General features: G+C 70.4%; 116 protein-coding genes, 3 tRNA genes and 1 pseudogene (2 of these 120 cut by a window edge). 52 read left to right on the top strand and 68 right to left on the bottom strand.

Translation table 11 applies throughout. The annotated features are described in order from the left end of the window. Both ACERZO_RS41230 and ACERZO_RS41235 read left to right on the top strand, forming a co-directional pair. A protein-coding gene (locus ACERZO_RS41230; protein ID WP_372671417.1) for a DNA-binding response regulator crosses the window boundary here: on the top strand, window positions 1-74 show its 3' portion. 565 nt of this gene lie to the left of the window's left edge; the window shows 74 of its 639 coding nt (coding positions 566-639); its start codon lies off the left edge, out of view; its stop codon occupies window positions 72-74. Continuing rightward, window positions 71-949: a hypothetical protein gene (locus ACERZO_RS41235; protein WP_372671418.1), complete on the top strand. Its 879-nt coding sequence runs from the start codon at window positions 71-73 to the stop codon at window positions 947-949. The genes ACERZO_RS41230 and ACERZO_RS41235 overlap by 4 nt, the downstream gene beginning before the upstream one ends. Window positions 950-955: 6 nt before the next feature. Here ACERZO_RS41235 and ACERZO_RS41240 read toward each other — a convergent pair whose 3' ends face one another. The 7 genes from ACERZO_RS41240 to ACERZO_RS41270 all read right to left on the bottom strand — a co-directional run bounded on the left by ACERZO_RS41240 (window position 956) and on the right by ACERZO_RS41270 (window position 8,255). After that, window positions 956-1,705, bottom strand: a complete 750-nt coding sequence (locus ACERZO_RS41240; RefSeq protein ID WP_372671419.1) for a phosphoglyceromutase — start codon at window positions 1,703-1,705, stop codon at window positions 956-958. A 573-nt stretch (window positions 1,706-2,278) separates the two neighbouring features. Next, window positions 2,279-3,148 carry a DUF4349 domain-containing protein gene (locus ACERZO_RS41245; protein ID WP_372671420.1) on the bottom strand — a complete coding sequence of 290 codons (870 nt, stop codon included), beginning with the start codon at window positions 3,146-3,148 and terminating at the stop codon, window positions 2,279-2,281. A 69-nt stretch (window positions 3,149-3,217) separates the two neighbouring features. Next, on the bottom strand, window positions 3,218-3,721 hold the full coding sequence (locus ACERZO_RS41250; RefSeq protein WP_086684658.1) for a YbjN domain-containing protein: 504 nt from the start codon (window positions 3,719-3,721) through the stop codon (window positions 3,218-3,220). Then, on the bottom strand, window positions 3,718-5,052 hold the full coding sequence (mshA, locus tag ACERZO_RS41255) for a D-inositol-3-phosphate glycosyltransferase (RefSeq protein ID WP_372671421.1): 1,335 nt from the start codon (window positions 5,050-5,052) through the stop codon (window positions 3,718-3,720). Before mshA ends, ACERZO_RS41250 begins: the two co-directional genes overlap by 4 nt. After that, window positions 5,046-5,861 carry an alpha/beta fold hydrolase gene (locus tag ACERZO_RS41260; protein WP_372671422.1) on the bottom strand — a complete coding sequence of 272 codons (816 nt, stop codon included), beginning with the start codon at window positions 5,859-5,861 and terminating at the stop codon, window positions 5,046-5,048. The genes mshA and ACERZO_RS41260 overlap by 7 nt, the downstream gene beginning before the upstream one ends. Before the next feature lie 3 nt (window positions 5,862-5,864). Further along, the gene (locus ACERZO_RS41265) at window positions 5,865-7,040 is read right to left on the bottom strand and encodes a L,D-transpeptidase (protein WP_372671423.1); all 1,176 of its coding nucleotides are present in this window, start codon (window positions 7,038-7,040) and stop codon (window positions 5,865-5,867) included. 159 nt (window positions 7,041-7,199) lie between these two features. Continuing rightward, complete coding sequence (locus tag ACERZO_RS41270; RefSeq protein ID WP_372671424.1) at window positions 7,200-8,255, bottom strand: UDP-N-acetylmuramate dehydrogenase; 1,056 nt, start codon at window positions 8,253-8,255, stop codon at window positions 7,200-7,202. Between the two features lie 24 nt (window positions 8,256-8,279). Here ACERZO_RS41270 and ACERZO_RS41275 point away from each other — a divergent pair, with 24 nt between their 5' ends. The 5 genes from ACERZO_RS41275 (at window position 8,280) to purU (ending at window position 11,617) form a co-directional block, all read left to right on the top strand. After that, entirely contained in the window at window positions 8,280-8,786 is a 507-nt protein-coding gene (locus ACERZO_RS41275; RefSeq protein WP_372671425.1) for a DUF2505 domain-containing protein, read from the top strand. Further along, entirely contained in the window at window positions 8,765-9,568 is an 804-nt protein-coding gene (locus ACERZO_RS41280; protein WP_372671426.1) for a class I SAM-dependent methyltransferase, read from the top strand. Before ACERZO_RS41275 ends, ACERZO_RS41280 begins: the two co-directional genes overlap by 22 nt. A 111-nt stretch (window positions 9,569-9,679) precedes the next feature. Further along, window positions 9,680-10,381 carry a DedA family protein gene (locus tag ACERZO_RS41285; protein ID WP_372671427.1) on the top strand — a complete coding sequence of 234 codons (702 nt, stop codon included), beginning with the start codon at window positions 9,680-9,682 and terminating at the stop codon, window positions 10,379-10,381. Continuing rightward, entirely contained in the window at window positions 10,278-10,727 is a 450-nt protein-coding gene (locus ACERZO_RS41290) for a maleylpyruvate isomerase N-terminal domain-containing protein (RefSeq protein WP_372671428.1), read from the top strand. The genes ACERZO_RS41285 and ACERZO_RS41290 overlap by 104 nt, the downstream gene beginning before the upstream one ends. A 23-nt stretch (window positions 10,728-10,750) precedes the next feature. Next, window positions 10,751-11,617: a formyltetrahydrofolate deformylase gene (gene purU / locus ACERZO_RS41295; protein WP_372671429.1), complete on the top strand. Its 867-nt coding sequence runs from the start codon at window positions 10,751-10,753 to the stop codon at window positions 11,615-11,617. Between the two features lie 20 nt (window positions 11,618-11,637). Here purU and ACERZO_RS41300 read toward each other — a convergent pair whose 3' ends face one another. Further along, on the bottom strand, window positions 11,638-12,687 hold the full coding sequence (locus ACERZO_RS41300) for an NAD(P)-dependent alcohol dehydrogenase (protein WP_372671430.1): 1,050 nt from the start codon (window positions 12,685-12,687) through the stop codon (window positions 11,638-11,640). 90 nt (window positions 12,688-12,777) lie between these two features. Between ACERZO_RS41300 and ACERZO_RS41305 the strand changes: the two genes are divergently transcribed. The 3 genes from ACERZO_RS41305 to ACERZO_RS41315 are packed head-to-tail and all read left to right on the top strand — an operon-like array spanning window position 12,778 to window position 14,641. Beyond that, window positions 12,778-13,389 carry a TetR/AcrR family transcriptional regulator gene (locus tag ACERZO_RS41305; protein ID WP_372671431.1) on the top strand — a complete coding sequence of 204 codons (612 nt, stop codon included), beginning with the start codon at window positions 12,778-12,780 and terminating at the stop codon, window positions 13,387-13,389. Between the two features lie 9 nt (window positions 13,390-13,398). After that, entirely contained in the window at window positions 13,399-14,013 is a 615-nt protein-coding gene (locus tag ACERZO_RS41310) for a pyridoxamine 5'-phosphate oxidase family protein (RefSeq protein ID WP_372671432.1), read from the top strand. 4 nt (window positions 14,014-14,017) lie between these two features. After that, on the top strand, window positions 14,018-14,641 hold the full coding sequence (locus ACERZO_RS41315; protein WP_372671433.1) for a haloacid dehalogenase type II: 624 nt from the start codon (window positions 14,018-14,020) through the stop codon (window positions 14,639-14,641). Here the strand turns inward: ACERZO_RS41315 and ACERZO_RS41320 are convergent. Together ACERZO_RS41320 and ACERZO_RS41325 are read right to left on the bottom strand one after the other, a co-directional pair. Further along, window positions 14,638-15,645 (bottom strand): NADP-dependent oxidoreductase, encoded by a 1,008-nt coding sequence (locus ACERZO_RS41320; protein WP_372671434.1) that lies wholly within the window; start codon window positions 15,643-15,645, stop codon window positions 14,638-14,640. The two genes, ACERZO_RS41315 and ACERZO_RS41320, sit on opposite strands and share 4 nt — an antisense overlap. Before the next feature lie 96 nt (window positions 15,646-15,741). Then, on the bottom strand, window positions 15,742-16,176 hold the full coding sequence (locus tag ACERZO_RS41325) for an SRPBCC family protein (protein ID WP_372671435.1): 435 nt from the start codon (window positions 16,174-16,176) through the stop codon (window positions 15,742-15,744). A gap of 50 nt (window positions 16,177-16,226) precedes the next feature. Here ACERZO_RS41325 and ACERZO_RS41330 point away from each other — a divergent pair, with 50 nt between their 5' ends. Continuing rightward, window positions 16,227-16,709 (top strand): MarR family transcriptional regulator, encoded by a 483-nt coding sequence (locus ACERZO_RS41330; protein ID WP_372671436.1) that lies wholly within the window; start codon window positions 16,227-16,229, stop codon window positions 16,707-16,709. 30 nt (window positions 16,710-16,739) lie between these two features. Continuing rightward, window positions 16,740-17,516, top strand: coding sequence for a class I SAM-dependent methyltransferase (locus tag ACERZO_RS41335; protein ID WP_372671437.1), 777 nt, complete (start codon window positions 16,740-16,742; stop codon window positions 17,514-17,516). On the opposite strand, the gene ACERZO_RS41340 is transcribed toward ACERZO_RS41335, so the two are convergent. After that, window positions 17,513-18,436, bottom strand: coding sequence for an ABC transporter substrate-binding protein (locus tag ACERZO_RS41340; RefSeq protein ID WP_372671438.1), 924 nt, complete (start codon window positions 18,434-18,436; stop codon window positions 17,513-17,515). The genes ACERZO_RS41335 and ACERZO_RS41340 overlap by 4 nt on opposite strands. A 139-nt stretch (window positions 18,437-18,575) precedes the next feature. On the opposite strand from ACERZO_RS41340, the gene ACERZO_RS41345 reads away from it, so the two are divergent. The 4 genes from ACERZO_RS41345 to ACERZO_RS41360 are packed head-to-tail and all read left to right on the top strand — an operon-like array spanning window position 18,576 to window position 21,039. Then, entirely contained in the window at window positions 18,576-19,265 is a 690-nt protein-coding gene (locus tag ACERZO_RS41345; protein WP_372671439.1) for an ABC transporter permease, read from the top strand. After that, window positions 19,262-19,975 carry an ABC transporter permease gene (locus ACERZO_RS41350; RefSeq protein WP_372671440.1) on the top strand — a complete coding sequence of 238 codons (714 nt, stop codon included), beginning with the start codon at window positions 19,262-19,264 and terminating at the stop codon, window positions 19,973-19,975. Before ACERZO_RS41345 ends, ACERZO_RS41350 begins: the two co-directional genes overlap by 4 nt. Window positions 19,976-20,013: 38 nt before the next feature. Then, entirely contained in the window at window positions 20,014-20,850 is an 837-nt protein-coding gene (locus ACERZO_RS41355; protein ID WP_372671441.1) for a helix-turn-helix domain-containing protein, read from the top strand. A 12-nt stretch (window positions 20,851-20,862) separates the two neighbouring features. After that, entirely contained in the window at window positions 20,863-21,039 is a 177-nt protein-coding gene (locus ACERZO_RS41360) for a DUF397 domain-containing protein (protein WP_372671442.1), read from the top strand. Here ACERZO_RS41360 and ACERZO_RS41365 read toward each other — a convergent pair. The 6 genes from ACERZO_RS41365 to ACERZO_RS41390 all read right to left on the bottom strand — a co-directional run bounded on the left by ACERZO_RS41365 (window position 21,029) and on the right by ACERZO_RS41390 (window position 25,493). Beyond that, the gene (locus tag ACERZO_RS41365; protein WP_372671443.1) at window positions 21,029-22,453 is read right to left on the bottom strand and encodes an aromatic amino acid lyase; all 1,425 of its coding nucleotides are present in this window, start codon (window positions 22,451-22,453) and stop codon (window positions 21,029-21,031) included. The genes ACERZO_RS41360 and ACERZO_RS41365 overlap by 11 nt on opposite strands. Continuing rightward, complete coding sequence (locus ACERZO_RS41370; RefSeq protein ID WP_372671444.1) at window positions 22,450-23,457, bottom strand: ornithine cyclodeaminase family protein; 1,008 nt, start codon at window positions 23,455-23,457, stop codon at window positions 22,450-22,452. Before ACERZO_RS41370 ends, ACERZO_RS41365 begins: the two co-directional genes overlap by 4 nt. Next, the gene (locus ACERZO_RS41375; RefSeq protein ID WP_372671445.1) at window positions 23,454-23,996 is read right to left on the bottom strand and encodes a YbaK/EbsC family protein; all 543 of its coding nucleotides are present in this window, start codon (window positions 23,994-23,996) and stop codon (window positions 23,454-23,456) included. Before ACERZO_RS41375 ends, ACERZO_RS41370 begins: the two co-directional genes overlap by 4 nt. A gap of 13 nt (window positions 23,997-24,009) precedes the next feature. Next, window positions 24,010-24,303 (bottom strand): DUF2516 family protein, encoded by a 294-nt coding sequence (locus ACERZO_RS41380; protein ID WP_372671446.1) that lies wholly within the window; start codon window positions 24,301-24,303, stop codon window positions 24,010-24,012. An 84-nt stretch (window positions 24,304-24,387) separates the two neighbouring features. Next, window positions 24,388-25,080, bottom strand: a complete 693-nt coding sequence (locus ACERZO_RS41385; RefSeq protein WP_372671447.1) for a hypothetical protein — start codon at window positions 25,078-25,080, stop codon at window positions 24,388-24,390. Then, the gene (locus tag ACERZO_RS41390) at window positions 25,077-25,493 is read right to left on the bottom strand and encodes a helix-turn-helix domain-containing protein (RefSeq protein WP_372671538.1); all 417 of its coding nucleotides are present in this window, start codon (window positions 25,491-25,493) and stop codon (window positions 25,077-25,079) included. Before ACERZO_RS41390 ends, ACERZO_RS41385 begins: the two co-directional genes overlap by 4 nt. A 151-nt stretch (window positions 25,494-25,644) precedes the next feature. Here ACERZO_RS41390 and ACERZO_RS41395 point away from each other — a divergent pair, with 151 nt between their 5' ends. Continuing rightward, window positions 25,645-26,793 (top strand): methyltransferase domain-containing protein, encoded by a 1,149-nt coding sequence (locus ACERZO_RS41395; protein WP_372671448.1) that lies wholly within the window; start codon window positions 25,645-25,647, stop codon window positions 26,791-26,793. Here the strand turns inward: ACERZO_RS41395 and ACERZO_RS41400 are convergent. From ACERZO_RS41400 to ACERZO_RS41410, 3 genes are read right to left on the bottom strand one after another with little or no spacing between them, the layout of a single operon-like run. After that, window positions 26,790-27,401 (bottom strand): AAA family ATPase, encoded by a 612-nt coding sequence (locus ACERZO_RS41400; RefSeq protein WP_372671449.1) that lies wholly within the window; start codon window positions 27,399-27,401, stop codon window positions 26,790-26,792. The genes ACERZO_RS41395 and ACERZO_RS41400 overlap by 4 nt on opposite strands. 1 nt (window position 27,402) lies before the next feature. Continuing rightward, complete coding sequence (locus ACERZO_RS41405; protein WP_372671450.1) at window positions 27,403-27,762, bottom strand: TFIIB-type zinc ribbon-containing protein; 360 nt, start codon at window positions 27,760-27,762, stop codon at window positions 27,403-27,405. Between the two features lie 7 nt (window positions 27,763-27,769). Then, on the bottom strand, window positions 27,770-28,138 hold the full coding sequence (locus ACERZO_RS41410; RefSeq protein ID WP_372671451.1) for a VOC family protein: 369 nt from the start codon (window positions 28,136-28,138) through the stop codon (window positions 27,770-27,772). A 90-nt stretch (window positions 28,139-28,228) separates the two neighbouring features. Between ACERZO_RS41410 and ACERZO_RS41415 the strand changes: the two genes are divergently transcribed. Then, complete coding sequence (locus ACERZO_RS41415; RefSeq protein WP_372671452.1) at window positions 28,229-28,699, top strand: CGNR zinc finger domain-containing protein; 471 nt, start codon at window positions 28,229-28,231, stop codon at window positions 28,697-28,699. A gap of 559 nt (window positions 28,700-29,258) precedes the next feature. On the opposite strand, the gene ACERZO_RS41420 is transcribed toward ACERZO_RS41415, so the two are convergent. Then, entirely contained in the window at window positions 29,259-30,557 is a 1,299-nt protein-coding gene (locus ACERZO_RS41420; RefSeq protein ID WP_372671453.1) for a DUF445 domain-containing protein, read from the bottom strand. Window positions 30,558-30,586: 29 nt separating this feature from the next. On the opposite strand from ACERZO_RS41420, the gene ACERZO_RS41425 reads away from it, so the two are divergent. Both ACERZO_RS41425 and ACERZO_RS41430 read left to right on the top strand, forming a co-directional pair. Further along, entirely contained in the window at window positions 30,587-31,753 is a 1,167-nt protein-coding gene (locus tag ACERZO_RS41425; RefSeq protein ID WP_372671454.1) for a pyridoxal phosphate-dependent aminotransferase, read from the top strand. A gap of 537 nt (window positions 31,754-32,290) precedes the next feature. Then, the gene (locus tag ACERZO_RS41430; RefSeq protein WP_372671455.1) at window positions 32,291-33,781 is read left to right on the top strand and encodes a hypothetical protein; all 1,491 of its coding nucleotides are present in this window, start codon (window positions 32,291-32,293) and stop codon (window positions 33,779-33,781) included. Between the two features lie 496 nt (window positions 33,782-34,277). Here the strand turns inward: ACERZO_RS41430 and yczR are convergent, their stop codons facing one another. Further along, a complete protein-coding gene (gene yczR, locus ACERZO_RS41435; protein WP_372671456.1) occupies window positions 34,278-35,723 on the bottom strand; it encodes a MocR-like transcription factor YczR in 1,446 nt (481 codons plus the stop codon). Between the two features lie 61 nt (window positions 35,724-35,784). Here yczR and yczE point away from each other — a divergent pair, with 61 nt between their 5' ends. After that, window positions 35,785-36,405, top strand: coding sequence for a membrane protein YczE (gene yczE, locus ACERZO_RS41440; RefSeq protein ID WP_372671457.1), 621 nt, complete (start codon window positions 35,785-35,787; stop codon window positions 36,403-36,405). Here yczE and ACERZO_RS41445 read toward each other — a convergent pair. Together ACERZO_RS41445 and ACERZO_RS41450 are read right to left on the bottom strand one after the other, a co-directional pair. After that, window positions 36,402-36,929: a Clp protease N-terminal domain-containing protein gene (locus ACERZO_RS41445; RefSeq protein ID WP_372671458.1), complete on the bottom strand. Its 528-nt coding sequence runs from the start codon at window positions 36,927-36,929 to the stop codon at window positions 36,402-36,404. The two genes, yczE and ACERZO_RS41445, sit on opposite strands and share 4 nt — an antisense overlap. Next, a complete protein-coding gene (locus tag ACERZO_RS41450; RefSeq protein WP_086675674.1) occupies window positions 36,929-37,138 on the bottom strand; it encodes a sigma factor-like helix-turn-helix DNA-binding protein in 210 nt (69 codons plus the stop codon). The genes ACERZO_RS41445 and ACERZO_RS41450 overlap by 1 nt, the downstream gene beginning before the upstream one ends. 94 nt (window positions 37,139-37,232) lie before the next feature. Here ACERZO_RS41450 and ACERZO_RS41455 point away from each other — a divergent pair, with 94 nt between their 5' ends. After that, on the top strand, window positions 37,233-38,018 hold the full coding sequence (locus tag ACERZO_RS41455) for a protein phosphatase 2C domain-containing protein (protein ID WP_372671459.1): 786 nt from the start codon (window positions 37,233-37,235) through the stop codon (window positions 38,016-38,018). 35 nt (window positions 38,019-38,053) lie between these two features. Then, window positions 38,054-38,617 (top strand): annotated as a pseudogene (locus ACERZO_RS41460) (DUF998 domain-containing protein); the annotation flags it as partial. A gap of 81 nt (window positions 38,618-38,698) precedes the next feature. Here ACERZO_RS41460 and ACERZO_RS41465 read toward each other — a convergent pair. Then, the gene (locus ACERZO_RS41465) at window positions 38,699-39,727 is read right to left on the bottom strand and encodes a D-cysteine desulfhydrase family protein (protein ID WP_372671460.1); all 1,029 of its coding nucleotides are present in this window, start codon (window positions 39,725-39,727) and stop codon (window positions 38,699-38,701) included. A gap of 84 nt (window positions 39,728-39,811) precedes the next feature. On the opposite strand from ACERZO_RS41465, the gene ACERZO_RS41470 reads away from it, so the two are divergent. The 3 genes from ACERZO_RS41470 to ACERZO_RS41480 are packed head-to-tail and all read left to right on the top strand — an operon-like array spanning window position 39,812 to window position 42,617. Next, window positions 39,812-41,188, top strand: a complete 1,377-nt coding sequence (locus ACERZO_RS41470) for an amidase (protein ID WP_372671461.1) — start codon at window positions 39,812-39,814, stop codon at window positions 41,186-41,188. After that, window positions 41,155-41,730: a TetR/AcrR family transcriptional regulator gene (locus ACERZO_RS41475; RefSeq protein WP_372671462.1), complete on the top strand. Its 576-nt coding sequence runs from the start codon at window positions 41,155-41,157 to the stop codon at window positions 41,728-41,730. Before ACERZO_RS41470 ends, ACERZO_RS41475 begins: the two co-directional genes overlap by 34 nt. Continuing rightward, window positions 41,730-42,617, top strand: a complete 888-nt coding sequence (locus ACERZO_RS41480) for an oxygenase MpaB family protein (protein ID WP_372671463.1) — start codon at window positions 41,730-41,732, stop codon at window positions 42,615-42,617. Before ACERZO_RS41475 ends, ACERZO_RS41480 begins: the two co-directional genes overlap by 1 nt. A 24-nt stretch (window positions 42,618-42,641) precedes the next feature. Here ACERZO_RS41480 and ACERZO_RS41485 read toward each other — a convergent pair whose 3' ends face one another. Next, the gene (locus tag ACERZO_RS41485) at window positions 42,642-43,193 is read right to left on the bottom strand and encodes a CGNR zinc finger domain-containing protein (protein WP_372671464.1); all 552 of its coding nucleotides are present in this window, start codon (window positions 43,191-43,193) and stop codon (window positions 42,642-42,644) included. Between the two features lie 53 nt (window positions 43,194-43,246). Here ACERZO_RS41485 and ACERZO_RS41490 point away from each other — a divergent pair, with 53 nt between their 5' ends. The 5 genes from ACERZO_RS41490 (at window position 43,247) to ACERZO_RS41510 (ending at window position 47,679) form a co-directional block, all read left to right on the top strand. Then, window positions 43,247-44,101, top strand: a complete 855-nt coding sequence (locus ACERZO_RS41490; RefSeq protein WP_372671465.1) for an alpha/beta fold hydrolase — start codon at window positions 43,247-43,249, stop codon at window positions 44,099-44,101. A gap of 96 nt (window positions 44,102-44,197) precedes the next feature. Further along, on the top strand, window positions 44,198-45,595 hold the full coding sequence (locus ACERZO_RS41495; RefSeq protein ID WP_372671466.1) for a hypothetical protein: 1,398 nt from the start codon (window positions 44,198-44,200) through the stop codon (window positions 45,593-45,595). Further along, window positions 45,592-45,984 (top strand): FixH family protein, encoded by a 393-nt coding sequence (locus tag ACERZO_RS41500; protein ID WP_372671467.1) that lies wholly within the window; start codon window positions 45,592-45,594, stop codon window positions 45,982-45,984. Before ACERZO_RS41495 ends, ACERZO_RS41500 begins: the two co-directional genes overlap by 4 nt. Window positions 45,985-45,998: 14 nt before the next feature. Next, window positions 45,999-47,141, top strand: a complete 1,143-nt coding sequence (locus ACERZO_RS41505; protein ID WP_372671468.1) for a hypothetical protein — start codon at window positions 45,999-46,001, stop codon at window positions 47,139-47,141. Then, a complete protein-coding gene (locus tag ACERZO_RS41510) occupies window positions 47,134-47,679 on the top strand; it encodes a hypothetical protein (protein WP_372671469.1) in 546 nt (181 codons plus the stop codon). The genes ACERZO_RS41505 and ACERZO_RS41510 overlap by 8 nt, the downstream gene beginning before the upstream one ends. A gap of 134 nt (window positions 47,680-47,813) precedes the next feature. Here ACERZO_RS41510 and ACERZO_RS41515 read toward each other — a convergent pair whose 3' ends face one another. Next, entirely contained in the window at window positions 47,814-48,068 is a 255-nt protein-coding gene (locus ACERZO_RS41515; protein WP_364461084.1) for a DUF397 domain-containing protein, read from the bottom strand. A gap of 432 nt (window positions 48,069-48,500) precedes the next feature. Here ACERZO_RS41515 and ACERZO_RS41520 point away from each other — a divergent pair, with 432 nt between their 5' ends. Continuing rightward, entirely contained in the window at window positions 48,501-48,755 is a 255-nt protein-coding gene (locus ACERZO_RS41520) for a hypothetical protein (RefSeq protein ID WP_372671470.1), read from the top strand. 371 nt (window positions 48,756-49,126) lie between these two features. Here the strand turns inward: ACERZO_RS41520 and ACERZO_RS41525 are convergent, their stop codons facing one another. The 4 genes from ACERZO_RS41525 to ACERZO_RS41540 all read right to left on the bottom strand — a co-directional run bounded on the left by ACERZO_RS41525 (window position 49,127) and on the right by ACERZO_RS41540 (window position 52,359). After that, window positions 49,127-49,726 carry a class I SAM-dependent methyltransferase gene (locus tag ACERZO_RS41525; RefSeq protein ID WP_372671471.1) on the bottom strand — a complete coding sequence of 200 codons (600 nt, stop codon included), beginning with the start codon at window positions 49,724-49,726 and terminating at the stop codon, window positions 49,127-49,129. Further along, window positions 49,723-50,571: an SAM-dependent methyltransferase gene (locus ACERZO_RS41530; protein ID WP_372671472.1), complete on the bottom strand. Its 849-nt coding sequence runs from the start codon at window positions 50,569-50,571 to the stop codon at window positions 49,723-49,725. The genes ACERZO_RS41525 and ACERZO_RS41530 overlap by 4 nt, the downstream gene beginning before the upstream one ends. Next, window positions 50,568-51,395, bottom strand: coding sequence for an SAM-dependent methyltransferase (locus tag ACERZO_RS41535; RefSeq protein WP_372671473.1), 828 nt, complete (start codon window positions 51,393-51,395; stop codon window positions 50,568-50,570). Before ACERZO_RS41535 ends, ACERZO_RS41530 begins: the two co-directional genes overlap by 4 nt. 100 nt (window positions 51,396-51,495) lie before the next feature. Continuing rightward, complete coding sequence (locus ACERZO_RS41540) at window positions 51,496-52,359, bottom strand: helix-turn-helix domain-containing protein (RefSeq protein ID WP_329052829.1); 864 nt, start codon at window positions 52,357-52,359, stop codon at window positions 51,496-51,498. A 237-nt stretch (window positions 52,360-52,596) separates the two neighbouring features. Between ACERZO_RS41540 and ACERZO_RS41545 the strand changes: the two genes are divergently transcribed. Both ACERZO_RS41545 and gndA read left to right on the top strand, forming a co-directional pair. Next, window positions 52,597-53,517 carry an MBL fold metallo-hydrolase gene (locus tag ACERZO_RS41545; protein WP_372671474.1) on the top strand — a complete coding sequence of 307 codons (921 nt, stop codon included), beginning with the start codon at window positions 52,597-52,599 and terminating at the stop codon, window positions 53,515-53,517. A gap of 85 nt (window positions 53,518-53,602) precedes the next feature. After that, complete coding sequence (gene gndA / locus ACERZO_RS41550; RefSeq protein ID WP_372671475.1) at window positions 53,603-55,042, top strand: NADP-dependent phosphogluconate dehydrogenase; 1,440 nt, start codon at window positions 53,603-53,605, stop codon at window positions 55,040-55,042. Between the two features lie 96 nt (window positions 55,043-55,138). Here gndA and ACERZO_RS41555 read toward each other — a convergent pair whose 3' ends face one another. From ACERZO_RS41555 to ACERZO_RS41575, 5 genes are all read right to left on the bottom strand, one after another. Beyond that, the gene (locus ACERZO_RS41555) at window positions 55,139-55,876 is read right to left on the bottom strand and encodes a Clp protease N-terminal domain-containing protein (RefSeq protein WP_372671476.1); all 738 of its coding nucleotides are present in this window, start codon (window positions 55,874-55,876) and stop codon (window positions 55,139-55,141) included. Between the two features lie 139 nt (window positions 55,877-56,015). Beyond that, window positions 56,016-57,239 (bottom strand): NAD(P)/FAD-dependent oxidoreductase, encoded by a 1,224-nt coding sequence (locus tag ACERZO_RS41560; protein ID WP_372671477.1) that lies wholly within the window; start codon window positions 57,237-57,239, stop codon window positions 56,016-56,018. A gap of 24 nt (window positions 57,240-57,263) precedes the next feature. Beyond that, window positions 57,264-58,055 (bottom strand): IclR family transcriptional regulator, encoded by a 792-nt coding sequence (locus ACERZO_RS41565; protein WP_372671478.1) that lies wholly within the window; start codon window positions 58,053-58,055, stop codon window positions 57,264-57,266. A 1-nt stretch (window position 58,056) separates the two neighbouring features. Next, complete coding sequence (locus ACERZO_RS41570) at window positions 58,057-58,374, bottom strand: NIPSNAP family protein (RefSeq protein WP_372671479.1); 318 nt, start codon at window positions 58,372-58,374, stop codon at window positions 58,057-58,059. Beyond that, window positions 58,371-59,510, bottom strand: coding sequence for a 5-methyltetrahydropteroyltriglutamate--homocysteine S-methyltransferase (locus ACERZO_RS41575; RefSeq protein ID WP_372671480.1), 1,140 nt, complete (start codon window positions 59,508-59,510; stop codon window positions 58,371-58,373). The genes ACERZO_RS41570 and ACERZO_RS41575 overlap by 4 nt, the downstream gene beginning before the upstream one ends. Window positions 59,511-59,630: 120 nt before the next feature. Between ACERZO_RS41575 and ACERZO_RS41580 the strand changes: the two genes are divergently transcribed. Next, a complete protein-coding gene (locus tag ACERZO_RS41580) occupies window positions 59,631-60,953 on the top strand; it encodes a nucleobase:cation symporter-2 family protein (RefSeq protein WP_372671481.1) in 1,323 nt (440 codons plus the stop codon). Here ACERZO_RS41580 and ACERZO_RS41585 read toward each other — a convergent pair. Continuing rightward, complete coding sequence (locus ACERZO_RS41585) at window positions 60,904-61,479, bottom strand: TetR/AcrR family transcriptional regulator (RefSeq protein ID WP_372671482.1); 576 nt, start codon at window positions 61,477-61,479, stop codon at window positions 60,904-60,906. The genes ACERZO_RS41580 and ACERZO_RS41585 overlap by 50 nt on opposite strands. An 87-nt stretch (window positions 61,480-61,566) precedes the next feature. On the opposite strand from ACERZO_RS41585, the gene ACERZO_RS41590 reads away from it, so the two are divergent. Then, window positions 61,567-62,013: a pyridoxamine 5'-phosphate oxidase family protein gene (locus ACERZO_RS41590; RefSeq protein ID WP_372671483.1), complete on the top strand. Its 447-nt coding sequence runs from the start codon at window positions 61,567-61,569 to the stop codon at window positions 62,011-62,013. Here ACERZO_RS41590 and ACERZO_RS41595 read toward each other — a convergent pair whose 3' ends face one another. Continuing rightward, a complete protein-coding gene (locus ACERZO_RS41595) occupies window positions 62,014-62,526 on the bottom strand; it encodes a hypothetical protein (RefSeq protein WP_372671484.1) in 513 nt (170 codons plus the stop codon). Between the two features lie 170 nt (window positions 62,527-62,696). Here ACERZO_RS41595 and ACERZO_RS41600 point away from each other — a divergent pair, with 170 nt between their 5' ends. Beyond that, window positions 62,697-63,437, top strand: coding sequence for a rhomboid-like protein (locus tag ACERZO_RS41600; RefSeq protein ID WP_372671485.1), 741 nt, complete (start codon window positions 62,697-62,699; stop codon window positions 63,435-63,437). Window positions 63,438-63,478: 41 nt separating this feature from the next. Continuing rightward, on the top strand, window positions 63,479-65,791 hold the full coding sequence (locus ACERZO_RS41605) for a sensor domain-containing protein (protein ID WP_372671486.1): 2,313 nt from the start codon (window positions 63,479-63,481) through the stop codon (window positions 65,789-65,791). Here ACERZO_RS41605 and ACERZO_RS41610 read toward each other — a convergent pair. The 3 genes from ACERZO_RS41610 to ACERZO_RS41620 all read right to left on the bottom strand — a co-directional run bounded on the left by ACERZO_RS41610 (window position 65,785) and on the right by ACERZO_RS41620 (window position 67,633). Beyond that, window positions 65,785-66,570 (bottom strand): arylamine N-acetyltransferase family protein, encoded by a 786-nt coding sequence (locus ACERZO_RS41610; RefSeq protein WP_372671487.1) that lies wholly within the window; start codon window positions 66,568-66,570, stop codon window positions 65,785-65,787. The genes ACERZO_RS41605 and ACERZO_RS41610 overlap by 7 nt on opposite strands. Before the next feature lie 33 nt (window positions 66,571-66,603). Continuing rightward, entirely contained in the window at window positions 66,604-66,954 is a 351-nt protein-coding gene (locus ACERZO_RS41615) for a YciI family protein (protein ID WP_372671488.1), read from the bottom strand. 106 nt (window positions 66,955-67,060) lie between these two features. Next, entirely contained in the window at window positions 67,061-67,633 is a 573-nt protein-coding gene (locus ACERZO_RS41620) for a class I SAM-dependent methyltransferase (RefSeq protein WP_372671489.1), read from the bottom strand. Window positions 67,634-67,650: 17 nt separating this feature from the next. Between ACERZO_RS41620 and ACERZO_RS41625 the strand changes: the two genes are divergently transcribed. Next, window positions 67,651-67,983: a hypothetical protein gene (locus tag ACERZO_RS41625; protein ID WP_372671490.1), complete on the top strand. Its 333-nt coding sequence runs from the start codon at window positions 67,651-67,653 to the stop codon at window positions 67,981-67,983. 47 nt (window positions 67,984-68,030) lie between these two features. Here ACERZO_RS41625 and ACERZO_RS41630 read toward each other — a convergent pair. The 5 genes from ACERZO_RS41630 to ACERZO_RS41650 form a co-directional block, all read right to left on the bottom strand. Next, window positions 68,031-68,104: transfer RNA gene (locus tag ACERZO_RS41630), tRNA-Phe, on the bottom strand. A gap of 31 nt (window positions 68,105-68,135) precedes the next feature. Next, a tRNA-Asp gene (locus tag ACERZO_RS41635) sits at window positions 68,136-68,209 on the bottom strand. 26 nt (window positions 68,210-68,235) lie between these two features. After that, window positions 68,236-68,308: transfer RNA gene (locus ACERZO_RS41640), tRNA-Glu, on the bottom strand. Between the two features lie 99 nt (window positions 68,309-68,407). Then, window positions 68,408-69,196, bottom strand: a complete 789-nt coding sequence (locus ACERZO_RS41645) for an SCO6745 family protein (protein ID WP_372671491.1) — start codon at window positions 69,194-69,196, stop codon at window positions 68,408-68,410. 151 nt (window positions 69,197-69,347) lie between these two features. Next, window positions 69,348-69,602, bottom strand: coding sequence for a hypothetical protein (locus ACERZO_RS41650; protein WP_086683067.1), 255 nt, complete (start codon window positions 69,600-69,602; stop codon window positions 69,348-69,350). Between the two features lie 886 nt (window positions 69,603-70,488). Between ACERZO_RS41650 and ACERZO_RS41655 the strand changes: the two genes are divergently transcribed. Then, entirely contained in the window at window positions 70,489-70,926 is a 438-nt protein-coding gene (locus ACERZO_RS41655; protein ID WP_372671492.1) for a hypothetical protein, read from the top strand. 83 nt (window positions 70,927-71,009) lie between these two features. Here ACERZO_RS41655 and ACERZO_RS41660 read toward each other — a convergent pair whose 3' ends face one another. Next, window positions 71,010-71,213 carry a cold-shock protein gene (locus ACERZO_RS41660; protein WP_003097368.1) on the bottom strand — a complete coding sequence of 68 codons (204 nt, stop codon included), beginning with the start codon at window positions 71,211-71,213 and terminating at the stop codon, window positions 71,010-71,012. A gap of 456 nt (window positions 71,214-71,669) precedes the next feature. Here ACERZO_RS41660 and ACERZO_RS41665 point away from each other — a divergent pair, with 456 nt between their 5' ends. From ACERZO_RS41665 to ACERZO_RS41680, 4 genes are all read left to right on the top strand, one after another. After that, window positions 71,670-72,881: a L,D-transpeptidase gene (locus ACERZO_RS41665; protein WP_372671493.1), complete on the top strand. Its 1,212-nt coding sequence runs from the start codon at window positions 71,670-71,672 to the stop codon at window positions 72,879-72,881. A 160-nt stretch (window positions 72,882-73,041) separates the two neighbouring features. Continuing rightward, a complete protein-coding gene (locus ACERZO_RS41670; protein ID WP_372671494.1) occupies window positions 73,042-73,338 on the top strand; it encodes a hypothetical protein in 297 nt (98 codons plus the stop codon). A 4-nt stretch (window positions 73,339-73,342) separates the two neighbouring features. Continuing rightward, window positions 73,343-73,897 carry a SigE family RNA polymerase sigma factor gene (locus ACERZO_RS41675; RefSeq protein WP_086675925.1) on the top strand — a complete coding sequence of 185 codons (555 nt, stop codon included), beginning with the start codon at window positions 73,343-73,345 and terminating at the stop codon, window positions 73,895-73,897. Between the two features lie 5 nt (window positions 73,898-73,902). Beyond that, window positions 73,903-74,373, top strand: a complete 471-nt coding sequence (locus tag ACERZO_RS41680; RefSeq protein WP_372671495.1) for a hypothetical protein — start codon at window positions 73,903-73,905, stop codon at window positions 74,371-74,373. 340 nt (window positions 74,374-74,713) lie between these two features. On the opposite strand, the gene ACERZO_RS41685 is transcribed toward ACERZO_RS41680, so the two are convergent. Next, window positions 74,714-76,048 carry an MFS transporter gene (locus ACERZO_RS41685; protein ID WP_372671539.1) on the bottom strand — a complete coding sequence of 445 codons (1,335 nt, stop codon included), beginning with the start codon at window positions 76,046-76,048 and terminating at the stop codon, window positions 74,714-74,716. Window positions 76,049-76,286: 238 nt separating this feature from the next. Here ACERZO_RS41685 and ACERZO_RS41690 point away from each other — a divergent pair, with 238 nt between their 5' ends. Further along, on the top strand, window positions 76,287-76,877 hold the full coding sequence (locus ACERZO_RS41690) for a PaaI family thioesterase (RefSeq protein WP_372671496.1): 591 nt from the start codon (window positions 76,287-76,289) through the stop codon (window positions 76,875-76,877). Here the strand turns inward: ACERZO_RS41690 and ACERZO_RS41695 are convergent. From ACERZO_RS41695 to ACERZO_RS41755, 13 genes are all read right to left on the bottom strand, one after another. After that, window positions 76,874-79,546: a serine/threonine-protein kinase gene (locus ACERZO_RS41695; RefSeq protein ID WP_372671497.1), complete on the bottom strand. Its 2,673-nt coding sequence runs from the start codon at window positions 79,544-79,546 to the stop codon at window positions 76,874-76,876. The genes ACERZO_RS41690 and ACERZO_RS41695 overlap by 4 nt on opposite strands. A gap of 53 nt (window positions 79,547-79,599) precedes the next feature. Beyond that, entirely contained in the window at window positions 79,600-80,568 is a 969-nt protein-coding gene (locus tag ACERZO_RS41700) for a glutamate ABC transporter substrate-binding protein (RefSeq protein ID WP_372671498.1), read from the bottom strand. Continuing rightward, complete coding sequence (locus tag ACERZO_RS41705; protein ID WP_372671499.1) at window positions 80,565-81,986, bottom strand: hypothetical protein; 1,422 nt, start codon at window positions 81,984-81,986, stop codon at window positions 80,565-80,567. The genes ACERZO_RS41700 and ACERZO_RS41705 overlap by 4 nt, the downstream gene beginning before the upstream one ends. A gap of 107 nt (window positions 81,987-82,093) precedes the next feature. Continuing rightward, the gene (locus ACERZO_RS41710; protein WP_372671500.1) at window positions 82,094-83,221 is read right to left on the bottom strand and encodes a sensor histidine kinase; all 1,128 of its coding nucleotides are present in this window, start codon (window positions 83,219-83,221) and stop codon (window positions 82,094-82,096) included. Between the two features lie 22 nt (window positions 83,222-83,243). Beyond that, the gene (locus tag ACERZO_RS41715) at window positions 83,244-84,506 is read right to left on the bottom strand and encodes a GAF domain-containing protein (protein WP_372671501.1); all 1,263 of its coding nucleotides are present in this window, start codon (window positions 84,504-84,506) and stop codon (window positions 83,244-83,246) included. Between the two features lie 160 nt (window positions 84,507-84,666). Further along, window positions 84,667-85,737 carry an acetoin dehydrogenase dihydrolipoyllysine-residue acetyltransferase subunit gene (locus ACERZO_RS41720; RefSeq protein ID WP_372671502.1) on the bottom strand — a complete coding sequence of 357 codons (1,071 nt, stop codon included), beginning with the start codon at window positions 85,735-85,737 and terminating at the stop codon, window positions 84,667-84,669. Further along, a complete protein-coding gene (locus ACERZO_RS41725) occupies window positions 85,734-86,747 on the bottom strand; it encodes an alpha-ketoacid dehydrogenase subunit beta (protein ID WP_372671503.1) in 1,014 nt (337 codons plus the stop codon). Before ACERZO_RS41725 ends, ACERZO_RS41720 begins: the two co-directional genes overlap by 4 nt. A 13-nt stretch (window positions 86,748-86,760) precedes the next feature. Then, the gene (locus ACERZO_RS41730; RefSeq protein ID WP_372671504.1) at window positions 86,761-87,717 is read right to left on the bottom strand and encodes a thiamine pyrophosphate-dependent dehydrogenase E1 component subunit alpha; all 957 of its coding nucleotides are present in this window, start codon (window positions 87,715-87,717) and stop codon (window positions 86,761-86,763) included. Next, complete coding sequence (locus tag ACERZO_RS41735) at window positions 87,714-88,748, bottom strand: ATP-NAD kinase family protein (RefSeq protein ID WP_372671505.1); 1,035 nt, start codon at window positions 88,746-88,748, stop codon at window positions 87,714-87,716. The genes ACERZO_RS41730 and ACERZO_RS41735 overlap by 4 nt, the downstream gene beginning before the upstream one ends. A 352-nt stretch (window positions 88,749-89,100) precedes the next feature. Next, complete coding sequence (locus tag ACERZO_RS41740) at window positions 89,101-89,325, bottom strand: heavy-metal-associated domain-containing protein (RefSeq protein WP_372671506.1); 225 nt, start codon at window positions 89,323-89,325, stop codon at window positions 89,101-89,103. 64 nt (window positions 89,326-89,389) lie between these two features. Further along, window positions 89,390-89,593: a cold-shock protein gene (locus ACERZO_RS41745; RefSeq protein ID WP_086855961.1), complete on the bottom strand. Its 204-nt coding sequence runs from the start codon at window positions 89,591-89,593 to the stop codon at window positions 89,390-89,392. Between the two features lie 206 nt (window positions 89,594-89,799). Further along, window positions 89,800-89,973, bottom strand: coding sequence for a hypothetical protein (locus ACERZO_RS41750; protein WP_372671507.1), 174 nt, complete (start codon window positions 89,971-89,973; stop codon window positions 89,800-89,802). A gap of 214 nt (window positions 89,974-90,187) precedes the next feature. Next, a complete protein-coding gene (locus tag ACERZO_RS41755; RefSeq protein ID WP_372671540.1) occupies window positions 90,188-91,846 on the bottom strand; it encodes a thiamine pyrophosphate-binding protein in 1,659 nt (552 codons plus the stop codon). A 135-nt stretch (window positions 91,847-91,981) separates the two neighbouring features. On the opposite strand from ACERZO_RS41755, the gene ACERZO_RS41760 reads away from it, so the two are divergent. Next, window positions 91,982-93,262, top strand: a complete 1,281-nt coding sequence (locus tag ACERZO_RS41760; protein WP_372671508.1) for a hydroxyacid-oxoacid transhydrogenase — start codon at window positions 91,982-91,984, stop codon at window positions 93,260-93,262. Beyond that, window positions 93,256-93,669, top strand: a complete 414-nt coding sequence (locus ACERZO_RS41765) for an acyl-CoA thioesterase (protein ID WP_372671509.1) — start codon at window positions 93,256-93,258, stop codon at window positions 93,667-93,669. Before ACERZO_RS41760 ends, ACERZO_RS41765 begins: the two co-directional genes overlap by 7 nt. 233 nt (window positions 93,670-93,902) lie before the next feature. Here the strand turns inward: ACERZO_RS41765 and ACERZO_RS41770 are convergent, their stop codons facing one another. The 4 genes from ACERZO_RS41770 to lanKC form a co-directional block, all read right to left on the bottom strand. Further along, on the bottom strand, window positions 93,903-95,954 hold the full coding sequence (locus ACERZO_RS41770) for an ABC transporter ATP-binding protein (RefSeq protein ID WP_372671510.1): 2,052 nt from the start codon (window positions 95,952-95,954) through the stop codon (window positions 93,903-93,905). Next, window positions 95,951-97,618 carry an ABC transporter ATP-binding protein gene (locus ACERZO_RS41775; RefSeq protein WP_372671511.1) on the bottom strand — a complete coding sequence of 556 codons (1,668 nt, stop codon included), beginning with the start codon at window positions 97,616-97,618 and terminating at the stop codon, window positions 95,951-95,953. Before ACERZO_RS41775 ends, ACERZO_RS41770 begins: the two co-directional genes overlap by 4 nt. A gap of 129 nt (window positions 97,619-97,747) precedes the next feature. Next, window positions 97,748-97,891: a SapB/AmfS family lanthipeptide gene (locus ACERZO_RS41780; RefSeq protein WP_086673630.1), complete on the bottom strand. Its 144-nt coding sequence runs from the start codon at window positions 97,889-97,891 to the stop codon at window positions 97,748-97,750. Between the two features lie 37 nt (window positions 97,892-97,928). Next, window positions 97,929-100,499 (bottom strand): class III lanthionine synthetase LanKC, encoded by a 2,571-nt coding sequence (gene lanKC, locus ACERZO_RS41785; protein WP_372671512.1) that lies wholly within the window; start codon window positions 100,497-100,499, stop codon window positions 97,929-97,931. A gap of 440 nt (window positions 100,500-100,939) precedes the next feature. Here lanKC and ACERZO_RS41790 point away from each other — a divergent pair, with 440 nt between their 5' ends. From ACERZO_RS41790 to ACERZO_RS41800, 3 genes are all read left to right on the top strand, one after another. After that, complete coding sequence (locus ACERZO_RS41790) at window positions 100,940-101,305, top strand: hypothetical protein (RefSeq protein WP_372671513.1); 366 nt, start codon at window positions 100,940-100,942, stop codon at window positions 101,303-101,305. 22 nt (window positions 101,306-101,327) lie between these two features. Beyond that, window positions 101,328-101,699, top strand: coding sequence for a hypothetical protein (locus ACERZO_RS41795; RefSeq protein WP_372671541.1), 372 nt, complete (start codon window positions 101,328-101,330; stop codon window positions 101,697-101,699). A gap of 674 nt (window positions 101,700-102,373) precedes the next feature. Continuing rightward, window positions 102,374-103,090 (top strand): S1 family peptidase, encoded by a 717-nt coding sequence (locus ACERZO_RS41800; protein WP_372671514.1) that lies wholly within the window; start codon window positions 102,374-102,376, stop codon window positions 103,088-103,090. A 45-nt stretch (window positions 103,091-103,135) separates the two neighbouring features. On the opposite strand, the gene ACERZO_RS41805 is transcribed toward ACERZO_RS41800, so the two are convergent. Both ACERZO_RS41805 and ACERZO_RS41810 read right to left on the bottom strand, forming a co-directional pair. Continuing rightward, window positions 103,136-104,431, bottom strand: a complete 1,296-nt coding sequence (locus tag ACERZO_RS41805) for an alginate lyase family protein (RefSeq protein ID WP_372671515.1) — start codon at window positions 104,429-104,431, stop codon at window positions 103,136-103,138. A gap of 90 nt (window positions 104,432-104,521) precedes the next feature. Further along, on the bottom strand, window positions 104,522-105,025 hold the full coding sequence (locus ACERZO_RS41810; protein WP_372671516.1) for a SixA phosphatase family protein: 504 nt from the start codon (window positions 105,023-105,025) through the stop codon (window positions 104,522-104,524). Between the two features lie 814 nt (window positions 105,026-105,839). Here ACERZO_RS41810 and ACERZO_RS41815 point away from each other — a divergent pair. Further along, window positions 105,840-106,637, top strand: coding sequence for a TIGR04255 family protein (locus ACERZO_RS41815; RefSeq protein ID WP_372671517.1), 798 nt, complete (start codon window positions 105,840-105,842; stop codon window positions 106,635-106,637). A gap of 1,607 nt (window positions 106,638-108,244) precedes the next feature. On the opposite strand, the gene ACERZO_RS41820 is transcribed toward ACERZO_RS41815, so the two are convergent. Beyond that, window positions 108,245-109,057 carry a GntR family transcriptional regulator gene (locus tag ACERZO_RS41820; protein WP_372671518.1) on the bottom strand — a complete coding sequence of 271 codons (813 nt, stop codon included), beginning with the start codon at window positions 109,055-109,057 and terminating at the stop codon, window positions 108,245-108,247. Window positions 109,058-109,206: 149 nt separating this feature from the next. On the opposite strand from ACERZO_RS41820, the gene ACERZO_RS41825 reads away from it, so the two are divergent. Next, window positions 109,207-109,581 carry the 5' portion of a hypothetical protein gene (locus ACERZO_RS41825; protein WP_372671519.1) on the top strand. Its footprint extends 81 nt past the window's final position, so 375 of the gene's 456 nt are visible here — the first part of the coding sequence; it begins with the start codon at window positions 109,207-109,209; the stop codon falls past the right edge of the window.

Below are 109,581 nucleotides of genomic sequence, written 5' to 3' on the forward strand. Positions count from 1 at the left end.
AGCTGATGGAGGTCCTCGGCGCGTCGTCCCGGTTCCAGGCCGGGGCCCGGGCGCGCGAGGCCGGGCTCCTGTGAGACGAGCGGTCCTGGCGCTGGTCCTGACGACCTCGGCGTGCACGTCGGCGATCTCCGGCACGGCCACGCCCCTCACCGGCAACCTCGCGCTCGTCAACGCGCCCGGGACGGCCGCCGCGCTCGACGCGGTGAAGACGGCGGCCGAGGCGGTGTTCAGCTATGACTCGGCGAACCCGGCGGCGTTCGACCAGGCCGTCGCGGCGAACGTCACCGGGGCGGCGAAGGACCAGCTCACGACGCTGTTCGACACCATCAGGAAGACCCCGCAGCCGGTCCGCCTGATCACGCGGGTGCGGCAGGCGGCGGCGCTGGAGTTCACCGGCGACCGGGTCCGCGAACTGGCCGTGCTCCAGCAGGACAGCGGCACCACGAAGGGGCTGGCCACGGCCGCGTTCACCGCGGTGCGGACCGGCGGCCGCTGGCAGCTTTCGGACCTCGCGCTGAACCCGGCGCAGCCGCCGCCGCCCGCACCGCACCCGGACGACGGCAGCCTGGCCGGCCTGCGCGATTCGGCGCTGGCCGGCGCGCGCACGGCCGCGGGCGCGTTGTTCACGACCGACAGCGGCGACCCGGAAGGCTCGTACGCGCGGGCCGAAGCGGTCTCGGCCGGGCCGTTGCGGGACGACTACCGGGCGAAGAAGGCGACGTACGTCGACGCGATCCGCAAGAGCGGCACGAAGGTGGCGCTCGGGCCGGACCCGATGGCCGGCGTCACGACGCTGACCGGCGGCGCGGCGACGGTGCTGTTCTTCACGACGCTGAAGGTGACCGGCCCGGCCGGCAGCGCCGACCGCCCGTTCACCACGGAACTCGACCTCACCCGCGTCGGCACGACGTGGAAGGCGACCGCGGTCCGGACGGTCGGCGCCGCCTGAAAAGCGTCAGCGACCCTGGTTGGCGACCGCCGCGGCGGCTTCCTTGGCGGCCTCGGGGTCGAGGTACTCGCCACCGGCCTTGACCGGCTTGAGGTCGGCCGTCAGGTCGTAGCGCAGCGGGATGCCGGTCGGGATGTTGAGGCCGGCGATGTCGGCGTCGGAGATCCCGTCGAGGTGCTTGACGAGCGCGCGCAGCGAGTTGCCGTGCGCGGCGACGAGCACGGTCTTGCCCGCGCGCAGGTCCGGCACGATCTCGGACTCCCAGTAGGGCAGCAGCCGTTCGACGACGTCCTTGAGGCACTCGGTGAGCGGCGCGTCGTCGCCGAGGTCGGCGTAGCGGGGGTCGCCGGCCTGGCTCCACTCGTCCTTCGGGTCGATCGGCGGCGGCGGGGTGTCGTACGAGCGGCGCCAGAGCATGAACTGCTCCTCGCCGAACTCGTCGAGGGTCTGCTTCTTGTTCTTGCCCTGCAACGCGCCGTAGTGGCGCTCGTTGAGGCGCCAGTCGCGCTTCACGGGGATCCAGTGCCGGTCGGCGGCGTCCAGCGCGATGTTCGCGGTGGAGATCGCGCGGCGCAGCAGCGAGGTGTGCACGACGTCCGGCAGGAGCCCGGAGTCGGCCAGCAGCTGCCCGCCCTGCCGGGCTTCGCCTTCGCCCTGCTCCGACAGCGGCACGTCCACCCAGCCGGTGAACAGGTTTTCCGCGTTCCACGTGCTCTGCCCGTGCCGCAGCAGCACCAAAGTCCCAATCTCGGCCATGGGTCTCAGCCTGCCATGACGGACCAGCCGGCCGACTGGTGACCTCACGTCCTACGCAGAGTGTGTTACTACGAAGTAACACCTCACCCTTCGACAAGTCCGAGCGCCAACAACGCGCAAAATCCGCGCTTCAAACTGCACACCGTTATCGCGGCGAGTGAAGTTCACTCGAACGGACTAGTGGGTAGTCTTGTGATTACAGGTCGAGATCTGACAGGTTTGCTTACGTCCCGAGCGGCCGGATTCCACGCACTCCCCGGCCGGTTTCGGGCTTCGACCGCGGCTCGTCTCCCCCTGCCGAGCCGCGGCCCGCCGGCCCCGATGGCACCCCCCTCGTCACCGGGTCCTGATCGGCGGGAACTTCAGCGGGGCGGCTCGAGATCGCGACTCCCCCCTCCCTCGAGCCGTCCCGCCTGCCCCGCTCACCCCCGCCCCTCGTCCCAGCCGCAGTCAGCACCGGAGACCCGGGGTCAAGGGTGAGCGAAGCTCATCGCGAAGCGACGCCGAAGGCGCCCTTGAGGCCGGGTCTCCGGTGTTGAACAATCGAGGGATGAGGAGCGGGGGAAACCCAACTCACCCCTCAATGGTCTCCGGCTTCACCGGACGGCGCCGCCGGTTCAACCGCCAGCCCAGCCACGCGAGCGGCACGATCACCAGCAGGAACGGCGCGATCGCCCCCACCACGGTCAACAACCCGCCGCCGAAGGTCAAGAACGCATCCCACCCACCAGCCAGCCCACCAAGGAACCCACTCCGGTCCTCCGCGGGAGCCGGCGGCGGAGCGGCCACACTCCGGATGCTCATCGAAACCGTCGCCATCGCCACACTCCCGGCAAGCGAGTTCCGCTGCTGCTCCAACGACTCCAGAGCCGACTCACGACTGGTCAGCTCACTCTCGATAGAAGTGATGTCCGACACCGAAGTAGCCTGCGAAAGCAGCGCCCGAATCCGCTCCACGGACTTCCGCTGAGTGGTCAACCGAGCCTCGACATCGACAACCTGCTCAGTCACATCCTGAGTGTTCAACTCCCGCTTGACCAGCGAAGAACCCAAGTGCGACAGCTGGTCCAACACCGGATCCAACCGCTCCGCGGGCACGGCCAGCGACAACGTCGCCAAGTCTTCCCCCGTGCTCTCCTGCCCGGTGTAACCCCCAGCCCCCTGCGCGATCCCCCGAGCCTGAGCCACGACGTCGACGACCTTGGGCGCGGTCAGCTCCAACCGCGCACTACGCGAAAGCTTCCGGTCGGTCGCCCCCGGCTGCGGGGCCGCCACCTTCGAATCGGCCTTGCCCCCGGTCCCCTGCTGCGGCGCCGCCGGGACCTTCGCCACCCCACCGGCACTGTCCGCCGTGGACGATGCCCCGTTCTCCGCCGCCGAACAGCCGGCCAGTGCGAAAACCGCCGCCGCGCCCGCAAGCGCCGCTCTCCATCGAGTCCGCATCGTGCGTCTCCCTCCAGTTCGACTGGCGGTGAGACGGATGTCCGGTTCAGGGCCGTTGCACGGCCCGGGTCACGACTCGGTCAAGCCCGGTTCGCGTGGCTCCGCGAGGTGCTTGAACGCCTGCAGGTTCGCCAGCGACTCGCCGCGGGAGACGCGCCAGTCCCACTCGCGCTTGATCGACGTCGCGAAGCCGATCTCCAGCAGCGTGTTGAAGTCGCCGTCGGCGGCTTCCAGGACCTGGCCGAGCACCTTGTCCAGCTCGTCGGCGGACATCGTCTCCTTGCCGAACCGGCCGACCAGGTAGATGTCGCCGAGACTGTCCACTGTGTAGTGAACTCCGTAGAGCTTCGCGTTGCGCTGCAACAGGAACCGGTAAACGTCCTCATGGGACTCATCGGGACGGCGGCAGACGAACGCCTCCACCGAAAACGCGTGGTCGCCGTCGACGAGCCACGCGTTGGTCTGCAGCTTCTTCGTGCCGGGCAGCGTGACGAAGTACTTGCCGGGACCGCGTTTGTCGTACTTCAGCTCCGCCGAGTCCAAAGTAGACTGGATCAGCTGGTCCAGGCTCACACCGCCACCTCCGTACGCAGGTCCAGAGCGTGCCGGAACGCGCTCGTCGCCTGAGCATAGATGTCCAGCAGCGCGTCCGTCGTACGACGCCAGGAGAACCGCCGCGCGTGCACGACGGCGTTCGCGCCCAGTTCGGCGCGCCGGTCCGGGCGCAGGGCGACGGCGGCCAGCGCGGTCGCCCACTCGTCGGCGCCGTGGCCGGGCACCAGCAGGCCGGACACCCCGTGCGGCACCGCCACCGGCAGGCCGCCGACCTCGGCCGCGACCACCGGCGTCCCGCAGGCCTGCGCCTCCAGCGCGACCAGGCCGAACGACTCGTTGTAGCTGGGCACCGCGACGACGTCGGCGGCGCGGAACACGCGGGCGAGCGCTTCCCCGGGCTGCGGCGGCAGGAACCGCACCTGCCGCTCGATGCCCAGCGAAACCGCCAGCTCGCGCAGGGCCTGCGGCTGCTCCAGCCCGGTGCCCGACGGCCCGCCGACGACCAGCACGACCAGCCGCGGGGCCAGTTCGGGACGGCGGCGCAGCAGGGCCGCGGCGGCGTACAGCAGGACGTCCGGTGCCTTCAACGGCTGGATCCGGCCGGCGAAGGCCAGCACGACGTCGTCGTCGGCCAGGCCGAGAGAAGCCCGCGAAGCCGCCTTCGAACCCGGCGTGAAGCGGTCGAGGTCGACGCCCGGCGGCACGACGTGCACCGCGTCCGGCTCGGCGTCGTAGAGGTCGATGAGCTGCCGCGCTTCGACAGCGGTGTTGGCGACCAGGCGGTCGGCTTCGGCGACTACCTGCTCCTCGCCGATCACCCGCAGCCGCGGCTCCGGCTTGTCGCCGTCGGCGAGCGCGGCGTTCTTGACCTTCGCCAGGGTGTGCGCGGTGTGCACCAGCGGCACCGACCAGCGGTCGCGGGCGAGCCAGCCGACCTGGCCCGAGAGCCAGTAGTGCGAGTGGATGAGGTCGTAGTACCCGGGTTCGTGGAACGCCTCGGTGCGCAGGACCCCGGAGGTGAACGCGCACAGCTGGGCGGGGAGCTCGTCGCGGCCCAGCGGCTCGAACGGGCCGGCCTGGACGTGCCGCACCGTGACACCCGGCGCCAGCTCGGCCACCGGCGGCTGGTCGGACGCCGTCGCGCGGGTGAACACCTCGACCTCGACGCCGCGGCGGGCCATCTCGGTCGCCGTCTGGCTGATGTACACGTTCATCCCGCCGGCGTCGCCGGTGCCCGGCTGCTCCAGCGGCGAAGTGTGCACCGACAGCACCGCGATCCGGCGAGGGGCAGCATCGAACCCCCGGATGGAGCTGGTCACCTGGTCACGTCTCCCGCGTTGCTTCAGCATTCCTCGGCGAACTGCCGCAGTACCGCGTCGAACTCGTCCGCGGACTCGGCGAAGGGCGCATGCCCCCCGTCAAGGAACCAACGCCCGACAGCGCCCGGAATCTTCCCGAGGGCGTGCTCGGCCGCCGACGGCTCGATCACCCGGTCGGCCGTCCCGTGCGCGACCAGGGTGGGTTTGTCCAGCCTGACCAGCACGTCCTCGCTGCCGACGTCCCGGCGGAACAGCGCCGAACGGACCGCGGGCGGCACGCTCAAAGAAGCGCCGAGGAGGGCTTGAGCCTGCGCTCCCGGCACCGGCCGCGCGACCATCCCGCGGCTGAACTCGGTCAGCGCGGGGACCGCGATGTCCGGATCGTCCGAAAGCATGGCGCGCATGTGCTCGCGCATCAGCGGGCCGACGCGTCCGCCCGGCCGGTCGCGGCCGATTTCGGTGATGGCGCCGACGAGCACGACCCCGCGCAGCCGTGCGGTGCCGTGCACGCGGATGTGGTCGGTGAGCACGAGGCCGCCGTACGACCAGGCGACGACGATCGCGTCCGGCCCGGCGAAGTCGAGCACCGCGGCGAGGTCGTCGGCCCAGGCCACCGGGTCGTCGTAGCCGGCCGCCGGGACGTCGGAGGCGCCGTGGCCGCGCAGGTCCACCGCGACCAGCCGGAACCGCTCGGTCAGCGCGGGGTCGGCGAGCTGGGCGGCCCAGCAGCCGGCCGACTGCGCCCAGCCGTGCACGAACACGATCGGCCTGCTGTTCCCGTCCCCCTCGACCCGCAGGCCGAGCCGGACCCCGCCGTGCCCGACGACTTCGGTGCGCACGGTCTACTTCGCTCCCAGCGACTTCCAGGCCGACCAGCTGTAGTTCCAGTCCTTGACGTCCGAGGCCATCGGCGCGCCCAGCTGGGAGCCGGTGATCTCGACCGGGTCGCCGATCAGCGCGGAGTCGAAGAAGTCCTTGGCGTCGGCCTCGAGGAGGTTGACGCAGCCGTGGGAGTTGTTGTTCTTCCCGATGTTGGCCGCGTTGTCCTGGTTCTCGTGGATGTACTCGCCGTGGTTGGAGAACCGGCAGGCCCACTTCTTGTTGACGTTCGTGTAGCCGTAGCGGGCGTTGTCGAAGACGGCCGTCGGCTCCTTGCTCATGATGATGTAGGTGCCGTTGGGGGTGTTGCGGTCGACCTCGGCGTCCAGGCCGTTCGCGCACGGGTAGCTCTTGACCTGCGACCCGCCCCGGAAGACGCGCATCTGGTGGTCCGGGGTGTTGACCTTGACCACCTGGTTGCGGCCGATCTTGAACTTCGTGGTGACGTCGGCCTTGCCGTACGCGCCGCCGCCGAGCTCGACGCCGTAGAGCTTCGCCTCGACGCTCACGGTGATGTTCTGCGGCCAGTACTCCTTCGGCCGGTAGTCGACCTGGCTGTCCGACAGCCAGCCCCAAGCGCCCTCGACGTCCTTGTCCGTCTTCACCGACAGCGCCTTCTCGACGGCCGCGCGGTCCTTGACCGGCGACGCGAACTTGACGCTGATCGGCATGGCCACGCCGACCTGCTGGTTGTCCGCCGGGTTGAGCGTGGCGCGGATCTGCTTGGCCGGGCTGATCGTGGTGAACGTGCCGGTGAGCTCGACCGGCTTGCCGTCGCTGCCGGTGGCCTTGGCCGCGTAGGTGTAGGTCTTGCCGTAGCCGAGCGGCTCGGAGCTGGTCCAGGTGAGCCCGTCCGGCGCGGTGTCGCCCTTGACGGGCTTGCCGCCGTCGGCGGTGACCTTGCACTCGGTGAGCTTGCCGTCGGCGACCTTGACGGTGACCGGCTTGAGGACCGAGGCGTCCTTGGCGTTGACGGCCGGCTCGGCTGTGATCTTCGCCACGGGCTGCGCGCCACCGCCGTCGGCACCCGCCGCGCCGGTGGGGAACGCCGTGCCGTCGTTCGTGCTCGAACACGCCGCGGCGACCAGGGCGGCCCCCGCCGCCAGTGCGGCCTTGAAGACCGTGCGCCGTCCGATCACCGAAACCTCCTGGTTTTCCCCCGCCGACCAGCGGGCACAAGCCCTTAGCGCTGGTGGCCCGCCCGACGTTACCTGCCGAAAGGTAAAGACCATCCGATCAGGTGGCTACGCGTTTGTCGACAAAGACGTCCCATACACGTCCAGGTTGCCCGGTTCGGCTCAAATCACGCAGTTGATCAGCAAAGGTTCAGGGTGCAACCGGACGCCGAAGCGCTCGTACACGCCGTCGCGGACTTCGCGGGCCAGGGCCAGCAGGTCGTCCGTCGTCGCGTCGCCGCGGTTGGTGAGGGCGAGGGTGTGCTTCGTCGACAGCGAGACGCGGTTCCCCGGCCCGGGGTACCCCTTGGCGAAGCCGGCGCGCTCGATCAGCCAGGCCGCGGACAGCTTGACGCCGCCGTCGGCCGGGTACTGCGGCGCGTCGGTCCCGACGCTGTCGGCGATCCTCTGGAGCACGGCGTCCGCCTCGGCCGACGGGACGATCGGGTTGGTGAAGAAGGAGCCCGCGCTCCACGTGTCGTGGTCGTCCGGGTCGAGCACCATGCCTTTGCCGCGACGCAGCTTCAGCACGGCTTCGCGCGCTTCGGCCGCCGGGACGCGGGCGCCGATCTCGACGCCGAGCGTGCGCGCCAGCTCGGCGTAGCGGATGGGCGCGGAGAGGCCGTCTTCGCGGATCTCGAAGCGGACCGAGAGGACGACACCGGTGTCGGTGCCCTTCAGGACGCTGGTGCGGTAGGCGAAGCCGAGCTCGTCGGCCTTGAGTGTGCGCACTTCGCGCGTCCGGCGGTCGTACAGCTCCAGCGAGACGATGGACTCCGCGACTTCGCAGCCGTACGCGCCTACGTTCTGGATCGGCGTCGCGCCGACGCTGCCCGGGATGCCGGAGAGGCATTCGAGCCCGCCCAGGCCCGCTTCGACCAGGCCGGCGACGAAGCCGTCCCAGTTCTGGCCGGCCTCGACCTCCACGACGTCTCCGTCGCGGCGCCAGCCGGTGTTCGCCACCTCGACGAGCGTGCCGTCGAAGCCCGCGTCCGCCACCACCAGGTTGGAGCCGCCGCCGAGCAGCAGCACCGGCTCGCCCGCCGCGTCGGCCTCGCGAACCGCCGCGACGAGGTCTTCGCTGGTCACGGCGCTGACGAACCGGCGGGCGGGGCCACCGAGGCGCAGCGTCGTGTACGCCGAGAGCTTCGGGAGGGCGGGAGTACGGGCGGTGTTCACGCGTCTGACGGTACTGTCCGGCTCATGGGATCCCGGATCGAGCACCGCGCTGAGTTCGCCGCCGACGTCCCCGCGACGTACGCGGCCGTCGCGGGCGAAGCCGCCCTGCGCGCGCGGCTCGAGCAGCTCGGCGGGCACGACGCGGCCCTGCTGTCGTACGAGGAGTCCGGCACGGACCTGCGCTACGAGCTGCGGCAGGGGATCAGCGCGGACAAGCTGCCCTCGGCGGTGCGGACGCTGCACAAGGGCGACCTGCTGGTGACCCGCACGCAGACGTGGCGCGTGAGCAACGACGGCACCGGCCGCCAGGGCAACGCGACCGTCGAGGTCGGCGGCGTCCCCGGCGAGATCAGCGCGCGGACGGCGCTGCTGGCCAACGGCGACAAGACGGTGCTGCGGATCAGCGGCGAGGTGACGGTCCGGATCCCGCTGTTCGGCGGGAAGCTGGAGAGCGTGATCGCCGAGCAGGTCACGAAGCTGCTGGAGCGCGAAGCCGAATTCACGGCGAAGTGGCTCACCGAGGCCGCCTGAGTCCGGTCGGCGCGCCGACCCGCGGCACGACCAACCCGAACCGCCTCCGCCGGGTCGACCGGTGGATCACGTACTCCCCCGCGACGACCCGGCTGCTGCGCGCGGCTTCCTCGCCGTTGGTCGTCGACCTGGGGTACGGCGCTTCCCCGGTCACGACGGTCGAGCTCGCGCGATGGCTGCGCCGGGTCCGGCCGGACGTCCGGGTGCTGGGTCTGGAGCTGGATCCGGTGCGGGTCGCGGCCGCGTTGCCCGCCGCGTCGCCGCCCTTCCTGGACTTCCGCCGCGGCGGGTTCGAGCTGGCCGGGACGCGGCCGGTGCTGGTGCGGGCGTTCAACGTGCTGCGCCAGTACGCGGAGGACGAGGTCCCGGGCGCGTGGGCGCTGGTGCTGGACTCGATGGCCCCGGGCGGCCTGCTGGTCGAGGGCACGTGCGACGAGATCGGCCGGCTGTCGACGTGGGTGCTGGTGTCCTCGGCCGGCCCGATGTCCCTGACGCTGTCGATGCGGCTGGCGGGGCTGGACCGCCCGTCGACGATCGCCGAGCGGCTGCCGAAGGCGCTGATCCACCGGAACGTCCCGGGTGAGCGGGTCCACGCCTTCCTGTCCGCACTCGACACCTGCTGGGCGACGGCGGCACCGCACCAGGCGTTCGGCGTCCGGTCCCGCTGGCTGGAGACGGTCCGGTTGCTGGTGGGGCGCGGCTGGCCGGTGCTCGGGCCACCGTCACGCGTCCGGCCGGGCGAGCTGACGACCCCCTGGTCCGCGGTCGCTCCAGCGTCTTGAATGACTCATTCAGGTCTTCGGAGGTCCTGAATGACTCATTCAAGACACCTGTTCACCGGTCCACCCCCGCTGCGTCACCCCGAAGTGACCTGCGGTGATCACCATTGAGTCGTGGAACTCCTGGGGCACGTCACCGAGCTGCTGCGCGGCGCGCTCGGCTCGCCGTGGCTGTGGGTGCTCGTCTTCGCCGTGTCCGGGCTGGACGCGCTGCTGCCGTTCATGCCCAGCGAGACGACCGTCGTCACCGTCGCGGTGCTGCTCGGGCCCGACCTCGCGGACCTGACGCTGCTCGCCGCCGTCGCCGCGACCGGCGCGTGGGCCGGTGACTGCCTCGGGTACGCCCTCGGCCGCGTCGCCGGGCCGCGGGCGATCGCGCGGCTGCAGCGCGGGGCCGACGGGCACCGGCGCTACGAATGGGCCCGCGACCAGGTGCGGCGCAACGGCGGGCTGCTGATCGTCGCCGCGCGGTACCTGCCCGGCGGCCGCGTCGCCAGCGCGCTCGCGACCGGCAGCCTCGGCTACCCGCTGCGCCGGTTCGTCCCGCTCGACCTGGCGGGCGCGGCGATCTGGGCGGTGTACAGCGTGCTGATCGGCCTGGCGGGCGGCGCCGCCTTCGCCGACGAGCCGGTGAAGGGCCTGCTGCTGTCGTTCAGCCTCGGCCTGGGCTTGGTGTTCGCCATCGAGACCGGGCGGCGGCTACGGTCGGCCCATGCTCGAAGCGATCGACGTCCACGCGGACGCTCTGAAACGGGCGGCGCTGAAGGCGGGTCCGGCGGCGAAGGTGCCGAACTGTCCGAAGTGGACTGTCCATGACCTGGTGACGCACGTCGCTTCCGTGCACTGCGCCGCCATCGGCCTGGTCCTGGACCGGCCGGTGGCACCGTCGCCGCCACCGGAGTGGGTAGACGTGCTCGGTTGGTGGGATGGGCAGCGCCTCGCCCTGCGGGAAGCCCTGGTGCGAGACCCCGGATCGCCGTGGACCGGCCGATTGGCCCACGCCACGGCGATCCACCGCCTCGACGCCGAATCCGCCCTCGCCCGGCCCGGGCCGGCGCGCCTGTCCCCCGAGTTCGCCCGGGGGGCCGATGACCTGGTTTGCGCCGTCGTACTGCCGGGTTCGGCCGGGTGCGGCAGCGGGGACCGGCTCCCGGCCGGCTGACCGGCACGGGGGAGAATGCCGTCGTGACCGCTCCCGAACGCCGCTACGTCATCACCTTCGGCTGCCCCGACCGCACCGGCATCATCGCCCGGATCTCCGGGTTCCTCGCCGAGCACGGCGGCTGGATCGTCGAAGCGGCCTACCACACCGACCCGGACACCGGCTGGTTCTTCACCCGCCAGGTCGTCCGGGCCGACTCGCTGCCGTTCGACGCCGAGGAGCTGCGCGCCCGGTTCGCCGAGGTGGCCGCGGACCTGTCCGCGGAGTCGAACTGGCAGGTCAGCGACACCGGCGAGCGGCGCCGCGCGGTGGTCCTGGTGTCCAAGGCCGGGCACTGCCTGTACGACCTGCTCGGCCGCGTCGCGTCCGGTGAGCTGGACGTCGACATCGCGGCGGTGATCGGCAACCACGAGTCCCTCGCGGACATCACCCGCGCGCACGGGATCCCGTTCCACCACGTGCCGTTCCCGGCCGACGGCAAGGCGGAGGCCTTCGAGCACGTCCGCAAGCTGGTCGACGAGCACGACCCGCACGCGGTGGTGCTGGCCCGGTTCATGCAGATCCTCCCGGCCGACCTGTGCCGCGAGTGGGCCGGCCGGGCGATCAACATCCACCACAGCTTCCTGCCGTCGTTCATCGGCGCGAAGCCGTACCACCAGGCCCACACGCGCGGGGTGAAGCTGGTCGGCGCGACGTGCCACTACGTGACGGCGGACCTCGACGCGGGCCCGATCATCGACCAGGACGTCATCCGCGTCGACCACGGCGACTCGGTCGAGGACATGGTCCGCAAGGGCCGCGACATCGAGAAGGTGACGCTGGCCCGCGGTCTCCGGTGGCACCTGGAGAACCGGGTGCTGGTGCACGGCAACCGCACCGTCGTGTTCTGACGCGGTTGCCGTGCCCTCGATCACGCGCCGATGGTCGACGCGTCGATGACGAACCGGTAGCGGACGTCGGAGTTCTCGACGCGCTCGTAGGCCTCGTTGACCTTGTCGGCCGAGATCGTCTCGATCTCCGCGCCGATGCCGTGCTGCGCGCAGAAGTCCAGCATCTCCTGGGTCTCGGCGATGCCGCCGATCATCGAGCCGGCCAGCACCTTGTTGCCGCCCAGCAGCGAGAAGGCGTTGTAGGACAGCGGTTCGCCGGGCGCGCCGACGTTCACCATCGCGCCGCCGACCCGCAGCAGGCCGAGGTAGGAATCCACCGGCAGCTTGGCCGACACGGTGTTCAGGATGATGTCGAACTTGCCCCGCAGGACGTCGAACGTCGACTCGTCGCTCGTGGCGTAGTACGCCGAAGCGCCCAGCTTGAGCCCGTCCTCCTGCTTCTTGAGGCTCTGGCTCAGCACGGTCACCTCGGCGCCCATGGCGGCGGCGATCTTGACGGCCATGTGGCCGAGCCCGCCGAGGCCGATCACGGCGACCTTCTTGCCGGGGCCGGCGCCCCAGTGGTGCAGCGGCGAGTAGGTGGTGATGCCCGCGCAGAGCAGCGGGGCGGCGACGTCGAGGTCGATGCCCTCCGGGATGCGGCAGACGAAGGCGTCCTTCACGACGATCTGGTTGCTGTAGCCGCCGTAGGTGTTCTCGCCGTCGAAGCCGACGCCGTTGTACGTCTGGACGTTGCCCTTGACGCAGAACTGCTCGGTGCCGGCCAGGCAGTACTCGCACTCGCCGCAGGAGTCGACCATGCAGCCGACGCCGACGCGGTCGCCGACCCGGTACTTCGTGACGTCCGACCCGACCGCGGCGACGACGCCGGCGATCTCGTGGCCCGGGACCATCGGGAAGATCGCCTGGCCCCAGTCCTCCTTGGCCTGGTGGATGTCGCTGTGGCAGATGCCGGCGTAGGCGATGTCGATCAGCACGTCGTCCGGACGCAGGTCACGGCGCTCGATCGTGGTCGGCGCCAGCGGCGCGCCGGGCGCCGGAGCGGCGATGGCGTGCGTGGTGGTGCTCATGGAACCCTCCAACTTCAAGTACCGTTGCCTCGTAAGAGGCCTCTTACATGGTCTACGTAAGAGCCCTCTTACATATTTCGAACGAGAGATGTGATCCAGGTCATGGGCGGCAAGTACCACCACGGCGACCTCCGCGGCGAGCTCGTGCGCGTATCCCTGGACCTGATCGCGGAGCAGGGGTTGGCCGGCTTCTCGGTCGCCGAGGTCGCGCGGCGGGCGAAGGTCAGCCCCGGGGCGCCTTACCGGCACTTCCCCACGCGGGAGAGCTTGCTGGCCGAGGTCGCGGCGAACATCGCGTGCCAGCTGGCCGAGCGCGTCGCCGCGGCGGCCGGCGAGCACCCGGATCCGGTGGACGCCCTGGCCGCGGCGGCCGGCGCGTACACGCGTTATCTGATCGAGCGCCGGGCGGGGATGAACATCCTCTACGCCGAGGGATTGCACGGCCCGGAGCACGTGGGGCTGCACGAGCAGACCCGGCTGCTCACGGACGAGTTCCTCCTGCGCTGCCTGGTGGTCGCCCCGGACCCGGCGACGGCACTGGAGCTGATGGAGCAGCTGTTCACCCAGGCCCACGGCTACGGCACGTTCCAGCTCGACGGCGTGTTCGTGAAGCACGGGTACTCGGTCGATCTGGTGGTGAAGAAGTCGTCGGAGGCCGCGCGGGTCGCGATCGCGGGCCGGACTGTCGGTGGCGGGCGCTAGCTTGGACGCATGGGGATCATCGACACGCACGAAGCACTGCGCTCGATCGTCGGCGAGACGTCCGAGCGGACGCGCCGGAAGATCATCGGCCACATCGACGAGCACGCGCGCACGCTGATCGCGCATTCGCCGTTCGTGCTGCTGGCGACGGCGGCGCCGGACGGCAGCTGCGACGTCTCCCCGCGCGGCGACCCGGCGGGCTCGGTGCTGGTGCTCGACGAGAAGACGCTGGTGCTCGCCGACCGCCCGGGCAACAAGCTGGTCGACAGCTTCCGCAACATCATCGACAACCCGCACGCCGGCCTGCTGTTCGTGGTGCCGGGCATGAACGAGACGCTGCGGGTGAACGGCCGCGCGAAGCTGGTATCGGACGCGCCGTTCTTCGACTCGCTGGTGGTGCGGGGCAAGCGCCCGAGGCTCGCGGTGGTCGTCGAGGTCGAAGAGCTGTACATGCACTGCGCGAAGGCGTTCCTGCGGTCGTCGCTGTGGGACCCGGCGACGTGGCCGGACCGCGCGGCGCTCCCGACGCTGGGCACGATCCTGCACGACCAGCTGGCGCTGACGACTTCGGCGGCCGAGCTGGACGCGGACCTCAACGAACGGGCGCTGAGCCAGCAATACTGAACCCATGCTGTGCGTCTTCGACGTCAACGAGACCCTGCTCGACCTCGCCGCGATGGACGCCGTGGTCGGCGGCCCCGAGCTGCGGCGCGAGTGGTTCGGCCTCGCCATCCACACCGTCCTGACCGTCACGGCCACCGGTGGCTATCAGGACTTCGCCGGCATCGCGGGCGCGGCCGCCGTCGAGGTCGGCGCGCGGCACGGTCAGCACATCGATCTCGCCGAGGTCGCCGCCGGCCTGCGGTCGATGCCCGCTCACCCGGACGTCGAACCCGGCCTGGCGAAGCTGCGCGAGAACGGCCACACCCTCGTCGCCCTGACGAACTCGCCGCTCGCCACCGCCGAGGCGCAGCTGCAGAACGCCGGGCTGGCGCCGCTGCTCGACCGGATCTTCTCGGCCGAGCAGGTCGGCCGGCTCAAGCCCGCGCCCGAGCCGTACCACCAGGTCCTCGCCGCCTACCCCGGCGAACGGGCCGTGATGGTCGCGGCGCACGGCTGGGACATCGCGGGCGCCCAGGCCGCGGGGCTCGAGACGGCGTTGCTCACCCGTCCCGGCGTCCACCCGCTGCCCGGCTCGCCCGCGCCCACGTACACCGCGTCGACCCTGCCGGAGCTGGCCGGATTGCTCTAGTCGGCGATGCGGACCAGCATCTTGCCGGTGTTGGCCCCCGACAGCAGGCCGAGGAAAGCGTCCGGCGCGTTGCGGATGCCGTCGACGAACGTCTCCGAGTACTTGATCTGACCCGAGTTCACCAGCGGCGCGACCTCGGTGACGAACTGCTGCTGCAGGCCCCAGTGGTCGAGCACCAGGAGGCCGCGCATGGTGAACCGCTTGGCGATGATCTGCGACAGGTTGCGCGGCGCCGGCGTCGCCTCGGTGGCGTTGTACTGCGAGATCATGCCGCAGACGGCGATCCGGCCGTGCAGGTTGATCGCGTCGATCGCCGCTTCGAGGTGCTCGCCGCCGACGTTGTCGAAGTAGACGTCGATGCCCTCCGGCGCCGCCTTGTGGAGCTGCTCCGCGACCGGGCCGTCCTTGTAGTTGAAGGCGGCGTCGAAGCCGAGGTCGTCGATGAGGTGCCGCACCTTCTCCGGCGAACCCGCCGAGCCGATGACGCGCTTGGCGCCCTTCAGCTTCGCGAGCTGCCCGACGAGCGAGCCGACCGCGCCGGCCGCGCCCGAGACGAACACCGTGTCGCCCGGCTTGAACTCCGCCGACTCCAGCAGGCCCGCGTACGCGGTCAGGCCCGGCATGCCGAGCACGCCGAGGTAGGTCGACAGCGGCGCGGCGGACGCGTCCACCTTGACGAACCGCTTGTCGTCGAGCACGGCGTGGGTGCGCCACCCGGCCTGGTGCAGCACGTGGTCACCCGGCTGCACACCGTCCACATGGGACTCGACGACCTCGCCGACCGCCCCGCCGGACATGACCTCGCCGACCTCGAACGGCGGCGCGTAGGACTTCACGTCCCGCATGCGGCCGCGCATGGCCGGGTCGACGCTCATGATCAGGTTGCGCACCAGGATCTGCCCCTCGCCCGCGGTGGGGATCTCGGTGTCCACGATCTCGAAGTTGTCGTGCGTCGGGACGCCGTGCGGGCGGGAGGCCAGCCTGATTTCGGTCGCTGCGGTCACCGTCGAAACTCCTCAACTCTGTCGAAGCGGGGCAGGCGCCCCGGATTCCTCCCGGTGCAACCTGTTAAGCGGGGCGCACATTCCGTCTGTGAGCCGTCACACGATCTCGGCGAGCTTCCCGAGCACGCCGTCGTAGATCTTCTTGAGGCCACCGGGCGCGAACGTCTTCTCGAAGAAGCCGCCGATACCCCCGGCACCGTCCCACGAAGTCTCGATCTTCACGACACTGCGCTCACCCGCTTCGGTGACCGTCCAGGTGGTGACCATGCTGGAGTTCGCGTCGGTCTCGACGAGCGTCCCCGGCTTCGGCTCGGTGACGGTCGCGGCCACGTCCCGCACGCGCTTGGACGTCGCCTGCAGCTTCCAGCTCGCCTTGGTCCCGGCGCCGACGCCGCCCTCGGTCACCTGGTAGTCGCGGTAGTGCTCGGTGAGCAGCTTCGGGCGCGTTTCGGCGTAGTCGGCGACGAGTGCGCGCACCTTGTCCGCCGGGGCGTCGATGGTGCGCTCCGCGGTGGCCGTGACCTTTCCCATTTCACTCCTTTACCCGGGGTACCGATCGTGACCACAGTAGGCTGACCGCCATGACCGCCACCCCGGACGCCACCCGACGGCGCCGGTCGACGGTCGAGGTCAAGGAGTCGCTGCGCGAGCTGCGCAACCAGCTTTCCCTGCTGAACCACCAGGTCAGCGCCCGCTTGGCACTCAAGGACGTCGACCTGGACTGCCTCGAGCTGATCGCCCGCCACGGCCCGCTGAGCCCGAGCGCGCTGGCCCGCCGGGCGGGGCTGCACCCGGCGACGATGACCGGCATCCTCGACCGCCTGCAGAAGGGCGGCTGGATCGTCCGCGAGCGGGACCCGGAGGCGGCGGACCGGCGCGCGGTGGCGGTCCGCGCGGTCCGCGGCCGCAACGGCGAGCTGTTCCGCCTCTACGCGGGCATGAACACCGCGATGGACGAGCTCTGCGCGGACTACAGCGAGGAAGAACTGGCGTTGATCGCCGGGTTCCTGCGGCGGGCGACGTCAGCGGGCAACACCGCGACGGGTGATCTCGCTAACGGCTGACCAGCGGTTTTCTGTGCTGTACTGCATCGCATGTGGCAGTCAGGCGACGCGTACGAGGCCTACATCGGCCGGTGGAGCCGCCGGATCGCGGCGACGTTCGTCCGGCAGCTCGACGTCCCGGCGAGCCGGCGCTGGCTCGACGTCGGCTGCGGCACGGGCGCGCTGACGTCGGCGGTCCTGACGGCGGCCGACCCGGCGGAGGTGGCCGGCGTCGACCCCTCGGAAGGCTTCCTGAAGACGGCCCGCGAGTCGGTGACGGACCCGCGTGCGTCGTTCGAGGTGGCCGACGCGCGCGAGCTGCCGTTCCCCGACGACCGCTTCGACGTGGTGGTGTCGGGACTGGTGCTGAACTTCGTCCCGGACCCGGCCGCCGCGGCGGCGGAGATCGCCCGGGTGACCGTCCCGGGCGGACTCGCAGCGGCCTACCTGTGGGACCTCGCGGAGGGGATGGAGCTGATCCGCCTCTTCTGGGACACCGCAACCGAGCTGGACCCGGGAATCGCGGACCGGCACGAAGGCCGCCAGTTCCCGTTGTGCCGCCCGGAACCCTTCGGCCGGTTGTGGACCGAAGCGGGCTTCGCGAAGGTGACCGTCGGCGAGATCAAGATCCCGACGGTGTTCAAGGACTTCGACGACTACTGGCAGCCGTTCCTCGGCGCGCAAGGCCCGGCCCCGGCGTACCTCGCCACCCTGCCCGAGGCACGCCGGAACCAGATCCGTGAACTCCTGCGCAGCCGCCTGCCGACGAACCCGGACGGCTCGATCCCGCTTTCGGCGAGCGCCTGGGTCGTGCGCGGGACCGCTTAGAGACCGGCCTGCGCCAGCCAGTCCTTCGCGACGTCGGCCGCCTTCTCGCCGTCGGAGTCGACGCGCTTGTTCAGGTCCCGCATCACGTCCGTCGTCAGCTTCGCGCTCACGGCGTTCACCGCGTTCGCGAAGTCGGCGCCGCGCTCGTCGAGGACCTTCTTGTTCACCGCCGGCACGACGTTCTCCGTCGGCACGATGTTCAGGTCGTCCTTGAGCACCGTGTAGTTCGAGTCGCCGGTCAGCGGGCTGACCGAGTCGACCGGGATCACCGTCACCGCGCCCGACTTCAGCTGCTCGACCCGCGGACCGGCCTCCTGGATCGTCTGGAAGGTCGCGTTGGTCAGCTTGTAGACGTCCTTGAAGCCCAGGAAGCACGGCAGCCGCTTCTCGCACTCCGGCGGCCCCGCCATGACGACCTTGTCCAGCTTCTTCAGGTCGCTGATCGACGCGATGCCCTTTTCCTTGGCCAGGTCGGACTTGATGATGTACGTGTTCTTGTCTTCGGCCGCGGCGAAGTTCAGCAGGCCGACGCCGCTCGGCTCGAACAGCTTGGCCAGCTGCTCGTGCTCCTCCTGCGCGGTCTTGCCCGCTTCCTTGCCGAAGCCGGTCGTGATCGCCGCGCCCTGGTACTCGGGGATGAACTGCAGCTCGCCGGACTTCAGCGACGGGTAGATCAGCTCCCGCGAACCGAGGTTCAGCTTGCGCGTCACCGGATAGCCCTTGGCCTCCAGGGCCTGGGCGTAGATCTCGGCGAGGATCTGGCTGTCGGTGAAGTTGAAGGACGCGACGACGATCGGCGCCCCACCCTTGCCCTGCGCGGCGGGCTTGTCACCGCTGTCGCTGCCACCACCACAGGCGGCCAAGCCGAGCGTCGCCGCGACGGCCACCGCCACCACGGACGCGTTCCGGAACCAGCGCACGAATCCCCACTCCTTCGTCACTCGAACAGACGAAAGGACCCTAGCGCCGCCCACCGACAAGCGCCCACATATTGGGAGAAAAGCACTCGAATTCCCAGACTACGGAATGAGTCCCCACCAAACGGGGTAGGGTCGCCAGGTGCACGTGACCCCGCTGGCCGCGGACAGCGGACCGCCGATCTTCCAGTGGAAGTGGGTGGACCGCAACGCGGACGACATCGTCCAGCGCCTCGGCGAACACATCTCCCTGACCGGCGCCGCGCTCGGCGTCGGGCTGGTCGTCTCGATCGCGCTCGCGGTGCTTTCGCTGCGGTACCGCTGGTCGTACGGCTTCATCCTGAGCGCGGCCGGCGCGCTGTACGTGATCCCGAGCCTGGGCGCGTTCGCCGTGCTGGTGCCGTTCTTCGGGCTGACGTTCCTCACCGCGATGATCCCGCTCGCGACGTACACGCTGCTGATCCTGGTCCGCAACATCGTCACGGGCGTCGACCAGGTGCCGAACGAAGTGCGCGAAGCCGCCGTCGGCATGGGTTACACGCGCGGCCGGCTGCTCTGGCAGATCGAGCTCCCGCTCGCGCTGCCGGTGGTGATCGCCGGCCTGCGCGTCGCCGCGGTGACGACGATCGGCCTGGTCACGGTGACGTCGATGCTCGGCCTCGGCGGCCTGGGCTACTTCATCCGCGCCGGCATCCAGACGGCGACGCCCAACCCGACCGAGATCATCGTCGGCGTGGTGCTTTCGGTGGTGCTGGCGGTGGTCGTCGACCTCCTGCTGTGGTTCAGCGAGCGCCTGCTGGCGCCGTGGACGCGGAAGGTGCGGGCGCGATGAGCTTCCTCGACCAGCTGAACGCGTGGCTCGCCGACCCGAACCGCTGGAGCTGGACGGACAAGGCCGGCATCCCGTACCGCACGCTGGAGCACCTCAGGTTTTCCCTGCTGGCCCTGGTGATCGCGGCCGTCCTGACGATCCCGGCGGCGTTGTGGCTCGCCCACTACCGCCGCGGCGCGTTCCTCGCGAGCAGCGCGGTGAACATCGGCCGGGCCATCCCGAGCTTCGGCCTGATCATCCTGTTCTGGTTCCTGGCCAGCCGCTGGGAGTTCGACACGACGTTCTGGCCGCTGCTGCTGGCGCTGGTGGCGTTGGCGATGCCGCCGCTGTTCACGAACACGTACGCGGGTGTGGTGTCCCTGGAGCAGGAGACGGTCGACGCGGCCCGCGGCACGGGCTACCGCGAGTGGCAGATCATGCTGCGGCTCGAGCTGCCGCTGGCCTCCCCGGTGATCCTGGCGGGCGCGCGGGTGTCGTTCCTGCAGCTGATCGCGACGGTCGCGATCGGCGCGATCGTCAACGACGGCGGCGGCCTCGGCCGCTACATCGTCGACGGCTTCGCGCTCGGCGCGTCGGGCTACGGCGAGATCTTCGCGGGCGGCGTGGCCGCGGTGGCCCTGGCCCTGATCTGCGACGGCGTCTTCGCGGGCATCACCCGTTTGGCCACACCCCGAGGTCTGGCCCTGCAGAACGCCCGGCGCGAATCGTAGGAATCTCACCCTGAGCAGTCACACCTTACGATCCGTGCATGGACCGGCCGAAGCCCAACGCCCGCAAGCGCCTGCTCGCGAACAAGCTCAGACGGCTGCGTGAGGACGCCGGCCTCACCCAGGTCGAAGCCGGTGAGCCCATGCGGTTCAACAAGAACAAGATGAGCCGCATCGAGCTGGGTCACTTGCCGGACTACAACGGCTTCCTGGCGCTGCTCGACCGCTACGGCGTGATCGTGTCGGACTACGACGACTGGGTCCGCCAGTACGACCGCGCGTGGGAGAAGGGCTGGTGGCACGCCTACGGCCTGAGTGACATGGGCTATGTCCCGCTGGAGGCCGATGCGGACGAGGTCCGCACCTACCAGCTCGGCCTTGTTCCCGGGCTCCTCCAGACCGAAGCCTGGATGCGCGCGGCTTTCGCAGGCACGCGTGACCCGATGTCGGGCCGGAGGTTGGAGAACGCCGTCGCTGTCCGCCTGCTTCGCCAGGCTCGGCTCACCGACGACCCGCCTCTCCTGCTGCACGCGATCATCGACGAGTCCGCGCTCCGCCGCCCCGACCTGCTCCCGAACGAGCAGGTTGCGCAGCTGGAGCACATCCTCGAGCGCGCGCAGTTGCCCAACGTCACCATTCAGGTCGTGCCGATCCACCACGGCATCCACCCCGGTCGGGACGGCAGCTTCACCATCCTCAGCTACCCGCAGCTCTCCGAGCCGGACATCGCTTACGTCGAGCATGGTTTCGGCTCGCTTCAGTTCGAGAAATCGAAGGACGTCAACGCTGCTAGGCTGATTTTCCGCCACCTCGCCGACATCGCTTTGGACGAACCGGATTCTCTCGAGTTGATCCGGCGGGTGATCGCCGACACCTGACGGAGGCGCACCGTGCCCGATGCCCATTGGCGCAAGAGCAGCTACAGCAACGGCGGTAACCAGGCCGACTGCGTCGAGGTGGCCTTCACGCCCGGCGCGGTCGCGGTGCGGGATTCGAAAGCTCCGGCGTCCGGCACACTGACCGTGTCGCCCGAAACCTGGCGCCACATCGGCGAAATCATCCGCTGAACGACCGGCACGCCTCGATCAGCCGTTCCACCTCGAGCCCCAGCGGCCGGTCCTCGTCCACCGGCGGCACGACCGACCGCACCCACTCGTAAGCCGCGCCCAGCCCCGGCACGCCGTCCGACGCCAGGTACCGCGCCTGCGACCCGGTGACCAGCTCGCACGCCGTGATCGCGAAGAGGTGCGTCGCGGCGGCCCGCAGCTGCTCCCCCGCCGCCCACGCAAACGCTTGCACGTCCTCCTGGCCGGCCGAGGTGTCGATCGAACCGAGCGTCGCGGGCGTCGCGAGCCGGCGCAACGCGTGCAGCTCGCCGACCGCCCGTTTGTGCAGCGGCACCAACCCCGCCCGCGGCCCGGGATCCGCCGTGAGCTGCGCCGGGAGGCCGCTGAAGCGCTCGTCGAGCAGCCGGTGCATCCGCTGCACCGAAATCTCGCCGAGGTGGACGAGCGCCGCGGTCAGCGCGTCCATGCGCAGCCCGAGGTCCACCGCGTGGTACGCCGTCCCCGGGAGGAACTCCCCGTCGACGAACGACGGCGAGTCGCCCGGCATCGTCTGCCAGCGCGCCACCGTCTCGTGCAGTTCGGTGTTCACCCGGGAGGCGTGCGCCAGCGCCCGCGGGGCAACCCGCACCGAAAGCGGCGCCTGCACGACTTCCGAGCGCACGGGCCCCGCGCCCACCATCCCGGTCAGGGCCTCCAGCAGCCGTCGCAGGTGGTCGTCGCCGCCCGCCATGACCGGGGCGAACACCTCGCGCGGCGCCCCGAGGACGTCGATCGCCATCGCCTCGGTGAGCGTCTGCAGCTGGATGAGCTGCCGCGCTTCGGCCCACCCGCGTCGCGCGTGCATTACGGCCAGCGGAGAACCCTGAAGCAGTGAAGCACCTTCCTTGGGCCCCAACACGTACGGCTCGGCATCTCGGCGAGCAAGCGCGTCCGCCGCGGGCGTTTCGACGCCGTCTTCGAGGACGGTGCCGATGCCGAGGAACGTCTGGAAGGCGTGCGACAGCGGGATGATCTCGCCCGAACTGCCGAGGCCGCCGCGCGGGACAGCGGGCGTGAACCCGTCGTTGAGGCGGTCCACGAGGAACTGCACCAGCTCGGCGCTGACCCCCGACCACGGTTGCAGGAAGTCGCGCAGCCGCACCAGAAGCAGCGACCGGACGTCCTCCGGCGGGAGCCACGGCGGACCGCCGACCGCGCGGCCGATCAGCAGGTTGCGCTGGTGCTCTGCCTGCTGCCGCGCGTCGAGGGCGATCCCCGCGAGGCGGCCCATGCCGGTGTTGACGCCGTAGACGGGCTTTTCGCGGCTTTCGAGGGCCGTCAAGAGCGCGTTCCGGCGCTCTCGCAACGCTGTGACCAGCGCTTTGTCCAGAATCAACCGTTCACTGTCGGCGAACTCGCTTCCGTCGGTGATCATCGGTACGGCAGCATGGTGCCGACGCCGGAAGCCTCGGCACGGGCGAGGATCATGTTCGCCACCGCTACGTCCGTTGTGGACAGTCCGCGGTGCCAGAACAGGATCCGTTCGGCGTCGTGCTCGCGGCCTGGCTTCTTCCCGGCCACGACGTCGCCGATCTCGGCGTGGACCCCGTCCGCGGTGAGGAGGCCGGCGTTGAGCTGCGGGCGCAGGGCGCCGAACCGCGGGTTGCCGGACTGCGATTCGCGCCAGTCGTCGACGACGACCTTGTCGACGTCGTCGAGCAGCGTGAGCTCCAGCGCGCTGATCGTGCCGTAGGGCACCAGGAAGGTGCCCGGCCGGAGGAACTCGCGCCGCACCAGCGGTTCGGGTTCGACCAGCCGGGAGGCCTCGACCTGGATGTCCGCGCCGTCCAGGGTCTCCTCGGCCGTGGCGCAGACGCGGACGTCCTTGCCGAGCCGTTCCGACAGCCGGCGGCCGAAGTCCTCGCGGGACTCCGGGCGCTTGCTGGTCACGCGGATTTCGGCGAAGTCGAACAGCGAGTCGAGGAGCACGACGTTCCACCACGCGGTGCCGCGAGCGCCGATGTGCCCGAGCACCCGGGAGTCCGGGCGGGCGAGGTACTTCGCGCCGACGGCGGTCATCGCGCCGGTGCGGGCCTCGGTGATCATCGTGCCGTCGACGATGGCCCGCGGCATGCCGGTGTCCGGGTCGAGCAGCAGGATCAACGCCATTTCCGAAGGGAGGCCCCGTTCGAAGTTCCCCACGAAGTCACCGACGACCTTCACGCCGCTGACCTGCTTTGCGGAGAGGTGGCCGCGGAGGATGTTGAAGTGGCCCTTGCCGCCGTTGTCCGGCACGAGGTGCGTACGCGGCTCGAAGACGACCTGACCGCGGCCGTGGTCGGCGAGGACGTCCTCCACCGCGCCGACGATGTCCGCTTCGGTGACGCCGAGCGAGTCGATGTCGGCACCGGTCAGGTACCGGAGCCAGACGGACGTCACTTGGCGAGGTCCTCGATGACCTCGGCGCCGGGCAGCGCGGCCAGCGCGGTGCCGGAGATCAGCAGCTTGCTGCCGCGGATCCCGCTGCCGATGACGAGCTCGGGCGCGTCGGCGACCCGCTGGTCGATCAGGATCGGCCACTCGGCGGGCAGGCCGACGGGTGTGATGCCGCCGTACTCCATGCCGGTGAGGGAAACGGCTTCGTCCATCGGCGCGAAGGAGGCCTTGCGGACGTCGAGGCGGCGCTTGATGACGCCGTTGACGTCGGCGCGGGTGGTGGCGAGCACGAGCGCGGCCGCGAAGCGGACTTCGCCGGCGCGCTTGCCGGCGACGACAACGCAGTTGGCGGACGCCTCGAGCGGCGAGCCGTAGGCCTCGCAGAAGGCGGCGGTATCGGCCAGCGACGGGTCGATCTCGGCGACGCCGACGGCGTCCGGGTCGGCGAGCGCGGCCAGCGCCTTGGCGACGGGCTCGGCGAGCAGGTCAGTACGCGTGGGGGCGGGAACGACGGTGAGGCTCCCGGCGATGGTCCAGGTCACCCGCCCAGACTAGCTACCAGCTGGAGCCGCCGCGCTGGACCTCGATCAGCTTCGGCCGGACGTCCACGATGTAGACCAGGGCCGCGGCCATGGCGGGCACGTAGAAGATCATCCCGGGACCCATCACGGGGAACAGCACCATGGCGAGCGTCGCGCCACCGGTGATGAGCATCCACACGGGCTTGGTCTTGCGGTCGGCCGCCGAATACGCGTCGGCGCGCTGAAGCAGCGCGTGCACGAAGGCGAAGAGCCCGACCAGCGCGCTGCCCCAATGGATGACTTCGAGGATCCAGTAGGCAATCAGCACAGCGACAGCTTACGGCAAACCGCCCGAACGACCCCGGCCCCGCCACCGGGGTCCGGTGGCGGGGCCGAAGGGTTCACGGCGTCTTTACTTGTCGGCCTTCGGCGCGGCCGGCTTCTTCGCGGCGGCGCTGGTGGTCGTGCCACCGGTGCTGCGACGGGCCGGGGCGGCCGTCTTCGGGGCCGTCTTGTTGGCGACCTTGCGGCTCGCGGAGCGGGTCTCGTGGGCGACGTCGTCACCCAGCTCCTCGATGGCGTCGGCGGCCTCGCCGGCGACCTCGGTCACCTTGCGGGCGGTCTTCTCACCGGCCGAGCGGGTGCGCTTGGTCACCTTGGCCAGCACGCCGTCGACGCGCTCGCGGACCTCGGTGCTCACGACCTCGGCCTGGCCCTGCGCGGTGGTGAGGGCCTCCTCGAGCTGCTCGATGGCCTTCTTGACCTGCGGCTGCGCGGCGATCTTGTCCCACGCCTGCTCGCCCGACTCGGCCAGCTTGTTGTACAGCTTGAGCGCGGCCTCGGTGTACTCGTCGATGACCTTGCGCAGCTCGGCCGGGTCCAGCTTCTCGCGGAGGCTCTCGACGTCGGTCGGCAGCTCCTGCAGGTTCTTGCGGGCGGCCTCGCCGCTCTTGGTCACGTTCTCCTTGGCCTTCGCCACGGCGTCGGTGACGGCGTGGGTGGCCAGGTTGCCGGCGCCGAGGGCGGCGAGCAGCGGGGTGCGGACCTGGTCGAAGGCGGTGGTGACGGCCTTCTTGACGTCTTCGGTGGTCTTGGGGGTGGTCATGCTGACTCCTTGGTGTCTGCGGCTGGTTCGGTGTCGGCGGTGGGAGAAGGCTCGGCGGCCGGCCGTGCCGCGGCGTTCTCCCGGCGGAAGGACTCGTAGACGTCGAGCAGGACCTGCTTCTGCCGTTCGGTCAGCTCGGCGTCGGCGCGGATCGCGTCGCCCACCGGCCCACCCGTCGGCAGGTCGAGGATCCCGGCCTGCACGTACAGCGCTTCCGCCGATATGCGCAGGCCCTTGGCGATCTGCTGCAGGATCTCCGCGCTGGGCTTGCGCACCCCGCGCTCGATCTGGCTCAGGTACGGGTTGGACACGCCGGCGAGCTTCGACAGCTGGCGCAACGAGATCTTCGCGGTGTTGCGCTGCTGGCGGATGTACTCGCCGATGTCGGAAGCGATGTCCGCGACCTTCTCCATGGGACCGCCGGATCCGGGCTGGGTCCCACCGGTTTCTGCCATCCGGTCACCTCCTCGCGACACCTCCGACGGTACGCGCGAGTGCTAGCTATTGCAAGCACTCTGCTTGCAACTATCGGGTGTGGTGGTGCTCACCCGCTAACGTGGTCGCATGACGCGCTCGGCCCGGCTGCGGCGGCGGCTCGTCGAGCACCTGCTCGACGAGGACGTCCTGCACGCTCCGGAATGGATTTCCGCCTTCCGCGCGGTGCCGCGCCACGTCTTCCTGCCGCGGTTCTTCGCGCCGGCGGGCGGGCTGTGGGCGGCGGTCGACCGGGAGGACCCGGGCTGGCTGGAGACCGTCTACTCGCGGGACGTCCTGGTCACGCAGCTCGACGACGATCCGGACCGCTGGGAGCTCGCCCGGCGCACCGGGCCGGTGCCGGGGACGCCGACGAGCTCGTCGAGCATGCCGTCGATCATGGCGATCATGCTCGAGGAGCTGCGGGTGCGCGACGGGCAGCGCGTCCTCGAGATCGGCACCGGCACCGGCTACAACGCCGCCCTGCTGAGCCACCGCTGCGGCGCCGGCCAGGTGTCCACAGTGGACATCGACCCGGTGCTCGTCGACGAGGCGCGCGAGCGGCTGGCGCAGGCGGGCTACCGCCCGGCGTGCGCGGTCGGCGACGGCGCGCTCGGCTTCCCGGCCGGCACCGTGTTCGACCGGGTGCTGTGCACGGCGTCGGTCTCGTCGATCCCGCTCGCGTGGCTCTCGCAGACGGTGCCGGGCGGCCTGATCGTGACGACGCTGAACCGGCCGATCGGCGCCGGGCTGATCCGGCTCGTCGCCGGCGAAGACGGCACCGGGCAAGGTCACGTCCTCGCGCGCGACGGCCGTTTCATGCCGCTTCGCGCGCACCGGCTGCCGGAGGCGGACCGGCTGCCGATGCCGTCACGGGACGACTGGGAGCAGACGCGGCTGCCGATGTCGACGGTGCTCCAGCCGCGCAAGCAGTTCGAGTTCTTCGCCGGCCTGGCCCTCCCCGGCGTCCGGCCGGTGCGCGAGAGCGACGACGGCGACGCCCCGGGCGTGGCGCTGGTGCACCCGGACGGCTCGTGGGTCCGCCACCGCAAGCGCGGCGGCGCGGACGAGGTCGCCCAGGGCGGCCCGCGGGCGCTGTGGGAGATCGCGGAGGCGGCGTTCGTCGAGTGGTGCGAGCTGGGCAAGCCGGACCGCGACCGCTTCGGCGTGACGGTCACCGACGAGCGCCAGGAGTTCTGGCTCGACGAACCGGACGGCCGCACCTGGCCGCTCGGCTAGGGCAACCGGTCGCGGATCCACTTCTCGACGTGGTCGGCCGTCGCCTCCGTCGAGGCGTCCGTGGTGTCGAAGAGGTCCACGCCCAGCTCCGGCGCCGACTTCCGGAGCCAGTCGTTGAACTCCAGCATCTCCTCGATCCGCGGCTCGTCCCACTCGCGCCACGCCGGGCGCGCCCGCAGGCGGCGGCCCAGCGACTCCGGCGTGCTCACCAGCGCCAGGTAGTGGATGTCGCTGAAGAACGCGCGTTCCGGCAGCGGCTCGAACTCCGGGGGCGCGACCGTGCCGCACAGCACGACCGGGCGGCCGTTCTGGTGCAGCACCGCCGCCATCCGCAGCCACAGCGCGCGGAACGCCGTGACGTCGTCGCGCAGGCCGTCCACCCAGAGGATGTCCTGCTCCAGCACGACGACGTCACCGGCCAAGCGCTCGGCCAGCAGCGGTCCCATCGTCGACTTCCCGGCGCCGCTCGGGCCGGTCAGCGCGAACAGCGGCAGCTTGCGGAACGGCCACTCGTGCCCGCACTTCCGGCACGTGAGGACGGCCCCGGCGACGAGCGGGCGGTCCGCCCGGTCGCCGCACGCCGGGCAGATCCGCAGGTCGAGACCCACCTCAGTCGAAGAGGTTCTCGAGGAAGCCGCGCTTGCGGTGGCCGCTGTGGCCGTACGGCCTCGGCGAATCCGAATACCCGCGGTGCGGCCGCGGCGAGTCCCCGTACCCGCCGCCGCGGTACGCCTTGGGCGAATCCGGGTAGCCGCCGCGGTAGGGGCGCGGCGAGTCGGCATGACCTCGGTAGGGCGGCGGCTGGTGGCCGTAGAAGGAACTCTCCGCACCGGCGATCGCTTCGAGCTCACCGCGGTCCAGGAAGATCCCGCGGCAGCCCTCGCACTGCTCGATGTGGACGCCGTTCTTGTCCACGGTCCGCATCTGGTTCTGACACTTCGGACAAATCACACATGCGAGCCTACGCACAAATCGGTCAGCAGGCGCACAGGCAGAAGGGGTGCCCCACCGGATCGGCGTAGACGCGGAACGTCTTCGGCGCGTCGTCCAGCAGTTTCGCGCCCAGGCCGAGCACGCGCTCGTGCGCCGCTTCCAGGTCCGTGACGTTCAGGTCCAGGTGCAGCTGCTGCGGGTTCTCCGCGGACGGCCACGACGGGGGCTGGTAGTCGGCCACCCGCTGGAACGCGATCCCGGCGCCGCCGGCCGGGTTGGCGAGGGTGACCCAGTGGCCGTCCTCGGCGACTTCGGGCTCGTCCCACTCCAGCACGGCCCGGTAGAAGCCGGCCAGCGCCACCGGGTCGGGGCAGTCGAGGGCCACCACACCCAGCGTCGGTACCGCACTCATCGTCGCTCCCTTCGATCGTGAGTAACCGTCTATCGGAGTATGTCGGTTAGCGCACACGAGGGCAACCACCGGCCGCCGTACACTGGTTCGGTGCACACCGACGCCTCCCTCGTCGTGGAGTTCCTCAACACGGTCAACGTCGAAGAGGGCACTGACCTGCTCGAAGATCCCGGGCAGTGGCGCGAGTGGGCGGCCGGCCGGGCACTGACGGCCAACCCGGCCACCGAGGCACGCGCGGCGCGGGACGCGTTGCGCGCCGCGATCGGCGACCCGCGACTGCCGGGCGGGAGCTTGGACGTCGGCACGCGGATTTCTCTCACGGAGGCCGGCCCGGCCCTGGTGGCGGACGACGTGGTGGGCGCGGTGTTCGCAGCCTGCGCCCGCCTGGTCGTGCGCGGCGACTGGATCCGGCTGAAGATCTGCCCGGCTGACACGTGCCTGTGGGCGTTCTACGACGAGTCCCGCAACCGGTCGCGGACGTGGTGCTCGATGCGGGTGTGCGGCAACCGCGAGAAGGCCCGCGGCTGGCGCGCCCGGGCGGCGGAGACCGCAGCGGGCTGACGCCCCAAGCGCCGGCACCAGACACCCGCCACAGCTGGGCCACCCGCCCGGACGAACGTAGTGAATGACTCATTCATGTCGTCGGACGACATGAATGAGTCATTCATGTCGCTTCGCGAGGAGGCGCGGGCACTCATCCGAGCGGCGGACCTGCTGCCTGGGGCCGAAGCGGCACGCGGGCGCGGCGGGAGCCGCGGAGAGCCGAACTGAAACGCGACGAGGTGAACGACTCGCAGCGGCGAGCCCCGTAGTCACCCGGCCGAACGCCCTGAATGAGTCATTCAGGGCTCCAGAGGTCCTGAATGACTCATTCAAGACCTTCCGGGAACCGCGAACCGGCTGAGCGGCGCACTCATCCGAGCGGCGGACCCACGAACGGCTGTGGACAACTCGGCCCCAACCCCCCACATATCCACGCCCCGCCTCCCGTACCCCCCACACGTTGTGGACAGCGATTAGGCCATCACCGTGAAAACCTGTGGATAACCCCGGGGATAACTCAGCTTCCTGTGGACAACTGGTTTGAGACTCCCCCAGATGTGGTATACGACTCAGCTCGTCAGAACAGCAGCTCCGCCACGGCGTAGATGACCAGCCCGGCCAACGCACCCACGACCGTGCCGTTGATCCGGATGAACTGCAGGTCGCGCCCCACCTGGAGCTCGATCTTCCGCGACGTCTCCTCGGCGTCCCAGCGCTCGACCGTGTCCGTGATGATCGTCGTGATCTCGCGCGAGTAGTTCTTCACCAAGTACGCCGCGGCGCCCTCGACCCAGCCGTCCGCCTTCGCGCGCAGCTGGTCGTCCGACACCAGCCGCGTGCCCAGCGACGTCAACCCCAGGCGGACGCGGCGGCGCAGCTCGCTCGACGGGTCCTCCGCCGCCGTCAGCAGCATCTCCTTCGCCGTGCTCCACGCCGAGCCGATCAGGCGCTGGACCTCCTCGTGGTGCACGATCTGGCCCTTCACCTGCTCGGCGCGGGCCATCACGTCCGGGTCGGTCTGCAGGTCCTGGGCGAACTCGCCGAGGAACTTGTCCAGCGCCAGCCGCATCGGGTGGTTGACGTCCGTCTTCACCGCCCACGCGAACGACAGCACCTCGCCGTACACCTTGTCCGCGAGCATCTCGTCGACGAACTTCGGCGACCAGCTCGGCGCCCGGTCGGACACCACGCGCAGCATCGTCGTGTGGTTGTCGCGGACCCACTCGTACGCGCGGTCGCACATCAGGTCCACGAGCTTGTGGTGCGCGCCGTCGGCGAAGACGCCCTGCAGGATCTTGCCCAGCGGCGGGCCCCACGGCTTGTCGATGATCCGCCGCGCGACCGCCTGCTCCATGATCGCCTGGACGTCCTCGTCCCGCAGGACGCGAACGGCGGCGCGGACCATCGTGGCCAGCTCGGACGTCACGCGTTCGGCGTTCTCCTCCTGCGCCAGCCACGCACCCAGCCGCCGCGCGATCTCGACGCGCTTGAGCTTGTCGCGCACGACCTCCTCGGACAGGAAGTTCGACCCGACGAAGTCGCCGAGGCTGTTGCCCAGCGCGTCCTTCTTGTTCGGGATGATCGCTGTGTGCGGGATCTTCAGCCCGAGCGGGTGGCGGAACAGCGCCGTGACGGCGAACCAGTCGGCCAGCGCGCCGACCATGCCGGCCTCGGCCGCGGCGCGCACGTAGCCGACCCAGCCCGGCCAGCCGGCCGACTGCGCCCAGCTGGTCAGCAGGAACACCAGCGTGGCACCGAGCAGGAACGACAGCGCGACCAGCTTCATCTTGCGCAGCGCGCGCCGCTTTTCCTCTTCGCCGGCGGCGCCGCCCGGCGGATCGGCGGGCGTCACCTTGGCGGGGGTCAGTTGCTCCACATCACCATTGTCCGTGAGGATGCTTGATCGTGCGCGAATCTGCTCTCGTCCCCCGCCTCCGGCCGTTCACCTCGACCATCTTCGCCGAGATGACCGCGCTGGCCGTCCAGCACGACGCCGTCAACCTCGGCCAGGGCTTCCCGGACACCGACGGCCCGGCCGGCATGCTCGACGCCGCCAAGAACGCGCTGTTCGGCGGGGCCAACCAGTACCCGCCGGGGCCGGGGCGGCCCGAGCTGCGCGCGGCGATCGCGCGGCACCGGCAGCGCTACGGCACCGAGTACGACCCGGACACCGAGATCCTGGTCACCGCGGGCGCGACCGAGGCCATCACCGCCACGCTGATCGCGCTGACCGAGGCCGGCGACGAGGTCATCGTCATCGAGCCGTACTACGACTCCTACGCCGCGGCGGTCGCGATGGCGGGCGCCGAGCGGCGGGTCGTCGGGCTCGTCGAAGGCCCGGACGGCCGGTTCGGGCTCGACGTCGAGGGCCTGCGCGCCGCCGTCACGCCGCGGACCAGGGCGATCCTGGTCAACTCGCCGCACAACCCGACCGGCACCGTGTTCACCCGCGCCGAGCTGGAAGCGCTCGCCGCGCTGTGCGTCGAGCACGACCTGATCGCGATCTGCGACGAGGTCTACGAGCACCTGGTGTTCGACGACGCGGAGCACATCCCGCTGGTCACGCTCCCCGGGATGCGGCCGCGGACGGTGAGCATCTCGAGCGCCGGGAAGACGTTCAACTGCACCGGCTGGAAGATCGGCTGGGTCTGCTCGACGCCGGAGCTGGTCGCGGCGGTGAAGGCGGCGAAGCAGTTCATCACGTTCGTGTCCGGCGGACCGCTGCAGCCGGCCGTCGCGCACGCGCTCGACCACGAGCTGACCTGGGTCGACGGCCTGCGCGCGTCGCTGCAGGAGAAGCGCGACCGGCTTTCGGCCGGGCTCGCCGACGCCGGCTTCACGGTACGGCCGACGGCGGGCACGTACTTCGTCTGCGTCGACGTGCGGCCGCTCGGCTTCACCGACGCCGCCGACCTGGCGTGGGAGCTGCCCGGCCGCGTCGGGGTCGCCGCGGTGCCCGTGAAGGTGTTCACCGATCACCCGGACGAGTGGAAACACCTCCTGCGTTTCGCGTTCTGCAAGCGCAACGACGTCATCGACGAGGGCGTCACCCGATTGCGCAAACTGGTCTGACGACCGCGATCCGGCTCGGTGGCGGCCTTCCGCGTCGCCGAGCCGGTCTCGCGAGGCGGGCGTCCGGACGGGTCGTCACGCTCCGGAGCCGCGGCCACACAGCTCGACGGTCGGTTGGTCACCGACCGCACGCGGAACGGGTGTGCCCCGTCCCACTCCGCGGACCGATTTCCGGCACCCGGCCAAAAACTCCTTCACGAACACTGAACGCCACCGAACGGACACCGGTCGCGATGGGCAGTGGCGAAACATCAGGTCAACGTCCGAATGTGCAAGTTGCAGGAATCGTCCGAATGGCCGCAGAGAAACCTCCGAACGGCACTGAGAGTGATCAACTCGTCGGCCGCAGTTGCCTTGCCAGGCCAGGCCGTTCCGCCTTGTGGGCTGGATCGAACGCGGGAGAGATGAAAGACTCCCGAGCGGTGCTAGAAAGAGTGCAGCCCCGGGGGAACTGCGACCTGGCCGGAGAAAGACCCCAGCAAGAACGGACTCGAGCGCGAAGCGTTGGAGCCACAGGCGCGGACGGTGGTGGTGGCGGTGAGCAGCAAGGCGAACGCGCGCCGCAGCGCTCCCGCGCTCACCGCGGGTGAAGTGCACCAGGCCGGCCCGCTCGCCGCGGGCGAAGTGCGCCAAGCCGGCCCGCTCACCGCGGGCGAAGTGCGCCAAGCCAGCCCGCTCCCCGCGGGCGAAGTGCGCCAAGCCAGCCCGCGAACCGCGGGCGAAGCGCGCCAAGCCAGCCCGCTCACCGCGGGCGAGGTGCGCCAAGCCAGCCCGCTCACCGCGGGCGAGGTGCGCCAAGCCGGCCCGCTCACCGCGGGCGAAGCGCGCCCCGAAGCGAACCTGGTTTTCGCAGTTCAGAGCCACCGCGCCGCCAGCTCCTTCCCCGTCCGGAAGTCCCTCCGCGCGCGCGGGCGCGCGCCGCGGCCGTGGGCGGCCGCGCTGCAGCGGCCCGCCGCCAAGATCCTCGTCGCCGGGGGCCTGACCCTCGCCGGCTGGCTGCTCACCGGCGCACTCTCCGGCAGCACCGCCACCGCCGCCGAAACCGCCCCTTGCCCGCACGCCGCCGCGTCCACTGTGGAGCACGGCGGCCTGCTGCACGGCCACCACCGCAAGAACCACCGCGACACCGCCGACTGCGCACAACAGCCGGCCGACACGGCGAAGACCGACACGACCGAGACCGCGAAGACCGACGAGCCCGCGGCCACCCCGACAACGTCCACGAAGGACACCCAGCCGGCCGAAGAGCCGGCGACGGAACCGGCGGCCACGAAGACCAGCGGCGGCCTGCTGAACGGCCTCGTCGGCACCGTCCAGTCGGTGACCGAACCGGCCGCGAAGACCACGTCCTCGTCCGACAACGGCCTGCTCGGCGGGCTCGTCGGCGGCGTCGTCAACGTGGTCGGCGGCACGCTCGACACGGTCACCACCACCGTGTCCGGCACGCTGGACACCGTCAGCACGCTGACGAACACGCTGTCCCACACCGTCCTCGCGCCACTCACCCAGCCGCCCGCGAACAACCCGGACGCGCCCGTCCTGCTCCCCCTCGACGACGTCCTGAACCCGATCCTCGGCGGCAGCTCGAACTCCGGCGGCGTCACGGTCACCGTGCCCGGCGTCGCCACCGACACCGCCACCCAGCCCGCCACCACCACCGTTGTCGAGACCCTGCCCGCCGAAACCACGGCGACGACGCAGCAGCCGTCCCGCATCGCCGTCGTGCACCTCGTCGAGCGCCAGAACACGCTGCCCGCCAAGCACGAGCAGCCGCGCGACTCCGGTGTCCACGCGCGCAACGGCGGCGGCGACAGCACCCCGGGCCTGCCGGGCGGCACCAGCGCCCCCAGCGCGCCGGCCCCGACCGCGGCGCCCGGGCACGACGGCCAGGGCGGCGCCCGCCACGCGTTCGCCGTCCACACCGACGACGTCACCACCACCCAGCTCAAGCTCATCGGCACCAGCCGCGACCACGAGGTCGACGGCGCCGGCAGGGAAGCCGCTCTGCCCACCACCTCCCCCGACTGACCCCGAACCGGGCAGCCGGGGACAACTGCGTCCAAAACAAGATCATCAGGACGCTTCCGAACGCCTTACCGGCGTGACGTTCCCCCTGCTCCAGTACGAAATTCGTGACTCTTTCACGTCTCGTGACGCGCCTGCGCGTCCGACGTACCCCAGGGGCTGAAAGCCATGCGAAACCACAGTCTTTCCGACCGGCCGACCGCGCCCGGCCGCGTCGGATCCCGGTCCCGGCGCCGCGCTGCCCCCGTGGCGCCGGGACCCACACCGGGCGTGCTCCGGGAGTCGTCACTCACCGCGCCGAGCGGCGACTCATCTCGCGAAGAGCACGTCTGAGCCGCCGGCTTCCCGGCACGTCGAGGGGCTGTGCCGGGAAGCCGCGGCACCCACCGATGGGGTCACGCCCGGACGTGGGAGTGTGAAACAACGAACCGGTGCGCTGGATGCTCACGAACGCCGCCCATCCCTGGGAGCAGGCTCGCATCCAGCGCACCGGTTCGTTTTAAGCGATCGGCGCGTCCAGCGAAGCCGGCGTGCCACGGACCGACGCCTCCGCCGCGCTCAGCCGCCGGACCGCTTCCTCGATCCGGTCCGGCGGCAGCGAGAACGGCAGCCGGATCCAGCGCTCCAGCCCGCCGTGGACGCCGAAGCGCGAGCCCGGCGCCACCTGGACGCCGTGGCTCGCCGCCGCCACCGCCAGCCGCGAGCTCACCGGCTCCGGCATGCGGCACCACAGCGACAGGCCGCCCTTGGGCAGCGTGAACGTCCAGTCCGGCAGGTACCGGTGGACCGCGCCGGCCAGCGCGTCGCGGTAGCCGCGCAGTTCTTCGCGACGGCGGCCCAGCGCGGCGTCGTCGTCCAGCAGCTCGCCGAGCACGATCTGCTCGAACACCGGCGAGCCCAGGTCGACCGCGTAGCGCGCCGAAACCAGGCGGCCGAGCAGGTCCTCCGACGCCCGGATCCAGCCGAGCCGCAGCCCGCCCCAGTGCGTCTTCGACGCCGAGCCGACGCAGATCGCCAGGTCGCCGGCGAACGCGGCCAGCGGCGGCGGCCCGGCCAGGGGGTCGCCTTCCAGGTCCAGTTCGACGAGCGTCTCGTCGACCACGACCGGCGTCCGCGCGCGGGCCAGCACGGTGCCGAGGCGGGCGCGGCCTTCGGCGTCCAGGCGCAGGCCGGTCGGGTTCTGGAAGTCGACGACGAGGTAGGCGAACCGCGGGGACGCCTGGCGCAGGCCCGCGTCGACGCCCGCGATGTCCCAGCCGCGCTCCCCGCTCGGGTCGAGCGCCACCGGCACCGGGATCGCGTGCGCGGCCCGGATCGCCTCCAGGGCGTTCGGGTACGTCGGCTGCTCGACCAGCACGCGGTCGCCGGGGCCGGCGAGCATCCGCAGGACCAGGACGAACGCGTGGTGCGCGCCGTTGGTGACCATGACCTGCGCGGGCGTCGTCGGCAGCCCGCGTTCGGTGTAGCGCCGGGCGATCTTCTCGCGCAGGCCGAGCAGGCCGCGTTCCTGGTAGCCGTGGTCGCCGAGGTGGTCGGCGAGCCGGACGCGGGCCGCGTCGACCGCCGCGGCCGTGCCCGGGATGGCGGGCGAGGACGCGTGGGTGAAGTCGATCGAGCCGTCGCCGACCGGGGCGAGCGGGCCGCGCCGACGGCGTCCGGGCGCGGCGATCCACGAACCCGCGCCGCGGCGGCTCGCGACGAACCCGCTCTCCCGCAACCGGTCCAGCGCGGCGCCGATCAGCGTCCGGCTGACGCCGAGCGCGTCGGCCAGCTCGCGCTCGGCGGGCAGCCGGGTGCCGAGCGGGAGCTGGCCGTCCAGCACCTGCAGCTCGATGGCCGCGGCGAGGTCGGCCGCGCCCTGCCGGGAACCCTGCCGCCAGGAGCCCAGCATGACGGCCAATCGCGGCCCGGAGATGCGTCCACCCAGTGGGACTGCGGCTTCCATAAGGCCAATATCCTGGAATTGGCTATGGTTTACAAGGCCACTTCTGACGGATAGTGCCAGTGTGGCTCAGATCGACCTCCGGCCCGTCCGGATCTCCCGCGACCCCGTCCGCCGCAGCGCCCAGTTGCTCGGCGGCCTCGCCCTCTACGGCACCAGCGTCGCCCTCGTCACCCGCGCCGGCCTCGGCCTCGAGCCGTGGAGCGTGCTGGCCGAGGGCGTCATGAAGCACACCGGCCTGACGTTCGGCACGGTCACCGGCCTGGTCTCGGTGGTCGTGCTGCTGCTGTGGATCCCGCTGCGCCAGCGGCCCGGGATCGGCACCATCGCGAACGTCGTGGTCATCTCGGTGATGGTCGACGTCGTCCGGGCGTTCCTCCCGGACCAGCACGACCTGGTGTGGCAGATCGCGCTGCTGGCCGGCGGCGTCGCGCTCAACGGCGTCGCGACCGCCACCTACGTCGGCGCCCGGCTGGGCCCGGGTCCCCGCGACGGCCTGATGACCGGGCTCGCCGGGCGCACCGGCTGGTCGGTCCGGCTGGTGCGCACCGGCATCGAGGTGACCGTGGTCGCCGCCGGGTTCCTGCTCGGCGGGACCGTCGGCGTCGGCACCGTGCTCTACGCGCTGGCCATCGGCCCGCTCACCCAGGCACTGCTCCCCCTGACGACCTGGCGCGAGAGCTAGCCCGCTTTCCGCTGCTGGACGGCTCGGCGCAGCGTCTGGTAGTCGGCGCCGCGCCGGGCGAGGACGTCGTCGGTGCCGCGCTGCTGGGCCAGCGCGAGCAGGATGTGCTCCTGCCCGAGGTGCTTGTCGCCCAGCCGGACGGCCTCCTTGAGGCTCAGCTCCAGGGTCTTCTTCGACTGGGACGTGAACGGGACGTGCCCGCGCTTGGCCGGGCCCAGCCGGCCGGCGAGCGCGCCCTCGCCGTGGGTCCGCTCGACGCTTTCGACGATCTGCTCGACGTCGATGCCGAACTCCGTGAGCGCCTCGGCGTCGGCGTCGCTGACCCCGCCCCGCCGTCTCGTCCGCGCCAGCTCCGCGGCCAGGTCGTCGGTGGCGACGCCCAGCTCGGTGAGCAGCGGGACCCCGGTCTTGAGCAACCCGGCCAGCAGGTCCACCGGCCCGACTTCCACCGAGCCGGACTGCCTCGCCGTCATCTGCGCTTCGACGACCGCGAGCCGCGCGTCCGCCGTGAACCGCTCGAACATCAGTGCCTCCCGTACTTCTTGTGCACGGCCTGCCGGCTGACCCCCAGCTCGGCGGCGATCTCCTGCCACGACCAGCCGTCGATCCGCGCACTGCGGACCTGAACGGCCTCCAGTTGTTCCACCAGCCGCCGGAGCGCGGCGACCGCACGCAATCCCACCCGGGGATCGCGGTCGCCGGCCCGGGCGGCCAGGTCCGTCGCTTCCGTCATGCCTGTCAACCTACGTTGACATCACTGGCTTGTCAACCTGAGTTGACAGTCGCGTCAGCGCGAAGGTCGCCGAGGCTCGACGTACAGTCGGGTGATGCCCGAGATCGTGATCGCCGAGCGGGCCGGGGTGGGCGCCGACGGCCACCCCCGCCCGACCGAAGACCACGTCGTCGTGCTGGACAACGCGGTCCTGGTGCTCGACGGCGCCACCTCGTCCGACCCCTCGCAACCCCCGGGCGGCTGGTACGCCGAACGCCTGGCCCAGCGCCTCGCCGACGACCTCCGCGCGGCCCCCGAAGCCGACCTGACCGACACCCTGACCAGCGCGATCGCCGCCGTGAGCGACGAGAACGCATTGCGCCCCCAGCGATCGCCGTCCAGCACCGTCGCCGCCGTGCGGTGGCTCGGCGACCAAGTCGACGCGCTCGTGCTCGCCGACAGCCCGGTCGTCGGCTTCGGCGGCTTCGGCGTCGACGTCGTCTCGGACGACCGGCTCGCGCGGCTGCGCCGGCGCGGCATGCTCCAGACCGGCGCCGACGTCCGGCGGCGGCGCAACGCCCACGACGGCTTCTGGGTCGCCGAAGCGGACCCGGGCGCCGCCGCGCACGCCGTGCGCCGCAGCTGGCCGCGAAGAGCCGTCGACGCCGTCCTGCTCGCCAGCGACGGCGTCTCCATCGGTGTCGACCAGTACGAACTCTTCGACTGGCGCGAAGTCCTCGCGATCACGCGCGCCGACGGGCCGGACGCCGTGCTCGACGCCGTCCGGACCGCCGAAAAGCAGGACCCCGACGGCGAGCGCTGGCCGCGGCCGAAGCGCCACGACGACCAGGCCCTGGTGCTGATCGACTTCGCATCCGGGGGAATTCAGGGTCTTCCCTGATCACGACCGTCCCGTTCTCCGAGAACCTGGAGAGCATGGGGACGGAACAGGGGAAGCGCACGAGACCGTGGCGGCTGGTGGCGCTGGGCGCGATCGGCTGGGGGCTGTTCACGGCCGTGGTGCTGCACATCATCAGCTCACGCGACCCGGTGTACGACACGCTGTCGAGCTACACGGTGACCGACCGGGGCGACGGCATGCTCGCCGCGAGCGTGTTGTCGCTGGCCATCGGCTCGCTCGCGGTGCTCGGCGCGCTGCACGCGGCGGGGGTGCCGCTGTCGCGCACGACCCGGCTGCTGCTGGCGTTGTGGTCGCTCGGGATGGCCGCGGCCGCGGTGTTCCCGGCGAGCTACCCGGAGGCGCCGGACCCGGTGAGCGGCGAGATCCACCTCTACGCGTGCCTGGTCGCGTTCCTCAGCCTGCCCGGCGCCGCGATCTCCCTGCTGGAGTCGCTGCGGGGCCGCCCTGAACGCGCTGCCGTCGTGAAGGCGCTCCGGCTGAGCGCCGGCGCCTTCGGGCTGTTCGCGCTCAGCTTCGTGTTCGTGCGGCTGGCCGAGGCCGAAGTCGGGCCGTTCCGCGCGATCTCCGACGCGTTCCCGATCGGCGTCATGCAGCGGCTGCTGCTGCTCGCCGACGTCGTCCTGCTGCTCACGCTGCTGCGGGTCGCGACCCGGCTGGAGTCAGCCTTCGACGGCCGCCGCGAATTCGGGCGCGTAGCCGTACAGGCCGGGCATGCCGCCGGTGTGCAGGAACACCACGTGGTCGTCCGGGGCGAAGTGGCCGGCCCATTCGACCAGCGCGGCGGCCACCTTCCCGGTGTAAACGGGATCGAGCACGACGCCCTCGGTGCGGCCGAAAAGCCGTAGCGCGTCCCAGACAGCGTCGGTCGGGATGCCGTAGCCGGGGCCGAGCGTGGAGTCGCCCAGCTTCGCGTGGTCGAGCGCCGGCGGGTCGACGCCGAGGAGCTTGGCCGCGCCCGCGACGAGGTCGTGCAGGTTCTCGGTGGCCTCGTCGAGCGGGTGGCTGACGCAGGCGATGCCGACGCCGAGGTTCTTGAGGAGCGCCGTGGCCAGCACGACCCCGGCCGCGGTGCCGCCGCTGGCGTGCGGGACGACGAGGTGGGCGCGCTCGACGCCACGTTCTTCGAGCTGCTTCGCGAGTTCGTAGGTGGCGCGGACGTAACCGAGGGCACCGAGGTCGTTGGAGCCGCCGACCGGGACGGTGAAGACGTTCCGGCTCTCGGCGGTGGCTTCGGCGATCAGGCGGTCGTAGGTGCGGCCGGTCTCTTCGCCGTCCGCGCAGATGTGGACGGTCGCGCCGAAGAGCCGATCGAGCGGGAGGTTTCCGCCACGTTCGTAGGCTTCGCCGTCGCGCGGGACCTTCGCGGTGAGGACGAGTTCGCAGCGCAGGCCGAGCTTCGCGCACGCGGCGGCGGTCTGGCGGCCGTGGTTGGTCTGGAGCGCGCCGAACGTGATGACGGTGTCGGCGCCGGCCGCCTGGGCCGCGCCCAGGTGGTATTCGAGCTTGCGGAGCTTGTTGCCGCCGGCGCCGAGCGGGTGGACGTCGTCGCGCTTGAGCCAGAGGTTCCGCAGGCCGAGGGCTTCGCCGAGCCGCGGCGCCTCGTGCAGCGGGGTCGGCCAGCCACCGAGGTCGACACGCGGGATCGAGGCGAGCGCGGCGTCGGGGAATCCGGCGAAGTCGAAGGTCATGGGCCCAGTCTGCCGCAGGGGTGGCCGAAGACCAGCGGTATCCGGTAACGTTCGTTCGAACGAACGAGAACCTCGGGGGCCACCATGACCGCTACGAGCCTCGACTTCACGGGCCTCGCCGCCCAGGCCGCGCAGCTCGCCGCGGGCGAAGTCACCTCCGCCGAGCTCACCGCGACCGCGCTCGGGCGCGCGCACGCGAGCCAGCTCACGCTCAACGCCTTCAAGCACCTGCGTGACGACGCGGCCCTCGCCGAAGCGGCCGAGGCGGACGAGCGGCTGCGGGCCGGCGACCGCAAGCCGCTGCTCGGCGTGCCGGTCGCGATCAAGGACGACGTCGACCTCACCGGCCTGCCCACGTCGTTCGGCTGCGCCGGCGAGTTCCCGTTCGCGACCACCGACGCGCCCGCCGTCGCGCTGCTGCGCGCGGCCGGCGCGATCATCATCGGCAAGACGAACACCCCCGAGCTGGGCCAGTGGCCGTTCACCGAGGGCCCGGCCTTCGGCGTGACGCGCAACCCGTGGCACCCCGGCCACACCCCCGGGGGTTCTTCGGGAGGGAGCGCGGCCGCGGTGGCGTCGGGGGCCATCGCGGCCGCGCTCGGTTCCGACGGCGCCGGCTCGGTGCGCATCCCGGCCGCGTGGACCGGGCTCGTCGGCATCAAGACCCAGCGCGGCCGGGTCCCGACCGAAAGCGAGCTGTTCCACGGCCTGACCGTGCTCGGCCCGCTCGCCCGCACCGTCGAGGACGCCGCCCTGCTGCTGGACGTCGTCGCGGACACCGGCACCACGTTCCGGACCGCCGCGGCGCGCGAACCGGGCCGGCTGCGGATCGGGCTGTCGACGCGGATTCCCTTCACCGCCACCAAGACCCGGCTCGACCCGGTCGTCGAAGCGAACGTGCGGCGGCTCGCCGAGTCGCTCGCCGGGCTGGGCCACGAGATCATCGAGGTCGAGCCGGACTACGGGCTGATCGGCCTGACGTTCCTGCCGCGCTCGCTCACCGGCGTCCGCGACTGGACGCTGCGAGTACCCGACCGCGCCGGGCTCGACCCGCGCACGCGCAGCAACGCCGGCCACGGCCGCCTCCTCGCCGGCCCCGCGCTGCGGCTCGCCCGCGCGCTCGAGCCGGGACTGCACCGGCGGATCGGCTCGGTGTTCGGCCGCGTCGACGTCCTGCTGACCCCGACGACCGCGACCCCGCCGCCGCCGATCGGCACGTTCGACGGGCTGTCCGGCTGGGAGACCGACCAGGCCATGATCGCCGCCTGCCCGTACGCTTGGCCGTGGAACGTGCTGGGCTGGCCGGGGGTCAACGTCCCGGCCGGGCTCACGGCCGGCGGGCTCCCGCTCGGGGCCCAGCTGCTCGGCCCGTCGCACGCCGAGGAGCGGCTGGTTTCGCTCGCCGCGCAACTGGAAGAGGTCGAACGGTGGCCGGAGCGGCATCCCGAGACAAGCTGGTAAGCACCCGGGACGCCATCCTGCGCGGCGCGCTGACCGTCGTCGGCGAGCACGGTGTCGGCGGGCTGACGAACCGCCGGATCGTCGCCGCGGCCGGCGTCTCGCTCGGCACGTTGACCTACCACTTCCCCAGCCAGACGGCGCTGCTGCGCGAAGCGATGCTGCTGTTCGTCGAGGAGGAGACGGCGAAGCTCGGCGCGATCGTCGACGGCTACCGCTCGGAGGGGTTGAGCGTCGAGCAGGCGGCGTCGGTGGTGGAGCACGTGATCGCGCAGCTGCCCTTCGGCGCCGACGAGCTGGGCGCGCACGAGCTGTACTTGCAGTCCGCCCGGGATCCTGAACTGCACGAAGCGTCTTCGCGGTGCTTCGCGGCGTACGACGAGCTGGCCGTGACGATCCTGTCGGCCCTCGGCGTCCCGGACCCGGGCCGGCTGGCGGGCCCGGTGGTCGCGCTGATCGCGGGGCTGCAGCTGCGGCGCCTGGCGACGGGCGAGACGGACACCCCGGTGGCCGAGCCCCTGATGATGCTGCTCCGCGGGGCTTGATGGCCCGGCCGATCGTCCGCGGCACGGCGGCGTGGAAGTACTTCGGCGACTTCCGCGACGTGCTGCTGGCGGGCCAGGTGCTGGTGCTGCAGGTGGCGCACCCGGTCGTCGGGGCGGGGGTCCGGGACCATTCGGACTACACGGCGGACCCGTGGACGCGGTTGATGCGGACGGGAGCATCGCTGTCGATTTACGTTTACGGCGGCGCGGCCGGCGCGCGTTTCGAGGCGGCCCGATTGCGGTCGTTACACCGGGCTTTCACCGGCGTCTCGGATGGACGCCGCTACAGCGCACTGGATCCGTTGGCTTACGCGTGGGTGCACGCGACGCTGGTGATGGTTCCGGTTGACGTGCAACGGTTCTTCGGGCAGCCACTGTCCTCTTCGGAGCTTGAGGAGTACTACGCGCAGATGTGCGACGTCGGGCGGATGCTCGGGGTGCGGGCGCGGGACCTGCCTCCGGACTGGGCGGGGTTCACGCGCTACTACGACTCGATGGTGGCCGGTTTCGCGACGAACGCGACGATCGAGCAGCTCTTCGAGACGATCCGGACGGTCCGGAAGCCGGTGCCCTGGCTGCGCGATTCGTGGTGGCGGCCGGTACGGGACCTGCAGGCTCGTGGGCAGATGTTCTTGATCCGGGCCACTTTGCCGCCGTTGCTTGGGGAGCGGTTGGGTCTACAGTGGACCGCTCGCGACCAGCGCCGGTTTCTTCGGTTCGCTCGGCTGGTGCGGATCCTGGCCACCCCGATCCCGGTGGGCTTGCGGACGGCGCACATGCGCTGGATCGGCAAGCTGAACGTGTGGCTCCGCGCCCACCCGAAGGTCTACGAACGCCTGGTGGGCGGCAACGGTCCCGGCTCAACGGCGCAAGGGGGTCGTGAGTGAGAAACAGGGTCAGAACACTGTTTCTCACTCACGACCGCTGAGCCGGGCGTAGTGGGCGCGGGCCTTGGCCCGGTTCCCACACCGCGACATCGAGCACCACTGCCGGTTCCGCCGCGGAGACGCGTCACAGAACCGGATCCCGCAATCGTCCGCCGCGCACACGCGCACTTCCGCGTCGCTCGTCGCCAAGTCGATCGCGTCCGCCGCCAATGCCGCGAATGCCGTGGCCACCGGGTCCTTCGGGGCCGGGACTTCACGGCGCAGCCGGCCGTCCACCAGCACCAGCCTCGGCGGTGGCGCCGGGGCCGAGGCCGCCGCGTTGTTCACCAGCTCGATGTCCATCTTGTCCGGCACCTCGGGCGGCAGCAGGACCCGGTCGATCGCCTCGCGCAGCGCCTTCGCCGCCAGCACGTTGCCGGCCGTCACCGGCACCGGGCCCGTCGTGAACCCCGCCAGCGAGAGCCACTCCGCGAGCGCGTCCGGTCCCGTCAGCAGCTCCACGCCGTCCGCGTACCGCGCGCGCAGCGTGTTGACCAGGTCGAGGCACGGCCGTCCGCCGTCGAAAGCCCACTCCATCTCACCATTCTAACCGTTGCCGACAGTTAGAACGTCGGCTACCGTCTAACCCCATGAACCGGTTAGAAAGCACGGCCACGGTCAACGGACTCCGGATGCACTACCAGCGGGCCGGCGACGGGCCGCCGCTGTTCCTCCTCCACGGCTGGCCGCAGACCTCGCACTGCTGGCACCGCGTCCTGGCGCCGCTCGCCGAGACGCACACCGTCATCGCCCCCGACCTGCGCGGCTACGGCCGCACCGACAAACCCAAGACCGGCTACGACAAGCGCACGATGGCCGCCGACGTCGCCGCGCTCGCCGAGCACCTCGGGTTCACGAAAACAGCCGTCGTCGGGCACGACCGCGGGGGCCGCGTCGCGCACCGCTGGGCCCTCGACCGCCCCGACCAGGTCGACCGCCTCGCCGTCCTCGACATCGCCCCGACCCGCGCGATGTGGCAGCGCCTCGACACCGGCGTCGCGAAGGCCTACTGGCACTGGCTCTTCCACCTCCAGCCCGACCTGCCGGAGCTGCTCGCCGGCCAGAACATCGCCGCCTACCTCGGCTACTTCTTCGAACGCTGGACCTACCAGCGCCACGCCCTCGACGCCGAAGCCCAAGCCGAGTACGTCCGCGCCTTCTCCCAGCCCGGCGCCCTGCGCGCCGGCTTCGACGACTACCGCGCCTCCTTCCCCGACGACGCCGAACTCGACGACGCCGACTTCGAGGCCGGAAAGCGCGTCACCCAGCCACTTCTCGCGCTCTGGGGCGCGAACGGCCTGCTCGGCACCCTGCCGACGCTCGAGATCTGGCGGGAGTACGCAACCAGTGCCACCGGTGAGGCGATCGCCGAGTGCGGCCACTTCCTGCCCGAAGAACAGCCGGCCGAAGTCGTCGCCCACCTGCGGAAGTTCCTCGGCCCCTGAGACCCCCGGGGGCTCCGGTCCCCCGCGCTGGGGACCGGAGTTCCCTCCCCGCCGTGACGCCCGCCACCCGCGGCCGTCGCTAGGTTCGGACCCACGATGGGGACCAAACCAAGAGTGCTCTTGCTGATGCTGCTGGCCGCGCTGGGGATCGCGGTGGGCGGCGGGACCGCGCACGCCGACGGCGCACCGTCCGGCACCGACGTCCAAGTCGCGCAGACGCTCGGCGCGCGCGAACTGACCGTGATCATCCGCCGGGTCGACGTCACGCCGTCGCCGCTGCGGGTCGACGTCGTGACGCACCAGGGCTCGCCAGCCGGGACGCTGCACCTGGCCGTCGCCGCCGACGGCGTCCCGAGCGCGCGCACCGACGTCGTGCTCGGTGCCGAACCGGGCGTGTACGCGGGAAATCTCCAAGTCGACAAACCGGGACCGTGGGAACTGTCGCTGAGCGACGGCACCGGCCCGGCCGCGACGATCCCGTTCATCGTGCCCGCCCGGGTCGTCCCGCCGTGGGAGAAGGCGACGTACGGCGGCTTCGTCGCGGCGGGCGTGTTCCTGCTGCTGGCGTTGATCGTCGGCCTCAAGGCGAGGCGGACGGCGTTCGCGCTGGTCCCGGCCGGTGGCGCGGTCGCCGCGATCGCCGTCGCGGTCACCGGCGCGCTGCTGTCGGCGAGCACTCCCCCGCCGCCCGCGCCCGGCAGCCAGCTCGACCCGACGTTCGACAACGTCACCGACCCGTACGCGAACGCGCAGCTGTCCACAGTGGACTACTCGCGGCCGCCGGTGAACCTCGTGGCGCAGGCGGAACCCGGTGGGCTCAAGCTGATTCTCACCGACGGCGCCACCGGCCGCCCGGTCGACGACCTGCTGATCCACGACAACGCACTCGTGCACCTGGTCCTGGTCTCGCCGTCGGGGCGGATGAGCCACCTGCACCCGGTGCGCGTCGGCCCCGGCGACTACCGCGTCCGCGTTGCAGAACCGGAAGCCGGCACGTACGCGGTCGCCGCCGAACTCGTGCGGCGCGGCGGCGGGGTCCAGCTCGTCCGGTCCACTGTGGACCTCGCCGGAACCGCCGCGCCCGCGCCGGAACCGCCCGGCGCCGGACCGCGGACCGTCGACGGCACCCCGGTCGACCTCACGGTCACGCCCGGCACGCCGACCACCGTCACCGCGCACTTCAAGACCCAGGACCTCCAGCCGTGGCTGGGGATGCTCGGCCACCTGATCATCGCCGGTCCGATCACCGGTCCCGTCGGGGAAAGCGCCGCGAAGGCGCCGACGTGGGCACACGTCCACGCGATGATCCCGCCGGTCGCGGGCCAGCTCGACCGCCCCGACGAAACCGTCGCCGCCTACGGCCCGGACGTCAGCTTCACCTACACCTTCGCCGCGCCCGGCCGGTACCGGATCTGGCTGCAGGCCGAGCGCGGCTACCGCGTGCTGACGATCCCCGCCGTGGTGGACGTCCCGGCGACCGGAGCCGGCCGGTGAAGCGCCCGACGGTGCTGATCGCGGTGGTCGTGCTGCTCGTCGCGGCCGGCGCCACCTGGCTGCTCTGGCCGAGCGGCGGCGCGAAAGCCTCGACGCAGCAAGCGGTTTCCGGCCCGTACACGGTGCAGTTCTCCGCGGACGAGCCCCGCATCGGCGCCAACACGTTAGCGGTGGCCGTCACCGGGCCCGCGCCCGACGCCGTCACGGTCGCGCCGGTCATGGCGCAGATGGGGCACGCGTTCCCGGCGGTCCCCGCGGCACCGGACGGGCCGGGGCACTTCCGGGCCACCGGCGTCGGGCTGCCGATGTCCGGGCAGTGGGAGATCACCGTGTCGCTGCGCGGTCCCGGCGGGTCCGCCCAAGTCGTTTTTCCGTTGCTCGTCAAGTAGAAAGGTTCGGGGGAATGGATCTCACCGCATCCGGCGTGCGCACCACGCCGGTGGCGAAACAGGCGCGAACGGGGTTGCTGCCGGCGAACGTCGTGCTCGGCGGGTCGCTGCTGTCACTGGTCGGGCTGACCTGGGACATCCAGTGGCACAGCGACGTCGGGCCGGACACGTTCTTCACGCTGCCGCACCTGTTCCTGTACGCGGGCAGCGCGGTCGTCGGGCTGGCGAGCCTCGCCGTCGTGCTGCTGACGACGGCGGCGCGGCGCGCGGGCCGGCCGGTCGACCCGCGGGTCGGCGGGCGCGTGGTCAACGTGTTCGGCAGGACGTTCGCGGCGCCGCTGGGCTACCTGGTTTCGGGCGTGGGCGCGGCGACGTTCCTGCTGTACGGCCTGTGGGACCAGTGGTGGCACGGGCTCTACGGCTTCGACGCGGTCATCGACTCGCCGCCGCACATCGGGCTGCTGCTGTCGATCACGGTGTCGCTCATCGGCACGACCGCGGTGTTCGCCGCGGCGCGGGAGCACCGCTGGGGCCGGATCGGGACGCTGGCGTCGCTGACCGTGCTGCTCACGTTCGGGCCGGTGCTCGCGCTCGGGCTGCAGCAGGTGCCGGACGACTACGCCGACGCCGTCTCGATCGGCTGCTCGATGATGGCGGTGCTGCTGGTCACCGTCGGCGCCGGGTTCCTGCGCCGTCCCGGGGGCGCGGCGGGGACCGCGGCGCTCGTCCTGGCCGTGCAGGGCGTCTTCTGGTGGTTCTCGCCGTGGGCGGCGAAGGCGTACGCGGATCTGGTCGACCTGCCGCTGCGGGACGCGATTTCCGGCGTGCCGGAGATGCCGTCGCTGACACCGCTGGCGCTGCTGCCGGTGGCCGCGCTGATGGAGCTGGGCTACCTCGCCGGGCGGCGCCGGGGGTGGCGCGCGGGGCGCGTCTCCGTGGTCGTCGGCGGGATCGCCGGGCTGCTGATCGGGCTGAGCCTGCCGGTCCAGCGCACCCTGCTCTACACCGGCGCGCACCTGCCGCCGGCCTGGTACCTGACGACGACGGCCGTCCTGGCCGGCCTGTTCGGGCTGCTCGGCGGGTTCGCCGGGTGGCGGTTCGGCGGGATGCTCTGCCTGCTGGCGCCCGCGAAGAAGGGGGAAACCGCTGATGCGTAAAACACTTCTGGCTCTGGCAGCCGTCGTCGGCTTGCTGTTCGCGACCGCGGCACCGGCGAACGCCTACGAGCCGGTCAACATCGTGCACACCGAGCACGTGCAGGCCGGGCCGTACGGGCTGACGATCGGGTTCAGCACCTGGCCGCTGAAAGCCATGCAGTCACTGGACTTCACCTTCATCCCCGACGGCGGGATCGAGGACAAGTCCGGCACGCTCACGATGATCAACCCCGAGGGCGGCCAGAACCGGAAGCAGCCGCTGGTCCGGCACCCGCGCAAGCGCGACGTCTGGGGCCTGGACGTCCGGTCGATGCCGCGGCCGGGCGAATGGACGTTCCGCTTCACCGTCAACGGCCCGGCGGGGCCCGGCACCGGCGACCTGAAGGCGCTGCCGGTGCTCGAGCAGCCGGGGCCGCCGATGGGCTTGAGCTGGGCGATCAGCACGCTGCCGTTGATCGGGCTCGTGGTGCTGGTCGTGGTGGCCTGGCGCCGGACGCGGACCCGGCTGCGCGGAGGTGAACTTCCGGCAATCGGGTGAGATTCCGCTCACATCGAGCACTCAGGCGTATCCGGGCTGTCGCGAAGGCCTCCTTCACCGTGAGAACGGGAAAGGGGGCCTTCGCGATTTCTGGACACGGGCGGGTGATCATGATCACCCGCGCAGGGGATGACTCAGGCGGGCAGGTCGAACTGCCCGGCCTTCACGGCGACCAGGAACGCTTCCCACTCGGCGGTGTCGAACACGAACACGGGGCTGGTGGCGAGCTTGGTGTCGCGGACGCCGATCAGGCCTTCCCGGCCGAGGTTGACCTCGACGCAGCTGCCGCCGTTGGGCTCGCTGGCGAACGACTTTTCCCAGGCAGCCTCTTCGAACAGGGACACGGCCGTGTTCGGATCGTAATCCGCGAACGACGGATAATCCGCCATGGGTCGTACCTCCGAGGATCGATGGGGGGCGCGGTCGCGACCTGGTCGAACGTGCCCGCGTCCGGCTACTCAGTGTCTCAATGGAGTACGCCGCACGGCCAAGCGGGTGATCAACTAGGTCCGGCCTCGACATGAAGATTATTCCAGGAGTAGGATTAATCGCATCGGCCGGGGCGCTGGCGTCGGTGAATGACTGCCTGCATGCGACGGGCGGTCCCCGACCGCAGGCCACTGGCTGACGAACGACAAAACCACCACCGCAGGACCTCATGGGGGAGGATCAGCGTGATCGTCGAGGACAGCGCGCCACCGAGCGTGGGCCACGCCCGCCGACCGGGCGCCCACCGTGGCACGAACGAGCTGGTCCGAAACCTGCGCCGGGAAGCGCTTTCCCCGGTGCTGCCACCGCGACCAGAGCTGGGGGTGTAGACGATGGCCGTCCGGCTGAACTCGCTCTTCCGCCGCGAGGAAGAAGTGCACCGTGGCCGCCGGGGGATCGGCAACGAGCTGCGGAACCGCTTCGGTTTCAGCTTGATCCAGGCACCACTGCGCAAGACGACGACCTGGGCAACGGACCAGGACCTCCCGCTGCAGCGCCACTCGGACGGGGTCCGGACCACGCGCCCGCTGGAGACCGCGATCGACCTGACCCCGCTGCTGCGCGGCCGGATCGGGTCGCGGGTTTGAAAGCCTGAACTGCCGCACCACCACAGCAGAGCCCCGGTTCCCCGTTGGGACCGGGGCTCTTGCCGTTGCGGGGCTACGGTTTCCGCAGGAAGCGGGCTCGGTAGAGGTGCGCGGCCGGGTCAGTCTGCCGGAGATCGGCGAGGGGCCGGCGTCTTGAATGACTCATTCAGGTCGTCGGAGGTCCTGAATGAGTCATTCAAGACCTCCGGAACCGTTGCTGGGCTACGGTTTCCGCAGGAAGCCGGCTCGGTAGAGGTGCGCGGCCGGGTCAGTCTGCCGGAGGTCGGCGAGGGGCCGGCGTCTTGAATGACTCATTCAGGTCGTCGGAGGTCCTGAATGAGTCATTCAAGACCTCCGGAACCGGCCCTGGGCTACGGTTTCCGCAGGAACAACCGCCCCTGACGGTATGGCCGCTCCCCCTCGACGTGCTCCCGGTACATCCGGCCCACCTCGGCCAACCCCGCCTCGGCAGCCATCGACGCCAGCGAATCCAGCGGCCACACGTACGCCGTGGTCACCTTGTGGTCGAACTCCGAAACCACTCCCGCCTCGAAGCACCCCAACAGAACGTGACCACCGGGCGCCAACGTCCGGGTGAATTCGGCGAAGTACCTTGGCACCTCCGCCGGCGGCGTGTGGATCACCGAGTACCACGTCAGGATCCCCGCCAGCGACGCGTCGGGCACGTCCAAGGCCGCCATCGAGCCGACGTCGAAGCGCAGTGAAGGATGAGCCGCGCGCGCCAGGGAAACCATCGCCGGGGACACGTCGATGCCGAACGCGTCGACCCCCAGGGAACTCAAGTGCGCCGTCAGGTGGCCCGGGCCGCACCCGAGGTCCGCGACCGGTCCCCGGCCGCGGACGTGGTCGGCGAACGCCACCCAAGCCGCACGGTCCAGCGCGTCGGAGTCCCAGATGTCGCGGACGAACTCGGCGTACTGGACCGCGACCGCGTCGTAGGCAGCCGTCACGGTTTGCGGCCGAGGCCGCAGATGTGGCCGACGAACGCCGGGTCGTTCGCGAGCTTCTTCGTCGCCCGGGACTCCATCTCCTCCGGGTGCCACTCCGGCAGGTACACGATGCCCGGCTCGACGAGCTCCAAGCCGTCGAAGAACGTCGTGAACTCCGCGCGGCTGCGCAGGTGCAGCGGTGTGCTCGACTTGTTGTACTGCGCCATGATCGACTCGCGGCTCTCCGAGTCGGCCATGTTCTCGAGGCCGTCGCTCGTGAGGTGCGAGGACAGGAAGTACGAGCCGGACGGCAGCAGCGACAGGTACTTCTGGATGGTCTGGGCCACCGGCTCGTCCTCGCCGAGGAAGTACAGGACGCCGACGATGATCAGGCCGATCGGGCGGTTCGGGTCGAGGACGCCGGTGTCGAGCGCGCGCTTCCAGATGTCGGCCGGGTCGCGCAGGTCGCCCTGCAGCACCGCGTGCCGGTCGGCCACGCCCTCCTTCTCCAGCAGGATCTGCGAGTGCGCCACCGCGACCGGCTCGTTGTCGACGTACACGCAGCGCGCGTTCGGGTTCACCGCCGCCGCGACCTCGTGTACGTTCCCGACCGTCGGCACGCCCGACCCGAGGTCGAGGAACTGGTCGATGCCGTTGCGGGCCAGGTACCGGACGCCGCGGCCGAGGAAGTCGCGGCCGACCCGGGCCACGGTCTTGATCATCGGGAACGTCTTGACCGCCTGCTCGCCGAACTGCCGGTCGATGGCCCAGTTGGCGTTGCCGCCGAGGAACCAGTCGTAGATGCGGGCCGCGTTGGGCCGCTCGAGGTCGACGCCTTCGGGGGCCTCGGGATCCTGCGTGGTCATGTCCATCCTCCAGGCTTGCGGCCGACACCGCCGACCACGCTCGCGAGGGGGACCGTGGCGGCGCCGGGCTCGGGACGCCACTCTCCCACAGGCACGATTCCCGGCTCGACCACCTCGAAGTTACCGAAGAACGCGGCGATCTCGTCGAGCGTCCGCGACACCGCGGGCGAACTCGACCGCTCGGACAGCTTCACGAGCTTGCGGATCTGCTCCAGTTCGTCGCCTTCGACGCCGGACTCGGTCGCGTGCGAGAGGACGTACGCCGCCCCCGGCGCCAGCAGCGTCCGGTAGTCACGGATGGCTTCGCGGACGCCGGTGACGTCCGGCAGGAAGTGCAGCACGGCCACGCTGAGCAGGCAGATCGGCCGGTCCGGGTCGAGCACGCCGGTGGCCAGCGCGGCGTCCCAGACCTCCTCGGCGTCGCGCAGGTCGGCGTGCAGGACGGCGTGGCGTTCCGGGTCGCCTTCCTCGTCGAGCAGGATCCGGCCGTGCGCGACGGCCACCGGCTCGTTGTCGACGTAGACGCAGCGGCTGTCGTCGGCGTACTCGTCGGCCACCTCGTGGACGTTGCCGGCGGTCGGGATGCCGGAGCCGAGGTCGAGGAACTGCGTGATGCCTTCGGCCAGGCAGTAGCGCACGGCCCGGCCGAGGAAGTCGCGGTTGCCCCGCGCCAGGGTCTTCGCCAGCGGAAACGCTTTCACGGCCAGCTCGCCGTACTGCCGGTCGACCGCCCAGTTCGCGGTGCCGCCGAGCGCCCAGTCGTAGATCCTCGCCACGTTCGGCCGGTCGAGGTCGACGGCGTCGGGGAGGAAGTCGGGGTCCACGATGTCCCCTTCGGGCGAAACTTCCGGTGGATTCGAGCGCAACAGACCGACTCTACCGAAAGTTGTTCACCGGCCGGGATACCTCAGGCGGCCGTTCGCCCTATTGGAGCTGCTGCATCTGGCCGCGGTAACCCTCCGCGAGCTCCTTGAGGAACTGCCGGGTCTCCTGCCGCTCCAGCGCGGCTCCACGCAGCCGGTCCCACGAGTCGACGAAGATGTTGAAGTCCTTGACGTCGTCGAGGTACAGCCCGCCGGCGGAGTGCTCGATGTAGACGAAGTCCCGGGTGCGGTCCGGGAAGCGCATGATCGTGAAGTCGTTGGGCACCGCGGCCAGCCGCGCGCCGAACGGCAGCACGTGCACGTAGACGCGCGGGTGCTTCTCGAGCGAGAGCAGGTGCTCGACCTGGTCGAGCATCACCGCGGGCGCGTACCCGCCGGGGGCCCGGCGCAGCGCGCCCTCGCTGATGATGAACCGGTAGTAGGGCGGCTGCTGCTGCTCGAACACGGCCTTGCGGTCGAGCCGGTTGCGCACCAGCGACGTCACGTCCGTCGCGCCGGCCTCGGTGAACTGCTTGAGCATGTAGTGCTCGGACTGCAGCGGGCCCGGGATGCGCTCGCCGTGCCAGGTGAGGATCTCCGCGGCCGCGGGCTCCAGGTCGGTGAAGGTGCGGAACCAGTGCGGCACCACCGAGCGGTAGCCGGACCAGTGGCCGCGCTGCCCGGCGGCGGCCCGCGCCAGGTTCATCAGCGTGTCGGCCTCTTCGCCGTTGATCCCGAACGCGTTCAGCATGGATCGCACATCCCCGAGTTTGACCCCGACGGCACCGGACTCGATCTTGTTGACCTTGCCCTGGGTGCAGCCGAGGACCTCGGCGACCTGCTGCTGTGTCATCCGCGCCGCGGTGCGGGCATGCCGGAGCTCGTTCCCGAGCTGCTTCCGGCGCGAGGTGACGGTGCTGGCCATCGCCCTGCTCTCCCGGACCACTACCAAGCGACGGCGGCCTCCCGGTCGCCGTCGCGCGCGAACTATCGAACCCACCCAGGTTAGTGCTTCACCTTGCGGATCTCGATGATGACATCGCGCAGCGTTCCAGGAAACGCCGCGGAATGCCAGTCACCTGCGCTATCACTCGCCTGGACCAGCGAAATTCCGAATTATTCGGCCAACCGGCGGAGCCCGCGCTGGGGCATAGTGGGCGCCGTGACCGATCGCTCGCCCTCCGCCGCCGCCGTCACCCGGCTGGCCGACCGGGTCCACGGCTACGTCCAGCCGGACGGCTCCTGGTACATCAACAACTGCGGTGTCGTCGACGCCGGCGACCACACCGTCCTCATCGACACCTGCTCGACCGAGCGCCGCACGCGGGCGCTGCTCGCCGCGGCCGGGGCCGCCACCGGCAGCCCGGTGACGACACTGGTGAACACCCACCACCACGGCGACCACACCAACGGCAACTACCTGGTCGGGGGCGCGACGGTCATCGGCCACCGCAAGACCCGCGAGCTGATGGTCGCCGAGGGCATCCAGAAGTTCGAGGGCATCTTCGTCGGCAGCGACTGGGGCGAACTGCGGTCGCGGCCGCCGGAGGTCGTGTTCGACGACCGGCTGACCGTGCACGCCGGCGACGTCACCCTCGAGCTGATCCACCCCGGCCACGCGGCCCACACGACCAACGACGTCCTGGTCTGGCTGCCCGAGCAGCGCGTGCTCTACGCGGGTGACCTGGTGTTCCACGGCGGCAGCCCGTTCGCGCTGATGGGCTCGGTGGCCGGCTGGCGCCAGGGCCTCGACGTCATCCGCGAACTCCAGCCGGAAGTGATCCTGCCCGGTCACGGTGGTCCCTGCGGGCTGGACGTCGTGGACAAAGTGGACGAATACCTCGCGTTCGTCCAGCGGACGGCCGAACGCGGGAAGGCCGCCGGGCTGTCGCCGCTGGAGGTGGCGAAGGAGACGGACCTCGGCGAGTTCGCGTCGCTGAGCGAGCAGGAGCGGCTGCCGGGGAACCTGCACCGCGCATACGCCGAACTGGACGGCGCCGAGTGGGGCGCGGACATCGACCTGGTCGCGGCGATCACCGACATGCTCGCCTTCAACAAGGGCCCGATCCGCTGCTTCTCCTGAACTAGGTGAGCTGCTCCTCCGTGGCCTCCCTTGAGGCGTCGATCGGACTACTGTCTGAATCGAGAGAGACTTCGGAAGGATTCGGATGAGCAAGAAGGCGAGCATCGGGGTCACCGGCCTGGCGGTCATGGGCCGCAACCTGGCCCGCAACCTGGCCCGGCACGGGCACACGGTGGCCCTGCACAACCGGTCCGAGGAGCGGACCCGCGCGCTGGTGGAGCAGTTCGGCGACGAGGGCGACTTCATCCCGGCGTACTCCGCGCAGGCGTTCGTCGACGCGCTGGAGCGGCCCCGGCAGGTCGTGATCATGGTCAAGGCGGGCGGCCCGACCGACGCCGTCATCGAGGAGTTCGCGCCGCTGCTCGAAGAGGGCGACGTCATCATCGACGCCGGCAACGCGCACTTCGCCGACACGCGCCGCCGCGAGAAGGCGCTGCGCGAGCGTGGGCTGCACTTCGTCGGCAGCGGCGTCTCCGGCGGCGAGGAAGGCGCGCTGCACGGGCCGAGCATCATGCCCGGCGGCTCGAAGGAGTCGTACGAGTCGCTCGGCCCGCTGTTCGAGGACATCTCGGCGAAGGTCGACGGCGAGCCGTGCTGCACGCACATCGGCGCGGACGGCGCCGGCCACTTCGTCAAGATGGTGCACAACGGCATCGAGTACGCCGACATGCAGCTGATCGCGGAGTCGTTCGACCTGCTGCGGCACGCGGGCGGCTACTCCCCCGCCGAGATCGCCGACGTGTTCCGCACGTGGAACACCGGGCGGCTCGACTCCTACCTGATCGAGATCACCGCCGAGGTGCTCGCGCACGTCGACCAGGCGACCGGCAAGCCGTTCGTCGACATCGTCGAGGACGCCGCCGAGCAGAAGGGCACCGGCCGCTGGACGGTGCAGATCGGCCTCGACCTGGGCGTCCCGATCTCGGGCATCGCCGAAGCCGTCTTCGCGCGTTCGCTGTCCGGCTCGAAGCCGCTGCGCGCGGCCGCCCGCGGGCTCGGCGGACCGTCGGCGTCGCCGCTGACCGGCTCGGCGCTGGACCGCTTCGCCGACGACGTCGAGCAGGCGCTGTACGCGTCGAAGGTCGTCGCGTACGCGCAGGGCTTCAACCAGATCCAGGCCGGCGCGACCGAGTACGGCTGGGACATCGACCTGGGCAAGGTCGCCTCGATCTGGCGCGGCGGCTGCATCATCCGCGCGAAGTTCCTCAACGACATCACCTCGGCCTATGCCGATGAGCCGGAGCTGCCGACGCTGCTGACGTCGGGCGGCTTCCGCAAGGCCGTCGAGGACGCGCAGGACTCGTGGCGGTCGGTGATCTCGACGGCGGTCCAGCTCGGCATCCCGACGCCGGGCTTCTCGACGGCGCTGGCGTACTACGACGGTCTCCGCGCCGACCGCCTGCCGGCGGCCTTGGTGCAGGGCCAGCGCGACTTCTTCGGGGCGCACACGTACCGCCGCGTGGACCGCGAAGGCTCGTTCCACACGGCCTGGGCCGCCGACGGCCGCCCGGAGTCCGACGCCTGACGAGCCGCTGCTCTGACCGGGAAGACCCCCTGGTCCCGCCCGGTCAGAGCAGCGTCACCAGCAGCAACGCGAGAAGCGCGGCCGCCACCAGGAGCCTCACTGCCCCCGGGCGGCGAGGATTTCCGCCAGCACCTCCAGGATCTTCGCCTCGGCCTTGTCCTTCTTGACGCCCAGGCCGTCGAGCACCTCGAAGCCGGCGCCCTCGCCCTGTTCCAGCAACGCCAGCAGCAGGTGCTCGGTGCCGATGTAGTTGTGCCCGAGCCGCAGGCCTTCGCGCATGGTCAGTTCGAGGGTCTTCTTGGCGGCGGGGGTGAACGGAACCACGTTCGGCACCGAGTCCACCGGCGCCGGCAGCCGCGCTTCGGCGGCTTCCCGGACGGCGTCCAGCTGGACGCCCTGGGCCAGGATCGCCCCCGCCGCCAGTGCCGCCGGCTCGGTCAGCAGGCCCAGCACGAGGTGCACGGTGTCGATCGCCGGGCTGGCGTGCTCGACGGCCGCCTTCTGGGCCTCGACGACGACGTGCCGCGCGCGGTCGGTGTAGCGGCCGTAGACGCGTTCGATCGTCCCGGACGGGTCGCCGCCCGGGTCGACCTTGGGCACGAACCGCTTTTGCGCGGCCTGCTTCGTCACGCCCATGCTGGCGCCGATGTCGGTCCAGGACGCCCCGGACCGCCGGGCCTGGTCCACGAAGTGGCCGATGAGGTGGTCGGCGACCTCGCCGAGGTGCTGGCCCACGTAGACGGCGTCGGTGAGCTGGGCGAGGGCGTCTTTTTCGTTGTTGCTCTTGATGGCGCTGATGAGGTCGTCGAGCTTGATGTTGGTCGGTAAGGTCATGCGTCAACTGTAGGTTGACGCACTCGTCGCGTCAACCACAGGTTGACGACCTAGCTGCCCTTCGCACGCGCACAACCGGCCGCCCGGTGTCCACATCGGACGATGCCTTCGGCGGCCGGCCGGTCGCCGAGCCCCAGCGTCACGCCGCTCGCGACTTCAGGTGCGCCTTGAGGTCGAACGCGCTCGCTTCGAGGTCCGCGTACGCCGGGTGCGGGTCGGCGGTGAACAGGCGCCGGGCGGCGATGTGGTCGGCCGGCCGGTTCACCGACTCGACCGCGATGAGGACGCCGTCGCGGAAGGACAGCACCGAGAACTTGCCCGCGGCCCGGTCGCCCGCGACGACCGTCTTGTCGGCGCCGGACAGGATCCCGGCGATCTGCAGCTTCGCGCCCGACTGGTCGGTCCAGAACCACGGCAGGCTCGCGTACGGCTCGGGCGCGCCGGTGATCGCCGCGGCCACGCAGCGGGCCTGGTCGACGGCGTTCTGCACGGACTCCAGCCGGGTCGACGCGCCCGCCTGCACGCACGGGAAGTTGGCGCAGTCGCCGATCGCGAAGATCCGCTCGTCCGCGGTCCGCAGGTGCGCGTCGACGACAACGCCGTTGTCCACCGGGAGGCCCGCTTCGGCGGCCAGCGTCGTCTCCGGCACGACGCCGACCGCGACCACGACGAGGTCGGCGGGCAGCCGGGTGCCGTCGGACAGCTCGACCTCACGCACTCGCGAGTCGCCATGCAGCGCGGAGACACCCTGGCCGAGCAGGACCGTGTGCCCGGCTTCGCGGTGCAGCGCGGCGAAGTAGGCGGAGATCTCCGGGGTCGCGACGCGGTTGAGCAGCCGGTCCTGGGCCTCGACGACCGTCACCGGGCGGCCGGCGTGCGAGGCGAACTCCAGCCCGATGAACCCGCCGCCGACCACGACGACGTTCTCGGCATCGGTCAGGGACGCGCGCAGCCGGTCGGCGTCGTCGCGGGTGCGCAGGGTCAGCACGCCCGGCAGGTCCGCGCCGGGCACGGGCAGCGTCCGGTTGCGTGCGCCGGTGGCCAGGACCAGGTGGTCGTAGGCCAGCTCGGTGCCGTCTTCGAGGCGGACCTTCGACGCGGGCCGGTCGATCGCCGCGACCCGCCCGGCGACCAGCTCGATGTCCTTCTCCGCGAAGAAGTCCTCGCCGCGCAGGTGCAGCTGCTCGAGCCCGGCGGTCCCGGCGAGGTAGGCCTTCGACAGCGGCGGCCGCTGGTACGGCACGCCCGGCTCGTCCCCGACCAGCACGACCCGGCCGGCGAAGCCGCGGTCCCGCAGCGACGCGACGGCCTGGAACCCGCTCTGCCCCGCTCCGGCGACGAGGACCGTGTTCTCTGCACCCATGCCTGCCATCCGATCACACGAGCCTTAAGCCGTCGAGGAGCCGCCCGACGACCGCAGGGCCCGCGGCGCCCCGAGCACGCGTGAGATGCCGCGCGCGGCGGCCCGGACGGCCGGCACCAGCGTCCGCGGGTCCGTCCCTTCGGCCGGGACGACCACCGAGATCGCCGCGACGACCTCGTCGGTCGAGTCGTAGACCGGGGCCGCCACCGACAGGGAGATGAGCTCGATCTGGCCGTCGCTGATCGCGTAGCCGTCGCGGCGGACGTCGGCCAGGACGCGCCGCAGCTGCCCGGTCGCGGTGATCGTCTTCGGCGTGAACGTCTTGAGCGGCCCGGCCAGGACCTCGTCCTGCGCCTCGACGGGGGCGTGCGCGAGCAGGACCTGGCCGACGCCGGTGGCGTGCGCGGGCAGCCGGCCGCCGACGCGGGTCAGGACGTTGACCGCGCCGCGGCCGGAGATGCGTTCGACGTAGACGACCTCCGGCCCGTCGAGGACCGCGAGCTGCACGTTCTGGTGCGTGGCCTCGTAGAGGTCCTCGAGGAACGGCATCGCGCCCTCCCGCAGCTCGGCGCCGTGCGGGGCGAGCGACGCGACTTCCCACAGCCAGAGCCCGACGCGGTAGACGCCGGCCTCGTCGCGCACGAGCGCGCCGCGCTTGGTCAGCTCGCCGGCGATCCGGTGGGTCGTCGACAGCGGGAGCCCGGCGCGGCGGCTGAGCTCGGACAGCGTGAGCTGCGGCCGGTCGGCCGTGAACGCGCCCAGCAGGTCGAGGACGCGGTCCACGACCGACGGCGGCCGCTTCGCGCTGTGTCGCACGTCAGAGATCGTCGTCCGGGAGCAGCGGGCGCATGAACGACCGCCGGTACCGCACCACGCAACCGCTTTCTTCGCGGATCTTGTCGGCCTCGATGAAGTCCGGGTCGACGCCGAACAGCGTCCGGTAGCGCTCGTACGCGGCGAAGCTCTCGAAGCTGAACAGCGCGCGGGCTTCGTCGCTCGCGCCCTCCGACGGCAGGAAGTAGCCGTGGTGGACACCGCCTTCGCGCTGCACCAGCCGCATCCACGCGGCGGCGAAGCGTTCGAAGTCGGCGATCTTCGCGGGGTCGATGACGTAGTCGACGACGCAGGTGATCACTTGCCGCCCCACACGCGGTCGGCCGTGGCCACGATCAGCTCCAGCTTGCGCAGCTGGTCGTCCGGAGTCAGGTCGTTGCCCTCCTCGGTCGAGGAGAACCCGCACTGCGGCGACAGGCAAAGCTGGTCGATGTCGACGTACTGCGCCGCCTCTTCGATCCGCCGCACCAGGACGTCCGGGTCCTCCAGCTCCGGCCGCTTGGTCGTGACCAGGCCGAGGACGACCTTCTTGTCCTTGGGCACGAACCGGAGCGGCTCGAAGCCGCCGGAGCGTTCGTCGTCGAACTCCAGGAAGAACCCGTCGACGGCCAGGTCGCCGAACAGCGCCTCGGCGACGAACTCGTAGCTCCCGGATGCGACCCACGACGACCGGAAGTTGCCGCGGCACAGGTGGGTCGTCACCGCCAGCCCCTCGGGCCGGCCTTCCAGGGCCGCGTTCAGCGTCGCGATGTTGCGCAGGTGCTGGCGGTCCGGGTCGCCGCCCATCCGCGCCACGAGCTCCCGCTGCGCCGGGTCGTTGAGGTAGGCGAGGCTGGTGTCGTCGAGCTGCAGGTACCGGCAGCCGAGGCCGGCCATCGCGGCGATCTGCGCTTTATAAGCCGCGCTGAGGTCGGTGTAGAACTCCTCGAGGTCCGGGTAGACGGTCTCGCTGACCGCCGCCCGGCCGCCGCGGTAGTAGACCATGCTCGGCGACGGGATGGTCAGCTTCGGCGTCACGCCGGGGTCCACATGGGACTGCAGGAACTCGAAGTGCTCGGCGAAGATCGGCTCGTCGAGCCGGACCTTGCCGTCGACCTGCAGGCCCGGCGGGCTGAACTCGAGGTCGCCCGCCAGGTTGTGGAACTTGACGTGCAGCCGCTCGTCGCTCTTCGAGATGCCGCCGAGTGCGTAGATGAAGTCCATGTGCCAAGAGGCACGCCGGAATTCGCCGTCGGTGGCCGAACTCAGCCCGGCCGCCTTCTGCATCTTGATGACGTCGCGGATCGCGTCGTCCTCGACCGCGCGCAGCTGCTCCACGCCGATCTCGCCGCTTTCGCGCCGCCGCCGCGCGTCACGCAGTACCGGGGGCCGCAGGAGGCTCCCGACGTGATCGGCGCGAAACGGCGGGCCCACCTGGGAAATACCGCCCGAAGTCATGCACCGATGGTCACACATCCGGGACCGTTCCGCCGCCCCCGGAAACAAGATCATGACTCGCGAGACTTGCTACCGTCACGCGCGGAGCGTTGGCTGTCCCCCGGTGAAAGGGGCCTGTGCATGACGAAACACCCGGTCGACGAAGTCCTGCCCGCCGGGCGGCTGGCGCTGCTGGGCCTGCAGCACATGTCGATCATGTACGCCGGTTCGGTCGCGGTACCGCTGATCGTCGGCAGCGCGTTGAAGCTGGACCCGGCGACGATCGGGCTGCTGGTCAACGCGGACCTGCTGGTGGCGGGCGTCGCGACGCTGATCCAGGCGATCGGCATCGGCAAGCTGCTGGGCATCCGGCTGCCAGTGGTGGCGGGCGCGACGTTCAGCGTCGTGAACCCGATGATCCTGATCGCGTCCCAGTACGGCCTGCCCGCGGTGTACGGCGCGATGCTGGCGTCCGGCGTGTTCGGGCTGCTGATCGCGAAGCCGTTTGCGAAGCTGATCCGGTTCTTCCCGCCGCTGGTCACCGGGACGCTGCTGCTCGTCATCGGCGTCTCGCTGCTCGGCCCGGGCGCGGGGCTGATCGCGGGCAACGATCCCACCGCGGCCGATTACGCGGCCCTGTCGCACATCCTGCTCGCGTTCGGCGTGCTGGCGCTGCTGATCCTGTTCACGCGGGTGCTGCGCGGCTTCGCCAACCAGATCGGGCCGCTGCTGGCGCTGGCGATCGGGCTGGTGATCGCGATCCCGATGGGGCTGGTGCACTGGGACGCCCTGGGTGCGGCGAGCTGGTTCGGGTTCGCGTCGCCGTTCCACTTCGGGGCGCCGACGTTCCCGGTCGCCGCGGTGCTGTCGATGTGCGTGGTCATGCTGGTGACGTTCACCGAGTCGACCGCCGACATGATCGCCGTCGGCGAGATCACCGGGCGCCCGCCGACGGACTCCGACCTCGCGCGCGGCCTGGCCACCGACGGCTTCTCGGCTGTGCTGGGTGGCGTCATGAACTCCTTCCCCGACACGGCGTTCGCGCAGAACGTCGGGCTGGTGCGGATGACCGGCGTGCGCAGCCGCTGGGTGGTCGCGGTGACCGGCGGGATCCTGGTGCTGATGGGCCTGGTGCCGAAGATCGGCGCGTTCATCGCGGCGATCCCGCAGCCGGTGGTCGGCGGGGTCGCGGTCGTCATGTTCGCGATGGTCGCCGCGGTGGGCGCGCAGAACCTTCGCACGGTCGAGTTTTCGGGCAACCACAACACTTTCATCGTCGCGGTCGCCCTCGGCGTCGGCCTGCTGCCGGCGTTCGCGCCGAAGATCTTCCAGCACTTCCCCGCGTGGCTGCAGACGATCTGCGGCAGCTCGATCACGGTGGCGGCGGTGCTGGCGTTCGCGTTGAACCTGCTGTTCAACCACCTCGGCCGACGTGCGGAGCCGGATCTGCTGGAAGCGCCGTGAGCAACCGTTCGACGAGCCGGGCCCCCGTGCCCGGCTCGACCGGGCGCTTGAACAGCACGCGCAGGTAGAGCGGGGCCAGGACGAAGTCGAGGAGCTCCTCGACCGTCGGCACCTCCTCGCCACGCGCCGCGGCCCTGTCGAGCGTCGCCTGCAGGTCTTCGCCGCGGGCCTTGAGGTACTCGACCGGTTGCCGGTCCGGCCCCAGGGTGGCGACGAGCGCGCGCAGCAGGATCTGGCCGCGCGGGTCGCACATCGAGCGTTCGATGCCCTCGACCCAGCCGAGCAGGTCGCCGCGCAGCGAGCCGGTGTCCGGGATCGGTGACGTCGCGCGCAGGCGCGTCACGGCGGCGTCGAGCAGCAGCTGCTCGCGACTGCCCCAGCGCCGGTAGACGCTCGTCGGGTTCACGCCTGCCCGCTCGGCGATCTTGGGGATCGCCGCGTTGATCTCGCCGATCGCGAGCAGCTCGACGACGGCGTCGTGCACGGCGTCTCGGACGCGGGCGCTGCGGCCGCCGGGTCGGGTCATGGGAGCAGCCTAAAGCAAACATGCTTGCTTTTGCAGTCCGGCCACCGCTACCGTTAAGGCAAATCGGATGGCTTTAGGGAGGCCTCGGTGCCCCGCAAGATGACAGTCGAAGAGCGTGCAGAGTTCCTCGCCCGGCCGCAGGTCGGCGTGCTCAGCGTCGCCGCCGAGCCCGGCCGGGCCCCGCTGACCACGCCGATCTGGTACCGCTACGAGCCAGGTGGCGACGTCGTCGTGATGACGTCGCCGGGCTCGCGCAAGAACCGGCTGATCGAGGCGGCCGGCCGGTTCGCGCTGTGCGTCCAGCAGCAGGACGGCGACTACAAGTACGTCTCGGTCGAGGGCCCGGTGGTGAAGACGTGGCCGATGACGAAGGCGGAGCGGCACGAGATGGCGGCCCGCTACCTGCCCCCGGGCATCAGCGAGGCCTACACCGACGCGACTGACGGCACCCACGGGAAGAACATCGCGATCGTGATGCGCCCGGAGCGCTGGAACACGCGGGACTTCAGCGATTTCGCGGAACAGCTGGCCTGATCACCAGCAGATGATCAGGATGCACGACGGCTTCGGCTTCGGGGTCGTCGTCGTGTGCGGCGGCTGCTGGCCGCCGGGCGGGATCGTCGAGGTCGGGGTGACCGAGCCGGACGGGTCGCCGCTGGTCGGCGTGGTGGACGTCGTCGTGGGGTCCGTGCTGCTCTCGGTGGTCGGATCGGTGCCCGGCACCTCGGTGACGGTCTCGCGGGGCACGCCGACGCCGGGGACGACGTCGCCGCCGCCGGTACCGCCCTCGGGCGGGGAGTCCGTGGCCTGGCCGGCGCCACCCAGACCGGTGGTGCGCTGCGGGAACGGGATGACCTGGATCTGGTCGACCGGGGACGCGTTCTCGGTGCCTTTGCCGCCGAGCCCGACCAGCACCGCCGCGGCCCCGCAGCCGATGACGACGGCGAGCATCACCGCGAGCACCCGCCACCGCGACTGCCCCGGTCCTGAACGCTCACCCCAGCCCTCGCGCACGAGCAGCTCGGCGACCGATACCTCGTCGTTCACCCCGACAGACCTTCCCGAGAGGCCTTTCGGCCGACATCGTGGCCGTATTTTTACCGCACAAGACCCCCGAACGGGTGAGATTCTGGCAAAAACTCGTCACGTAACGAAAACCTTGACGGTGAGTGACAATCCACAGCGGATTCACAGCTGCGGTTCGGCATGCTCCCAGCATGACCGGCGAAGCTCAGTCCATGCTGCTGAAAGCCGATCGGCCGGTCCCCCGGATCGCCGTGCCGCGCCGCGGCCTGCTGCAGCTAGTCCCGAACCCGAAGGCGACCCCCTTCACGTTCGGCTACCTGGTCCTCCTGCTCGGCACGACGCTGCTGCTCAAGTTCGCCGACCCGGAGCTGACCGCCCGGCTGCTGCAGCTGTCCAGCACCGACGCCCACAACCTGTGGCGGCGGCCGCTGACCTCGTTGCTGACCAGCGCGCTCTGGCTGTCCGACGAAGGCTGGCTCGCCTACGTCGTGATCTTCGCGATCGCCGTCGCGCCGCTGGAACGCAGGTTCGGCGCCCGCCGCGCGGCGACCGTGTTCTTCTCCGGCCACGTGCTGGCCACGCTCGTCACCGAGCTGCCGGTGATGGCCCTGATCAGCGCCCACGTGCTGCCGAACTCGGCCGGGCACTGGCTCGACATCGGCGTCAGCTACGGCTTCTTCACCACGGCCGGCGCGCTCGTCTTCCTCCTGCGCGGCCGCGCCCGGCTGGTGGCGCTGGCCGTCATGGAGGCGTTCATCGCGGTGATCTGGCTGAGCGACGACCCGACGACGCTCGATTCGGTCGTCACGCTGCTCGGGCACGCGTTCGCCGCGCACTTCGGCCTGCTGTTCTGGGGGCCGCGGCTGCGTGGCGCTTCCGCAGGCCGGACCGGGATTCCGGCGGGTAGGCAGGCGCCGGAGTCGGTGGTGTAATCGACCGAGCCACACGCCGACTGCCGGGGGGACGGACGCTCATGCAGGCAGACTCCCTCGCCGAACTGGTCGAGCTGAGTCCGGACGCGATCTGCGTCCACGAGAACGGCGTCCTCACCTACGCCAACCGCGCCGCGCTCGAGACGTTCGCCGCGTGCTCGGCCGACGAGGTCGTCGGCCGACGGTTCACCGACTTCGTCGCCGAGGAGTCGCGGGCGGCCGTGGTCGGGAAGCTGGCGAGGCTGACCGAACCGGGGCAGGCGAGCGAGCCGGTCGAAGCGCTCATGTCGCGGCTGGACGGCAGCAAGTTCGCCGTGGAGGCGGTGTCGGTGCGCCTCGGCGGCCGGCTCGCCTACCAGGTCGTCATGCGGGACATCACGGCGAAGAAGGCGGCCGCGGACGCCCTGCGCTACCAGGCCGCACTGGTGTCGCACGTCAGCGACGCGCTGATCGCGACCACCGGCGAAGGCGTCGTGACCAGCTGGAACCCGGCCGCCGAGGCGGTGTACGGCTGGACCGCGGCCGAAGCCGTCGGCCGGCGGGCGAGCGAGCTGGTCGGCGCGCCGCTGGACCTGTGCGGCGGCGGGGTCACCGAAGCGGTGCACCGGCGGCGGGACGGCGCACCCTTGGCGGTCCGCGTTTCGGCAGCTGAGATGAACGACGGGTACGTGCTCGTGTGCGCCGACGAAACCGCGCGGCGGCGGGCCGAGCAGAACTACCGGACGGTCGTCGCGTCGCTCGACGAAGGCGTGCTGGTGATGGGGGCCGGCGGGCTGATCGAGGCCGCGAACCCGGCCGCGTGCCGGATCATCGGCGTCCCCGAAACCGACCTGATCGGCGTCCCGTGCCACACGCTGGTGCTGTTCACCGAGTCCGGGCACTGGATCCCGCCGGACGAGACGCCGTCGGTGCAGACGCGGCGGACCGGCGTCACGCACAACGGCCTGGTGGTGCGGCTGCGCCGGCCCGACGGCCGCGACGTCTGGGTGTCGCTGACCTCGCGGCTGCTCAACCCCGACGACCCGGCGGCGCTGGCCGTGGTGACGTCGTTCACCGACATCACCGAGACCCGCGCGATCAGCGCGCAGCTCGCCCACGACGCCACCCACGACCCGCTGACCCGGCTGGGCAACCGGACGCTGGTGCTCGACCGGCTCGCCGCCGACCGGCGCGGCGCGGTCACCGTGCTGTTCCTCGACCTGGACAAGTTCAAGGTCATCAACGACTCGCTCGGGCACTCGGTCGGCGACCAGGTGCTGCGGATCGTCGGCGAGCGCCTGCGCCGTTCCTCCGGCCGCGACGACCTGGTCGGGCGGCTCGGCGGCGACGAGTTCGTCGTCGTCACCGGTGAGGTCACCGAACCCGGCGAAGTGCGGGCGCTGGCCGAGCACCTGCGGGCCGCGCTGGCCGAGCCGATCGGCGTCCTCGGCCGGCAGCTGCACCTCGACGCGAGCATCGGCGTGGTGCTCGTCGGGACCGCCGACCGCCGCAGCGCCGAGGACCTGCTGCGCGACGCCGACGTGGCGATGTACCAGGCGAAGACGCTCGGCCGGGGCCGCCACCACTTCTTCGACGTGGGCCTGCGCGAGCGGATGCAGCGGCGGCTGCGGATGGAGCAGGACCTGCGCGACGCGGTGCACGACGGCCAGCTCTGGCCGGCCTACCAGCCGGTCGTCGACCTGCGGACCGGCGAGATGGTCGCGGTCGAGGCGCTGCTGCGCTGGACGCACCCCCGCCACGGCGCGATCTCGCCGGCGGAGTTCATCCCGCTGGCCGAAGAGAGCGACCTGATCAACGTGATCGGCAAGGAGATGCTGCGCGCGACCACCCGCGAACTCGCCACGCGGCGCGACGAGCAGGGCCTGGACCTCACGCTGAAGGTGAACCTGTCGACCCGCCAGCTCGACGACCCGCACCTGGTGCCCGCGGTGCAGGACGCGCTGGCCAGCACCGGGCTGCCGGCCGGCGCGCTGTGCCTGGAGGTCACCGAAAGCGCGTTGATGCGCGACCAGGAGGCGGCCGCGGAAGTCCTCGCGTCGCTGCGCTCGCTGGGCGTGCTGCTGGCGATCGACGACTTCGGCACCGGCTATTCGTCGCTCGCGCAGCTGCGCCGGCTGACGCTGGACACGCTGAAGATCGACCGTTCGTTCATCACCGGGATCGCGGAGTCGCGGGACGCCGAGGCGATCGTCACGAGCATCATCGCCATGGCGCACGCGGTCGACCTGACGGTGATCGCCGAGGGCGTCGAATCCGCGGAGCAGCTGGAACTGCTCCGCGCGTTGGGGTGCGACCAAGCCCAGGGCTACCACCTCGGCCGCCCGGTCGCGGCGGCCGAGCTGTTCGGTCAGTAGATCTTCTCGAGCCTGGCCAGTTCGTCCGCGGTCAGTTCGATCCCGAAGTCCTTGAGGGTCGCGTCCAGTTCGTCGGGTGCGACGGTGGTGGTTTCCTTGGTGCCATCGGGTTTTTCGACGGTGAGTTCGCGGCCGAGCAGCTTCCGGCTGACACCCGGTTCGAGCGTCATGATGACCAGCCGGCCGGTGAACGGCGACTTCGGGTGCGTCGAGGTGTAGTGGTGGTAGACCTCGTAGTCGATCGGGTGCACGCCGTCGAGCCGGAAGTCGAGCAGGTCTTCGTCACCCTTTGCGAGCGTCCACCAGCCGTTCTTCTCGGTGAGCCGGTGCGGCCAGCCGGCCTGGTCGGTTTCCTGGCCGTCGACGAGCGGCATCGGGGCGAGGATCCCGGCCCCGAACCCGACGTCGGCGTGGAACTTCCGGTTTTCGGCTTCGACGACGAGCGTCATGTGCGTGTAGGGCCCGGGTCGCCGCGGCTGGACGCGCGCGGCGAGCCGGTGGACGCGGTACCCGAGCTGCTCGAGGACGGCGGCGAAGAGGCCGCTCTGCTCGTAGCAGTAGCCGCCCCGCCGCCGTCCGACGAGCTTCGCGTGCACGACGTCGAGCGAAATCCCTTGGTGCTGCCCGAGAACGACGTCGACGTTCTCGAACGGGATGGCCTGGACGTGGGCGCGCACGAGGTCGTCGAGCGCTTGTTCGGACGGCGGGCGTCGTTCTTGCCCGACGCGCGTCAGGTAGGCGTCCAGGTCGACGGCATCGGTGCCCCACTCGCTGGTCATGGGTTCAGCGTGCACCCTCGACCTTGATCGAGGTCAACCCTCGTGCACGATCTTCCGCACCTCGACGGCGGTGTACTGGGCATCGGGAATCATCGCGGCCAGCTCGACGGCACGTCCCTCGGTCTCGACGTCGACGATGTAGTAGCCGCAGAAGAAGGCTTCGGTCTCGATGAAGGCACCGTCCTGGACGTGGGTGGCCCCGTCCTTGACGCGCACGGTCTTGGTCTCGGCCGGCTCGGCGAGCGCCTTGGTCCCGACCATTTCGCCGGTGTCGGTGATGAGCTTGGTGAAGTCGCCGTGTCCTTCGTAGACGGCGTTCTTCTGGTCGTCGGTGAGGGTGTCCCAGAGGGTCGGGTTCATGTGGAGGGTAAGGAGGTATCGCACGTCGGCTCCCCGTGTGGGTGGCGGCCCGGGGTGGGCTGCCTTTCGCCGGGTGGTCGGCGCGGCGTGCGTGGACCGGACACGGGGATTTCGGGTTCACTCGTTCGGCCTAGTGCCGGCTGAGGAGCAGGTACCGTTCGTCGTCGATTTCCCGGCCCCAGAGGGCCGGATTGTCGAGCATCCGCAGGTCGGCCTCACCCCGCCGGGCGCCGACGAGGGCGCGGCAGTCGTCCGCCGTCAGCCCGGCGCCGGTGAACCAGCGACCTTCGACGAGGACCAGCCGGCCGTGGGGGTCGAGGAGCTTGATCCACTTGTCGAGGGCGGCTCCCGGATCGGGCATGGCCCAGAGGACGTGCCTTGCGAGGACGACGTCGTAGGTTTCGCCGGCGGGCGGATCGGCGGCGTCGCCTTGGCGGAAGTCGACGGTGCCGTTGGCCTTCATCCTCGCCACGTCGAGCATCGCGGCGGAGGAGTCGATGCCGCGGACGTCGTGGCCGGCCTCGGCGAGGAGAACGGAGAGGCTCCCGGTCCCGCACCCGAGGTCGACGACTTTGCTGTGGGGGCCGGGCATCAGCGGAAGCAGGAGGTCGGCCCAGGCTCGCCGGACGGTGGGGTCCTTGAGGCCGTGGTCGGGTTGCTCGTCGAAGGACGCGGCTTCGGCGTCCCAAGGGTTCGGTGTCACGGTGGAATACTCGCGCGGTGGCGAAGCTTCCGGCCGACAGGCCGTTCCCTTTTCGCGGCCGGGTCGTCTGGCTGACCGCCGAGCAGGGCGGCCGCACGACCGGGCCCCCGCTGGCCGACGCGGAAACCGACTACCTCGCGAACGCGTTCGTGCCGCCCAGGACCGCGCACTCCGGCCTCGCGTCCTTCGCACTTCGCGACTTCGCGCCGGAAGCGCTCGTCTCGCCGGCTTCGGGGTGCTGGCTGATCGTCGGCAACTCCGGCCCGTACCGGATCCGGGAGGGCACGATCGTCGTGCTCACCGAAGGCCCGCGGCCGGTCGGGTACTTCCACGTCGCGGAAGTCCGCTGAACGCACGAAAAAACCGCCCCGAGCCTTCGGGGCGGTTTTCGTTGCGGTGGCCAGGGCCGGGGTCGAACCGGCGACCTTCCGCTTTTCAGGCGGACGCTCGTACCAACTGAGCTACCTGGCCGGGAACGCCGGCAAGGAGCCGAACGATCTTGCGACCCTGACGGGACTCGAACCCGCGACCTTCGCCGTGACAGGGCGACGCGCTAACCAACTGCGCCACAGGGCCTTGCATCTATCCACTACAGTACTGCGTACTCCCAACGGGATTCGAACCCGCGTTGCCGCCTTGAAAGGGCGGAGTCCTAGGCCGCTGGACGATGGGAGCCCGGCCGGTTTCGGGTGACCGACCGACCGCGCTCTCAGGTCCCCCCGGGAGCGATTACAAGCATAGGGCACGCCACCACCGCTTTGCAGCGGGGGTTCCTTAAGCCCCGGGCGAAGCCACGACCTGCGCAAACAGCTCTTCCAGCCGGCGATCCAGCTCGGCCCGCTCCACATCGGTCAACGTCGAGTCGACGAGCTCGTCGATCCGGTCGTCGGTGAGGGACTCCGCGCGGCGCCAGCGGTCGCGCAGATCCGGCTTGCGCTCGGCCGCCGCCACGAGGTCGTCGGCGGCCTCCGCGGGCCACGCCGTGCGCAGCAGCCGCTCGCGGCCGCCCTCCGGGTCCGCGATCACCGCCTCCGGCACCGTCAGGCCGACCGCCCGCAGCGCCGCGAAGTGCAGGCCGCCGCGCAGCTCGCGGAAGAGCATCAGGGCGAACCCGAGCCGTTCGACGTCCCCAGCCGGACGCTCGGCGTTCTTCCACCCGGCGAACAGCGCCAGCCCGCTGGCGTCCGCGGCGTCGACGACGCGGAACAGCAGCTCCGCCAGACGGCCGGGCTCCGATACGGCCGAAAGGTTGACGCGCGACCACCGAGCCGATGACTCCGCGTAGGCACGGACGGACGCAGCCGCGTCCAACGCCGCCGTCGCGGGCGGCAGGACGAACTCGAACAGCCAGTGCGGGAAGATCCCGAACAGCTCCGCGGTGACCTTCGGCGGGACGTCCCCGAGCACGGCCGACCGCCCCCGGACGTAGAGCGAGCGCGGCGGCAGACCGGCTTCGGCCTCGACCGCCGCCAGCTCCGGCGACGTCATGAACTTGCCGCCCAGCACCTGCACGACCGGCCGAATTCGGTTCGCCAGCCCCGCCACGCCTTCGATCGTCGTCATGTCCGTCCCCTTTCGACACGGCAAATGTAACACTGTTACAAAACCCGCGTCAAGGAACCTCGACGACCTCGCGAATCACTCACCGAAAGCGGCGACAACCAGCAGGAACATCACCGGACCGGCCCGGCGGCGCACCGCCAGGCCCCCGGCCTCAGCGCTGGACCGGCGCCTGCCCGTCCTCGTCCAGGTTCAACCCCAGCATCTCCAGCAACTGCACACAGTCCTCGACCCCCAGCGCACCGTTCGCCACGGCCAGCCGAGCCCGCCGGACCTGATCATCCGACACCCGCTGCGCATCCGCGGCACCACTCCGCTGAGCCGGCAACCCCCCGGCGAACGGAGCACTCCCCCCATCGGCACCTTCGTACCGAAGGAGGAACTGCCGCACTTCAACAGACCCGCTCATAGCCCCTCCACACGGCTCACAACAGCTTGGCCGCGAGGCTAACCAGCGCCGGCCGCCACACACAGCCCCCCGGAGAGTGAACCTGAGGCCACGCTCCGCTCAACGCAGCGCAATCGGCACAGCGGAAGAAGCCCGCCACCCGAACGACGGTCACCTGGGCCGGAAGTGACACCGCACGCGGAAATTTCCCGCTCTCCACTCGCCCAAGAGGGGAACTCGTGCAACAATCGAAGTGCTGACACACCCCCGGTCAGCGCCTGTGGAGATCCCCTCCGACCCCCGCGTTCCTCCCCCTGGCGCGGGGGTCCTCCATTTCTCGGGCTGCTCGGGCTTCGCCCTTCGCTTCGCCCGATTCATTTCGGGGTGCTGACCCGGGGGGCCGAGCCCCCCGGACCCCCCACGGTGCGTCCCTTGCGGCTTTTCGGGGTGGTTGCTTCTCTCGCCTCGGGCGCTGCGCGCCCTGGCGGTCTGCTCGCGCGGTCAGGTCGCCCTTCTCCTCACGGTCCCTGTTGCCACCCCGGTGCCTTCTCGTCGCCCCTTGGCTGCGGTCTCCTCGGCCATAGCCCTCCGCCGCGCCATAGCCCCTCCGCTGCATTCCGGAGGCGGCCTCTCGGCGGCGCCTTCTCGCCGCCTTGCGGCCGCTTCGCCGCCCTATTCGACCGCTCACCGCTCGCGGCGGCATCTACCTCTCCGCCGCCCCGGCGTTGCTGGCTCGGGTAATCGCAGCCTGGCGCCGTGATCGACTCTTTGTGTTAGAGGCCAGTTGCTCTGCGTTTATCGTGCGCTGCTCCGTTTGGGTTGCCGCTGGGCTGATTGGGGCGACCGCTTGGCGTGTTGTGGCTCACAGTGGTTTGTCTGGCGAGATCTAACCGTTACCGTGGCTGGCGTGCCTCTTCCCTCCCTTGGCCGCTTGAGCAGCCGGACGAACCTCAAAGCCGCGTCCTCCGGACGCCACCGTGGTGCCGCGAAGCCTGCGGACGATGGCGTTGTCGAGGACAAGGAACTCACCTCCTACCTCGCCGCACTCGCGCCCGATGCCGACAACGAGAGCACCGGCTCCGGCAAGCGCTTCGGCGAGGCGCAGGTCATCCAGCTGCGGATGAGCCTCATCGCCAACCAGCAGCTGAAGGACATCGCCGCCGAGCGGGAGATCTCGCCCCAGGCCCTCGCCCAGGAATGGATCCTCGAGCGGCTCAACTGGGAAGGCCAGGCCTCGTCGCTGCAGGACCAGCGGCAGCAGCAGGCCGGCGACCTCACCGACCTCACCGACGAGTTCCACTTCCCCGCCGACGCCTTCGACGCGCCGGCCCTCGGACGCCGCTGAAAAAGACACGAGAAAGGGCCCCCGGCGATCGCATCGCCGGGGGCCCTTCGCTCAGGCCTTTGTTAACGCAGAGGGCCTGTTTGTCAGATCGCGCGGACCTTCTGGGCCTGCGGACCCTTCTGACCCTGGCCGACCTCGAACTCCACCCGCTGGTTCTCCTCGAGGGTGCGGAAGCCGCGGCCCTCGATCTCCGAGTAGTGAACGAACACGTCGCCTTCGCCGCCGTCCTGCGCGATGAAGCCGAAGCCCTTCTCCGCGTTGAACCACTTCACAGTGCCTTGCGCCACCGCTGTACTCCTCGTTACACAGATCCGCTTCGAATGCCACCGAAGCGGCACCCCGACCGTCCCGGGCGGTTCCAACGAGTCGAGTCAAGAGCGTGTCGGCTCCATGGCTCGCGTCAGAAGTTCCGCGAGTGTGAAGCCACTAACACGCAAAACGACGGCCTGAGAGCAGACTACCGGGATCTGGCCAAAGTTGAACCCCGTGATCGAGGCGAAAACCGCCTGTCCGGGCCAAGGTCACCGGAACGTCGTAGGGCTCCCGGCACGTTCTGCCGGACCCACCGGATAGTCTTGCGCAGCACAGCGACTCCGTGATCACCGGATACGGCTCGGAGTCGCCCGTGCCCCCTCTGTGAAAGCCCTCCCGGACTTTTGTGACCTTCGTCACGCCGATGTTGCTCAACGTCGCCGGTGGGCGGGACGTCTCGATGAGGGGAAGCACCAAAGGGGCAAAGGGGAATGGGTGTGACGGTGAGGACTTCCACGCGGCGCCGGGGCGCGGCAGTGGCACTGGGCTTGGTCGCGGTACTCACGCTGGGGGCGTGCAGCAGCGAACCGACCGTGTCGGCGAGCGGGACTTCGGGCGGGGGCCCGACCCAGTCGCCGGCGCCCACCGCGCAGCCGGCGAAGCTGACGGTGACGCCCGCGGGCGGCGCCCAGGACGTGGCGCCGGGCGAACCGGTCGGCGTGCAGGTCGCGGACGGCACGATCGTCTCGGTCACGCTGACCAACCCGGACGGCAAGCAGGTCCAAGGCCAGACGTCGGCGGACAAGAAGAGCTGGAACACCACCGAGCAGCTCGGCTACGGCAAGACCTACACCTGGTCCGGCCAGGTCAGTGGCTCCGACGGCAAGAACGTGGCGATCGGCGGCGCGTTCACCACGGTGAAGCCGAAGCGCCAGATGTCGGCGAGCCTGAACGTCGGCGACGGGCAGACGTACGGCATCGCGATGCCGATCGCGCTGACCTTCCCGAGCCGCGTCACCGACAAGGCTTCGGTCGAGAAGGCGCTGTCGGTCGAGACCACGCCGAAGACCGAGGGCTCGTGGGGCTGGATGAACGGCGACACCTCGGTGCACTGGCGGCCCAAGGAGTACTACAAGCCGGGCACCACGGTGAAGGTCAACGCCAAGATCTACGGCGTCAAGGTCGGTGACGGCGTGTACGGCAAGCAGGACGTGTCGGCCAGCTTCACCATCGGCCGCTCGCAGATCGTCAAGGGCAACACCACGCAGCACACGATGCAGGTGATCCGCGACGGCCAGCAGATCGCCGACTACCCGGTGAGCTACGGCCTCGACTCCGACCCGGGCCGCGTCACCCACAGCGGTGTGCACGTGGTGATGGGCAAGCAGGCGACGTACGCGATGAGCAACCCGAAGTACCACTACGAGAACGTCGTGGTGCCGTGGGCGGTCCGGATCTCCAACAACGGCGAGTTCATCCACGGCCTGGCGGCCTCGGTTTGGGCGCAGGGCAAGAAGAACGTCTCGCACGGTTGCCTGAACCTCTCGCCGGCGCGGGCGAAGGAGTACTACGACGGCGTGCTCACCGGCGACCCGGTGGAGATCACCGGCAGCACGCAGACGCTGACCGCGAAGGACGGCGACTACAGCGACTGGACGTACGACTGGGCGAGCTGGCAGAAGCTGTCCGCGCTCGCGGGCTGAGACCACTGAGGAACACCGAGCGGCCGGGAAGTCCAGCGCGGACTTCCCGGCCGTTCGCGTTATCCGGGAAAACTCGGTGCAACCCCGGTGCGCACCCACCGCATGACTACGGGCAGAGGCGCGACGATCCCGGTCGCGCCCGCGAGAATGAGGAGCTGTCTTGCGTATCCGCATCGCCCTGACCCTCGGCGCGCTCGTGCTCGCCGGTGGTGCCCTGTCCGGTGGCATCGCCCTGGCCGGCCAGGCGCAGCCGGCGCCGCCGACCAGCGTCCGGCCGACCGAGGCGCCGTCCGCGGTCCCGACGGTCACCCGCGCCCCGCAGGCGCCGTCCGCCGCGCCCGCGCCGCGCGAGACGACCCGGCCCGCCCGCACCGGACCGGCCCCGCGCGTCCCCCGTGCCGTGCCGGCCGGCCCGACCGGTGACCTCCACCTGCCGGCCATCGGGGTGGCCCGGTAACCAGGTGATCTCCCGCTCCCGTCCGTCGACCGGGCCGGGCTCGCCGTGGGACGGCGAGTTCGCCCGGTACTTCGGCGAGCGCGCGCACAGCCTGCGCTCCACCGCCTTCCTGCTCTGCGGGGATTGGCACCAGGCGGAGGACCTCACGCAGGCCGCGCTGCTCAAGCTCTACCTCGCCTGGCCGAGGCTGTCGCGCCACGACGCCTTGGACGCCTACGCCCGCAAGGTCGTGCTGCGCACGTTCCTCGCCGAGCACCGGCGCAGCAGGTGGAAGCGGGAGCGGCTCACCGACACCCCGCCGGAGCTCCCGGCGGAACCGGCCGCCGGCGACCAGGACGAACTGGTCCGGCAGGCCCTGGCCGTACTGGCCCCCAAGCAGCGCGCCGTGCTGGTGCTGCGGTACTTCGAGGACCTGAGCGTCGAGGAGACGGCGAAGGCCCTCGGCTGCAGCACCGGCACGGTGAAGAGCCAGGCCTCACGCGGCCTGGCGACGCTGCGCAACCGGCTCGGCCCGCACTACGGTGCGCTGACGTTCAGCGCGACCACGGAGGGGAGGTGACGAACATGGACTCCGAAGACGACGTCCGCGCGTTCCTGACCGGCGCGGCCGGTGGCCCGACGCCGCCGATGCGCCTCGAAGCCGCCGACGTGATCGAGCGCGGCGGCCGGGTCCGGCGACGACGCAAGCGCTTCGCCGTCGCGGGCACCTCGGCCGCGACGGCGGTCGTCCTGGCGGTGGCCGGTTTCCTGGCCGGTCACCGCGCGGGGCCGCCGGAGCCGGTGGAACCCGCCGGTCCCGTGCTGTCCACGATCGGCACCAGCGCCCCCTCGGTGCCGCCGTCGCCCGAGGTCGCGCCGGCGACGTCGGTCGCGCCGCCGGCGGCCGAGCCGAGCCGCACGCCCTCGCGCGCCACGCGGGCTCCGCAGCCGCCGTCGGCGGCGGGCCGGACCACGCAGCGGTCCGTGCCGGTCAGCAGCCGGCCTTCGTCGGGGCCGACCGAGACGGACGCACCGTCGGCGACCACGTCCCGCTGACGTTTCCGCAGCTCAGGCCCTGTGCCGCAGATCACCGCCGCGATGTGGGTTTCTGACGAAATACCCGCCCGCGTCGGGGCGATATGCCCTGTGGTGTTCCGATCGGACACCGCAGGAACTGCTCAGCCGGGCGCTTCGCCGCCGGCCCGAGAACCCGAGGAGGAAGCACATGGTGCTCGCCGCACTGATCGTCGAAACCGGAATCGCTGTCGTGGCTGCGGGTGCGCTCGCCGCTTGGTCCCGCAAGCGCTTCACTCCTCGCAGCGAAGCGAACTGACCCACGGCGCACGTGTGCCCCGCCCGGTGATCCGGGCGGGGCACACGGCTATCCGGTGACCACTCAGCGCTGAGCGGCCGCGGAGGCCAGCTTGCCGCCGCTGTCTTCGGTGTCGATTTGTTCCATCGGCACCTGCGACGTCTCCGGGATCTTGATGATCGGGATGATCGCGATCAGCGCCGCCGCCATCAGGTAGTACGCCGGCCAGTCCTCGTTGCCGGTGCTCTTGATCAGCGCCGTCACGATGACCCCGCACGTGCCGCCGAACAGCGACGTCGAGATGTTGTAGCCGATCGCGAACGAGCCGTAGCGCACCCGCGTCGGGAACATCGCCGGGAACGTCGAGCCGATCACGGCCAGCATGAAGACCAGCAGGATCGCCACGACCAGGAAGCCGACGAACAGCCACAGGATGCTGCCGGACTGCATCAGCTTCAGGCACGGCCAGCTCAGCACCAGGAACCCGATGGCCGCGGTGAGCAACAGGGGTTTTCGCCCGATCCGGTCGGACAGCGCGCCGAGCGGGATGATGATCGCCATCTGGATGATTTCCACCGCGATGATGATCAACGTCGAGGTGTTGTCGTTGATCTTCAGCGTGTCGGTGAAGTACGTCGGCATCGTGGTCAGCAGCAGGTAGTCCGCGACGTTCAGCAGCAGCACGATGCCGATCAGGTTGAGGATCATCCGCCAGTTGCGGACGAAGATCTCCTTGAGCGGCGCCTTCTTCGGGGCCTCGCCGGCGGCTTCCATCCGGCGGAACTCGGGGGTGTCCTCGAGCTTGTTCCGCAGGTAGAGCCCGATCAGGCCGAGCGGCAGTGCGACGAAGAAGGGGATCCGCCAGCCCCAGGCGTCGACTTGGTCGGCCGTCAGGGACAGCGTCACCGACAGCACCACGAGGTTGCCGAGGACGTACCCGGCGAGCGTGCCGAGCTCGAGGAAGCTGCCGAAGAAGCCACGGCGTTTCGTCGGCGAGTACTCGGCGATGAACGTCGCCGCTCCGCCGTACTCACCGCCGGTGGAGAAGCCCTGGATGATCCGGAGCAACAGGATCGCGATCGGCGCCGCGATGCCCATGCTGTAGCCGCCGGCGTACGTCGGCAGGACGCCGACGAGGAACGTGCAGCCGGACATCAGCAGGATCGTGATGGCGAGGACGCGCTTGCGGCCGATCTTGTCGCCGAGCGGCCCGAAGAACGCCCCGCCGAACGGCCGCACGATGAACCCGACCGCGAGCAGCGCGAGCGACTTCAGGACGGCGTTGCCTTCACCGGGGAAGAAGAGCGTCCCGATGCTGGTGGCGATGGCTCCCGAGGTGAAGACGCCGTAGTCGTACCACTCGGTGGCGTTGCCCATGGCGGACGCCCACACGGCGCGCTTGACGGTTCTCTCGTCCACTGACGGTTTGCCCGTCGTTGCTGCTGGTTCGCTCATGCCGGCGACGACCTCCTCCGTGCAGTGCCCATTGGGCCGTTCGAGCTCATCAGCCCAGTCTTGACCGGCTCTCCGCGCTCGGCAGCCTGAGCCGCGAATCTTCTACGGTGGGGAACTTTCCGGCTACTGAGAGATATGCGTTGCCTGCTCACGCCGCCGGGTCGCGCGCGGCGAGCCGCTACCGGCGAGTTAACGTCAGCGCATGAGTCGTGTTTCTCAACCCTGGCCGCCGGTGCCGGTGGAGCCGGCCGTCCCGCACCCGAAGGCGCCGGCGCCGGGCACCGAGCTCGGCGTGCACTTCGGCGAGTGCTTCGGCTGCGGCGACGAGGCCGACGCGGGCCTGCACCTGCGTTCGACGGTCGGCGAGGGCCAGGTGATCCACTCGCGGTTCACCGTGACGGCGGCCCACCAGGGCGCGCCCGGGCTGGCCCACGGCGGGCTGCTGGCCTGCGCGTTCGACGAGGCGCTCGGCTCGACGGTCGGCAACCTGATGCGCCGCCCGGCGGTCACGGGCAAGCTCGAGACGGACTTCCGCCGTCCGGTCCCGGTGGGCTCGACGCTGTTCATCGAGGCCCGCCTGGACGGCATCGCGGGCCGCAAGATCTACGTGAGCGCCGACGGCCGCCTGGACGCCGAGGACGGCCCGATCGCGGTGAGCGCCCGGGCGCTGTTCATCGTGGTCGGGTTCGAGCACTTCAGCACCCACGGCGACCCGGAAGCGCTGGAAAAGCTGGCGGCGCAGCACGAGAAGAACCGCCAGCGCCAGGAGCGCGACTGGGAGATCAACCCCTAGGTCAGGGTCCGCGGCCGGATGGCGTTGGCGCGGTCCACGAGCTTGACGCGCTCGTCGACCGTGCTCGCCAGCCGGGCCAGGGCGCGGTAGCAGCGTTCCAGCCCGAACCGCAGCTCCCGCTCCTCCAGCGAGCACCCCAGCACCCGCGCGCCCGGGGTCGGTTTGCCCTGTTTGATCCAGTCGTGCGCGGCTTCGAGCACGCCCGCGGACAGCCGCGTCTGGCGCTCGAGGTCGAGCCGGAGCCGTTCCAGCCGGGACGACGCGTCCAGCAGGTCGTGCTCGGTCACCGGGGTCTCGCGGCCGTTGGCCTTGGTCGCCGTCGTCTTGATCTTGATGGCCGCGACCTGCGCGTCGACGTAGTGGGTCGAGGACGGCGGGACCGTCTCGAGCACCTCGACCGCGCTGTTGCGCGCGCCCTGCGCGAGGTACACCCGCGCGAGGCCGAACGCCGCGCTGACGTACGTGCGGTCGGTCCGCCAGACCAGCTCGTAGAAGCGCGCCGCGGCGAAGTAGTCGCCGACCCCCTCGGCGCTGATGCCCAGCGCGAGCTTCGGCGCGATCTCGCCCGGCAGGTCGTCGTAGACCGATTCGAACGCGACCTGCGCGACGCGCGAGCGGCCGCCGGCCAGCTCGATCAGGCCGCGGTACCAGTCGATCCGCCAGTCGTGCGGGAAGCCGTTCTTGATCGCCAGGTACTGCGCCGCCTGCAGCTGCCGCTGCGCTTCGGCGAGCTCGCCCAGCTCGATCCGGGCGCGCACGATCCGCAGCCGCACCTCGATCGACTCCCGTGGCGCGCCGGCCAGTGCCTCGATGGCGCCGCGCGGGTCGAGTGCGGTCGTCGTGGCGAGCACGCCCGCCGCCGGGTCGTCGGTGTCGACCTGCGGGATGGGCAGGCCGGCGACGACCTCGTCGGAGCCGGGCAGCGGCACGCTCTGGCCGGCTTCCGGCACCACCAGCTGCACGCCGAAGGTGCGGCTCTCCGGGCCGAACACCGTCGACGCGCCAGGCCGCGGCTTGCCGGTGCCGAGCGCCATGATCTCGCGCAGCACGCCGGTCAGCTGGTCGCCCATCTCCTCGGCGGAGAGGAACCGGCGGTCCGGGTCGGCGTGCGTCGCGCGACGCAGGAACCGGTAGTAGGAGCCGAAGAGCGCGAACAACGGGACCGCGTCCGGGCCGGGCAGCGTCGTCTTGAACTTGGTGGTGTAGCCGGTGAACTCGAAGCTGAGCACGGCGAGCGTGCGCCCGACGGTGAACAGGTCCGACGCCACCGACGCGCCCTGCTTCGCCAGCTCCGGCGCGCTGTAGCCGGTGGTGAAGAACAGCGGGCTCTCGTAGTCGTCCATCCGCCGGACCGCGCCCAGGTCGATCAGCTTGAGCTGCTCGTTGGTCTGGATCACGTTGTCGGGCTTGAGGTCGCAGTAGAGCAGGTTCTGGCTGTGCAGGTAGCCGAGCGCGGGCAGGATCTCCAGCCCGTACGCGATGACCTGGCCGATCGGCAGCGGTTCCGGGCGGCGGCTTTCGCGGTGGTGGGCCAGCGCGAGCTGCCGCAGCGACTGGCCGCCGACGTACTCCATGACGATGTAGCCGACGGTCGTCCCGCTGTGGGCGTCCGGGTGCTGCACGAAGTTGTGGATCTTGACGATGTTCGGGTGCTCGACCTCGGCGAGGAACCGCTGTTCGTTGGCCGCGGCCGCCATCGCCGTCTGGTCACCGGTGTCGATCAGTCCTTTGAGGACGACCCAGCGGTCGCTGACGTTGTGGTCCTGCGCCAGGTAGATCCAGCCGAGCCCGCCGTAGGCGATCGCGCCGAGCACTTCGTACTGGCCGCCGACGAGCTCGTGCGGCTGCAGCTTCGGGAGGAACGAGAACGGCGTGCCGCAGTTCTCGCACTTCCCTTCCGGCGCACCGGGTTTGCCGTCCTTGCCGCGGCCGACCTTGGCGCTGCAGTTGCCGCAGAAGCGTTTTTCCTCCGACACCACCGGGTTCGTCAGCACCGCCGACGCCGGGTCGCGCGCGGGGACCGGCGGGACCTCGACGAGCCCGGCGCCGAGGCGGCCTCGGCGGGAGCGTGAGGTCCGCGACGACGTCCGCCGCGAAGTGCCGGGGAACGAGCCGGAGCCGGACACCGAGCCCGAACCGCTGCCCGTTCCGGTTCCGGTGTGCCGGCCTTCGCTGCTGCGTTCGGGCAGCACGCTTTCGGTGCCCGGGTCCGGCAGCGGTGTGTCCGGGCCGTGGTCCGGCCGCGGTGCCGGCGGCATGATGCTCTGGGTCTCCGGCGCGGGCGCGGCGAGCACGCTCGTCGGCTGCGGCGCGTTCGGGTCCGGGCGGACGGCCTGCGTCGGGGGCGCCACCGCCTGCGTGGCCTGGACCGGCGGCAGGACGGGGTTGATGCTGCCCGGCGGCCGGGTCGGGTCCTCGGCACCGGGGATCGTCCCGCGGACGGCCGCGGGGTGGCCGCCCGGCGGCGTCGGCGGCCGGCGGACGGGCGCGTGGATGACGGTTTCCTCGCCGCGGGAGCCCGCGGGCGGCGCGCCGTCGTCGAGGCGGCCCGAGATCGACGGCTCCGGCGTCTCCCACCGCACCGGTGGCGGCGGCTGCCAGCTCGGCGCGGCCGGCTTCGGCTCCTCGTCCGGCGCGGCGTGCCGAGGACGGCGCGGCTCCTCCGACACTGCTTACCTCCCAGATCCCCGGCCTGCGGGAACCAATCCTAGTCGCGACGCGCTCACCGGTACTGCGGCGACGGCGGCGAGGCCGGCCCGAGCGACGGCTCCACCCATTTCCGGTAGCTGTCCTGCCAGACCCCGGTACCGCGGATTTCGTCGAGCACGGCGTTGACGTACCGGACCATGTCGTCGTTGTCCTTGGGGATGCCGATGCCGTAGTTCTCCTGCGTGAACTGCTCGCCGACGACCTTCAGCGTCGGGTCCTGCGCGGCCATCCCGGCGAGGATCGTGTCGTCGGTCGACACCGCGGCGACCTGGCCCTGCTGGAGCATCACCAGGCAGTCGGACCAGTTGTCCACCGAGACCGGCACGACCTTCGCCGGGTCGGTCGCGATCTTCGCCAGCGACGTCGACTTCTTGGCCGCGCACACCCGCTTGCCGGCCAGGTCGGACAGCTTCTCCGCCTTCGATTCCTTGGCGACCAGGATCCGCTGCCCCGCCTGGTAGTAGACGGACGAGAAGTCGACGTCCTTCTTGCGGGAGCAGGTGATGCTGTAGGTCCGGACCACGACGTCGACCTGGTGCGCCTTCAGGACGTCCTCGCGCTGCGACGACGGGATCGCGCGGAACTGGACGTGCCCCTCGGAGGTGCCGAAGAGGGCGCGGGCGATCGCGTTGACCATGTCGATGTCGAAGCCCTCGAGGTTGCCCGAGGTCGGGTTGCGGAACCCGAAGAGGTAGGTGGTCTGGTCGACGCCGGCGATCAGCTTGCCGCGTTCCTTGATCTTCGCCATGGTCGAGCCGCTGGCGATGGTGCCGTTCGGCGGGAGGCTGGCCAGCGGGTTGCAGCTGGTGTCGGCGCCGCCGCCGGCGGTCGCGTCGGGTCCGCCGACGTGCGCGGGCTGCGGCCAGGCGGCGTTGCTCACCGGGGCCGGGTCGACCGGTTTCCCGGGACTGCCGCAGGACGCCGCGAGCAGCGCGACGACCGCCAGCACGCCCGCCCGGACCGTGTTCCCCCGCCTGCTCACCGGTACTCCCTCAGTCGTTCCCGGATTCCCATGGTGACACCCGCCGCGGCGACCACCGCGAGCACGGCGAGGCCGGGCGCCAGCAGCGTCAGGGCGGCGTCGCCGTTGTGGGTGTCGTCGAGGAACTGCTGCCGGCCGACGTCGATCGCCGACTGGAGGCTGTCGTCGAGCCGCCGGAACGCCGGGGCCGAGCCGGTCTTGCGGTCCTCGAGCACAGCGGTGTCGACGGCTTCCTGGTACTGGCCGGAGTCGTCCTGGGTCCGGACCTGCTTGTGCGCGGCCAGCCAGTCCTGCGCTGCCTTGGTCGCGTCGGCGACCTTCTTCGCACCGTCGCCGTCGGTGATCAGGCCGCGGGCTTCGCCGAGGAGGCCGCCCTGGCCGTCGGGGCCGACGAGCTGGGCGGCGTTGGCGCCGAAGTCCTTCTCGTACGCGGCGCCGTCGCCGCGGGCGACCAGCGTCAGCGTCTCGTCGGCGCGGGCCTGCAGCGCGGCGATGCGCGCGCGGACGAGCACGTCGACGCGGTGCGAGCCGTCGTCCTGGCCGCTGCCGACCAGGCTGCCCTGCACGATCAGCGCGACCGAGCCCCAGAGCAGCGACACGACGACGGCGGCCGTCGCGACGACCAGCCCGACGTTGAGCACCCGGTTGGTCCGCCGGGTCAGGTAGACCTGCGCGACGACGAGCGCGGCCAGCAGCGCGACCATCAGGATCGTGGCGAGCCACGGGAAGCCGGTGGAGGTGTCCTGCTCCTCGATCAGCCGCTCGGTGTCGACGCGGTAGAGGTCCTGCGCGGCGGGCAGGATCTTCGCGCGCATCAGCTCGGAGGCTTCGCGCAGGTAGGAGGCGCCGACGGGGTAGCCGAGGCGGTTGTTCGCGCGGGCGGTCTCGACGAGCCCGGTGTAGACGGGCAGCGACTGGTTGAGGACGTCGACCGGGGAGGCCGCGGCGGCGACGTCGGAGGAGTCGGAGGCGGCCTTCGCGAGCGCGGCGCCGGCTTCGGCGATGTCGCGCTCGTAGCGGGAGCGCAGCTCGGGCGGCTCGGTGCCGATGGAGAGGAACGCGCTGGCCGCGGTCGCGTCGGCGTCCGAGAGCGACTTGTAGACCTGCTGCGCGGCGGCGGCCAGGGGCTCGCGGTGATCGATGACGCCGCTGATCGTGTCGTCGCGGTCCTGCACCGACAGCGTCGCGACCGTGCCGGCGACCAGCGCGAGCAGCACCAGCGCCACGGCGATGACGGTGAGCCGGCCGGGGGTGGTCGCGGCGGACCGGATGATCGCGCGGACCGCCTGACCGGGCAGGTCCAGCAGCCCGAGGAGGCCGCTGCGGCCCCCGGGGCGGTCCCGGCCGTCCGGTGGCGACGGCGGTGGGGGTCCCGGCGCGGGCGCCGTGGGACCCGGGGCCGTCGCAGTGCTGGTCATCCCCGATTCCTCCCCGAAAGCCTTACCCGGAGAAGGTAGCCGAGTGGCGTTCCGCGCGGGCACGGGCACCGCCCGCCGTCACCAGCACGTGATCTCCAGGCGCGCCGTCAGCCCCGGATCTCGGCGAGTACGCGCCAGTAACCGTCCTCGGCTCCCGATTCCAGCGTGCCATCGGCGAGGGCGAGCCGTTCGCGCATGCCGGCCAGCCCGAAACCTTCACTCGTCCGAGTGAATTCACTTCGTGGGTTGCGGACCTCGAGCCGAACCTCTTCCGGGGCGTACTCCAGCCGCATCCGGACGTCTTCGCCAGGCGCGTGCTTGCCCGCGTTCGTCAGCGCTTCCCGCGCCACGCCGACCAGCGCGACGACCGCCGCGGACGGCAGCGGCCTGGGTTCGCCTTCCGCCTCGAAACCGACGTCGACGCGGTGGTTGGCGGCGTGCTCGGCGGCTACCGCGGCGAGGGCTTCGGCCAGCGGCGGGACGTCCCGGCGCAGCGCGGCGACGGCGTTGCGCGCTTCGGCCAGCCCGTCGGCGGCCAGCCGGCGCGAGCGCCGGACCGACCGCAGCGCACCGTCCACATCGGACCGTTCGGTCAGCAGGGCTTCGGCCAGTTCGAGCTGGACCCCCAGTGCGCCCAGGGAATGCGCCAGGACGTCGTGGATCTCGCGGGCGATGCGGGTGCGTTCGTCGAGCGCGGCGGCGCGCGCGTGTTCGGCTTGGGCGAGCCGGGTTTGGTCGAGCAGCGCCTCGGCCTGGCCCGCCTGGACCTCGTACTGACGCCGGTTGAGGCCGACGAGCACGAGCAGCAGCATCACGGCGGCGTCGGCGAGCGCGGCGCCGGCGGAGTGCCCGGCGACCAGGTGGGCCGTCACCGCGAGGACCATCTCCAGCAGGCCGGTTCCGACGATCGCGCCGACGCTGACCGTGGTGAGCGCCGCGAGCCGGCCGAGCGGGATGACGGCCATCAGGATCGCCGAGGAGTCCGCGGCCCGGCCGACGAGCGCCGCGGGCAGCGCGCTGGCCACGGCGAGCAGCGCGGCCGCCGTCTTCGGCCGCCGCGACGCGAGCACGACGAAGCCGAGCCAGCACGCGCTCGAGACGCCGTACGCGGTCCAGATCCACGGGTTCGGCTCACGCGCGGTGACCAGCGTTCCGGCGACGAAGAGGGTGCCGAGCACCTGCACCACGAGCCAGCTCGGCGCGATGGTGTCCGGGAGCAGGGGGCGGTTCGGCACGGCCCCATCTTCCCGGGCGGGGTCAGCCGCGGATGGCCGGGGCGAGCGAGTGCGGCAGCACGGCTTCGGGGCTCGGCGGCCGCCGGACCAGCACTTCGACGTCGTCGGCGAAGCGGTAGGGCTTGGCGCCGAGGATGCCGCCGAAGTGGCGGCGCAGCCGGGACATCTCGGCGCGGACGGTGACCGCGCGGCTCGCGTCGCCGAAGAGGTCCGAGGACAGCTCGGACGCCGAGCGGCCGTCGCGGTGGCTGGCCAGGACGTACAGCATCTCGGCGTGGCGGGGGCTGAGCCGGTGCGTCCACGTCCCGGCCGCGCCGGCCACGGTGAGCTCGGGGGCACGCGGCGACCGGACGTCGAGGACGACGCGGGTCGGCGGGGCGGCGTCGGTCTCGGTGGGGCGGATCAGCCAGCCGCCGGGGACGGGCTCGACCGCGCAGTGCCCGTAGGCCGGCAGCCAGACCCCGCCGGGCGCGAGGTTCGCGGGCAGGGCGATCCGGTCGACCGGGGCGAGCCCGGCGGCCGCGGCGACCCAGCCGTGTTCGTCGGCGACAACGGCGCGCCCGCCGACCTTCGCGAGCACGGGGACGGCGAAGCCGCGAAGGCGTTCCAGGTCGGTGAGGTGGGTGGTGCGCAGCTGGGACTCCGCGAGCCGCGTCACGGCGTCGACCAGCGCCAACGTCGTCGCGTGGACGGTCGAGGCCGGGCCGGAGAGGTCGACGACGCCGAGCAGCCTGCCGTCGCGCGGGTCGTGCAGCGGCGCGGCGGCGCACGTCCAGGAGTGGTGCGAGCGGACGTAGTGCTCGGCGGCGTACATCTGGACCGGGCGGCGCGCGACGAGCGCGGTGCCGATCGCGTTGGTGCCGACGGCTTCCTCCTGCCAGTCGACGCCTTCGACGAAACCGAGGCTGTCGGCGCGGCGGCGGATCGCGGCGCTGCCGTCGCGCCAGAGGACCTGGCCGCCCGCGTCGACGATCACCATGATGTGCGCGGCCTGCTCGGCGACGCTGGTCAGGCCGCCGCGCAACGTCGGCAGCGCCTCGGCGAGCCCGCTGGTGCGGCGGCGCGCTTCGAGCTGTTCGACGGTCAGGACGGGCGCGGCGGCGCGGCTGTCGGGGTCCATGCCGAGGCGGCGCATCCGCTGCCAGGAGGCGTCGACGACCGGTCGCGGCCTGCTGGGCAGTTCCTTGCCCGACAGGGCCGCTTCGTGCACCTGGGCGAGGACACGGGCGTACCGCCGGGGGTCCGCCCCGGCCGGCAACGCTGCCTCGAGGTCTCGCTGCCCCAAACCGCCACTCCTTGCGCTCCGCCACAGTCTGCCTTTTCGGTTCGCTGATCGGAAGGTGGCGACTATCTCTGCGAAGGGCTCTTCGCCGGCCGGGGAGGTGCCGGCGAAGAGCCCTTCGGTGCCTTCCGGCGGGGCCAAGAGCCACCGGAGGCGGGGTGGGTCAGCCCGTGATCGCGGTGATCACGGCGCCCGGGGCTTCGAGGTGGACCAGGTGCCCGGCGTCGTCGACGTGGACGTCCGCGGGTCCGGGCGGCAGGACGGCGTCTTGCCTACCCCACACGGTTTTGCTCGGTACGTCCACTGTGGACAGCAGGTGAGCTGCGTCGATGGCTTGCTCGTCGCCGTCGAGGAGCGTGTCCAGCAGGATCGTGAGGACTTTGCCGACGCCGTCGTGGCGCTTGTACTTGAGCAGGTCGTCGGCCAGCTGGCGGGTGACCAGGGCGGGGTCGGCGAACAGCGCGGTGAGGTGCGGTTTCAGCTCGCGGCGGGTGGTCGCGCGCGCGAATCCGCGCAGGTAGGCCGCGTTGATCGGGGTGCCGAAGCCGGCCGGGGCGATGAGCGTGAGCTTTTCGATCTTCTCGGGCGCTTTCGCGGCCGCTTTCGTGACGACCGCGCCGCCCAGCGAGTGCCCGACGAGGTGGGCCTTGGCGATGCCCCGGGCGTCGAGGAAGCCGAGGACCGCGTCGGCGAGGGTGTCGAGGGAGCCGTCGCCGACGTCCTTGGTCGATTCGCCGTGTCCGGGCAGGTCGAGGGCGTGGACGACGTGCGTTTTCGCGAGGGGTTCCTGCACGAACAGCCAGGAGTTCTTGTCTCCGCCGTAGCCGTGGACCAGGACGATGTCGTCGCCTTCGGTGCCCATGGTCGCGTACGCGAGCTTGCGGCCGTCGACCTCGACGAAGCCGGTGACCGGACCTTCCGGCTGCTCGGTTGTCCCCGAGTCGATCTCCTCGCGGGCTCGTCTCGCGGCTTCGTCGAGTTCGTTGTCCGGTGTCGCGCTTTCGGCGATCAGCGCGATGGTGCCGCCGACGGGCACCTCCTCCCCGGCCGCGGCGACCACGCGCCGGAGGACGCCGTCGCCCGGGGATTCGAGGGTGCCGTTGATCTTGTCGGTGTCGATGTCGGCGAGGTCGTCACCCGCCTTGACCTCGTCGCCTTCTTGCACGAACCAGCCGGTGATCCGGCCGCGTTCCATCGAGAGGCCCCACTTGGGCATCGTGACCGGCTGGATCATCGCCGGTACTCCACGACCGCCTTCGCCGCGTTGATGACCTTCTGCGCGTCGGGGATGTAGAGGTCCTCGAGCGCGTCGGAGAACGGGACGGGCGTGTGCGGCGGCGTGACCATCTCGATCGGGGCCCGCAGCGAGCCGAACGCCTCCTTCGCGACGAGCGCGGAGACGTCGGTGGCGAGGTTGCAACGCGGCGAGGCTTCGTCGACGACGACCAGGCGTCCGGTGTTCTCGACGCTCTCCAGGATCGTGTCCGTGTCGAGCGGGCTGGTGGTGCGCGGGTCGATGATCTCGGCTTCGATCCCGTTGCTCTTCAGTTCGTTCGCCGCTTCTTCGGCGACGGCGACCATGCGGCCGAACGCGACGATCGTGACGTCACCGCCGTCGCGGACGACGTTCGCCTCGCCGAAGGGGATCGTGTAGCTGTCCTCGGGGACGTCGCCGCTGGTGTCGTAGAGGGCCTTGTGCTCGCAGAAGATCACCGGGTCGTCGTCGCGGATGGCCTGGATGAGCAGGCCTTTCGCCTCGTACGGGCTCGACGGGACGACGACTTTCAGGCCGGGGATGTGCGTGAAGATCGGGTACAGGCACTGCGAGTGCTGCGCCGCGGCGCGCAGGCCGGCGCCGTACATCGTGCGGATCACCACCGGAGTGCGCGCGTTGCCGCCGAACATGTACCGGAACTTGGCGGCCTGGTTGAAGATCTGGTCGAAGCAGACGCCCATGAAGTCGATGAACATGAGCTCGGCGACCGGCCGCTGCCCGCGCGTCGCGGCGCCGATCGCCGCGCCGACGAAGGCGGACTCGGAGATCGGCGTGTCGAGCACGCGGCCGGGGAACTGGTGGAAGAGGCCCTTGGTGACGCCGAGGACACCGCCCCAGGCGTCGTCCTCGCCGGGGCTGCCGGTGCCGCCCGCGTTGTCCTCGCCCATGACGATGACCGACTCGTCGCGTGCCATCTCCTGGGCGAGTGCCTCGTTGATGGCCTCGCGGTAGCTGATCGTCCTGACCATGACGTGCGCTCCCTCAGTACGACACGTAGACGTCGGTTTCGAGGTCGTCCTTCGTGGGTTTCGGCGCGGCCTTCGCTTCGGAGACGGCGTCTTCGATGAGCTTCGCGACCTCGGCGTCGATGTCGTCGAGGACCTGTTCGTCCAGCTCACCGGCTTCGGTGACGCGGGTTCGGAACCTCTTGAGGCAGTCGAGGTTCGCGCGGGCGTTGGCGACTTCGCCGGCGCGGTAGGTCTGCTGGTCGCCTTCGAAGTGCCCGTAGTAGCGGGTGAACTTGACTTCGATGAGCGTCGGGCCCCCGCCGCCGCGGGCGCGTTCGACGGCTTCACCGGCGGCTTCGTGGACGGCGAAGAAGTCGAATCCGTCGACGATCACGCCGGGCATCCCGAACCCGGCGGCGCGGTCGGCGATGTTGTCCGAGGCGACGGACCAGGTGCTCGCGGTCGCTTCGGCGTAGCCGTTGTTCTCGGCGATGAAGATCGCGGGCAGGTCCCAGACGGAGGCGAGGTTGAGCGCTTCCAGCGTCGTGCCCTGGTTGCTGGCGCCGTCGCCGAAGAAGGCGACGCCGACGCCGCCGGTGTGCTGTTGTTTGGCGGCGAGGGCGGTGCCGCAGATGAGCGGCGGCCCGCCGCCGACGATGCCGTTCGCGCCGAGCATGCCCTTCGAGAGGTCGGCGATGTGCATCGAGCCGCCCTTGCCGTGACAGGATCCTGTCTTGCGTCCGTAGATCTCGGCCATCATGGCTTTGACGTCGACGCCCTTGGCGATGCAGTGGCCGTGGCCGCGGTGGGTGCTGGCGATGGCGTCCCGGTCGTCGAGGTGGGCGCAGACCCCTGCGGCGGAGGCCTCCTCACCGGCGTAGAGGTGCACGAACCCGGGGATTTCGCCGGTCGCGAACTCCTCGTGCACGCGCTCTTCGAAGGCCCGGATGGTGCGCATCACGCGATACGCCTCCCGCAGGGTGTCCGTCATCTTCGACGCTCCTTCCCCAGCTCGGTTTCCGTGCGCAACAGCCCTTTCCGTGCGGCCTCCGCCATCGCCGCCCGGACGTCCACGACCCAGGGACCGTCCGGCTTGAGCTCGACGAAGGCGCTTTCGCCGGTCTTGAGTTCGAGTTCGCGCTCGCCGTCGAGCGCGATGACGCCCCCGGCGGCGGCGAGTTCGACGCGCACGCCGGGTTCGAGAACGCCCCACCCGCGAACCCCGACGGGCCGAACGAGCCCGGGCGCGATGGGTGCGTGCACGACGTACGGCGTCTCCCCGACGGGCCCGAGCTGCAACGCAACGCCTGTCGGGCTGGAACGTGGGCTCGGGCAAAGCTGTCCTGGAACGCTGGAGAGGCCGATGCCGTCGGGTTCGGCGAAGGTGCAGTAGAGCTCGGTCAGCGAGGACGGATCCCACAGCGCCCGGGCTCCGATGTGCCGGCTGAGCGAGACGCAGACGTCGACGAGCGCGATCTCCCGCCGCGCTTTGGTGACGACTTCGAGCACGCTGACGCGGTGGGTGACGAGATCGGGATCGACCTCCCCGGAGGCGATGAGCCCGGCCGCCAACCCGGCGACGGTCGCCTCCCGCATCTGCGGGAAAGCGTTGTTGGTCCCGGTGGAAAGGGCGAGAATCGGCACGTCCTCGCAGGCAGCAGCGGCAACGCGAGCGGTGCCGTCCCCGCCGAGGACAACGATGACCCCGGCCCCGGCCTCGACCATCCGCCGCACGGCATTGGTCGTATCGGCGGCGGTGCCCGTGAGCGGGTAGTCGTCACAGAAGTCGACTTGGGGCCAGTTCCCGCCCCGCCCGAGGGCTTTGAGAACGGAGGCGGAGATGCCCCCGAGATCGGTGGAGACGAGGACCCGGTCAAGCCCGGTGACGGCGAAGGCGGCCAGCAGCCGCTGCACCATGTTGGCCTTTTCCGCGGTGGGGAACACGGAAGCCTGCGCGACCAGCCGGCGGATGTCCCGCCCCGAAGCCGGATTCGCGACGATCCCCGCCACCGTTTCGCCCACCTGACCTCCTGAGACTGCCACTGGAGGACAGGAGATCCCGGAACCGGGTGGTAGCGGAAGGGTTGCAGGGCGTTGCAGTGTGCAGGATGACGGTGTCGCCGCCGTGCCCCCGGCGTGGTGGCCGTCCGGCGGCGACCGCACCGACGTCGGTCACGGCCGCGCCACGTTCTGCCGCTGCCCCCGGTGCCGACTCCACCGACCGGCGGCCGCCCCAATTCCGGTCGCGCCGACCGCACCGCGCCGCTCGACTGAGCCGAACGTCACACCGGCGTTTCGATCTCCAATGGACTGTCCAACCTGGAGACCGGACCGCCGGAGAAGAACCAACCGAGGGCGAACCCCTGGCGAAAGGCTACGAGACGAGACTCGCTGTGCCCTCATAGGTGAAGCCGGCCTCTTCGACCGCGTCACGCACGTCGTCCTCCGCCAAGGCCGTCTCGGCGCGAACGACCACCCGGCCGGTCGCGACGTCGACGTCCACTTCGGTCACTCCCGGCAGGCCGGTGAGTTCTTCGGTGACCGACTGGGCGCAGTGTCCGCAGCTCATCCCGGAGACGGTGTAACCGTGCTCGATCATGGTGCGCAGCATACGAAAAGGGCCGCCACCCCGAACGGGTGACGGCCCTTTCCCAAGATCAAAGTCAGATCACGGTGACCGACGTGGCCTGCGGGCCCTTCTGGCCCTGGCCGATCTCGAACTCGACGCGAGCGTTCTCCTCGAGGCTCTTGAAGCCGCTACCCTGGATCTCGCTGTAGTGAACGAAGACGTCGCCGCCACCGTTGTCGGGGGTGATGAAGCCGAACCCCTTCTCGGAGTTGAACCACTTCACAGTGCCCTGAGTCATCAAAAATCTCCATATGCAACACAAAAACAGGAAGCCACTTCGGCGACCCGGGTCAACACCCGGACGGTTTGCTTCCTCGGCGAGGAGACACTACGCCCGCTGAGTTCTGCGAGCGTGACTCAACACGAACACAAAAATCGAGACCATGACCAGTAAAGCACACCTTGAGCAGGGCGGACAAGCGGTCTTCACCCGGGCGGGGTGAGCTATTCGCCACTCGCCGGACGCAGCCCTTCCCCGCCAAACGGCGAGCGCCACGCGGTGTCGTGCTCCGCGGCGACGACGGCGTCGTCGTGGGCCTCGGCACTGGCGCTGAACAGCACCGGCACGACGCCGGAGGACTTCCGCGCTGCTTCGGATGCGTGCTGGTGTTCGGTCACGTCGAAACTCCCCTCGTTCCCTACCCGCTTGCCTGCGGGTGATGACCGCGATGGTGCCATGCGGCACCGACAGAAACCGGTTGTCTCCCGCCGGGACCCGGCCGGGAACGTTCAGCGGCGAACCACCACCGGAACACCGTCAGATTACCCGAGCCATCGCTGTGCTACCACACAACTTTCCCGGCGTTTCCCGAAGCGAAACCGAGCAAAACCCTTACTGGGCGGGAGGTTGCGGACGGGCCTGCCCGAGCAGGGCCGAAAGCCGCACGTCGGGGGTCACGACGTCCGGGTCCGTGCGCACGTCGATGACGCACGGCCGCTGCCGCACCAGCGCGCTGGCGATGATCGGCTCGAGCTCCTCCCGATCGTCCACCGTGTACCCGGCGGCGCCGAGTCCACGCGCCCACGACGCGAAATCGGTCAGCGGGATGGACACGCCGGACAGCCGCCCGTGCGTGCGGGCCTGGTGCATGGCGAGCGCGCCGTGCACGCCGTTCTGGAAAACGACGACCATCACCGGCGCCCGGTACCGGACGGCCGTTTCGATCTCCTGCCCCGTCATCAACGTACCGGCATCGCCGACCATGGCGACGACGGTCCGCCGCGGCTCGGCCAGCTTCGCCGCCACGGCGGCCGGCACGGCGTAGCCCATCGCGGCGTTGCTCGGCCCGAGCTGGCTGCGCGGCGCGGTGAAGCACCAGTACCGGTGCATGAACTGCGCGAAGTTGCCCGCATCGCTGGTCACAATGGTGTCCTCGGGCGCGAGCTTCCGCAGCGCGCGGACGACGTCGACGGGGTGCACCCGCGTGTTGCCGCTGGTGTCCGGCGGCGTCATGAAGGTGTGGACGGCGGCGTTGGCCGCCGACGCCCGCCGCGTCCGCGGCGAAGCGACCTCACGCAGCTCTCGCAGGAACGGCTCGACCTCCGAGTCGACCCGGAAGGTAAGGCCGCGCCGCTTCGGGCTGACGTCGATCCCGGTGCCGACCATGACCAACGTCTGCTGGGCGGTCGGGTAGCGGTAGGCCTGCGTGGTCACCTCGTCGAGCTGCGTGCCGAGCGCGAGCACCAGGTCCGCACGTTCCAAGGCGTCCAGCTGACGCGCGGGAATGCCGAGCCCGAGGTGACCGGCATACCGCGCGTGGTTCTCAGGGAAGGCGTCCTGCCGCCGGAAGGCGTTGTAGACGGGCAGCGCGAGCTCGTCGGCGACGGCGATCAGCTCGTCGCGCGCGGACCGCGCCCGCCCACCGACGATCACTACGGGGTACTTCGCCTCGTCCACCAGCTGCGCGACGGCGTCCGCCGAACGGCCCAGCGTGCCCGACGCCGGCGGCCGAACCCGCGCCATCGGCTTCGCCGCGTCGTAGGGCATGCCCCAGACGTCGCAGGGCACGCCGAGCACAACCGGCCCCGGCCGCCCCTCCTGCGACGTCGTCAGCGCGTGCGCGAGCAGGCTCGGCAGGCTGTCCGGGTCGGTCACCCGCAGCGTCGACTTGGCGATCGACTCGAACATGGCCGTCAGGTCCGAGGTCGGCAGCTCCCCCGACGACGACGGCACCGGTTCGCTCGCCGGCGTCTCCAGCAGCACGACCATCGGCGTCTCGTCCTGGTACGCCGTTTGGACGCCGATAGCCAGGCTCGCCGCGCTCGGCCCCCGGCTGGCGAGCAGCACGGCCGGCCGTTCGGTGAGCTTGCCTTCGGCCTCCGCCATGAAGGCCGAGCCCGCGTCGTGACGCGCCGAGACCACGGTGATCTCCCGTTCGCGCTGCAAGGCGTCGAGCAGCTCGAGGAAGGACTCACCGACCACCGCGTACACACGGCGGACACGCGCCTCGGTCAGGATCCGCACGGCCGTCTGGGCGACGGTCGCTCCCAGTTGGTATCTAATGAGGAGAGCTTAGGCGGGCACCGTTCAGTGCAGTCAAGTGATCTTCGCCGAAACCCGGTAAGGATGGACTGAATGTCCGCTTTGACCGACTGCTAGCCGATCAAGGGAGCGAGGACCGCAGTCTTGACCGCGACCGAACATGAAACCGTTTTTACTTATGGCGCACCGGCGTTGAAGTACGGCACCGGCGCCAGCGACGAGATCGGCTACGACCTGACCCAGTACGGCGCGCACCGCGTGCTCGTCGTGACGGATCCACAGGTCGCCGCGACCGGCTGGCCGCGCCGCATCGCCGACGGCATCGCGGGTTACGGCATCGAGACCGAGATCTTCGACGGCGTACACGTCGAGCCCACCGATGTCAGCATGCAGAAGGCGGTTGACTTCGCGCGCGGAACCGGCCCGTACGACGCCTTCGTCGCCGTCGGCGGCGGGTCGGCCATCGACACCGCGAAGGCCGCCAACTTGCTGACCAGCAACGACGGCGAGCTGATGGACTACGTCAACGCACCGGTCGGCGGCGGCCGCGCGCCGGATCGCCCGCTGAAGCCGCTGGTCGCGGTCCCCACCACCACCGGCACCGGTTCGGAGAGCACCACGGTCTGCGTCCTCGACGTGCTTTCCCTGCGCGTCAAGAGCGGGATCAGCCACCTGCGGCTGCGCCCCACCCTCGCCGTCGTCGACCCGCGCCTCACCGTCAGCCAGCCGGCCGGGGTGACCGCCGCCAGCGGCATGGACATCCTCTGCCACGCCGCGGAGAGCTACACCGCGAAGCCGTACACCGAGTTCGAGCGCAAGCGCCCGGAGCAGCGCGTGCCGTACTGCGGTTCGAACCCGCTGGCCGACATGTTCGCCGAGCAGTCGCTGCGGTTGCTGTCGTGGGCCCTCCCCGCCGCCGTGCGCGACGGCGAAGACCTCAAGGCGCGCGAAGCCATGGCCTTGGCCGCGACGTTCGCCGGGCTCGGCTTCGGCAACGCCGGCGTGCACATCCCGCACGCCAACGCGTACCCGATCGCCGGCCAGGTCCGCGATTTCCACCCGGACGGCTACCCGGGCGAAGAGCCCATGGTGCCGCACGGCATGGCCGTGTCCCTGACCGCGCCCGCCGCGTTCCGCTTCACCTTCGACGCGGCACCGGACCGCCACCTGCGCGTCGCCCGCCTGCTGGCGCCCGACTTCGAGTGGCCCGGCGACTTCGCCGACCACCTGCCCGCGGTGCTGATCGACCTGATGCGCCAGATCGGCATCCCGGACGGCATCGGCGCCGTCGGCTACACGGAGTCCGATGTGGACTCGCTGGTCGAGGGAACGCTGAAGCAGCAACGGTTGCTGGCGACCGCACCCCGCGAGGCATCCGCGGACGACCTGTCCGGCATCCTGCGCGAGTCGGTGTCGCTGTGGTGACGGGGTACCCGCACTGGCAGACGGTTCCGTTGCGTTGGAAGGACAACGACGTCTACGGGCACGTCAACAACGTGGTGCACTACTCGCTGATGGACACCGTGATCAACACGTGGCTCATCGAACAGGGCGGTCTCGACATCGAAGCCGGGGAGGTGATCGGGCTGTGCGTCGAGTCGCACTGCGGGTATCACTCATCGGTTTCCTTTCCTGGAGCGTTGCGGGTGGGTTTGCGCGTGGCGAACCTCGGGAAGTCCAGCGTGCGCTACGAGATCGGCATGTACGCCGCCGACGAGTCCCTGGTCGCGGAAGGGCACTTCGTGCACGTCTTCGTGGACCGCGAGTCCCGCCGGCCGACACCGGTCTCCGGCAAGCTGCGTGAGGCGCTGGAAGCACTACAGCCCGGATGACGTCCACCGCCGGCGATTCACCTCCTCGTTGACGGTGCCGGTTTCCGGGCGGGTTCTTCCCGCACTTCCGATCATGCACGACGGCACCGACAGAACCGGTCGATCGCCGCGAGTTATCCACAAGTAGTCCTCAGATCGGCGAGTTGTCCACAGATTCGCATCGAGGGCTTCCGCACCTCCACGACGGCGATAAGCTGGGAAGCGCATGAGATCGGTCCACAGTGGACGGGTGGTCAGCTCACTCGAGCGGCTCGCGACACGGATGGCGACCTAGGCGTCGATCCGGTGGCACCGTTGTGAGAAGGCAACCCGGGCGCGGACCCGTCGCCGGCAGGCATGTCGGCCACGGACTCCGTGTCAACCCGCGGACCAACCGCAGCTGCAGCTCCGTCGCCGGAAGGCGCCCCGGCGGCGGCCGCAGTTGCCATGCCCAGTGACGGAGGCGCACTGGTCAAGGGTCCGTTGCCGGTAGGCGCCCCGCCAACGGCCCCACCTCTGTCTGCAGGCCGCCGGCCCCCGGTACCGGGGGCCGGTCGGCGGTCTGCGTCCCCGTCCGGGACGGCACCGGTGGCTGAATCCCCAGCCACCGGTGTCGTCCAGGCCTGCATGAGTTCCGCGTACCGCGCCGACCTGGTCATCAGGTCGGCGTGGCCGCCCAAAGCGGTCTCACGACCGTCCATGACGAGCACGCGATCCGCGCGCAGAGCCGACGAAAGCCGATGCGCGATCACAACCAGAACACCACCCCGCGCGGCGAAGGCCCGCTCCGCACGGGCTTCCGACACCGGGTCGAGATGGGAGGTGGCTTCATCGAGGATCACGAATTCCGCCGAACTGGCGTAGACCCTGGCCAGCGCGAGCATCTGCGCTTCGCCTGCGGAGATTCCTTCGCCGCCGTGACCGATTTCGGCGTCGAGGCCGCCAAGGCGCTGCACCAACGCGCCCGCGCCCACCGCGTCCAAAGCTGACGACAGCTCGTCGTCCGAAGCGGACAAAGCAAAGAGGCCGACGTTGTCCCGCACGGTTCCCGCGAAGACGTAAGCCTCCTGTGGGATCAGCGCCACGAGCTCGTGGCGGAGTGCCGCGGGCACGTCCCGGACCGGAACGCCACCCAGCAGTACCCGACCCTCCTGCGGCGTCAGCATCCCCGTCAGCAAGCCGGCCAATGTCGACTTGCCGATGCCGCTCGGCCCGACGACGGCGAGGTGCTCCCCCGGCCGCAGACTCAGGTCCAACCCGCGGACCACGGGCTCGGCGGTCGCACCCCAGCCGAACGTCAGGCCGGTGACCTGGACGTCGGTGCCCCGCGGGGTCGCCGTGCCCTCGGACACGTCAGGCAGCGCGGCCGTCTCCGCCAGCCTGCGGAGTGCGACCAGCAACCGGAGGACGACGGTGCCTGCGGTGGCCGCGAGTCCGCGAAGGGCGGGCTGCATCGTCGTGGCCAGGTAGACCAGCGCGCCCAAAGCCGCGCCCGCGGTCAGTTCACCACGAGCCACCAAGCCTGGCGCCAACGCGAGCGCGAGCAACAACGGGACGAACCCGCCGAGGGAGATGACCAGCGACCGGAGGGCACTCGCCCGCGCTACCCGGATCGCGGCGTTCGCCTGCTTGTCGACCGCGTTGTACATCGCCAGCGCGGCGATCGGCTCGGCGCCACAGGCCACGATGTCGCGCATCCCGGCCAGCGACGCACCGGCCGTCGCGGCCGTGTGCTCGTCGGCGAGCGCCAAGGCGCGCTGCCGACGGGCAAGGGAGGGAAGGAGGCAGACGAACGCGACCAGCGAAGCAACCACCGGCACCGCGACCGGGAGGACCAGCGCGCCGGCGACCGTCACGAGCCCGGCTAGCGCGGAGGCCGTGGTCACCAGCATGCCGCGGGCCTGGACGAGCAGGCCTGCGGTCGCGTCGCGGACCACCTCGACGTGCTGGGTGATCCGGGCGACGCCGCTGGAGTCCGGCTGGTTGCGCGGTGGGGACTCGTCGTGCAGCACCCCGCGGACGACGGCGGTCACCAAGGCGTCCCGCAGCGGCTCGACCACTTTGCCGAGCTGGTGCCACACCATCCGCGCACCGAACGCGCCGAGTACGGCGGCCAGCCCGAACAACGCCAGCCAGCCGAGGCCGGCGGCCGGGTCGCCGACCGAGAACCCGCGGTCCACGGACAGCTCGACCAGCCGACCCGAAAAGAAGGCGGGTACGCCTTCGAGCAGCGAACACACGAGCAGCACGACACCGCCACGCCACTGCCCGGCGAGAGCGGACCAGTACAACCGGCGCAGGCTCACTCGTCGTCCTCCGTGAACACGCCCCGGTATCCGGGCTCCTGCCAGAGCGCGGCATGCGGGGCCACCGCGCGGATCCGGCCCTCCTCGAGCCAGACCACCAGGTCGGCTCGGGCAGCGGTGCCGGCGCGATGGGTCACGACGACGCGCGTACGTCCGGGCAACGCGCTGGCCACGGCGCGCTCGACCGCGGCCTCGGTGACCGTGTCGAGGCTGGCAGTGGCGTCGTCGAAGATCAGGACGCGCGGGTTGTGCACGATCGCGCGGGCCAGCCCGAGCCGCTGGGCTTCGCCGCCGGAAAGCGGCGTCTCGGTCAAGGGCGTGTGGTAGCCGCTGGGCAGGCGGACGACGACCTCGTCGACCTGCGCGATCCGGCATGCGTTGCGGATGGCGGACTCGCCGGCCCAGGAGCCGTAGCCGACGGCGTCGGCGACCGTGGCGCCGAGCAGCGCGGGCCGTTCGAAGGCGTAGCCGACGACCGCGCGCAGCTCCTCGCGGCGGAGGCGCTCGAGCGGGCGGCCGTCGAGGAGGACCTGACCTTCGTCGGGTGTGCTCAGCCCGCCGAGCACGGCGGCCAGCGCGGACTTGCCCGCTCCCGAACGGCCGACGACCGCGACGAACGTGCCGCCGTCGATGCGGAGGTCGATCTCCGTCAGCGCGCCCGTGATGCCGACGTGGCGGAGGTCGACGGTGCCGTCGCCGGGCAACAGTGGGAGCTTGCCGGGCACCGGTTCGGGTTCGTCGAGAACCTCGTTGAGCCGCTCGGCGCAGCCGCGCGCCCGGGACAGCATGGTGAGCAGCGGGATCTGGGTGACCAGGCCGAGGCCGAGTGCGACGTAGCCGAGGGTGGCCACGACGTCGCCGATGCTGAGCCGGCCCGCGAGGACGCCGAAGCCCGCCGCGGCCAACACGGACAGCTCCACCGCCGGCGTCAGCAGGCCGGCGCGCCAGACCATCCGGGCTTGGGTGCGCCAGAGGCCCTGGCCGGCGAGCGTCAGCTTCGGCAAGGGACGCAGGACCCGCTCGGCTTCACGGTCGGCGGTGCCGGACGCGGCGATGGTGCGGAGGCCGGCGACCGCGTCGACCATCCGGGCGGCCAATTCGCCGGAAACCCGCTGGTAGGTGAGGACGTCGTCGGCGGTGCGGCGGAGGTGGCTGCGGGCCAGCAGCAACGCGAACGGGATGCTGCCCAAGAAGACGAGTGCGAGCCGCCAATCCAGAAGAGCGAGCAGCACGACGGCGCCGGTGGAGATGACCAGCATCGAGCCGCACTGGACGACGATCGTCACGATTCCGCCCGCGCCGACGCAGTCGCCGGTGAGGCGGCTGATCGCGTCGCCCTCGGCGAAGCGGGAACGGGCACCGAGCGCGAAGAGCTTGTCGGACACCGTGCGGCGCAGCCAGGCTGACGCCGTCGCCGTCAGACGTGTGGTCAGGATGCCGCCCACGACGTCGGCCGCGATCTCCGCGCCGCCGACCAGCAGCAGCCACGAGACCTCGGGCCAGCTCCGGCGGCCCGCGACAACGCTGTCGACCGCTGCCGCGAGCGCGCCGGGAAGGAGCAGGCCGGCCGCGGTGGCGACCAGCGCGGTACCCACGACGGCGGCGAGCCGGGGGCGATCGAGTCCGGCCACCCTGGCCAGCAACCGATCGGCGGGGCCGCGCATCTCACTCCTTCGGACGAGGTACCGCCGAGGCGGTACCGGGGCCAGAATGAAGAGGCGGGAGCGGCGCACTTGGCCTGTGCCGCTCCCGCACCCTTCACCTCGGCACTACTTGCCGGCGATCCGCCAGGGTCAGTGGCAGGTCAGCAGGCTGATGGTGCTGTCGGCGCAGGAGGCCAGCAGGCTGAGGTTCGACGTGCCGCCGCCACCGCCACCGTGGCCGCCGTCGAGCACCTCGGGGGTCTCCATGGCCTGCAGGTCCAGAACGAGTTCCATCGAACTTCCTTCCTTCGTTTCCTTCGGGGTCCGCCGGTCAGCGACCGGTGGTCTGGGGGGACGGCGTGCCGCCCAGGAAGGGCAGCACCTCCTTGCCGTCCAGGAGGGCGGCGAGCGCGAGGAGGATCCCCGCGCTGCCGGTCTTGACGTCCATCGACAGGCGCAGCAGCTGGTTGCCGGGGAAGGCGAGTCCCCCCTTGAACGGCACCGCGTACCAGGCCAGCCGCGCCAGGTGCAGGTCGATCGCCGCGCGGATCGGCTGCGAGGGGTCCGGGTCCATGCCCAGCGCGACTGCCAGCCCGCACCGGCCGAACAGCAGGCCGGGGTGGATGACGAACTCGCCGCGGCACGATTCGCGCAGGCCGGGGAGGCTCTCGCAGGCTTCGGCGTCCGGGCGGTGGCGGGCCAGCTGCTCGGCGACCAGCAGGATTCCGCTGCTGCCGATGCCGGCGTAGGGCAACGTGCGGGCCGCGCCGTCGCGGACCTGCAGTGAGCCGTCGTCGGACTCGACGCATTCTTCGAGGTCGCGGGTCAGTGCCTGGTCGGCGAAGGACAGCCACGCCGGCTCGCCCGTGCGCTCGAAGAGCCGGATGAACAGCAACGCGGGTCCGGACCAGCCGGACAGCAGGCCGGCGCGGGCGAAGTTCCCCGGCGGCGCCGCCGTTTCCAGCGCCTCGGCCAGCCGGACGGCCGTGGTCAGCGCCTGGCGGCCGAACTCGTTGTCCTGGCGGACCGTCGCGAAGTGCAGCATCGTCAGCCCGATGCCGGCGAGGCCACCCTCCAGGGCGTGGTCGGTCGTCTGCTCGACGAGCCCCGCGGACGACGCCAGCAGCTTGGTCGCCTCGGCGTGGTGGCCGAAGTTCTCCAGCACGTAGGCGATGCCGTAGCTGCCGTCGAAGAAGCCGGGCCGGGTCGGCGGTTCACGGCGGACCGAGTCGATCAGCCAGCGCTCGTGTTCGGGGAACCGGCCGGCGCCGATGACGTCGAGGGCGTGCAGGACGCCCGCAGCACCGACGCCGAAGCAGGCGCCGCCGACCCGGAACTGCTCGATGTCGCCGGGGAACAGCCGGTCCTGGCGCTCGGGCGTCGCGCTGGCCAGGATCGCCTCGGCGATCTGCTTGCGGACCAGCGGCCAGTCGGGTTTCGACTGGTCGAGCTCCGTGTGGACCGGTGCCGGCTCCGCGGGTACGTCACGCGGGGCCAGCACCGCGACTGCGGCGTCCGCGTACCCCGCGGGCAGCGCGAACCGTCGTTCGGCGAAGTCGGCGATGCCGCGCAGCTTCGACGGCGCGAGCTCCATCAGCTGCGAGAGCGGCAGGAACAGCCACAGCCGCAACGCCGCGATCGCGTGCTCGTCGATCTCGAAGCCGGTGCGGTCGGCCGGGGCGCGGAACCCCGGCGCGCCCAGCGCCGGGCGGTCGCCGGACTCGACGTCGAAGGCCATCTCGAAGTCGATCAAGGAGATCTGGGAGATGCGGCCGTCGTCGTCCTCGTCGATGAGGATGTTCAGCGGGTGCAGGTCGCCGAAGACGATACCGCGAGCGTGGATCGCCTCGACCGTCCGCTCGACGCGGGCGACGACGTCCAACGCGCGCTTGGCGTACGCGGCGAGGTCGGCGTCCGTCGTGCCGCGCCTGGTCAGCGGGTAGTTGCGCGCCAGCCAGTTGCCCAGCGAGTTGCCCGGCATGTACTCCATGGCCAGGTAGTGGTGCTCCCAGACCGTGAAGTGCTCGAACACCCGCGGCACGCCGGGGACGTCGGCCAGCCGGTCGAGCACCTCGTGCTCGCGGCGCAGGCGTTGGACGGCGTCGATGCGCGCTTTGTCCAGGCCAGCGTGCGGCCGGGCTTCCTTGAGGACGACCTCGTCGCCGCCCGCTTTGGGGTCGGCCAGGTACACGCCGCCGCCGTTCGAGAAGTGCAGGGAACGCGTCACGCGGTAGGGGAACTGGTCCGGGTCGCCACCCTTGCGCGCGGCGACGCTGCTCTGCAGACAGGCCGGAATCTTCACCCAGTCGGGGACGGAGAACGTCGGTTCCCGCTTGTCGGGGACGAGCCTGCCGTCCGGCTTGCGGATCGCCAGGACGCGGTTGCCGTCGTGCTCCACCCACTGTTCGGCGAATCCGCCGTAACGGACGTAGAGCGGGCCGGTGCCGTATCTGAGGTCGCTGAGGATATAGGCACCGTGTTCACCTTCGAGCCGGACCGCCAGATCTTCCAGAACACGCTCCAGCTCGTCCTCGTCAGCCGGGTAAATGGTGATCAGCTTGGCGCTGCCGTCACGGGGAGCGTATTTCGAATTCCGGGCGAGCAGGATCATCGGCGAGCGGAGGTGCTTGTAGGAGATCCGGTGCTCGACACAGTACTCGTGCACCTGCACGAGCACGCGCCGCGCGTTGTCCAGACCAGCGGAAACGTGGATTTTCCACCCCTGGCCGGGAAGCCGTCGGCCTTCGGGGCTCAGCGCTCGCCAGACCCCGCGATCGGCGGTGATCCAGCCGGCCGGCGCCGGCAGCGCCTGGGCGAAATCGTCGACCGGCGCACCGATTTCCTGTTGTTCGTCGTAGAACAACGGGTCGGCGAAGCAGTAAGCTTCGTAGCGCAGGTCCATCGGAAGATTCCCCTTCGTGCGTTCTCCCGGGGCGCCGCGGCTCCGGGACGAGGAATATTCCCCCATGCCGGACGGCCTCGCGCCTATCCGCCAACCCGGCGGTTCAACTGGGCTATCCGAGGTAGGCAAAAAGGTCACTTACCAGTCGGTAGCCGAACCCAGCGTGATTCTTGACTGATCGCCAACCACCCTGTCGGGGTGTAACACGAAGCTTTTTACGAGATTCCCCCAGGTCCACACCAGGATTACCCGGAATAAACCAGCGAATTGGCAGAATGCCATCAACGTCTTCCGGTGATCAACTTTCCAAGCACGGGCACACCACGTTGTCCACTGTGGAGCGGGCCAGGTGGCCCAGGCCACGCCCCGGGCACCTCGGCCGACGGACCCGCCGGTACCACGGAGTAAGTTGGCGGCCGGCGGACCGGAAGGAGGAACGGGTGATCTTCGGATTCGCCGTGACGGTCGCCGGAGCGGCGACGCTCGTCGCGCTCTGGAGCTTCGTCCAGTCGGCCCGCAACCGGCTGCCGGACAACCCGCTCCTGATCGGGGTCGCGGTCGTCGAGGCACTGCTGGTCGTCCAGCTGGTGATCGGGATCGTGCTGCTCGCCGGCGGCGACCGGCCGGGCAGCCTGGCGACCTACCTGGCCTACCTGATCGGCTGCCTGGTCGTGCTGCCCGTCGGCGCCGCCTGGGCACTGGCCGAGCGGAGCCGGTCGAGCACCGTCGTGCTCGGCATCGCCTGCCTGGCCATCCCGGTGATGGTGCTGCGACTGAACGAGGTGTGGAGTGGAGCAACAGCGTAGGACGGCCTCCGGCCCCGGACGGGTGCTCGTCGCCGTGTACGCGATCTTCGCGCTGGCCGCGACGTCGCGCGCCGGGGTCCAGATCGGCACGAAGTTCCACGAAGCCCCGCTGGCCTACCTGCTCTCGGCGTTCGCCGCGGTCGTCTACATCGTCGCGACGATCGCGCTGGCCAAGCGCGGCGACGCCTGGTGGCGCGTCGCCCTCACCGCGTGCTCCATCGAGCTGCTCGGCGTGCTGACCATCGGCACCCTCAGCCTGGTCGACGCGGCCGCGTTCCGGCACCCGACCGTCTGGTCGGTCTACGGCGAGGGCTACCTGTTCATCCCGCTGGTGCTGCCGGTCGTCGGCCTGTACTGGCTGCGCCGCACCGCACCGGCCAAGGTCACCGCCTGACCCGCAGTCGAACAGCACCCCGCGCCGGCAGCGTCCGGGCCGATCAGCGCCGGCGGCACCGGACGGCAGTTCTTCGCCTCCCACCCGATCCGCCGGGTGAGCTCGCCGGCGTCGGTCGCGGCGGCTGACGTCCGCTGCCTCGAGGCGCCGCGGCAGATCGGCCGCCGACGGCGCCGGACTGAAGCCGAGGTAACCGCCGAGCGGCGCGAGTCGAGCGTCAGTGTTCAGCAGGAACGGGTCCGCGCCGTACGTACCGCCTTCGGACACCGGCGCGAGTGGCAGCGGCCACGCGATCTGCCCGCCGACCTCGGCGTCGAACAGCCGCAGCGGACCGGGCGCCGAGCATCTTCGTCAGAAACCCGAGCCCCACGGACAGCCCGGCCCACACCAGCCACCTCGGGTTCTCGAGCGCGCGGGTGACGCAGTAGGCGGCGAGCAGCAGCACGCCAGGGCGGCGCGGCGCCGGAGTTCTCAAGCTCCGGATTGAAGTGGGTGTCCACCCGTGGGTTGAGCGCGGAACAGTACGGGAACAGCACGTAGTCCATTCCGCGAAATAAATACGGACGCCACCGGACTTTCGTCGGTTCCGGACATTCCCCGAAAACTCGGACACTCTTCTCGTTCGGTCCCCACCGGCTTTCCCGTGCGGGTTCTCCGCACGAAAAGGAGTGAGCGTGAAATTCGGCAAGTTCGTGCTGCTGGCCGCGAGTACCGCGCTGGCCGTTGTCGGCCTCGGCGGCCCGGCGGCGGCCCAGACCACCCCGCAGGCCCAGCCGTCGATCATCGGTGGCAGCACCGCCACGAGCGGTCCGTGGGCGGCCCGGCTGTTCGTCAACGGCCAGCAGAACTGCACCGCGACGATCATCGCGCCCCAGTACATCCTGACCGCGAAGCACTGCGTCAGCAGCTCCGGGACGTACACGTTCCGGATCGGCAGCCTCGACCAGTCCAGCGGCGGGACGATGGCCACCGGCTCCACCATCACGCGGTACCCGGGCAGCGCCGACCTGGCGATCGTCCGGCTCACAACCTCCGTGAACGCCACCTATTCGCCGCTCGGCAGCGTCGGCGACGTCTCGGTCGACCAGAACGTCTCGGTCTACGGCTGGGGCGCGACCAGCCAGTGCGGCTCCGAGATCAACTGCCAGTCGCGGTACCTGAAGGTCGCGACGGTGCGCGTCAATTCGATCGGCTGCAGCGACTACACCGGCGGCGTCGCGGTGTGCGCGAACCGCGTCAACGGCATCACCGCCGGCGGCGACTCGGGCGGCCCGATGTTCGCTTCCGGCCGTCAGGTCGGCGTCGCGTCGACGAGCGACCGGTCGAACAACACGGCGTACACGAACATCACGCGTTATCGCAGCTGGATTTCGCAGGTCGCGGGCGTCTGATTTCCCGCGGGAAAGGGCCCGGCCGGTCGGCCGGGCCCTTTCTGCTCAGGACGTCGAAATGTCGTCGAGCTGTTCCGCGGCGGGCCGGACCGGGTAGAGGTCACCGCCGGGTTGGACGGGCACGCGCGGCAACGCCGTCCGCGCCGCTTTGTCGCCGGCGTCGGCCGCCGCGTGCAGGACGTCGAGCGCGGCGTACTGCCGGAAGTCCAGCTCGGGGTAGGGCCACTGCCCGGTCGTCGCACCCGGGATCAGGAAGTCGACCGCCTTGAAGAGCGTCGCGCCGCTGGGTGCGGTGTAGTGCCACAGGTCGACGCCGACGTGCTTGCCGATCTGCGCGAGCCGGGTCAGCGCGACGAGGTTGAAGTTGGAGTAGTGCCAGCTGCGCGTCCGGCTGGCTTCGGCGGGCTGGTAGCCGTCGGCGTTGATCTGCGGCGCGATCCGGTTCGGGCCGGCGTCCTGGGTGATCGTCTTCGCCAGGTCCCGCTGCCCGGTGCCGAGCGCGAGCGCCGCGGCGAGCATGTCGTAGAAGCTGCCGTGGTTGTTCTGGGCCTTGGCCTCGTCGGTGCCGTTCTTGCTGGTGCGCAGCCAGGTCAGGAACTGCGTGTACCAGCCGGTCATGCCGGCCTGGTCGGTGTTCGTCCAGCCGGGGGCGCCGGTGGCGAGGATCGCGGTGGCGTCGACGACCTGGGTGAGCGTGTAGGAGAACTCGATGATGCCGATGCCGCGGCCGTCCACCTTGCACGGGATGCCCTGGGCGTAGTTCATGTTCGGGTTCATCTTCGTGGCCGCGTCGAGGAACCACGTACGCAGGTCGAGGGCCGCCCGCTGGGCGTAGCGCGCGTCGCCGGTGTAGTACCAGGCGAGGGCGAGCCGGTAGATCGCGGCGAAGGCGTCGCCGCGGTACGCGTGGTCGGTGATCTCGTCGACGATCGGGTTGCGCTGGCCGTCCTTCTGCACGAACGGGCAGCCCCAGGGGTTTTCGGCGGTCGGCTGGGTAGTGGGCCACCAGTAGGGCGCGAGGCTGAGGTAGTCGTGCTTGTCGCCGCTGGGCGGGACTTGCTTCTTGGTGGTGACGCTCCAGGGCCCGGTGGTGAGGTCGGTCTTGGCCTGCTTGAGCAGGTTGCCGAGGGCAGTCTTGGCGGTCTTGTCCCCGACGAGGGCGGCGAACTTGGTGCGCAGCAGCTGGGTGCCGTCGAGGACGACGGTTTGCGGCGCGCAGATCGCCCCGACGACCGGGACGGTGCAGCCATGCGACGTCGTCGCGGCCTCGGCGGGCGTCGTTGTCGAGGTGACGATGCCCGCTACGGCGAGCGCGGCCACGACGGTGTGGCGGAGAACCATGTCCGCTCCATTCACAAATATGAACATCAGACCTGTGAGTGAATGGAGAGTACGCATGTGAACTCTGCTTCGGCAATGCCCTTGCCGAAGTCAGTCGCGGGGACGGAAGAAGGCTTCGAGCTTCGCGGCGCCGAGGTTCGTCCAGGTGTCGGCGGTGACGAGCACGGCCGCAGCGCCGGTGGGGAACTTGGCTTGGACCAGGCGGGTGTCGTCCCCGTAGCCGGCGAGGTCGAGGGTCAGTTCGCTGACGCCGGGTTCGTGCCCGACGAGGGCGAGCGTGGTGACGTCGACCGGCACCCGACGGGCGGCTTTGAGGAACTCTTCGGGACCGGCACCGTAGAGGTCATCGTCGTACTCGACCGGCGGCTTTTCTGAGAGTGCTTCGCTGACCCGCTCCCAGGTTTCCCTCGTACGGCGAGCGGTGGAGCAGAGGACTTGCTGCGGGAGGTAGCCGTTTTCGGCGAGCCAGCGGCCGAGCTTGGGCGCGTCGCGGATGCCACGCGGAGCGAGGGGACGTTCGTGGTCGGGGAGGTCGTCGGACCAGTCCGATTTCGCGTGCCGGAGGACGATCAGCCGCCTGGTCGTCGCGTCCATGTTCACCGCCTGTCGCCCCGGTCGATGAAGCCGGGAATGGTGGGCCGCCTGGGGCTCGAACCCAGAACCTACGGAGAATAAGCCCAGGTCAGCGGCTAGTTCTCGTCATTTGTCGATACCAGTCTTCACCTGCATGAACGTCCGCGCGAGACGATCATGGTCGGTCGCTGGTTCTCGTCGTTCTGCGTCGTTTCCCGGGGGAACACCGGGGAGATGATCATGCCCTCTTCGCGGCCACTGTTACCGGCTCGCGCGTCCCCACTGTACCGCCCACAGCTCCCCCGCCATCCCGATACGAAGCCAGCACGCGGCCGGTGGCGTCGGGTCAAGGCACGCTTCCCAGCCTTGACGCGGCGTCACCGGCCGTTGTCACGATCAAGCTTCGGGATGGTGCTTACCGCCGAACGGGCGTAACACGGTGGCGCCCGACGGCGACCCGGGTTGTACGACTCATCGGCGAGGGAGGCTCGACGTTGACTGAATGGCATAGACGCGCCGTCGGTCGGCGGCGCTGCGCAGCTGCATCGAAGGCGGCCACGCCGCGCGGCCGGTCGGCAGAGCGGAGCGGAGCCGGCCGTGCCGGGCACGGGCGTGGTCGCCAACGCGAGCAGCTACACCAGGCGACCGGCGCGCCGCCCGGCGGCGCGCCCTCTTGATCCCATAGAGCCAAATTCGGCAGCGAGAACCGAACGTTCGTCACTACCCGGGTAGTACCACTGAGTGAGACAAGTTGTGAGCTGACTGGCGGTATGCGCTTGAACGAGTAAGAGTGACACTCATGTGTGAAGTAGACTGTGAAGCATGAGGAGTCTCGATGGATAGACCACTTGATCTGGCCCCCGTCGAGGAGGTCTTGCTCCCGCACGCCCCGCTGATCACGGTGCTGTCCCAGGTTCGCTGGCCTGAAGTTACTCATCTCAAGTTGAATATTGACGACGTAGTGACCCGAGTCGGTGAGCGACTGGCAGACGACTACCCCCTCTATTCGCGCGAAAAAGAATTTCAACTCGCAATAACTCCGCGCGGCCCCATGCAGCAAGAGAGTGGGACGATTTACCAGTTTAAGTCAGCAGATCAAAACTGGAAGGTGTCACTCTCGCAATCCTTTATCACCCTCGACGTCAAAAATTACACATCGCGCAAAGACTTTATCGGTAGATTCGAACAAGTTCTACAAGCCGTTGACTCTGCCGTCAAGATTCCCTTCTCTTCGCGCATTGGATTTCGGTACGTTAATCGCATTGAGAAATCCGATGAATACTCCCAACTCACTGACCATGTCGAGTTTGCCGCACTGGGAGGCGGAGCGGTGCCCCTCGCAAAGGGTGTCGAACTCAATCACTCTCTCAGCGAGGCCGTATACAAGAAAGGGGACGTGCAGCTTCTAGCACGATCAGCACACTTGCCCCCCGGAGCAACTACCGATCCTGCTATATCTCCTTCGAGCAATCGGAGTTGGATATTAGATTTAGACGCATTCCAAGAGGGTGAGATAGAATTTGATACTGCGAGCCTGGCAACAAAGATGTCAGACCTCGCCTCTATTGCATATAGCTTCTTTCGATGGGCGATCGACGACGACTTTTTGCGAATGTACGGAGGGGACGTATGACAGCAACGGTCTCGATTCCTGCCGTAAAGAGCGGCGTAATTGGGATAAGCCTGTTCGCAACGACAATTACCGGGACCGCCGTTGAGCCCAACGCGCGACTAGTCGGCCTCGAATACTCGTCGGGCTATGGACAGTCTCGTCGGCTTGAGCGTTCCAGTGATCAACACGAGATCGTCTTACCTAGCCTCGCTATTACCACTATAGCAGAGCAGTACGAATCATCGCAGACACAATCTCCCGCCTCTCTCATTCAAGAGATCCGAAAGAGTACAGCCTTAACATGGGATCAACTAGCTCGTCTATTTGGCGTATCGCGTCGAGCGGCTCACCTTTGGGCAGCCGGCGGGAAGATGAATAGTTCGAATCTTGAGTTGCTATCCGAGATCGCTTCTGTAGTTTCAAGCCTGCCAGGAACGTCGCCAGCCGAAAGAAAGGCAAACCTGCTTCTTCCGAGGTCAAATGGACGAAGCCTGTATGACGAAATCAGAAGCAGGCATGCGTCACGTCCCGACGACATCAACAGAAGCTATGAACCGGGCCCGGAGGGGGCAGTGCACGAGTGAGCGAGCGCGAAGCTACTGCAGCAACGGACGAACCGGCCGTGCCCACACCAGAGCCGATTCGCAGCTGCGCTACGCTTCGACAAGGAGATGTTGTCACCATTCGAGAGATTAATATCATCTCCAATGGAGCGAATAATTACAAGACGCCTTATGGCGTTGCAATAGTCTCGCAGGCCTGTGACATCGTTCTGGAAAATCGCCCGAACATCTCCGTTGCTGCCATCAAGTTCCTAACCGGAGGCGAAGCCAAAAAGGCACGCGACGGCGCACAGAGTCGATATATTGAAATACCCTTCTACCACACTGACGCATTCATTGACCTTGAGTATATTGCAACTATTGAGAAGTCGAAACTGACAGACTTTCTGGTTGCCCAAGGTGTAGACCAGAAAAACGCAAACGAAGTTCGCCGTGTAGGCCTTGCGATCGGCAGGCGCTTCAGCAGATTTGCCTTCCCCGATGAAGTAAATCCATGGCTTCGACCGCTCAGTTCTGAGATTCGGAAAAAGTACGATCGTGCCACCTCGCCACTTGGACGCGCGCTCCAGGAGCTCGTAGAGGTACGGATTGAATCCCCGGACTGGACATCGCGGCCACTTAATCTAATCGTCCACGTAATCATGAAGGCAGGCTCAGTTCCTGAATTCAATCTCGACGACGACGATGAGGATGACAGCGAAGTGCGACCAGGGCTGGTCAACTTTCTCAATCTAGGGGGAGAAATTGAGAAAACTCCTGCCCAGGTCGCCGACTACCTATACTCTATCGACTTCGACCAGCCCGGCTCTTTTAACAGTTTTGAGCTCTATAATATCTGGAATGGCCTAGCTCAGGCGCTCGCCCGGCTATGCAAACCTTCGGATCGTGAAGCACAAGATCCAAAGGTCAGGGAAGCTGTTGCAAGCGTGGAGGCACAACTGTGGAGCGACGACGAGTTCCCGCTTTCACGCTGTCGCCGCAGCGAGATCCTGGACATCGACGACCTGTCAGGTCGTGCCCCCTTGGCCGACCTCGAAATCTGGCCAAAGCCAGATGCTGATACTGCTAGCGCACGTCCATCACATAGCGAAGCTCATAGCGGTCCGCAGGAAAGAGGATATCTGCGGTTTCTACTGCCAGGTCGTCTTCGGCGCCGAATCGGTCAGCGACGCGGAATGTCTGGGTAATCTGAACAACCGGCCGGTTCGCCGGGATGTCGAGAAGCTTCGCTTCCTCGGCGGTCGGCGTGCGGATGTCGAGGCGTTCCTCGACTTGGTTGACCTCATGCCCGACGGCCGAGAATCGGTCGACGATGCCCTTGTCGGCGTGCGGCCCCTCGTGCGGCAGCTCAATGTCCGTCCCGCCCGTGATCGCCAGCGGCTCCCACGCCAGGCTGCTCGTGACCGGCTGCGGCGGGTTCCCCATCCGGATGAAGTAGCGCGTGCAGGTCACCGGGTCGCCCTCGTTGATGCCCAGCCGCTCGGCGATGTTGGCCGGCGCCGTCGTCTTGGTCGTCTTGTGCTCGACCTGCATCTCGACGTTCGCGGCCTCGGCCTCGCGCACGTATGTGCGAGCCTCCTGACCCCGGAAGTACCGCAGCGGCGCGATCCGCGTCAGCTTGTCCAGGCGGCGGACGAATACTCCCTTGCCCCGGATACCGTTCGCGAAGCCCCACTCCCGCAGCAGGCGCATCGCTGCGCGCGCGGTGATCGGTGAGACGTCGTGGATCTCGCAGAGCTGAGCCTCGCTCGGCAGCTTCTCCCCGTCCTGCAGCTCGCCGCTGATGATCCGGGCCCGGTACTCCTTCGCGATCTGCTTATAGCGGGGCTCGTCGTTGTCCGGGAACTCCGGGTGATCGCCGAACAGCAGCTCTGACATGTCTCCTCCTGGTCGTCGGCGGTCATCGTCTCATGAACCTCGTATGTTGACAGCTTCACATACGAGGTTTACCTTCGTATACGAGGTTGGTTCGAACGGACCAGCGCAGGCCCGGACGGCGGGCACCACGAAGAGCAAAGGGACACACGATGGCGATCACCAAGGGACACCGGTTCGAGATCGGCTTCGACGACGCCTTCCCTCAGGGATTGGTGCTGGTCGGCGACGTCTCGCCGGACAACGAGTACCAGTCCAGGGAGGACAAGGCGGCTGGCCGGCCGACTCGGCAGCGCGTCGACGAGGTCACCGGGAAGCGGCAGTGGAAGGCCACCGTCACGGACCCGGACGAGACCAAGGCGAAGCGCGCTTCGTTCGAGATCACGCTCTTGGCCGACGTTCAGCCGGTGCCGACCACGGTGGAAGCCCTGCCGGGGATGCGTCCGATCGAGCTTGACGGCCTGACCGCCGAACCGAAAGTCGCTGGTCAGGGCGAGTTCAAGTACCAGTCGTACGTGTACCGGGCG

Source organism: Amycolatopsis kentuckyensis, assembly GCF_041679295.1.
Lineage (GTDB): Bacteria > Actinomycetota > Actinomycetes > Mycobacteriales > Pseudonocardiaceae > Amycolatopsis > Amycolatopsis kentuckyensis_A.

Excerpts from the sequence above, each read along its gene's own strand:
- ACERZO_RS41335 (WP_372671437.1), top strand. The coding sequence starts at position 16,740 with ATGTGGCAGTCAGGCGACGCGTACGAGGCCTACATCGGCCGGTGGAGC.
- ACERZO_RS41330 (WP_372671436.1), top strand. The coding sequence starts at position 16,227 with ATGACCGCCACCCCGGACGCCACCCGACGGCGCCGGTCGACGGTCGAG.
- ACERZO_RS41510 (WP_372671469.1), top strand. The coding sequence starts at position 47,134 with ATGCGTAAAACACTTCTGGCTCTGGCAGCCGTCGTCGGCTTGCTGTTC.
- ACERZO_RS41610 (WP_372671487.1), bottom strand. The coding sequence starts at position 66,570 with ATGACCAGCGAGTGGGGCACCGATGCCGTCGACCTGGACGCCTACCTG.
- ACERZO_RS41355 (WP_372671441.1), top strand. The coding sequence starts at position 20,014 with ATGGACCGGCCGAAGCCCAACGCCCGCAAGCGCCTGCTCGCGAACAAG.
- ACERZO_RS41325 (WP_372671435.1), bottom strand. The coding sequence starts at position 16,176 with ATGGGAAAGGTCACGGCCACCGCGGAGCGCACCATCGACGCCCCGGCG.
- ACERZO_RS41530 (WP_372671472.1), bottom strand. The coding sequence starts at position 50,571 with ATGACCACGCAGGATCCCGAGGCCCCCGAAGGCGTCGACCTCGAGCGG.
- ACERZO_RS41650 (WP_086683067.1), bottom strand. The coding sequence starts at position 69,602 with ATGAGCGGGTCTGTTGAAGTGCGGCAGTTCCTCCTTCGGTACGAAGGT.
- ACERZO_RS41365 (WP_372671443.1), bottom strand. The coding sequence starts at position 22,453 with ATGATCACCGACGGAAGCGAGTTCGCCGACAGTGAACGGTTGATTCTG.
- ACERZO_RS41555 (WP_372671476.1), bottom strand. The coding sequence starts at position 55,876 with ATGACCTTACCGACCAACATCAAGCTCGACGACCTCATCAGCGCCATC.
- ACERZO_RS41445 (WP_372671458.1), bottom strand. The coding sequence starts at position 36,929 with ATGTTCGAGCGGTTCACGGCGGACGCGCGGCTCGCGGTCGTCGAAGCG.
- ACERZO_RS41485 (WP_372671464.1), bottom strand. The coding sequence starts at position 43,193 with ATGGAGTGGGCTTTCGACGGCGGACGGCCGTGCCTCGACCTGGTCAAC.
- ACERZO_RS41350 (WP_372671440.1), top strand. The coding sequence starts at position 19,262 with ATGAGCTTCCTCGACCAGCTGAACGCGTGGCTCGCCGACCCGAACCGC.
- ACERZO_RS41725 (WP_372671503.1), bottom strand. The coding sequence starts at position 86,747 with ATGGTCAGGACGATCAGCTACCGCGAGGCCATCAACGAGGCACTCGCC.
- ACERZO_RS41820 (WP_372671518.1), bottom strand. The coding sequence starts at position 109,057 with ATGTCAGAGCTGCTGTTCGGCGATCACCCGGAGTTCCCGGACAACGAC.
- ACERZO_RS41300 (WP_372671430.1), bottom strand. The coding sequence starts at position 12,687 with ATGAGCACCACCACGCACGCCATCGCCGCTCCGGCGCCCGGCGCGCCG.
- yczR (WP_372671456.1), bottom strand. The coding sequence starts at position 35,723 with ATGGAAGCCGCAGTCCCACTGGGTGGACGCATCTCCGGGCCGCGATTG.
- ACERZO_RS41470 (WP_372671461.1), top strand. The coding sequence starts at position 39,812 with ATGACCGCTACGAGCCTCGACTTCACGGGCCTCGCCGCCCAGGCCGCG.
- ACERZO_RS41580 (WP_372671481.1), top strand. The coding sequence starts at position 59,631 with ATGACGAAACACCCGGTCGACGAAGTCCTGCCCGCCGGGCGGCTGGCG.
- ACERZO_RS41600 (WP_372671485.1), top strand. The coding sequence starts at position 62,697 with ATGACCGGCGAAGCTCAGTCCATGCTGCTGAAAGCCGATCGGCCGGTC.
- ACERZO_RS41810 (WP_372671516.1), bottom strand. The coding sequence starts at position 105,025 with ATGGACGCGACGACCAGGCGGCTGATCGTCCTCCGGCACGCGAAATCG.
- mshA (WP_372671421.1), bottom strand. The coding sequence starts at position 5,052 with ATGCTGAAGCAACGCGGGAGACGTGACCAGGTGACCAGCTCCATCCGG.
- ACERZO_RS41480 (WP_372671463.1), top strand. The coding sequence starts at position 41,730 with ATGGCCCGGCCGATCGTCCGCGGCACGGCGGCGTGGAAGTACTTCGGC.
- ACERZO_RS41315 (WP_372671433.1), top strand. The coding sequence starts at position 14,018 with ATGCTGTGCGTCTTCGACGTCAACGAGACCCTGCTCGACCTCGCCGCG.
- ACERZO_RS41775 (WP_372671511.1), bottom strand. The coding sequence starts at position 97,618 with ATGCGCGGCCCCGCCGATCGGTTGCTGGCCAGGGTGGCCGGACTCGAT.
- ACERZO_RS41740 (WP_372671506.1), bottom strand. The coding sequence starts at position 89,325 with ATGATCGAGCACGGTTACACCGTCTCCGGGATGAGCTGCGGACACTGC.
- ACERZO_RS41450 (WP_086675674.1), bottom strand. The coding sequence starts at position 37,138 with ATGACGGAAGCGACGGACCTGGCCGCCCGGGCCGGCGACCGCGATCCC.
- ACERZO_RS41495 (WP_372671466.1), top strand. The coding sequence starts at position 44,198 with ATGGGGACCAAACCAAGAGTGCTCTTGCTGATGCTGCTGGCCGCGCTG.
- ACERZO_RS41720 (WP_372671502.1), bottom strand. The coding sequence starts at position 85,737 with ATGATCCAGCCGGTCACGATGCCCAAGTGGGGCCTCTCGATGGAACGC.
- ACERZO_RS41245 (WP_372671420.1), bottom strand. The coding sequence starts at position 3,148 with ATGCGGACTCGATGGAGAGCGGCGCTTGCGGGCGCGGCGGCGGTTTTC.
- ACERZO_RS41665 (WP_372671493.1), top strand. The coding sequence starts at position 71,670 with ATGGGTGTGACGGTGAGGACTTCCACGCGGCGCCGGGGCGCGGCAGTG.
- ACERZO_RS41560 (WP_372671477.1), bottom strand. The coding sequence starts at position 57,239 with ATGGGTGCAGAGAACACGGTCCTCGTCGCCGGAGCGGGGCAGAGCGGG.
- ACERZO_RS41310 (WP_372671432.1), top strand. The coding sequence starts at position 13,399 with ATGGGGATCATCGACACGCACGAAGCACTGCGCTCGATCGTCGGCGAG.
- ACERZO_RS41815 (WP_372671517.1), top strand. The coding sequence starts at position 105,840 with ATGGATAGACCACTTGATCTGGCCCCCGTCGAGGAGGTCTTGCTCCCG.
- ACERZO_RS41410 (WP_372671451.1), bottom strand. The coding sequence starts at position 28,138 with ATGAGTGCGGTACCGACGCTGGGTGTGGTGGCCCTCGACTGCCCCGAC.
- ACERZO_RS41385 (WP_372671447.1), bottom strand. The coding sequence starts at position 25,080 with ATGACCACCCCCAAGACCACCGAAGACGTCAAGAAGGCCGTCACCACC.
- ACERZO_RS41275 (WP_372671425.1), top strand. The coding sequence starts at position 8,280 with ATGGGATCCCGGATCGAGCACCGCGCTGAGTTCGCCGCCGACGTCCCC.
- ACERZO_RS41575 (WP_372671480.1), bottom strand. The coding sequence starts at position 59,510 with ATGACTTCGGGCGGTATTTCCCAGGTGGGCCCGCCGTTTCGCGCCGAT.
- ACERZO_RS41505 (WP_372671468.1), top strand. The coding sequence starts at position 45,999 with ATGGATCTCACCGCATCCGGCGTGCGCACCACGCCGGTGGCGAAACAG.
- ACERZO_RS41730 (WP_372671504.1), bottom strand. The coding sequence starts at position 87,717 with ATGACGGACACCCTGCGGGAGGCGTATCGCGTGATGCGCACCATCCGG.
- ACERZO_RS41690 (WP_372671496.1), top strand. The coding sequence starts at position 76,287 with ATGAGTCGTGTTTCTCAACCCTGGCCGCCGGTGCCGGTGGAGCCGGCC.
- ACERZO_RS41240 (WP_372671419.1), bottom strand. The coding sequence starts at position 1,705 with ATGGCCGAGATTGGGACTTTGGTGCTGCTGCGGCACGGGCAGAGCACG.
- ACERZO_RS41540 (WP_329052829.1), bottom strand. The coding sequence starts at position 52,359 with ATGGCCAGCACCGTCACCTCGCGCCGGAAGCAGCTCGGGAACGAGCTC.
- ACERZO_RS41515 (WP_364461084.1), bottom strand. The coding sequence starts at position 48,068 with ATGGCGGATTATCCGTCGTTCGCGGATTACGATCCGAACACGGCCGTG.
- ACERZO_RS41585 (WP_372671482.1), bottom strand. The coding sequence starts at position 61,479 with ATGACCCGACCCGGCGGCCGCAGCGCCCGCGTCCGAGACGCCGTGCAC.
- ACERZO_RS41455 (WP_372671459.1), top strand. The coding sequence starts at position 37,233 with ATGCCCGAGATCGTGATCGCCGAGCGGGCCGGGGTGGGCGCCGACGGC.
- lanKC (WP_372671512.1), bottom strand. The coding sequence starts at position 100,499 with ATGGACCTGCGCTACGAAGCTTACTGCTTCGCCGACCCGTTGTTCTAC.
- ACERZO_RS41745 (WP_086855961.1), bottom strand. The coding sequence starts at position 89,593 with ATGACTCAGGGCACTGTGAAGTGGTTCAACTCCGAGAAGGGGTTCGGC.
- ACERZO_RS41805 (WP_372671515.1), bottom strand. The coding sequence starts at position 104,431 with ATGGTTCTCCGCCACACCGTCGTGGCCGCGCTCGCCGTAGCGGGCATC.
- ACERZO_RS41705 (WP_372671499.1), bottom strand. The coding sequence starts at position 81,986 with ATGACCAGCACTGCGACGGCCCCGGGTCCCACGGCGCCCGCGCCGGGA.
- ACERZO_RS41520 (WP_372671470.1), top strand. The coding sequence starts at position 48,501 with ATGGCCGTCCGGCTGAACTCGCTCTTCCGCCGCGAGGAAGAAGTGCAC.
- ACERZO_RS41605 (WP_372671486.1), top strand. The coding sequence starts at position 63,479 with ATGCAGGCAGACTCCCTCGCCGAACTGGTCGAGCTGAGTCCGGACGCG.
- gndA (WP_372671475.1), top strand. The coding sequence starts at position 53,603 with ATGAGCAAGAAGGCGAGCATCGGGGTCACCGGCCTGGCGGTCATGGGC.
- ACERZO_RS41680 (WP_372671495.1), top strand. The coding sequence starts at position 73,903 with ATGGACTCCGAAGACGACGTCCGCGCGTTCCTGACCGGCGCGGCCGGT.
- ACERZO_RS41780 (WP_086673630.1), bottom strand. The coding sequence starts at position 97,891 with ATGGAACTCGTTCTGGACCTGCAGGCCATGGAGACCCCCGAGGTGCTC.
- ACERZO_RS41465 (WP_372671460.1), bottom strand. The coding sequence starts at position 39,727 with ATGACCTTCGACTTCGCCGGATTCCCCGACGCCGCGCTCGCCTCGATC.
- ACERZO_RS41395 (WP_372671448.1), top strand. The coding sequence starts at position 25,645 with ATGACGCGCTCGGCCCGGCTGCGGCGGCGGCTCGTCGAGCACCTGCTC.
- ACERZO_RS41490 (WP_372671465.1), top strand. The coding sequence starts at position 43,247 with ATGAACCGGTTAGAAAGCACGGCCACGGTCAACGGACTCCGGATGCAC.
- ACERZO_RS41390 (WP_372671538.1), bottom strand. The coding sequence starts at position 25,493 with ATGGAGAAGGTCGCGGACATCGCTTCCGACATCGGCGAGTACATCCGC.
- ACERZO_RS41290 (WP_372671428.1), top strand. The coding sequence starts at position 10,278 with ATGCTCGAAGCGATCGACGTCCACGCGGACGCTCTGAAACGGGCGGCG.
- ACERZO_RS41645 (WP_372671491.1), bottom strand. The coding sequence starts at position 69,196 with ATGACGACGATCGAAGGCGTGGCGGGGCTGGCGAACCGAATTCGGCCG.